Source organism: Bacillus sp. XT-4, assembly GCF_050864245.1.
In the GTDB taxonomy this organism is placed as follows: Bacteria; Bacillota; Bacilli; order Bacillales; family Bacillaceae; genus Bacillus; species Bacillus altitudinis.
In genome coordinates this window covers 106002-221344 of record NZ_JBPAFI010000001.1, presented here as the reverse complement: position 1 = coordinate 221344, position 115343 = coordinate 106002, and the positions used below count along the sequence as shown (strand labels likewise).

Below are 115343 nucleotides of genomic sequence, written 5' to 3'. Positions count from 1 at the left end.
ACACTTCAAGAATTAAAGCCTTATGTAGCGGAAGAATCTGTTTCTTGTGTGGTGAAGGAAGTGACGGTGTATTTAAGTACACCTTTGACAGATAAAGGACTGACGATTGTCGATACACCAGGTGCAAGCAGTATGAATAAGCGTCATACAGAAATCGCCTTCCAGTATATGAAGGATGCAGACGCCCTTCTTTATTTAACGTATTATCAGCACTCTTTCTCAAAAGCTGATCGCTCATTTTTACGGAAGCTTGGACTCGTAAAAGATTCCTTTAGCATGGATAAAATGTTCTTTATCATCAATGCAGCTGATTTGGCTAAGGATCAAGCAGAGCTTGAAACCGTATTTGACTATGTACGAAGCGAGCTCACAAAAGAAGGTATCCGCAATCCAAACCTGCATCATGTGTCTAGTAAGGAAGAGATCGAGGGGAAAGAGCCGACATCTTATAATCAATATGCAACACTGAGAAAACAGCTCGACTATTTTATTGAGGAAGAATTAACGAAAGATGCCATTGAACTTTTGCATTTTGAAGCTAATACATTATGTACAACGGTCGATAGACTACGTGCGACCTTGCATCAATCAGAAGATGAGAAAGAAGCTGAAAAGAAAAACATCAAGACATCCTATGAAGCCATTCTCGAAAAAATGCAAGACGTGAAACGGTCTAAGCTTGTGACCGAAAGCGTAAAAAAAGACGTGCATGAACAGCTCTATCATATTGTACAGCGGCTTTCATTATTTGCGAATGATCTATTAAAGTCGGCTTTTTATCCTGGCATATCTCAAGGGAATTTTGGTCAGCAGTTAAAAATGGCACTTGAGAAAGCGTTAAAGGAGTATGAATTTGAATTTGTGCAGGAGCTCAAGGCACTTGATATCCGAATGGAATCGTTTATCCACCATTATTTCCAAGAGGAGTGGGAAAAAGGGATGCAGGCTGCATGTGCGGAAGATCCTTACTTTTCTCTCAGCCTGTCAGCCCCTGAGGAGAAAAATGCTGAGCTAAAACAAATTGAAGTCGAAGCAGAGATTGCACCATTTGAGCCGCTTTTAAAGAAACAAAAATCAGCGAAAGCCTTCTTTGAACAAAATGAAAAGGCTACGTTTATTGAAGCCATTCGAGATGTTCTACATCAAATGACAACACGTTGGGCAGATAACGAAAAAGAAGAGTTGCTGAGCAGATATGAACAGCTAGTGAAGACCTATACGGAAAGATACGAACAAGATGCTCTCCAACAGCTCAATGAGCAAAAACAGACATTTATGACGAGCCTTACAACAGATGCTGAAAAACAGGCGATCATTGAACAAGTTTATGAACAAACAAATGAATGGAAGAACCAGTTGAAAACGATATGATTCATGATAGACTATATAAAAAAGAAAGCAGTTGATAGACGATGACGAGCGTACACGAAGAAATTTCTGCACATTCACAGAAACAACATGCCCACATCCAATCTTTTCTTGCACTTGAACAAAAAAGAGAGCAGGCGATTGAATCGGCTGTGAAAAAATGTGAACACAATGAACCATTTTCAACAGATGAGATCAACGCCATTACGTCTAAAATGAATGAGCTTGCCCGAGGCGGAATTGTTCCGCTTCGTAAACACGTGACGATTGAGATGGTGGAGGAATACACCCAGCGTAAACAGAAGTAAAGAGTAATTTTCTCATTTTTGGTCATCTTAACAAATGAACCAGAAAGGGGAATGATCATGGCAAAAAAGCAAAACGTAAAGCAGCAGGAGGAGCGCATGCCAAAGGAAAAAGACATGCCATCCTACGCAGAAGCGGAAACGAAAAAAATGCAATATGGTAAAAAGTAATCGGGCTGCCTCTTCTTTATCAAAAGAAGAAGGCGCCTTTTTTATGTTCGTTTCAATGTTCTATGATAGAATAGGAGTATTGTTTATAAAAAGGGAGTTTAGATGAATGAATAAACACGTCTTACTTGTAGATGGAATGGCACTTCTTTTTAGGTCGTTTTATGCGACGGCTGTCCATCGCAATTTTATGATAAATGATCATGGTGTGCCGACAAATGGAGTGAATGGTTATTTGAAGCATTTGTTAACAGCTGTCCAAACATTTGAGCCGACTCATATCGTATGCTGCTGGGATATGGGGAGCCAGACATACCGGAACGAATTGTTTCAAGATTATAAAGCCAATCGAGGTGAGGCGCCTGTTGAGCTTATCCCGCAGTTTGATTTAGCAAAAGAGGCGACAGCAGAACTGGGGATCATGAACATTGGTGTGAAAGGTTTTGAAGCAGATGATTGTATTGGAACGCTTGCATCAATCTATCAAAACGAAGCACATGTGACCGTCTTAACAGGAGATAAAGATTTGCTGCAGATCTTGAATGAACAAGTGACCGTGGCTTTAATGCAAAAAGGCATCGGGAATTATAAGCATTATACAAAAGCCCTTTTTGAAGAGGAAATGGGCATATCTCCAAAGGCGCTGATTGATATGAAAGCGCTGATGGGTGATACTAGCGATAATTACCCTGGTGTAAAAGGAATCGGCGAAAAAACAGCATTGAAATTTATTCAAACGTATGAAACGATTGATCGACTGTTAGAAAATGTTCATGCATTAACGGTAGCTCAGCAAAAGAAAATGCAAGCAGGTTTAGAAGATCTGAAGCTTTCTCGTATACTGGCAGAAATTAAATGTGATGTACCACTCAGCTGTCCGATTGACGAAACAAAAATAAAAATGGACCCAGAGCGGGCAGCGGCAATGCTTCGCTTGCATCAAATTAAAGGGATCGAACCAATGGTTAACCGCTTAAGTCAATTAGGAATCAGTTAAGGTTGTTCTTACGCAGAAAAGAAACAAAGGGCTACATGTATTAGCCCTTTGTGTTGCTTTTTTTCGCCTTATTTTCTAATTGCGATATTGGCTGTTTATCTTTTGTTTGCGCATCACCTTGAGGAGTCGTTCCGTTTGTGACACGGCCTCTGTTCTCTTTATCCAATTCGTATCACCTCACACATTAGCATAACCAAAAGAAAAGCGATTCATCCTTTTGAAAGGTGAATCGCTTTTCTAGCGAGCTGATCAGCCACTTGATTTTCCTTGCTCGGAATCCACTTAATGAAAAATAAATCAAATTCGCTTTGAAGCTGCAGCATTTCTTCGATGAAATGACGAAAAGATGGATTTTTAGCAAATCCTGCATTGGCTGCACGATCCACTACTTGTGAATCTGTGCGGAAAGAAACGGTCCGGAATCCTTTTTCTACGCATATTTTCATGCCTTCAATGAGCGCAGAAAACTCTGCTTCATGATTGCTCATGATGCCAAGAGGAATGGAGAAAGACTCAGCTTTTCCGTCATATTTCAAGAAAATGCCGATGCCAGATGGACCTGGGTTTCCGGCACTAGCACCGTCAATATATATTTCAGCTGGCAATTTATTTCCCCCTTTCATCAATCGGAACCATTTTTTTCGCCGCATAGGCATAAGGTGTGCCAATGGCAGCGACGATAAATTTAATCACATAAGTCGTGATGAAAATTTCGATCCATATATGGAATGGGTAGGTCCCAAGAAAGGCAATAGTTGTGAAAACGAGTGTATCAAGCAGCTGGCTAATCATTGTACTCCCCGCATTTCGCAGCCAGAGCGCACCATCTGAAGGAAATATCCGGCGAATAAACGAATATACATAAACATCTAACATTTGACTGATGATATAAGCAGCAAGGCTACCAAGAGCTACCCTTGGCATAAAGCCAAATATCGTTTCTAATGATGATTGGGAAATGTCAGATGGAGCGGGATGGAAAAGCAAAGCCTCCTGCATGACAACAGTTAATGTTAAAAGGGTGGCAAAGCCAATCCAGACAGCTTTTTTCGCTTCGGTTTGTCCATATTTTTCATTGAGGACGTCCGTTGCAAAGAACACACTGCCGTATAAAATGTTGCCAAGTGTTGCCGTTAAGCCAAATAATTCAACGGTTTTGACCACTTGTAAATTGGCAGCAACTGTTGCAAAACCAATCCAGACGAAAAGCCCCATCTTGCCAAATCCTTTATAAAATAGAAGAACAATGATAAAATTAATGATCGCAAATAAGATCCAAATACCTTCATTAAACAAGTGACATGAACTTCCTTTCTAAATGTAAAATGTAACTTTTTGATTATAGCATAACGAACGTTTACCTTAAAAGTATGGGAAGGCGATGTGATCAATGAAACTAAGAGCGCACTATACAATGAAAGTGAAATCGATTGGGTCCATTGCTTTTTTCCAAGAAGATTGGATGGAGCTCAAAGAGGCCTTGCTTTTAGCAAAACATATAGACAAAAAAGAACCGCAGTCACTTTTATCTTTTGAAGATGAAAAGGGTGCGATGTGGTCGACGAAAGAACTTGAAAAGCTAAACGAAGAACTTAGGCTTGAACCCGATCAGCTTCAGGTCTATTTTGATGCGAGTTTTCGCAAAGAAACAGGTGATGCTGGGCTTGGAATTGTCGTGTATTATCAGCTCGGACAGGATGCATACCGGTTAAGGAAGAATCAGCCTTTTCAGAGCACCACGAACAATGAGGCGGAGTATGCGGCTTTATTTGAAGCGGTAAAAGCTTTAAAAGAACTGGGAGCCAGCAGAAACTCTGTTACGATTAGAGGAGATTCTCTTGTTGTAATGAATCAGCTCAAAGGGGAATGGCCTTGTTATGATGATATACATAACAAATGGCTCGACCGAATTGAGGCTGCGATCAAAGAGCTGAAGCTCACGCCAACATATGAAGTCATCGATCGTAAACAAAATGCAGAAGCAGATCAGCTTGCCAGACAGATACTTGCAGACGTCCCCATCGAAAGTAAGTTGAAATTAGAAGCAGACGGAGCTGAATAAAGTGGATAAAAAAACAGCAGTAAAAGAATTAACAGATCTTCAAGACACGTATTGTTCAGATTGTTTGATTAAGAAGCACTTTCGTAAAGAATTTGGTAAAAAATACGCCCACTCCTTTTGTATACAGCAATGCACGGTAGGAGAGAAGATCAAACAATACGGGAATGAATTACTCAAAAAATAAGCGTACACTCCGGTTTTCCTCTAGATGTATCATATGCTCACGAAAAAAAACGAATAGAATGTGTAAAAAAAGAACATATTCTGAAAAATGAGCCGATATAACTATAGAAAGTTTTGGTTGAGTTACTTTTTGACTAAGTGACGGATAATAGAGGAAAAGGGGAAGGCCGGCATGGATAATAAGGATTTTGAAACGGTATTACATCGAACATTTCAAGAGGTGTACAGTGATCTAGAGCAACTGGTAGATGTAGCAAAGAAGGGAAGACCTTTTCTCGAAAAAGATATCTCTGAAATTGAACAAAGATTAAAGCAAAATATTTTAGCGATTGAAATTCAGCTGAAAATCAAATAAGAGAGGCATACGCCTCTCTTTATTTTGTCGTTTCATCATTGATTGAGTTGATTAGATTTTTGTTACGTTTGCAGCTTGAGGTCCACGATTACCTTCAACGATTTCAAAAGAAACTTCTTGTCCTTCTTCTAGAGATTTGTAACCGTCACCTTCGATAGCTGTGAAGTGAACGAATACATCGTCTCCGCCTTCAACTTCAATGAAGCCGAAACCTTTTTCATTATTGAACCATTTTACTTTACCGTTTTGCATATTGCTTTTTCCTCCTAGTACTGTAGCACACCTTTTGGCATACTAAAAAAAATTTTTCATCACCTAACGACTTAAGAAGTTGTTAAATGATGGTTCCACTATACACCATCAAAAGTAAAGCGTCAAGCAGGCAAGCCAAATTTTGAGCAGAATGTTTGATTTTTTTGTTTTTTTAGTGAATGACATTTATCTATAAAACGTCCTAATCTCATGAAACCTAACGTATAACTTGTCCGTATATAGTAAAAATACAGAAAGAGGTGCGTCATGAATCGTTACACAATTGAGGAGTTTGTTCAGAATACGCAGCAAGAAGACAAAGGGGAAGGGGTCTTTGAACTTGAAACACCAAGATTGTTAGAAATTAATTTAACGGATACCATTTGGGCAAAAACAGGCTCCATGGTTTCATATCGCGGGAAAATAAAGTTTGAACGTGAAGGTGTGTTTGAACACGGTGTGTCAAAGATGTTCAAAAAAATGTTATCAGGAGAAGGAACCTCTTTGATGAAGGCCACAGGTGATGGAAAATTATATGTAGCAGACCAAGGGAAAAAAATCTCGATTCTTCGATTGGCTCAAGGGGAGTCTATTTTCGTTAATGGAAACGACTTGCTCGCATTTGAACCGTCTGTTCGGTGGGATATTAAATTAATGAAAAAGGTGTCTGGCATGCTTGCAGGCGGATTATTTAATGTCAAACTTGAAGGACCAGGTCTTGTGGCAATCACAAGTCATTACGAACCGCTGACGCTGATTGTTCAGCCAGGTGATTCTGTTTATACAGATCCGAATGCGACGGTCGCATGGTCAGGAGATTTGCAGACTGAATTTGTGACAGATGTATCGTTCAAAACGTTTATTGGCAGGGGAAGCGGAGAGTCCATTCAAATGAAGTTTAGCGGAAGTGGCTTTGTTGTTGTTCAGCCGTTTGAAGAAGTATATACAACGAATGGAAATCAAGGTTAAAAGAAAAAAGGTGTCCGTCAATGACGGGCACCTTTTTATGATAATGCTTGAGCATACGATTTGTTGCTCATGATCAGATCTGATTGTTCGACGATATCTTCTAAAATGGTTTGAGAAGACTGTTTTAAGTGTAATTTTTTGATGTTTTGTTTCATGGATTCTAATTTTTCTTCGTCTTGCAGCAAGTTGGTGACAGATTCTAAAATGTCTTCGTGTCTGTTGATGACAATGGCAGCGCCGTAATCTTCAAAGAAAAGAGCATTTTCTTTTTCTTGTCCTGGAACAGGTTTGTAAAGAATAACTGGGACACCAATTGCTGTTGCTTCTGTTAATGTAATTCCGCCCGGTTTTGTAATCATACAGTCCGTTACTCTGAACAATTCATCAATTTGTTCCACATATCCAAGCGCCTTCAATTGATTTGGGTGTGCTTGTTCAAGTTCGCTAAGCGATTGCTTCAGCGCTGCATTCTTACCGCACACAACAACAATTTGTACTTCACTGTCAAGAAGTAGTGCTTCACACAGTTCCTTCACATTTTTTAGTACACCATGGGCACCCGCCATAATGAGAAGGACTTTTTTGTCTGATGATAATCCATATTTTTTATAGATGATCGATTTAGGCACGTCTACTTCAAATTGTGGTCTAATCGGAATGCCTGTTACCTTGACATCGCTTGGATGTGTGCCGATTTCTACTAGCTTTTGTTTCACATAATCGGTTGCAACATAGTATCGGTCAATGTTTTCATGTACCCAAATTTTATGAAGACAAAAGTCTGTCATCACATTAAATGTTGGAATGACTTTACCTGTTTTGTTTCGGTATTCAGGTACAACAATCATCGGGAATGTAATGATGATGATATCCGGATTGTGTAATTGAATTAATTCATCAAGACGCTTATTTCCCATCTTTAAATAAATGTTAAATTTGCGTTTATTGTAAATTTTATCTACACCGTAATAAAACAAGCGATAAAATTGTTTCCCAATGGAGAAGCTCTTTAAATATAAATATTGAGTCACTTCAGACACAATGGGATTTGATTCTTGATACAAATTAGAAACTATCACATGTTCAAACCCTTGGGATTTGCATTCATCATACAGTGTTTTTGCAACCTGCATATGTCCATTTCCATAATTTGCGGTCAAGATTAATATTTTTTTATTGGTATTCAAGAATATTCACCTCAAATGTAATCAACAACAACAAAACTTCGTACGAAAACTATAAATCTCATAGGTCTACATATACATAAAGATAACATATAAACAGCGAGAGCATATCATTCGTTACGAAAGAATTAAACTAATTTTAAAAAACAAACAGACTAAATTGATAATGGAAGACAGAGCCATTTGTATTTTAACACATTTTAAGCATTTATAATCAGACTACAGTCTATTTTATTCCCACACATATGGTGTTTCTTGATAAACATAGTAATTAAGCCAATTCATAAACAGCAAAGTAGCATGGGCTTTCCAGCGGTTCACTGGAACTAATGTGTCTCCATCTTCTATGAAATAGTGGACGGGTTTTTTGACTGTATCATGTTTCAACAAATCTCTTTCATATTCCTGCTTCAATGTATCTGTATCGTATTCAGGATGTCCAGTTAAAAATACTTGTTTATCATCATCTGAAACAATTAAACAAACACCAGCTTCCTCAGACGTGCTCAATACTTTTAGATTCGTCGTGTTTTTTAATTGTTCTGTATTAATATCTGTATGCCTAGAATGTGGGACATAGTATACTTCATCGAAACCTCTTACTAATCTTTCTTTTTTCTCTTTGACAAGATGCTCAAAAACACCGAATTTTTTCTCTGGAAGCTTGATTTTTTCAATGCCATAATGATGATAAAGACCAGCCTGTGCCCCCCAGCATATATGGAGAGTAGACGTCACATTCGTTTTACTCCAGTCCAAAATGTCCTGCAGTTCTTTCCAATAGGAAACTTCTTCGAAAGCTAAATGCTCAATTGGTGCACCTGTAATGATCATGCCATCAAATTTTTTATGGCGAATCGAGTCAAAGGTCGTATAAAATTCATCTAGATGCTCTCTCGATGTATTCTTCGGTGTATGTGTACTTGGAATCAAAAATGTAAAATACACTTGCAAAGGAGAATTTCCGAGCATTCTCAACAGCTGCGTTTCAGTTTGTATTTTTTTTGGCATTAAGTTTAAGATCACGATATTCAAAGGACGGATATCTTGTTTGAATGCCCTTGTCTCATCCATGACGAAAATGTTTTCGCTCTCTAGTATTTGTTTTGCTGGCAGATGAACTGGTATGTTAATAGGCAACTCGCCACCCCCTGAACCAAAGCTAATTTCACTTCATTATAGGAACTTTCTGGCGATATTTCAATGTTTCAATTATGTTACAATGAAAAATAGAGCAAAAAAGAAAGCTGTTTCTGTCAAAAAAGGAGGCCATTAATCATGATCACAAAGCATTTATCAGATATTGACATTGCTCAAAAGGCAAAGCTGAGACCGATTCAAGACATCGCAGCAAAATTACAAATACATGACGAAGAATTAGAATGCTATGGTTTCACAAAAGCGAAAATATCTTTGACTATTTTTGACCGTTTAAAGGAACAAAAAGAAGGAAATGTGATTCTTGTGACTTCGATCAACCCAACGCCAGCAGGTGAGGGGAAGTCCACCGTAACAGTTGGCCTAGGTCAAGCCTTCGAGAAAATTGGGAAAAAAGCGATCATTGCCATGCGTGAACCTTCACTAGGTCCCACAATGGGTATTAAAGGCGGTGCGGCTGGCGGCGGATATTCACAGGTGTTGCCTATGGAAGAAATCAATCTTCATTTCACAGGGGATTTTCATGCGATTACATCTGCACATAACGCTTTAGCTGCTTTTATTGATAATCATATCCATCACGGAAATGAGCTTGGGATCGACGCACGCCGAATTGTATGGAAACGAGTGTTAGATTTAAACGATCGTGCTCTAAGACAAGTGGTCGTAGGACTTGGCGGTCAATTAAATGGGTACCCTAGAGAAGATGGATTTGATATTACGGTTGCATCCGAAATGATGGCCATCCTCTGTTTAGCAGACGACTTAAACGATCTAAAAAAACGTCTTTCTTCTATTGTTGTTGCCTACAATCAAGAAGGTGAACCGGTCACAGTTGGAAATCTAGGATATGAAGGCGTATTGACCTTGCTTTTAAAAGATGCGCTGAAACCAAACCTTGTTCAAACGATTGAAGGAACTCCAGCCCTTGTTCATGGTGGTCCTTTTGCCAATATTGCACATGGATGCAATAGTTTAATTGCCACAAAAATGGCGGCAAAACTAGCAGATTACGTCGTAACAGAAGCGGGATTTGGTGCAGACCTCGGCGCGGAAAAATTTCTTCACATCAAAACAAGAGCCGGTGATTTTAAACCAGGCGCTGTTGTCATTGTAGCAACTGTCAGGGCGCTAAAAATGCATGGCGGAATGCAGAAAACAGAGCTCAAGGAAGCAAATGCACAGGCTGTATTAGAAGGTATACATAATTTAGAGAAGCATATTGAAACAGTGCAAGCCTTCGGTCTACCATACATCGTTGCAGTGAACCGTTTTATTACCGATACAAAAGAAGAAATTCAAGCAATAGAAAACTGGTGCGAAACGAATGGACATCCAGTCAAAGCCGTCAATGTATGGGAAGAAGGGGGAGCTGGCGGGGTAGCACTTGCCGAAGAGCTCACGACACTCATTGAAAAGAATGAAAACAGCTTTTCTTATTTATATGAGAAGCAAGATTCCATTGAAGAAAAGTTGTCAAAAGTCGCCAAAGTGGTTTATGGTGCAGACGGCGTCAACCTTACATCAAAAGCAAGAAAGCAGCTAGCTGCAATTGAGAAAAATGGCTGGGCCCATTTGCCGGTTTGTATGGCAAAAACGCAATATTCACTATCGGATGATCCAGCTTTAATCGGCAGACCAAAAGGCTTTACCGTTACGATTCGAGAGTTAAAACCATCTGTAGGGGCAGGTTTTATCGTTGCACTAACGGGAAGCATTCTGACCATGCCAGGTCTCCCTAAAAAACCTGCGGCACTTGAGATGGATTTATTAGAAGACGGCAGTGTGACTGGACTCTTTTAGCAGGAAGCATAAAAAGCGATTTTCTAAAAGAAGCATGTTACGATAGGAAAAAGTGAATCCTAGGAGGCTATGAGATGTCAATTTATGATATTCAGGTCAAGACCATTAACGGTCAGGAAAAATCAATGGCAGATTACAAAGGGAAAGTACTGATCATCGTGAACACAGCGAGCAAATGTGGACTGACCCCTCAATTTAAACAATTACAAGAGTTATACGATCAATATCATGAAAAGGGCCTTGAAATTTTAGGATTTCCGTGCAATCAATTTATGAATCAAGAGCCAGAAGGGGAAGAAGCAATTCAAGAATTCTGTTCGTTGAACTATGGTGTGACCTTCCCGATGTTTGCAAAAGTAGATGTCAATGGTGACAATGCGCATCCGCTTTTCAAATACTTAACGAGTCATGCGAAAGGTGTGCTTGGCACAAAAACGGTGAAATGGAATTTCACAAAATTTATCGTTGACCAAAACGGAGAAGTGACTGAACGATTTTCTCCTAAAACACCACCAAAAGAATTAGAAAGCTCCATTATCGCTCTTTTGGAGAAATAAGCATGTATTCGAGTAAGCAGCAAGAACAATTGGAGGCAGCTGCCTCCTTTGTTTCAAAACAGCTAAAGAATGAACCGACTGGACACGATGAAGCTCATATCAATCGTGTGCGCCAGCTTGCCGTCCATATTGCACAACAGGAGGGCGGGTCGCTTTTTGTCATTGAAATGGCAGCGATTGTCCATGATGTCATTGATGACAAGCTGTCTAGTGAATGGAAGCTTTCACCGCATGATCTCAAGCAGCAGCTCCTTTTGTGGGAAGTGGACACGCGAGATATTCGCTATATCATGGATATTATTACAACGATGTCTTTTCGTCACCGGCATATGCAGCATCAGCCAGTGACATTAGAAGGGGCCATTGTTCAAGATGCAGATCGGCTAGATGCGATAGGTGCAACTGGGATTGCAAGGGTGTTTACATATGCAGGTGCAAAAGGGGAGCCTCACTATACAGAGGGTGCTCACCAAGGCACAGTACTTTTGCATATGCAAGAAAAGCTGCTTCAATTAAAAGACTTGATGAACACACGTGCTGGAAAGCAGCTGGCTCATGAGCGGCATGAGTTTATGTGTCTATTTATCAAGACATGGAAAGAAGAATGCGGCCTTACAGATGAGTAGGGTCTTTATGTGTGTAAGGAGGATGTATAGATGAAAATAACTGCCATAGAACCAACGCCAAGCCCGAATACAATGAAAGTCATTTTGACAGAAGCGCTTGCAGGCGGTAAAAGCAATAACTACAAAAAAGATCAAAAAGACGAAGCGCCAGAGATGATCAAGCGAATTTTAACCATTGAAGGTGTAAAAGGTGTTTACCATGTAGCCGATTTCTTAGCGGTTGAGCGTAATGCGAAATTTGATTGGCAAGGTATTTTACAGCAAGTCAGAGAAGCCTTTGGACAAGAAACAGAAGGTCTTCAGGGAGAATCGCAGTCAGGTGATGACACATTTGGAGAAGTCAAAGTGCATGTTCAAATGTTTAATGGGATTCCGATGCAGGTCAAGCTGACAGACGGTGAAAGAGAAGAACGATTTGGAATGCCTGAACGTTTCCAGGCAGCGATTTTAAAGCTAAGAAGCAGTTCAGATAATGTTGTATTTGAACGTGTGTGGAAAGAACATGGCGTACGTTTTGGAGAATTTGCTGATATCGGTCAAGAAGTCACAGAAGAGCTGCAAGCTGCATATGACGACGAGCGTTTATCCCGTTTAACAGAGGCAGTGAAGGAAGGTCAAGAGGCTGTAGATAAACAAGTGAACCGAAAAGCATATGATGTGACAGAAGAGATGCTGCGCGATGAAGATTGGAAGAAACGTTTTGCTCATTTAGAGCAAATGCAGCCAGAGAAAAAAGATATACCTGTTTTAATGAAAGCGATGGAGGATCCAAAAACATCGATTCGCAGACAAGCTGTTGTGAATGCTGGCATGATTGAAGATCCAGCCATTTTGCCTATTTTATATAAAGGGCTTGAAGATAAAACAGTGACGGTTAGAAGAACTGCTGGAGATTGTATTTCAGATCTTGGTGATTCTAGTGCGATTGAAGCGATGATCGCAGCCTTAAAGGACCCAAGTAAGCTTGTCCGCTGGCGTGCGGCCATGTTCCTTTATGAAGAAGGTGACGAAACAGCACTCGAAGCTTTAAAAGAAGCGGAGCAGGACCCTGAATTTGAAGTCAGTCTTCAAGTGAAAATGGCCATCGAACGAATTGAGCACGGAGAAGAAGCAAAAGGCTCTGTGTGGAAGCAAATGACAGAAAGTAGAAAAAATGCATCAGAATCATAAGACGATGAGACAGCTGCCAATAAAAGGCAGCTTGTTTTCTGAAAAGGGCTTTTTTATTGGCAGAAAAATTTTTTTAGAAAAATTATTTTGAATATTGTTGAAATATGAGAAAAAACTCTATATAGTAGTACCAATATAGAATATTGGAGGTCAGATTTTATGACACAATCCTTGCTGAGCACTTGCTTCAGCAGAGAAATCAGTCACTATCTATTATAGGTGGCTAAATAAACAGAAAATTTGTAAAATAAAATCAACTCAAAATCATACAGTCAACAAGACTAGTAGTATAGGAGGCTTTTTAAACAGATGGCAGAACTTCGCAGTAATATGATTAAACAAGGAATTGACAGAGCACCTCACCGAAGCTTACTAAGAGCAGCTGGGGTAAAAGATGAGGATTTTGGTAAGCCGTTTATTGCCGTATGTAATTCCTATATTGATATTGTCCCAGGGCATGTCCATCTTCAGGAATTCGGAAAAATTGTGAAAGAAGCCATTCGTGAAGCTGGCGGTGTTCCATTTGAATTCAATACAATTGGGGTAGATGATGGTATTGCGATGGGGCATATTGGGATGAGATATTCATTGCCAAGCCGTGAAATCATTGCTGATTCAGTAGAGACCGTGGTGTCTGCACACTGGTTTGATGGCATGGTTTGTATTCCTAACTGTGATAAAATCACGCCAGGTATGATGATGGCTGCCATGCGTGTGAATATCCCAACTGTATTTGTCAGTGGTGGACCGATGGAAGCTGGGAGAACAAGTGATGGCAGGAAAATTTCTCTTTCTTCTGTCTTTGAAGGCGTAGGGGCATACCAATCAGGGAAAATTAATGAAGAGGAATTAAACGAATTAGAGCAGTTTGGCTGTCCAACATGCGGATCTTGCTCTGGTATGTTTACAGCAAATTCAATGAACTGTCTAGCAGAGGCGCTTGGGATTGCTCTTCCTGGAAATGGGACCATTCTGGCGACATCACCAGAACGAAGAGAATTTGCGAAGAAGTCAGCAAAACAATTGATGGAGCTAATCAAAAAAGACATTAAACCACGTGATATTGTCACGGAAAAAGCGATCGATAACGCATTTGCTTTAGATATGGCACTTGGTGGTTCAACCAATACAGTTCTTCATACATTGGCGATTGCAAACGAAGCGGGCGTTGAATATTCACTTGAGCGTATTAATGAAGTCGCAGAACGAGTGCCGCATTTATCCAAACTCGCTCCAGCTTCAGATGTATATATTGAAGATTTACATGAAGCTGGCGGAGTGACCGCTGCACTAAATGAATTGTCCAAAAAAGAGGGGGCTCTTCATTTAGATACCATGACCGTCACAGCGAAAACGTTAGGCGAGAACATCGCAGGGCATGAGGTAAAAGATTATAACGTCATTTATCCAATTGACAAGCCATTTACTGAAAAGGGCGGCTTAGCCGTTTTATTTGGAAACCTTGCGCCAGATGGAGCGATCATTAAAACAGGCGGTGTACAAGACGGCATCACGCGTCATGAAGGACCTGCGATCGTATTTGAATCCCAAGAGGAAGCACTTGAAGGAATCATTAATCGAAAAGTAGAAGCAGGACATGTTGTCATTATTCGTTATGAAGGACCTAAAGGCGGTCCAGGCATGCCTGAAATGCTTGCACCAACTTCACAAATTGTCGGAATGGGACTTGGTCCAAAGGTTGCTTTAATTACAGACGGACGATTCTCCGGTGCTTCTCGCGGATTGTCTATTGGACACGTCTCTCCAGAGGCAGCAGAAGGCGGCCCGCTTGCCTTTGTTGAAAATGGTGATCATGTCGTTGTCGATATCGAAAAACGCATTTTAAGCGTAGATGTCCCGGAAGAAGAATGGGAAAAAAGAAAAGCAAACTGGAAAGGCTTTGAGCCAAAAGTAAAAACAGGTTACCTTGCCAGATACTCAAAACTTGTGACATCAGCCAATACAGGCGGAATCATGAAAATTTAATGTGAAATTGATCATTTGAAAATTGGCTCTCTCTATAGTATCCTTTATTCACAACATAAGGATTATAGAGGGGGCTTTTTTATGTCAATGGCATATGAAGAATATATGCGTCAGCTCGTCGTACCAATGCGCCAAGAACTGACAAGTGCAGGGTTTCAAGAATTGACGACTGAAGAAGAAGTAGAAAAAACGATGCAGGAAGCAGAAGGAACAACATTTGTTGTCGTCAATTCCGTATGCGGATGTGCTGCCGGTTTAGCACGCCCTGCTGCTACTCAAGCTGTCATGAAAGCAGAAAAAGCACCAGATCGAATGGTGACGGTCTTTGCTGGTCAGGACCGGGAAGCTACGGCTAAAATGAGAGAATACTTCACAGGTGAGGAGCCATCTTCTCCATCTATGGCACTTTTAAAAGGAAATGAACTCGTTCACTTTATCCCGCGTGACGAAATTGAAGGTCATGAAATGGAAGATATTATGAAGAACGTCTTATCTGCATTTGAAAAACATTGCTAATACTAGTGTTGAAATGTCCTGTGATCCAATCAGGGCATTTTTTCTTGATTATGATGGAGGAACGACATGCTCATTACAACAAGCTTTAGAGCAAATGAACAAACAATTGAAACGGCAAAGGCTCTCGCAAAGGACTTGCATGGTGAGTATATCGAGCGGCGTAAACAATCTGTCAAACAGCTTGCGATTAAGCGGGGGGATGTACTCGTTGTTGGGAAAGAACGATTTGAATGGTATCAGCCAAATGGTGAAAAGTTCTTTTTCCATCCAAGCTCAGCGATGTTTAGGGTGAAGCGGGTCCTTCGTGGTGAAAAAGATCCATTAATAGAAGCAGCACAATTAAAGCCGGGCGACTCCTTTTTAGATTGTACGCTTGGGTTAGGATCAGATGCGATTACCGCAAGCTGCGCTACAGGCGCCAATGGAGAAGTGGCAGGCATTGAAAAAAATCCGATGACGGCATTGCTTGTTCGAGAAGGACTCAGCACATGGGAAACGGGTGTGAGAGAGGCAGACGAGGCGATGAAACGGATATCTGTCATCAGCGGGGATAGTATTGAGCAGTTAAAGAAGCTCCCTGATCGATCCTATGATATCGTCTATTTTGATCCAATGTTTGAAGAAACCATACAAGAGTCTGCTAGTATGATGCCGCTTCGTCATGCAGCTGAGCATCATTTTGACCATGAAACCGCTGTGAAAGAAGCAATGAGAGTGGCTAGCAAAAGAGTGGTTTTAAAAGATCATTGGAAAAGCACACGATTTACCACTGATTCCTATCAATTTCAGGTGATGAAACGTAAAACCGCCCAATTCCATTACGGATATATCTCAATAGAAGAAGACAAATCAACAAAACTTTAATCACTCTTAACAATTAAAAAAGCCCTATTTCAGGGCTTTTAATCGGTGATCTCCATATAGACAAAATAAAATAACGTCAGCAAGGAAGCTGTGATGAAAAACCCTTCAAGCATATCCATTCCTCCCAAATTTTAGTCGTCGTTACTGTCATTGTAAACGTTTTATCATGAAAAAGAAAGTCTCAACTCAATGACCAAATTGAATGACTGAAAATTCATTATATGCTAGAATAGCAGTATGATAACTTATGGAAGGAATTAGATATCATGAAAATGTGGATGAGAAAAACGCTTGTTGCACTCTTTACGATTGCGACTTTTGGTTTAATCTCTCCTCCATCGGCTTTGATGACAGACAAGCCATCTGAACTTTCTTCATCTGATAAAGCACCTTATACAGCAGTTTATGATACATCAGATGATACGCGCAGCTGGGAATTATCGCAAGAAGACAACAAAGAGCGGGTAGACCCCTTTGAGCAATATAAGCAAGAGGTTCTATCAAGTGCAGAAAACCAATCCTTTCTCAAATTTGGTCGTAAAATCACACCTGTCATTGAGGACGAGTATAGAGAAGAGATTCAACCAAAAATTGAACAAGTGTTAACTGACTTTTTAACAAATTTCAAAGATGACGAAAAATTTCAAGATGTTGTTTTAACTGATCAACCTTCAAGCGGAAATGGGGAAAAAATCTTCCACATTTATAATAGAAAGACTGGAGAAGATTTGCTTCGTTTTCATGTCAGGAAAGATCAGCCGCCTCACAGCGGATATTGGTTTAATTTTCACTACCATACAGCAGAAGATGGATTCCAGACGCATCATGAACTCGGTAATATTTACTGGGATAAAAACACCCCGCCGAGCTGGATGAGCCACTAGAAGGAGATGTCATGCCAATTGAAAAAGTATACAATGAACGAAATGGTTCGCATTACAAAACAGATGTTAAACGAGCGTGGAGTGAAAATAGAAGATATTGCACACATTGTGCTGAAACTCCAAGAGAAATACAACCCAAATCTTCCACTTAGTGTCTGCATTGAAAATGTTGAAAAAGTGCTGAATAAAAGGGAAATTGTCCACGCAGTTTTGACAGGACTTGCTCTTGATCAGCTGGCAGAAAAAAAGCTTTTGCCAGAACCTTTGCAGCATTTAGTTGAAACAGATGAACCGCTATATGGAATTGATGAGATTATTCCGCTTTCCATTGTCAATGTATATGGATCAATCGGTTTGACCAACTTCGGTTATCTAGACAAAGAGAAATTTGGTATTATTAGAGAATTAGATGAAGGTCGTCCTGGTGAAGTACACACCTTCCTTGATGACCTTGTCGCTGCGCTTGCCGCAGCAGCAGCAAGCCGCATAGCTCACTCTCACCAAGATATTAAGGACGAAGAGCAGGATCGAGTGAATCAAGCATAAAAAGAAAAACATGTCTGCTCATCATGCAGACATGTTTTTTTGGTTTCAATTGGTTTCAACAAAAGCAGAAATAAGGTAAACTACAACAAGAACATAAATAAAGGATGAAAAAAATGAAACAATACAAAGAGTTATGCCGTCATGTATTACAGCACGGGGATGAAAAAGGTGACAGAACAGGAACAGGCACTATCAGCACGTTCGGTTACCAAATGAGATTTGATTTACAGGAAGGGTTTCCTTTATTAACAACAAAGAAATTACACCTGAAATCAATCATTCATGAGTTACTGTGGTTTTTAAAAGGTGATACAAATGTCAAATATCTTCAAGAAAATGGTGTCCGTATTTGGAATGAATGGGCAGATGAAAATGGAGAGCTAGGGCGTGTGTATGGTGCGCAGTGGAGATCATGGGCGAGTGGAGACGGAGAGACAGTAGATCAGATCAGCAAGCTGATCCATGATATTGAGAATCATCCTAATTCGAGAAGATTGATTGTCAGTGCGTGGAATCCAGGAGAAATTGATCAGATGGCGCTGCCTCCTTGTCATTGCTTGTTTCAATTTTACATATCAAACGGTAAATTATCGTGCCAGCTCTATCAACGTTCGGCAGATATCTTTTTAGGTGTGCCTTTTAATATTGCTTCGTATGCACTACTAACGATGATGATTGCCAAAGTGACAAACCTTGAGCCAGGAGAGTTTATTCATACGCTAGGAGATGCTCATATTTATCAAAATCATCTTCCGCAGGTCAAAATGCAATTAGAGCGTGAGGAGCGCACACTTCCGCAGCTTCGCATCACTAGAGATGTCAAAAGTATTTTTGATTTTACGTTTGATGATTTTGTGCTTGAGAACTATGATCCACATCCGCATATTAAAGGAGAAGTCAGTGTATGATTTCCATGATAGTGGCGACAGGAAAAGACAGAGTCATTGGCAAAGATAATCAAATGCCTTGGCATTTACCCGCTGATTTAGCGTATTTTAAAAAAGTCACAAGTGGCCATACCATTGTCATGGGCAGAAAAACGTTTGAATCAATTGGACGAGCACTGCCTAACCGCCGGAATATCGTGTTGACCACAAGTTCTTCTTTTCAAGCTGAAGGATGCGAGGTAGTCCATTCAATCGATGATATTTTAACCATTGCGAAGACCGAGGAAGAATTATTGATCATTGGCGGGTCTAAGCTGTATGAGGAAATGATGCCATACGCAGATCGTCTATATATCACGCACATTCATCATTCATTTGAAGGCGACCGTTTCTTCCCTTATTACGATGAAGATCATTGGACGGTTGTATCACGTGAAAAAGGCCATCGTGACGAAAAGAACCCCTACAATTATGAATTTGTCGTCTATGACAGAAAAGAAGGATAAGTGAGTAGGAGGAGTACGGTTGTTTCGTTATTGGTTTTTAACGATTTATGTTGTTGTATCCTTTTTTAAAAGTATAAGGCATTTGTATGATCATGAATTAACGGATCCACGCATTTCCTATACGAAACGAATGCATCTCATCCATGAGCATGCAAAAAGGTTTGCCAGAGGGTGTATTGATCAATCAGGATCGGTCATGACCATTCATCAGCAAAAAAAGCTGCCAGATGGTCCTGTTATTTATGTCACAGAAGCACATCATCCAGTGACGACGACATTGCTGATTGGTCACTTAGAGAAGCCATTTGCTTTTATGGCAAAACCGCATCTGTTTCGCTATCCCATCTTAAAACAATGGTTGAAGAAGATGGCGGTGATCAAGCAGAATCAATCTGATGAGGCGTTAATAGAAGAAGCAAGAGAAAGAGTTCTATCTGGCCAGAGTCTGTTGCTTTCTGAACAGTATCGTGTCATGGCAGAAACGCTTGCTGAAGAATGTAACTGCTCACTTGTTCCGGTTGAAACAAGCGGTACAGAACGTCTTTTAACAGGGAAGATCGTCAAAAGACTTCGTCCAGTTAATGTCGATATCCATATAAAAGCACCGGTCAAGATGAGTGATTACGCACAAAAGCGCGCATAGAAAAAACCAGCATCCACATTCGGATGCTGGTTTTTTAATCATGCTGGGATGTTGACGCAATAAAATAGAATGCAGAAGAACATGGATGCACTTCCACCGAGAACAAAGCTGTGCCAAATCGCATGATGATAGGGAATTTTCCGCCAAATATAAAAGATCGTTCCGACTGAATACAAAATACCGCCTAATAGTAAGAGGCTGAATCCAGCTCCTGTTAATTGAATGTACAGAGGTTTAATTGCGATGATAATCATCCAGCCCATTAATAAATAAACAAGGGTAGATACAATGATAAACCGTTTGACGAAAAAGATTTTAAAAACGATACCGCCTGCAGCAAGTGCCCATACGATTGCAAGAAGAGTATAGCCAAGTGCGCCTTTTAATGGGCCAAGCAAAAATGGCGTATATGTACCAGCAATCAATACATAAATCGCAGAGTGGTCAAGGATTTCAAATATATCTTTTGTTTTTTTGTGCCGAATGCTATGAAGCAAAGTAGAGCTTAAATAAAGCAGCAGCATCGACGCGCCAAATATCGAAAAGCTAATAATGTCAGTGACAGTGCCGTATTGAACAGCGAATAAAACGAGAAAAACAATGGCGGGAATGGATAAAATGACGCCAATGCCATGTGTAATTGCGTTGGCAATTTCTTCTTTTACAGTAAACAATGGATGTCCTCCTTTATTGAACCGGTATATAACCATCAAGCGACTTCAGAAATGAGAGACCTTCAAGTGTAATCTTCGTTCCAGCTCTGCCTTTCCCTTTCGTCACATAGGCTTTTTTCTCAAGATCATCTAATCGACTCCTGACTTGCTGAGGGGTCAGCGGGATGTCGCCTTGTTTGCTTAACTCAGACAAGATACGTCTGCTGGCTGCTTCTCCTTTTTCATTTAGAGACTTAATGGCTTCGAGTAAGAAAACAAATTCTTGTTTCTCCATAAGCGTGAGCTGGTGTTCTTCTTTTTTTCCTTTACCAGCTGTTTGTTGTGGTAATAATACAAAAGGTGGCAAGTGATGCAAGAAAACTGTTTGCCCTTCGAGAATTGCAGCTGCATAATGAACGATATTTTTGAGCTCCTGGACATTCCCTTCAAACGAATATTGCTGTAAGACTTCCCACACACTTGAGTCGATGTCAGGCGTCATGTTCAGTTCCTGAAAGAAAGCAGCGGTTAAAATAGGAATATCTGTTTTTCGATCTTCTAAGGGCGGGAGAGGGATATGAAGCACATTGAGCCGATAAAACAGCTCAGGTAAAAAACTGGATGAAACGCTCATCGCCTCTAATGATAAAGACGAAGAAGCAATGATTTTTGTTGCAGGAGAAACTTCGAGAAAACGAATGACCTGATGCTGCATAGGAATACTGAATGCGCTGACTTCGTCTAAATAAAGCACATGATTTGCCGCATGAGTAAATGCTTCCTGCAAAGTTACTTCATCTACAATGGGGCAGTAGATATGTTTCATCGAAGCCTGCGCAGCAAATGAATGGGCCATTTCTTGTGCAAAGCGTGATTTGCCTGTTCCAATTTCACCTGTGATCAACACAGGCTGATCGTTTTTCGTGAATTGTTTTGCCAAATGAATGGCGTGTTTTATATCTTGGTGTTCTCCATATATATTAGCAAACGGATGTGTGGTCATCGAGCGATTCCTTTCTTTTGGTTCTAATTGGTTTTATTATAACACCCAATTAGAACAAATGTATAGAAAAACGAAAAAGTTCATGAAATTTATCTCCGATCCATGATCTATTGGTTTATTTTTTGAATATTCATGTTATAATGACAAATTAAATAAGGTTAAAGAGAAAGGATCTTGTACATGAAACCGTTGCTCAAAGAAAACACGCTAATTCAAGTGAAAGACATCTTAAAAGCCCATCAAAATTTGAAGGATGTAGTGATTCATACTCCACTTCAAAAAAATGAGCGACTTTCTGAACGATATGAATGTAATGTCTACTTAAAAAGAGAGGACCTGCAGGTTGTTCGTTCTTTTAAATTAAGAGGCGCTTTTAATAAAATGAGCCAGTTGCCAAAAGAAAAACTAGAAAACGGCATTGTTTGTGCCAGTGCAGGAAATCACGCACAAGGCGTTGCCTATTCTTGCAAATATTTAGGTATCCACGGAAAAATTTTTATGCCTGCTACCACACCAAGGCAAAAAGTATCTCAAGTGGAGCTTTTCGGAAAAGAATATGTTGACATTATCTTAACCGGAGATACCTTTGATGATTCGTATCATGAAGCAGTCAAATGTGGAGATAAGGAAAAGCGGGAATTTATTCATCCATTTGATGATTTAGATGTCATGGCAGGACAAGGAACAACTGCTGTAGAAATATTAAATGATATCGAAGTGGAGCCTCACTTTTTATTTGCAAGTGTTGGGGGCGGAGGTTTGTTATCTGGCGTTGGCACGTATATGAAAAATATCGCACCAGAAACAGAAATTATTGCAGTCGAGCCGCTTGGTGCCGCCTCACTTCATGCTTCCCACGAGAAAGGGGAGGTTGTCACACTTGATTCAATAGATAAGTTTGTAGATGGAGCAGCGGTTCAGCGGATTGGCGAAAAGACGTTTACATCGCTTCAGTCTGTTGTCGATAAGATTAGTCTTGTACCAGAAGGAAAAGTATGTACAACCATTTTAGAGCTGTATAATCAATGTGCCATTGTAGCTGAGCCAGCGGGTGCGTTACCGATCGCGGCTTTAGATGCACATCGTGAGGAGATTAAAGGGAAAAATGTCGTTTGTATTGTCAGCGGAGGCAATAATGACATTGGCCGGATGCAAGAAATCAAGGAACGCTCCATGATTTATGAAGGACTCCAGCATTATTTCATCGTTAATTTTCCGCAAAGAGCAGGTGCTCTCAGGGAATTTTTGGATGAAGTGTTAGGGCCAAATGATGATATCTCACGCTTTGAATATACGAAAAAGAATAACCGAAGCAAAGGACCTGCGCTTGTTGGGATCGAATTGAAAGAAAGAGATGACTATGCAGCGCTGATTGACCGAATGAATAAAAAAGGCTTCCACTATGTTGAAGTGAATAAAGATCAAGATTTATTCCACCTATTTATTTAGGCTTAACAGATAATTGGAAAAGAGGATTGATCGTTTGTGCTGCTCAAAACAATATGTTTTAGACGGATGGATGGAGCTCAGATCAAGGTAACAGAAGTCCCTGTTTTAAAGGGAGATGAATCCTATGGTTTCATGCTCACCTTTAGACTTGAAGCTTTCTTGAAAAAAGTCTATGTATCTAAGGGAAAGAGGCATGTGTACTCTTTCAGGGAGGATGTGAAACGTAACGTCAAGTGGAGCACATATGAACAGATCTACCAAGAGCCTACACTAAAACACAATGCGTAAATTGGAATCTTTGCCAAAGAGAGTGAGCGGCCATTTTCAAATGGGGGCTACTCATCTTGGCAAGGATTTTTTACATGAAAAGAAGAAAATGTGACAATTTCAAAAACGTTCTGACAGTTGTTTTCAAGTATGCACGAAATAAGGTAATATCATATGTAAAGACTAAGACAGCAAGGATGAGACGATAGTGAAACAAATTAAAATTGTAACAGATTCAACTGTGGACCTTCCGCAAGAAAAAATCAATGATCTTTCCATTCATGTCATTCCGCTCAATATCTCCATTTCTGGGGTTGATTATATTGACCGAGTGAACATACAGCCAGATGAATTTATTGAAAAAATGGAGGCCGCTGAGGAACTGCCGAAAACGTCTCAACCTGCGATCGGTCAATTCGTCGAATTATATGAAAAACTGACGGCAGATGGAAGCGAAGTCATTAGTATCCATTTAACTGGTGGGATGAGTGGTACGGTTCAAACTGCTGAAAGCGCTTCTAAAATGGTAGACGGGAATATCACTGTCATTGATTCGAATTTTATTTCCTATGGTTTAGGGTTTCAAGTCACCAAAGCAGCAGAGCTTGCAAAAAAAGGGGCAAGCCGTGATGACATCCTCAAAGAAATGGACAAAATTCGTCTTAAAACAAAGCTATTTGTCACAATCGATACATTAGAAAATCTCGTGAAAGGTGGACGAATTGGAAGAGGAAAGGCGCTGATCGGTTCACTTCTTCATATTAAACCAATTGCCAGCTTAACAGACGGCATATACACACCAGAAGCGAATGTGAGAAGTTACTCCGCTCTTGTCCGCTATTTGACAAAACAGTATGTACAGGCGGTGAAAGGGAAAACCGTTCAGGCCATTGGGATTGCACATGCAGACGCATTAGAACTTGCAGAAAAGCTTAAAGCAGCACTGCTTGATCACACACCTGATGCACTAGTTGACATCGCTTATACAACACCGATTATTTCCTGTCATACTGGTAAGGGCGCTATAGGCTTTACTTTTTATACCGATTGATTGAAAAGGGGATGTAATGGTCATGTATACAAAAAGGGGAGCCTTATTTGGTGCGCTTACGATTATAAGCGTGCTTCTTTTAGTCTCATGTTCAAATGGACAAATCAAGGATGCATTAAATTATCAAATCCAGCCGTTTGAGTATCAAAACCAGGATGGTCAAAAGGTGACTCTTGACGATTTAAAGGGGAAAGTCTGGGTGGCAGATTTTATTTTCACAAGCTGTGAAACGATTTGCCCGCCGATGACCGCACATATGACAGAGCTACAAAAACGGTTAAAAGAAGAAAAATTGGATGCGCACATCATTTCATTTAGCGTCGATCCAGAGGTGGATTCACCGAAAAAGCTAAAGGAATTTGCAAAAGCATATCCATTATCCTTTAAAAATTGGGATTTTCTCACTGGTTACTCGCAGTCAGCGATTGAAAAATTTGCAATGAAAAGCTTTAAGACGATTGTGAAAAAACCTGAAGACGAAGACCAAGTGATACATCAATCTCTGTTTTTCCTCGTTGATCAAGAAGGAAAAGTGATGAAAAACTATGATGGTGTTCAAAATACGCCATATGATGAAATCATCAAGGACATCAAAACACTGAATCGAAGCTAGCATAAGGATGTTCAAATGAGCGAAAACATGATACACTTTTTTAATCAGAAAAAGGAGGGACATCATCGTTTGAAGGCTCGTTTGATTTTGATTGTGATGTCTCTAGCTTTTGTTCTTTCTGCATGTTCCGCGCAAGAGGCTGGCATAAAGGATAAACTAGAAGACACACAAAACGTAAAAGAACATATTACGATCGCAGCGGTTGGAGATTCCTTAACAGAAGGAATCGGAGATCAAAATAAAAAAGGGTATGCAGGCATCACCCGTGACAAGATAGAAGCGGTGGACGGCGTACAGTCTGTTACATTAAAAAACTATGCCATTAAAGGCAGTAGAACGGTAGATTTATTAAAAAGATTAAAAGAAAAAAAAGTGCAGGATGGACTGAAAGACGCTGATTATATTTTCTTTACGATCGGCGGAAATGACTTAATGCATGTCGTCCGTCAAAATGTGCTCAACTTGACATTTGCTCCTTTTCAAAAAGAGCAAGGTCCTTTTGAAGAGCGTTTTAAGACCATTCTTGCTCAATTAAGAGAGCATAATGACCATGCAAAGATCATGTATGTCAGTATGTACAATCCTTTTAAGTTCAGCTTGTCTGAGCTGAGAGATATTGATGAGGTCGTAAAAGACTGGAATGCTGCTGCCGAAAAAGAACTAAAAAAAGACGGCAATGCTGATATGATCGATGTAGCAGATTTATTTGAAGATGATAAAGATGAAAAATTACTGGCAGATGATGATTTCCACCCAAACCAAAAGGGGTACTCTCTTATGGCAAATCGTTTATTCTCAGAAGTGAAAAAAGAAGGACTGCCGAAGGAATAGGGTGAAAAGATGAAAAAATGGAAGAGTTTATTTTTTATTTTACTGTCAATTAATCTATTGATTGTTCTTGTTTGCGGTATTTTTATGCTGCTGCCGAGCGATCAATCCGCTTCGAAAAAAGAAGTGAACAGCGAGTATGCTTTTAACATTTCTAGTTCAAAAGAATCACTCACTAGCTTTGTCAATGATTATTTGAAAAATCAAGGATCAAGCGATATGCCAGACTTTCATGTTGCGATTGACCAAGATGTGAAAGTAACAGGTGCAATCAAAGCTTTTTCTTCAACGATTAATGCAAATGTATCATTTACACCAACTGTTGAAGATAACGGGGATGTTTTGCTGAAAGTAGATGACTTTTCAATTGGGCAATTAAGCATCCCAATCAGTTTTGTTTTAAGCTACATGGGTCAATTCTATGAACTGCCTGATTTCGTTCATGTGAAACCAGACCAAAAAACGGTGGAAGTGCGCCTTTCAGAAATGCCGCTGACGAATGATATGTATGTCAAAGCGAACAAAATTGATCTTGAGAATGATGAAATTGAATTCTCATATTATCATCCAAAGCAATAGAACGTGTAAGTCAGGAGTGAAACGATGAAGCGAGTCTATCAATATTTTAGTTTACTGTCGCTCTTATTTGCTGCATACTTTGGCATGACAGCTGCCTCTCATTTAAAAGCAGAAAATATCGACCAGTTTTACTTAAATATCGCCTATTGTGCATTATTTTTAGGTACCATGATTCTTGCTTTTGATTTTCAAAAACAAGAAAAAGCTGAAGATGTCTCGTAAATAGCCTTTTCCATTTGGGAAGGCTATTTGTCTTCTTTTCAGCGTGATTGAAAATCTTTGCATTCTAGGAAGGACGAGTACTGGCGCAGAGTGAATGTGGCATTCGTGAGAACCGGCACGCAGGACTGACACCGAATGCGAGGCTTTGTCTACACGCTGAGAGCCTTTTCCATTTGGAAAGGCTCTTTTTACATTTGGTGAGACAAGACGACTTTTGCCATTAGCTCTGGCTCTCCGTTTGCAAATCCATGAAGTAAAATAAGATAGGCCCGCTTTGTTTGCAGGTGAACTTTCGGAATATCTAGCAGTACACTTTGAGTACCGGCAGCTTTTAATTCAAAGTGATACTTATTCGGAGAGAAGTGGTGGGTTTGGGTGCCGTTTACATATCCGAGCTCCTTTGATAACATGCCTTGATCTCGTTCATATATATCAATGAAAGGGAGGTCTGGTGACAGCTGGATAAACGTGAGTGCTGATAGCTCATCTTGCTTAATCAGCGAGTCTTGCTTTTCTGTGAGCAACGCAAAGCCGGTACGAGCTCCTGTGATACATAGCGTGTAAGTCTCGTTTCCATTAATCATCATACGAGAAGAAAGAATTTTTTCTTTTGTAGCCAGCTTGAATACTTCTATCTCATAAACACCCTCATCCCATTCCATATAAGCAGACAGCTGACCGTATGGTAGCTTTTTTTGGATTGGCTGTTGATTTACAAATACAGCAAGCTCACTTAAATCCGGTGCAGCGTGAAATAATCGAATAACAGCTTTGGAAATGGTGTTTCTCGGATGGTATGGGGGGAAGGTAGCTAATGGACGATATAGAAATTGATTCATCTCGTAGAGCTGCTGCACGTCTTTATCCCTTCTTTCTCTACAATGTGTTTTTTGTAGCGTATGCAAGAAAGGGACGATCTGTATAGGCAAAAGAAACATAGAAAAAAGCCTGACAAAAAGTGTCAGGCTCTCGTATTAAGAAGGAGATGAATATTGATGATATTCAGCCAGCTTAATGAACGTTTTTTCATCCTCAATTAATCCGCAAACGCCGCACTGGACTTTGATTTTCGGTCCTTGATAGTTCATGTGAAAAGGAGAAAGCTGATCTCCTTCATATGTTTCGACAATAGCTCCAGTTGCTGGATCAAGTTTCACAGGTTCTGAATGCTGCTCGATGAGGTTAAAACGCGTTCTGTTGGTTTTGCAGTTCGGACAAAGATATGGACTTGTCATGGTTCATTCCACCTTTTTATCCGTAGCATGTCCTCCACGCTAAAATCTATGCTTAATCCTTTTGACTTTTATCCAGCTTTTTAAATAACTTGATCATCGTTTTCAGTTCTTCATCATCAAATGATTCAAATCGTTCCATGAAGTATTCTGTTTTCTTTTTCTCAAAATGCTCAGTAATTTCCTTACCCTTATCGGTTAAGTGGATTTTGATGATGCGTCGATCCTCTTTTGAACGGATACGAGTGATCCAGCCTTTTTCTACAAGCGTGTCGGTTACAGCTGTAATATGGCTTGCTGATACACCGAGAATTGAGGCGAATTCCGTTACTTTTTTTGCGCCTTGTTCACGCAGCAGATTTAAAATGAGAAATTCATTCCGAGATAATTCGTTTTCAAGCAAGCTGTTAATTTCATAACGTATTTGCTTAAATACGGTTCTCAGTAAAGTATCCATTTCATACATCATTTGTTTTCTTTGTTCCAATCATTAAACCCCCATTATATTTTAAGATACGACAGAATGCTTTCATTTGTTTTTAGGTATACAAGTCGTATCATTTTCATTATTTTTTATCATGTTATAATATGATGATACCATTTTTTAAATGAAGGGGGCACTAATATGTCTGAAAAACAAGAATTAGCCACATTTGCTGGAGGCTGTTTCTGGTGTATGGTTAAACCTTTTGATGAACAGCCAGGCATTATCAAAGTTGAATCAGGGTATACTGGCGGACATACAGTGAATCCAACCTATGAGGAAGTATGTACAAATACAACAGGCCATAGAGAAGCCGTTCAAATTACCTTTGATCCAGACGTTTTTCCGTATGAGAAGCTATTAGAACTATATTGGCAGCAAATAGACCCAACAGATGATGGAGGACAATTTGGTGATAGAGGAGAGTCCTACCGTACAGGGATTTATGTCCACAATGAAAAACAAAGGCAACTTGCAGAAACATCAAAAGAGCAGCTGAGCCAAAGTGGAATTTTCCAAAAGCCAATCGTGACAGAAATTTTAGAGGCTAGTCCTTTTTATCCTGCTGAGGAATATCATCAGCATTATTATAAAAAGAACAAAATGCACTACGAACGATACCATGTCGGTTCGGGCAGAGCAGGTTTTATTCAATCTCATTGGAGTGATAAATAATGGCTAACGAAAAAGAGCAGCGCATCAAAGAATTAAACCGAATGCAGTACGAAGTGACGCAAAATAATGGAACTGAGCCGCCATTTCAAAATGAATTTTGGGACCATAAGGAAGAGGGCATTTATGTAGATATCATTTCAGGCAAACCATTGTTTTCTTCTTTAGATAAATTTGATGCCCATTGCGGCTGGCCAAGTTTTACAAAACCGATTGAAGATCAAGAGGTAGAAGAGAAAGTAGATACGAGCCATGGCATGGTGCGGACAGAAGTTCGCAGTAAGACGGCCGACTCTCACCTTGGTCATGTATTCCCAGACGGCCCAGGGCCAAACGGTCTTCGGTATTGTATTAATTCTGCCGCTTTAAAGTTTATCCCGAAGGATGATCTTGAAAAAGAAGGCTATGGTCATTTGAAACACATCTTTCAATAATTGATTTAAAAATCGTCACATGGAAGTCAGCTGCTTCCGTGTGACGATTTTTTTATTTTTTATGGTGTGTATGATGTAATTGTTCAATGATGTGAAACAGCTTCTCTTTTGTAATGAGCGGTGCTTCGTTTGATGTGTAATGGGTCAAATGGACTTTTTGAAAATGAGGGTGAAGATGTGGTCTTGGTAAAATGGCATAAAATTGTTCATGTTCAAACAGTGCATCTGCCTCGTGAGGGAATGTGAGTTCCTCGTGAAGTTTTTCTCCAGGTCTTTTTCCGACAACAAGAATATCAGGAGAAGGAACGTTGATCTGACCGGCATATTCATGAAATGCTTTCAATAGATCAGCCAGCTGTAATGACTCCATCTTGAGAATGAATGTTTCGCCGCCTTTCATCATGATAGCTGCTTCAAGCGTGAGAGATACAGCTTCTTCGATAGACATAAAAAAGCGTGTCATCTTAGGATCAGTTACAGTTAGAGGTTGTTCATTTAACAACTGTTGAAGCATGATGGGGATGACGGAACCTCTTGATCCAAGCACATTGCCAAACCGGACAGAGCAAAACCTCGTTTTCTGATTTGAAATACTTTCATTCGCTTGAAAAAACAATTTTTCTGAAATTAATTTTGTAGCTCCCATGGCATTTGTCGGAGAAACCGCTTTGTCGGTTGAAATGTTGACAACATGACTGACTTCATGTTCAAGTGCTGCTTCGATGACATGCTGTCCGCCGATGATGTTGGTTTGGACAGCTTCAAACGGATTATCTTCGCAGGTGGGTACTTGTTTGAGTGCAGCTGCATGGAAGATGATATCTACCCCTTTGACAAGCTGCCTGACGCGGCTGGCATCCCTCACATCTCCAAGTGCAAATACAACCTCTGGATGCGCCGCATATTCATTTTTCATCATGTATTGTTTACTGTCATCTTTACTGAAGACAATGACCTTTTTAGGAGAGCAGGCTGTTAATTTTTTCACAATCTGCCGGCCAATCGAACCCGTACCGCCTGTGACCAAGATGATTTTGTCACGAAAAAAGGTCTTCAAACTCGTTTCTATTTGTTTGGACATATCTAATCCCCCAACTCTCATTTCTCTACTTTGCATCATATGTGAAAGAGAGGAAGACGTTTGAGGAAAAGAACCACTTCATGCATAAATTAGGTGAACCAATTATAACCATCTGCTTGACGACTTAATAGAATATGTAGAGATAGAAGATTAAGTAGAATAGCGAGGCACCTGAAGACTTCAGTACGGCGATCAGTTCAGCTCTCAGAATGTATTCACTGATACTGAGCTGCGCGAGGGGAGAAGATCATACATGTATAGGGGAAATCGTATTTTAGCCATGATCCCAGCTTTTAGCAGCAAGCAGGGGCATCATGCTGAACACATTCGCGTATTGGCGGAGCGGCCGCTAATCTATTGGACCATTCAGCCATTATTACAAATGATTGAATTAGATGAAGTCATCGTATCTTCAGAGGATGTGAATACTCAAATCATTTCGTCCCACTATGGAGCAAATGTGATTGAACTGCCAAGCACACATGTGACAGAACAAACACCTTCTTTAGTAGCTGTGAAGCATGCGCTTGCTTATTTAGAACGAGAGGGAAAGACGTTTGATATTGTTTTGTATTTGCATCCAGCATCACCACTAAGGCAGACGGCAGATATTGAGAACTGCTTGCAGCTTCTAGTAGAGGGGGGATATGATTGTGCGGCTTCTTTTACAGAGGCGTTAGAAAATCCAAATGAAACTTGGACACTTCATGACACCAATGAAGCCAGCCTGTATAAGGACAATCATTATTTTTTTGTACCAACTCAGGAGCACCCTTATACGTATGGACGTTTAAATGGAGCTGTCTATGCGTTTCATGTTCCATATGCAAAAGAATGCATTCATTCCTTTTTAGAAGGATCTGTTGGTGCATATATGATGGATCATGCGCAATCGCTTGTTGTGAAAAGTGAGGAAGATCGGAAAAAGGCAGAGAAGATTTTATTGGCTCGACAAGATGCAGAAGGAACGGCATAAGATGATGGCAATTAGAAAAAGCGCCCGGTCATAGGGCGCTTTTGACTATTTCATAAAGTCTGTATGGCAGCGTATCAAATGTGTTCCAGCGAATGACTTGCTCGTAATTGTTCTCTGCAACCGATTGTCTTTGCTGAGGGTTTGTTACATAGTGCTCGACCTGCTCAATCAAATCGTTTCCATGTGTGTAAAAAGCGAAGCTTGAAAATGCCTGTGACGGTTGTAGATCTGTCAACTGAAAGCCTCCGCTTGCAGCGATATCAAATGCTCTGTTGTTGAGACTCATATTTTGAACATTGGCTTTGTTTTGATTATAGGCAAATTGCGCGGGCCTGTGCGGATTCAGAACAATGGCTGATGTTTGATAGATGTCTGCCATCTGCTCGGGACTCAGCCAGCGGGTCATCAGTGAGAGATCGCGATATCGTCTGCGTGATTTATTCAACACGCGATGCCACTCTTTTCCTGCTACGAGAATGCGCCATTTGTTTTGATGTAAGAGTGTATCGATGGCTTTGAGGCGGTTTGGATAAGGGTAGCCAATGAGTGCAATGTCATAGATGCACGACTCATGTGGTGATTCTTTTTTCTGAAATACGTGTGTATTGGTTGGAATGGGAAAGTAGTGCGTGTGATCAGCGCCCATTTGTTTGTAAAATGACAAAGCACCTTCGTCAATCGTTAAGATCAGCTGTGCATCACTTACACATGCAGCTGACACATCTATATAAAAAGGGTCTTCTGTCATCCACAGTACAACGGGGATCTTTTCTTGTTTGAATTGATGAAGCAGTTCTGTTGGAATATGATCACCGATCATCATGAAAACAAAATCCGGAGAAAATGTCCGGATTTTGTGCATATGAGCGGGTAGAGTTTCCCTTTCCACCTTGACGCATGAAAAGGGGGAATCAATGAAGCTATCTTCTATCCATTGATCGAACATCCGATAGATTCCACCGTAGCCAGAGCTGATATAAAGAAGCTTCATGATGGCCCTCTCACATTAAGATGTGAACGTAACACTTTCTACTTTATCTACATCTAATAGAGTCGTTGCAGAGCCTGTAGGTGTCACAGAGCTTTCTTGTGTGACGAAAACAACACCTGTTGAAGCATCGAATGATACGAATTGAACGGGTCCGATTAAGTCACCTGAGTCCATGACAATGCTAATGACTGTTCCAGGTGCAAGTCTTGCGAAAATCCATCTTGCTGGTTGAGATACGTCGAGTGTTGTAGCAGAATCTGAAGGTGATGCTTCAGCAGCTACCTCACTAAATAAATCGTTCAATTTTTCTTCCACTTGAACTCCTCCTTCTTCGAGATTAACTGTTAACGCATGACTAAGCGGTTTGAAAAACAGCTTTAATAGCTCTTTTTTTAATTCGGCACGCTTTTCGCTCATGTTTTCCCCATCCTTTCTTCATCCATTCAAACACACCACTATGTATATGCCGTTCTCTTTTTTTGGTATAAGCAGAATGCTCATTCCTTGTTCTTTTTTTCATTTAATGACTTCACACATTTTTGAAAAATGTTTTCAAATGCTGATGCTAAATGAAGTGATCCTCATACTCTAGTAAAGATCAAACGAGAAGAAAGAGGGAATCTGAATGGAATTTGAACAACTATTAAATGGCTGGAACGAAGAATTACTAGAAACAGAAGGAATACTTGAAGTTGTGTTGATTATACTTCTTCTTCATCTTTTAGAGGAAAGTGAGGAAGGGAGTGCGTCAGAGATTAAAGAATTGCTGCGCCCGTGGCTTGAGCTCGGCATTCCGCTGCCGCGTGTTCATTTAGTCAATGGAGATGTGCTGCAAAACGTGGTTGTCGTACAATTGTTTGACTCAGTAGCAGTCTTTAAAAATGCGACAAATCAGCTAAGAGTAAGTGTTCCTTATGTGAACATTGTCAGCTGGGGGGCTTTTTAATCTATTTAAAAAAGGATAATGGTCATGAAAGTATCAGTGATATTAACAAGCTACAACAAACCTGATTTCATTGAACGTGTGTTAAAGAGTGTGGTAGAACAAACGTATCAGCATTGGGAGCTTTTGATCATGGATGATGGCTCTGAACAAGAAACGATCCAAAAGATGCAGCCTTATTTAGTGGATAAGCGCATTCAATTGTATTCTCATCAAATTTATCCTGCAAACCGGCTGAAGACTGTACGTTATGCAACGCTAATTAATGAAGCATTAACACTTATAACAGGTGAGCTGGTTTGTTATGTAACTGATGATACAGTCTACAGAAAAGATCGTTTAGAGAAAATGGTCGAGGTTTTTCAATCGAAGCCTCACATAGATATCGTCTATTCCTCGCAGCGTGTCGTGCATGTGAATCAGCATTTGGTGGAAACGGCGAGCTTCGTTCGAGAAGCAGATCAAGTGTTGGAGCATGCATCCTTTCAAGTCGACCATTGCTCTGTTATGCATAGAAGCCGGCTGCTTTCGCTTATTCATGAAAAATACGGACAATACTGGGCCGACGAACCAAAACATTGGCATCATGCTGACTCTGTGTTTTGGATGAGACTGAATCATTTTGCTGCGTTCTATCCATTACAAGAAGTACTAGATACCACATATAAAACGCCACAATCATTCCATCATATGTTTGCGAGTATGCCCTACGATTTAATTGACGGAACTGTGATTGAAAGAGATGGCGCTTATTATCAAATCGCTCACGGATGTCTTCATCTAATTGACAAGCGCTGGGTGAATGAAAAGAACAGGCGTGCGATTCGTGTTCCTTCCTTATGTACGATGAAATATGAAATGAACGAGCCGCTGACAGTTCCGAATTATACAGTCGTCACTGCAGATAACGGAAGAACATTTTATTATATTGAACATCAGACAAAAAGAAGGTTTGCTTCAAGACGTGATGTGCAATATTTTCAGTTTCATCAAAAGGAGATTTACACGGTCACAAAACAGCAGCTGGAGACGTTTGAGGAAGGCAGCATCATTCAAGTATCTCCTATATTCAGCCCGCCAAATAGACGGCTGTTTAAATGGAAACAAGATGTCTATTTATTTGTGCATGATACCTTTTGCCGAATTGTCCCTGAGGTAGTGAAAATATTTGCGTTTTACCATCAGCCAATCAAACTACAACCTTCTCAATTTGCATTTTTTCAAGAAGGAAAGCCAATTGTGCCGCTGTATATGGAGTCACTTCAGGAATTTGACTTGTCTCTTTATCAGATGTCAGGACGAAAGCACTCCTCCTAAGAGGGGTGCTTTTTTTAGAATAGATGAAAAAAGCAGGAGATCGACAGGAAAAAGCGAATCGTGAAAAGGATAGGGGAACACGTTGAACATCATCAAGCCGCTGAAAATTGGGCAATACAGTGCCGAATTTTCGGCATAGAGAGTGAGGGGGAAATAGTGGGGAAGGTTGTCGAAAGAGCGGATTGGTTTGAATTAATTTTAGAAGCCATCGATGAAGCGATTCACGTTGTAGACGATCAAGGGGTTACCATCTTTTATAATCATAATGCAGCGAAGTTCGACTGTTTAGCGAAAGAAGAGGTGATTGGCAAGTACATACTGGATGTGTATCCTTCATTAACTGAAAAGACAAGTACACTCATGCATGTACTTAGAACAGGAAAACCCATTTATCATTCGTTGCAAACCTATTTGAATAAAAATGGAGAAAAAATTGAGACCGTCAACACCACACTGCCCATTATGGAAGGCAGCAAGTTAATTGGGGCGGTAGAAGTAGCGAAGGATGTGTCGAAGCTGTCGGCGCTTTCGAATCGTTTAGATCAAAAAAAACGAACGGATGGTGCCGCAGAGACCACTCAAATGCTCGATTTTTCTTCATTTTTAACAAATGATCCACACTTAAAAGAGATGCTGGAGAAAGCGAAAAAAGCTGCTGCATATCCTTCATCGGTTATGGTCTTCGGGGAAACTGGGACAGGAAAAGAGGTACTCGTACAAGCGATTGTTCATGCATCTGATCGGAAGGATCAAGTCTTTATCCCGCAAAACTGCGCTGCTCTTCCAGAATCGCTGCTTGAAAGTCTTTTATTCGGGTCTGTCAAAGGAAGTTATACGGGCGCAATAGATCGCAAGGGGTTGTTTGAGTTAGCAGATGGCGGTACGCTTTTTCTTGATGAGCTGCAAGCGATGCCGCTTACGCTTCAAACAAAATTACTGCGTGTGTTAGAGGATGGTGTTGTCCGCCGGATAGGTGATGCAAAGGCGGTTCAAGTAAATGTCAGAGTGATTACTGCCCTCAATATCGACCCATTTGAAGCCGTTAAAAAACAAATGTTAAGAGAAGACTTATTTTATAGACTGCATGTGTCATCATTTCATATCCCGCCGCTTCGCACAAGGAAGCATGATATCCAGCTGTTATCCCGCCACTTTATTCAAACGTATCATCAGCAATTTTCTAAAAACGTCAACCGCCTTTCTGAAGAAACTGTCCAAGTATTTATGGCCCATCAGTGGCCAGGGAATGTCAGAGAATTAAAACATACGATCGAGCATGCCGTCTTGATGATGCCAAAGGAAGCAGAAGAAATCACCCCAGCATATCTTCCTGCCCATTTGCGGACGCATCAGATAGAAAGTCATCCGCCAGAGTCCTCATTAAAAAGTCAAGTGACGTCATTTGAACAAACGCTGATTCAAGAAGCTTTAAGACAGCACGCAGGGAATATTAAGCAAACAGCAGCCGCTTTAAAAATTCCTCGACAAACATTGCAGTATAAACTAAAAAAATATATAGATGCCAAAAAGTAGGCACTTCAAACAGGTGAATGTGACGGAAAAGCTCCTTTTCTAAAGAATAGGGGCATTTTCCCATGTTGGCACATAACTTGCATAGTATAAAGTGAATGCTGATAGGGGGAATGGATATGAATCAAAAACTGTATCAACCTGCGCGACATTGGAAGGACATTGAACTTTGGAAGGACGTACCCGAGGAAAAGTGGAACGACTGGATTTGGCAGCTGACGCATACGGTCAAAACGCTTGAAGATTTAGAAAAAGTCGTGAACTTAACAGAAGAGGAAAAAGAAGGGGTGAAGATTTCCACGAAAACCATTCCACTCAACATAACACCCTACTATGCCTCACTGATGAATCCAGACGATCCAAGATGCCCAATTCGTATGCAGTCTGTACCAATTGCAGAGGAGCTTCATAAAACAAAATATGACCTCGAAGATCCGCTCCATGAAGATGAGGATTCACCTGTTCCAGGTTTAACGCACCGCTACCCAGATCGTGTGCTGTTTCTTGTCACAAATCAGTGCTCCATGTACTGCCGCTATTGTACGAGAAGGCGCTTTTCCGGTCAGATCGGGATGGGTGTGCCGAAAAAGCAATTAGATGCCGCCATTGGATATATTAGAGAAACCCCTGAAGTGCGGGATGTGTTAATTTCAGGCGGTGACGGGCTGTTAATTAATGATCAAGTGCTTGAATACATTTTGAAAAACTTACGAGACATTCCTCACGTTGAAATCATTCGAATTGGAACACGTGCCCCGGTCGTGTTTCCGCAGCGAATTACAGATGAATTGTGTGAGATTTTAAAAAAATATCATCCTGTTTGGCTGAACACTCACTTTAATACAAGCATTGAAATCACAAAAGAAGCAAAAGAAGCGTGTGAGCGACTTGTCAATGCTGGCGTCCCTGTTGGTAATCAGGCGGTGATCCTAGCAGGAATTAACGACAGTGTGCCAATTATGAAGAAGCTGATGCATGATCTCGTCATGATTCGCGTCAGACCTTATTATATTTATCAATGTGATTTATCTGAGGGGATCGGCCACTTTAGAACACCGGTTTCAAAAGGCCTTGAAATCATTGAAGGCTTAAGAGGACATACGAGTGGTTATGCCGTGCCAAGCTTTGTTGTAGATGCGCCAGGCGGCGGAGGTAAGATCACCTTACAGCCAAATTATTTATTATCTCAAAGCCCTGAGAAAGTGGTCCTGCGTAACTTTGAAGGTGTGATCACCTCTTATCCGGAGCCAGAACATTACGTCGCAGGCCAAGCAGATGCGTATTTTAATGAAATCTATGAAGAAAAGAAAGAACCCGCCATTGGCATAACTGCTCTATTTGAAGATGAAGCAAGATCCTTTACGCCTGAAAATTTAAGCCGAATGAAACGAAGAGAGTCTTATGAAACGAATCCTGAACATGATACGCTCAAAAACAAACGTGAAAAACGAGATGAATTAAAAGAGAAGAAATATCAAGCCCAGCTCAAAAAAGAACAAACCGTAAAGGAGGAGAAATAACGTTGCTGACATGTGATTGGTGTGAGGAGAAGAAAGCGAACGCAGGACAGACCACAGTCTATTGGGAACTCATCACGGGCACACAATCGATTGAGATTTTGGAAACGCCTTCGATTTCTTGCACGCATTGCGGGATGACGTATCAGAAGGATGAGACAGTAAAAGAGATAGAAGATCAATTAATTTTAGTCGATCAAACAAAACTTCCAGAAAAAATCTTATATGAAGAATTAATGAGCATGGAGCGGTTATTAAAGCGTAATTACTTTGATTTTTCTTCATGAGTTGTACCTCCGCCTATACAAGTCATCAAATTCCTGTATAATATAACAACAAAATAGAGTGTCGCGGAGGGAAAAACAGGTGAAGTCGTTTTACCATTATTTAATGAAGTACAGACATCCAAAACCGAAGGATGACATCAGTCATTTTGCAAATGCTGCTTATGAAGATCACAGCTTTCCTAAAGCATCCACTGATTATCATGAGCTATGTGCCTATTTAGAGTTAAATGGGGACTATTTAAGCTCCATGACGACATTTGATGAGGCTTTTGAGCAATACGAAGTAGAAGTCAAAAAAAAATAACACACACAACCGCTTGTTCCGTATGGAAGAAGCGGTTTTTTCATGAAGAAATAAAATGGCGTTTTGCATGGTGTGGTTGCCCATGCAGAATTCCTTGCGCCGGCATACGATACGTTAAGACCAAAAGTCGGGCAAGGGGGAGACAGAATGAAGGCGAAAGCACCAAAATATAAAGTAGGGGATATTGTCGTCGTTGTCATGTACGGCACAGTTGGAACGATAACAAAAGTCCATCAAATTGACCAACATTATCTATATGAGGTCAATCATAATGAGGTGCTTTATTTTGAAACATCACTCCAGCTTTACGATGAATACGACGGGGTGATTGTAGATACAGAAAAGCTGGACATTGAATATGAGTTCCTCATTGGCGATGTTGTATATGTAAAGGATTACGGGAAAGAGCTATTTAAAATCATTGGCCATCGGACTGAGATATGGCGCTACCTTGAAGATGGCTGGGAAGATGTCATTTATGAACTGACAAGGTTAAAAGACGGAGAATGGCTGGAAACAGAAGAAGAAGACTTGACGCTTGTCCTAAGAAAATATGAGATGGATCAGTTTGTTCATCAGCTTCTTTTTGTGCATTACGTTGGAGAAACCTCAAAAGAAATAGAGGAAGATATGGTGCAAACCGCTCTATTACAGTTAGAAGAGAAACAAGAAAGCGAAGCATCACTAGAATTTCTCGCTGTATCTATAGTGGATGAGCTTCTTGATATTTACAATGATTATAAAATTCTCTATGAATTTTTCAAAGACCCAGAATATAAGGATATGATGGACTTTATTTTGGAAAGTTTAAACGAGCATTTTGGTTAAAAGAAGACTTGTCCTAACACGAATAAAAAGTAAGGAACACAGAAAAAAGCAATCACATAAAACCATCCCCTCAAGATACGGCCCATCACCTGATCAAAAGTATGTCCATCTAAAATGCTTAACCATTTCATTGCCTCATGCCCCTTTTCTTTTCGTTTACTGCATTTATATGTATGGAATGAGCCATTATGACAAACTGTAATAAAAATAAGGCAGCGTTCATACATCATAAAAAAGGAGGCGGAAAGCAATGAAAGAAGCAGATTTGGTGATTGATACAGAGGAAATTGCAGAATTCTTCTACACGGAGCTGGTCAAAAGAGGGTACATACCATCTGAGCTGGAAACGTTTGAGCTTGCCGATATTACATTTGAATATATGCTGAGGAAAGCAATGATAGTTGAAGAAGAGGCGCGGTAGGCACTATACTTTGAAGAGATTCTGAGTAGAAAGGGAGGGGAATTGGTTCGCGTGTATGTCATCATTTTTTTCCTTTTGTTTGGCGCCATCGCAGCGCTTATGGTGTCTGGCATGTTCCAGGAGTTGGACAACCAGATCATCTTATCGTTTGAAAACATCAGACTTCCTTTTTTAAATGATGTCATGCTGACTTTGACTGACTTTGGTATCAGTGCGCTGCTTGTCCCAATCATGCTCATCTTTAGCGTGGTGCTGTTTATGTATAAACGCTACCACTCTATTATGCTGCTTTTTCTACTATATATAGCAGAAAAAACGGTCAATCATGAACTGAAAGGACTGTTTGCTAGAGAGCGTCCAGCCTTTGATCATCTAGTGAATGAGACCTATTACAGCTTTCCGAGCGGACATTCTATGAATGCAGCAACGATCTATCCATTTATCGCCTATCTATTCATTGAAATGGTTCCGTGGCTGAAAAAGAGACAAAAAGCAGTCTACATGGTGACAGGGTGCTATGTGCTGATGATCGGCATCAGCAGGATGTATATCGGTGTTCATTATGTCACTGATGTAGCAGGGGGCTTTGCGATAGGACTAGCTTTATTTCTCATATGTAAAAAGATTGACGAAAAATTGTCCGTCATTCGACAAAAATAGAAGAAGGAAATTCATAGATCCCAGCCAATTTTATATAAAAGGGGAGGGATTTGAATGCAATTGACGTTGAGATTTTTTCAAAAGAAACCTTCAGCTTATCACTTAACCATTTATCAAACACCTGAATATGGTGCAGAAAGCGGGCATCAGCCTGTGTACCGGACAAAGATTGGCGGCAGGACACACCTTGATGTACTGGAAAAAGCATTCTCGACATTTAATGTACAAGATACAGTCCCTAATGATTACAATGCACGGTTTATCACAACTGGGGATATCGTTGTGATTGATGACCAGAAAAAAGGGAAGTGCTACTACCAGCTCTTTCCGGCAGGATGGAAACGCAGTGAACGCCTAATGACGATGAGTTAAATATAAACGACGATGCCAGCTTTACTTTCAGCTGGTATTTTCTTTTTTGAACGCAATCGTTTATAATAAATGGGACTAAACACATGTTAAACGTAAGTGGAGGCTAAAAAATGAGTGTACATATTGGAGCAGAAAAAGGACAAATTGCAGAAACGGTATTGCTGCCAGGCGATCCGCTTCGTGCGAAATATATTGCAGATACATACTTAGAAGATGTTGTGTGCTATAACGAAGTGCGCGGCATGTATGGTTATACTGGAACATATAAAGGAAAACGCATTTCTGTACAAGGTACTGGAATGGGCGTACCGTCTATTTCGATCTATGTGAATGAGCTGATCCAAAGCTATGATGTTCAAAACTTAATCCGTGTTGGCTCTTGCGGAGCGATCAAAAAAGATGTCAATGTACGTGACGTCATCTTAGCTCAAACATCATCAACAGATTCTCAAATGAACCGTGTGGCATTTGGACCGATTGATTACGCACCATGTGCTGATTTTGGTTTACTGAAAAAAGCCTACGACACAGCAGAAGCGAAAAATGTAGCTGTGCGTGTTGGGAATGTATTTACAGCAGACCAGTTTTATAATGAAAAACCACTTGAGCTGATGGACCAATATGGAATTCTAGCGATCGAAATGGAGACAACGGCTCTTTATACGCTTGCTGCAAAATTTGGCAGAAAAGCGTTGTCGATTCTGACAGTGAGCGATCATGTGCTAACAGGAGAAGAAACAACTGCTGAAGAGCGTCAAACGACATTTGACGAAATGATCTTAATTGCACTAGATTCTGTTTTATAATAGTATAAAGGGTGTGCTACGATGTAGCGCATCTTTATTTTTTTAGTAGAGCAAAAGGAAGGTATGTCATGAAGAAAAGCTATAAAATACTCTCAATCGCATCGATTCTTGGTTTGACGGCCGCATTATCAGGCTGCCAGTTGCTGGATCAGAAAAGCGGTACCACTGAATCTAACAAAACAAACGAACAAAAGAACGCAGCAAGTTCATCATCCCAGCAAAACTCAAACGATACGGCAGATTCATCTAATCAAGAGCTGACGTTAAAGAGTGAATATTTCAATGACATCAAGGTAGTGAGCGGACTGAAGACCATTCAAAACCCTGAAAATGTGCTTGCTTTAGTGAACAAAGAATATGCACTGCCAGGAACCTATAAACCTTCTGATCTCGTTGTACCAAAAGTGGAATTCTCTTTTTCAGAGGATATTGAAAAACGATATATTCGAAAAGAAGCAGCGGAGGCACTTGCAAAGTTATTCAAAGGTGCTAAAAAGGAAAACTTTGAGCTTGCTGCAGTATCTGGCTATCGTTCCTATGATCGTCAAAAAGTCATTTTTGATAGTGAAGTGAAACTAAAAGGGAAAGAAAAAGCCCAAGAAGCCGTAGCCTTACCAGGCGAAAGTGAGCATCAAACAGGTCTTGCCATGGATATTTCCTCAAAAAGTGCCGGCTTTGAAATCTCTGAAAAATTTGGTGAAACACCTGATGGTAAATGGGTAGCCAAAAACGCTTATAAATATGGCTTTATCATCCGTTATCCAAAAGGGAAAGAAGACATCACGAAATATGAATATGAGCCGTGGCACTTGCGCTATGTAGGGAAAGAAGCTGCAAAAGCGATGCATGATCATGATTTAACTTTCGAAGAGTATATGAATAAAGTGAAGAAAATATAAACAAATAAAAGGCCTCCCGAAGCTGGGAGGCCTTCTTTTATACGCCGTTTTAAAAAAAGAACAAACCTGCTAAAGCGAAGCCGGTAATAAAACCGAGACCGATGCCATAAGCTGCACCCCAGCCATAATAACCTCCGTAATATCCATAACCAAAGCCCCCGCGGGACCCGCCGACTGGCCGGATATAAACTTTGCGGTTTGACACCCGCTCAATACGTCCAACATGTACTCTGCCATTTCGATCAGTAATTCTAGCTACTTTCCCCATATGCTGCTGACAAAGTTTATAGTAGCGCTCCATGTTTTTCCTCCTTATGACAAACTCTTTTCACTCTTATCCTATGCGAAAGACTTCATAGAGTTTGGACAAAACATATAGGAGATTCGCTCATTTTATACTGTACATTCAAATACAAGGTGACTCAGATGTTCTCGGTGTGTTTGAATCAGGTCATAGTGTGTCTGTAATGTATCATAAAGAGAAGATGGTATTTGATCTGATAATTCCATTTCGGTCGGCTCTTCCTGCACCATGTGTTCATCAAATGAGAGAATCTGAATGTCACGGAATCCTGCGGACGCTAACTGTTTTTTCCATTCAGGAAATGAAAAGAGGGAGTGAAACCCATAAAACTCCCGAATGGTTGCCTGTTCTTTTGAGGGGAGCGGCACTTTTAACACAGCCTCATTTGCGATCAATTGCTTTCCAGGAGCAAGCACCCGTTTGATCTCAGCAAGCGCAGCAGGTAAATGGGTGAAACTTAAAACAGATTCACTGATCAGTAGAGAGAACGAGTCATCTGAAAATGGCAGGTGTTCGATCGATGCTTGCTGTGCACGGAAAGGTAGTTGTTCCCGCTCGAATCGCAGATTGGCTTTTTCAATCATCAAAGGGTGTGTATCAATCGCCTCTACTTCATAACCTAAATGTCCTAGATAGGCGGCTGTTTGTCCTGTGCCGCATCCAACATCCAGTATACGATCGTCAGACGCCAAGTGAAGATGCTCAATCATCGTTTTTGTTAGCTCAATTCCGCCAGGATGGGCACCTGATACACCAAAATAGGCAAGCATTTCTACATAGTCACTCATGGAATCCCTTCTTTCTTTATCATGTTTCTCTCTAAAGATTATGCATTGCAAGGCGAAATGGCTTATCTTTTCAAATAGAAGTTTGATCCTTTGGTTGACGGATGAAGAATCGTCCTTGATAATAATGAAAGGAGATAAAGGTGGTGTTTTTTTGAAAAAACAATTCAAGTTCGTGATAGCCATTCTGGTGACAGCAGCGCTTTCCTCAGCGATTACATTTGTGATCACAAAACAAGGTGCTGTCAGCGTTTCAGGAGATGAGAAGTTTAGTAAACTCATGGCTGCATATACGAAGGTAAAAAACGAGTATTACGAAAAAACGGATGATCAAAAACTAGTAGACGGTGCGATTCAAGGAATGATTGCATCACTTGATGATCCATACTCTACATATATGGATCAGGAGGAAGCCGAAGGATTTAACAACACGATTTCATCTTCATTTGAAGGAATTGGTGCACAAGTAGAAGAGAAGGATGGACAAATTTTAATTGTCGCACCGATTAAAGGCTCTCCTGCTGAAAAAGCTGGTTTGAAACCTCATGATCGTATTTTAAAAGTGGATAGTAAAAGTACAAAAGGTATGTCAGTGAATAAAGCCGTTTCTCTTATCAGAGGGAAAAAAGGAACGGATGTCAAACTGCATTTGAACCGACAAGGTGTTGGGAATGTAGATGTCACGATCACAAGAGATACGATTCCACTTGAAACGGTGTATGCAAAACTAACAAAAGATAAAATAGGCGAAATCCAAATCACGTCTTTTGCTGAAACCACGTCTAAAGAGTTAGATAAAGCGATTGATGACCTCGAGAAAAAAGGGGCAAAAGGTTTTGTCATTGATCTGAGAGATAATCCAGGCGGCATTATGACAGAAGCAATTGAAATGAGCAATGACTTTATCGATAAAGGAAAAGTCATTATGCAGGTTGAGGAAAAAGGAAAGAAACAAGTGTACAAAGCGGAAAAAGAACGCAAAGTTCATCAGCCGACAGTTGTTCTTGTAAACGGCGGTTCAGCGAGTGCTGCTGAAATCATGGCGGCAGCTCTGCACCAATCCTCTAGCATTCAACTGGTTGGAGAAAAGACATTTGGTAAAGGGACTGTTCAGAATGCGCAAAGCTACAATGATGGTTCTAGTGTGAAATTAACCATTGCCAAGTGGCTGACACCAGACGGGTCTTGGATTCACAAAAAAGGAATTGAGCCACAGGTGAAAGCATCTCTGCCGAGCTATGCGAAGCTGCCATACTTAAGTCCGAAAAAGACGTATCAACTGAATGATGATGGAGATGAAGTCAAAGCGGCTCAAAAAATGTTCCAAGCGCTTGGCTACAAAGCAAAAGCCAATGGAGAATACGATCAAGCATTCCAGTCGATCGTGAAAAGTTTCCAATCAGATCACGATCTAAAGGCTGATGGTATTCTGACAGGGGATACAACGACGGTACTGATGACAAACATACAAGATAAGCTCAAGAAAAATGACACGCAAATGAAAAAAGCCATTGAAGTGTTGAAAAAAGAAATGAAATAGAAAAAGCAGTCCTCATCAGGGGACTGCTTTTTTTCTTGTATTACGCTTTGTTAGCCACAGGTTCCGTTGTTTTCCCATTCTTTTCAAACAAATCACTTGTCACAGCATTAGATGTGACATTCTTTTGGAAGAATGGATTCAAAATCAGGATGACCACAACGTTTGCTAGTAAACCAAGAAATCCTTCATAAAGACCAAACGTGACTTGTGAGATATTGGCTGTAAAGGTGACGATGATGCCAACAACTAAACCCGCAATCGTTGCTTCTCTCGATTGTTTTTTCCAGAACAAGCTGATGGCAATGGCTGGGAAAATTTGAACCATTCCTGAAACACCGATCAGCTGAAGCGTGACAAGCGCAGTCGGGAACAGCATACCGAATAAAAGAGCAAGCCCGATCACGATAAATACCATCGAACGTGTAATGATCGTTAACCGTTTAGGTGACACAGTTGGATGGATTAAATCACGGTACAAATTATTGGCAAATAAATTCGACGCCCCAATGGCCATGATCGAACATGGAATGAGAGAAGCAAGTGCAATCGTTGAATACGCAAGCCCCTGCATCACGCCGCCATATGACGTCTGAATTAAATGAAGAAGAGCAAATCTTGGATTTGTATCTTCCGGTAAGACTAAAAAGGCAATGAAGCCAAGGAAGATGACCAAAATCAATACAATGTTGTAAAGAGGTAAAAACATACTGTTTTTACGGATGGCATCTGCGCTTTTGGCTGTGAAAACACCAGTTGCTGCATGTGCCCACATAAATAATGCGAGTGCAGAAACACCTGATGCGGTAATAAACCACAAAATGCCTTTAGGCCCGCCTTCAGGAATCGTCAGAAGCTGTGGGGCTTCCTTAGCTAACGTATTCATCATTGGTGTCCAGCCGTTAAAATGAATAATCGGGAGGGAAACGACCATAAAGAGCATGATCACCCAAACAAGAATATCTTTAATAATGGCTGTATATGTAGGACCTTTAATACCACTGAAAAATGTATAAAGTGCAACTAAAATAAATGAAATTATAACAACTGCATTCACATTAATATAACTCGTTCCAGCGACAGTTAACGTATCTTGAATCCCGCTGAGCTGAAGACAAATGTATGGAATGAGCATGAGTACACCAACAATGGCAATCAAACTGGATAACAGTTTACTGTCAAATCGCTCACGTGCATAATCAGCAAGTGTTGTCAGCTTGTGATTTTTTGCAACCGTCCAAAGTTTTGGTAAGAAGAAATACGCAATAAAATAAGCAAGAACTGAATAGGGGATAGCGAAAAAAGCAACACTTCCCGCTGTATAAGCTGTACTTGTGAGCCCTAAAAAGGTATAAGCAGTATATAAGTCTGCGCCAACAAGGAACCAGACGAGAAGCCCGCCAAATTTTCTCCCGCCAACAGACCATTCTTCTACTGATTGTCTTGATGATTTATCACGACCAGCGGCAAAACCGATGACCACGACGATGAAAATGATACTTGCAGTTATCAATAAAGCTGTTAAGTTTCCTTGCATTCGTCAGTTCCTCCATTTGAATGTTGCATCCTGTAAATGATAAATGTGCAAACGGGTGTGAGTACAATCCATAGTAAGAGCCAGAAGTGGAAAAAGGGCAGCCCGATGACAAATGGATGAATACGATTCACAAAGGGGAGCAGTGCAAGCTGTCCAATGAATGGAATCGCGATGAGTAGCGCCAGTATCAGTTTTTTGTTCATGTTTTCCTCCTCTAATATTTTGTAATTTCATAATAATAGCAGTTGTCAGATTAGATCACAAGACCATTTTCAGAAAAAACAATCATTTTTATGAATATCATACTAATATAACGCTTTCATTTTTAAAAAGAGGTAAATAGAGAAGAATGAGAAAGGAAGACTTGAAAATAAGTATGGAAAAATAATATTTAGAGCAAATAAAAAAGCCCCAGCATGAAGCTGAGACTGTGCCGTTTTTTATAGGAAATCAGATACTTCTTCGATGTCAAAACGATTGCTTTTATGAGCTTCTTTTGCTGCTTTGCCGACAGAAATCAACATCACTGGTTCGTATCGACCACTCACATTGAATTCTTTTACGTACGCTTCTTTGCTGAAACCGCCCATTGCGCATGTATCATATCCCATTGCTTTCGCCGCAATCATTAACTGCATAGCAGCTAACGAAGCGTTTGAATACGCAGCTTCACGTGCATATTGCTCGCTTTGGTAAGCACCATTGATTTGCGTCATCAGTGTTTCTTTAATATCTTCTGTGATGAAGCCTTGTTCTGCTAGCTCACTGTAGATTTTTTCACCCTTTAGATTGGCTTCAAGGTCACCTAGCACAGCAATCACAGCTGATGCTTGAGAGACTTGTTTTTGGTTGTAAGCAATTGGAAGAAGCTTTGCTTTTGATTCAGCACTATGGAACACAGTGAAATGCCAATGCTGAAGGTTCCAAGCAGATGGTGCTTTTGTTGTGATATCAAGAAGCTCTTTTAACTCTTCTTTTGTCATTTCATGAGTTGTATCATACTCTTTTACTGAAGCTCTTTCTTTTAAAATGTCAATCGTTTTTTGATCGCTCGCCATATGGATATTTCCTCCCGTTTTTGCAAATAGTATGGTACAATAAATAAAAAAGTGAGAAACTTACTTATTGTAACTAGAGATATATTTTAAATTGTACACCGTTAGTTTGTCAAACGATTATGAAAAGAAAGGCTGAAATATATGGAATTTCAATTATGTCCAAACATTCAGCAAGCTTTTTTGCTTCTTGGCAAAAGGTGGAATGGTCTCATCATTCATGTATTGCTTGATGGTCCGAAGCGGTTTAAAGACCTGACGGACATTATTCCATCCATCAGTCAAAAAATGCTCGCAGAACGCTTAAAAGAGCTTGAGCAAGAAGGAATCATAAAGCGCACTGTACTTCCTGAAACGCCAGTCAAAGTCATCTATTGTCTAACCGAAAAAGGGAGTGCATTACATGGTGTGTTCGGAGAAGTATCGCGCTGGGCAGGGGAGTATGCTGGATCTCATGTAAAAAAGGAGCAAGCCTAGTTTTAGGTTTGCCCAAACGTTTTGTCTCCTAATGAATATGCTGATGTTAGGCACATGACAAAGGAGGAGAAAAGCATGTACCCTCATACTCCGTATTTTCGAGGCGGTGCCCCTGGCATTCCGCCATATGAATCTAGAGTCCCTTTGTTTTTTGGTTTTGGCGCTCCTTTAGTCGGCGGACTGCTTGGCGGATTTCTAGGAAGTGCGATTTTTAATTATCCTCGTCCATATTACCCGCCACCACCACCGCCTGTTCCACCACCTTATGGCGGCGGATATCCACCATATTATTAAGAAAAAAGAGTAAGCCTGCTTCCATTTCAAAGCAGGCTTTTTATAATGGAATATCAATTTCAGAAATGCCTGGATCATCATGCTTTAAAAACATAATTTCTAAAATACCATCTTGATACGAAGCCTTCGTTCCTTTTCTTTTCACAGCAGCAGGCAGGACAACCTTCTTTTGTTTATTCTCTTCAGGAAAATGATCAATAAACAGCAGATTGGCTGTATGTTTGATTTTTACTTTCTCCGTGTTCGGACGATCGAGCTCTATTTTGACAAACACGTGATCTGTCGTCTCAAATACTTCAACATTCGGCTCTTTCTTTTTTTTATCGTCTGTCTCTCTTTCTTTCTGCTTCTGAGACAGCGGATCCTGAAAGGGGAATTGAGCAGAATAATTGGAGCCGAAAACACTTTCCATGACTTGATTGACATATTGCTCAACGTCTTTAGGATCTGAATTTTTTAACGCTTCTTTTGAAAATTGCTTTTGAAAAGGAAATAATCGGTTCCAGTCAAACATGCAAATCATCCTTTCTAAATGCCCTGAATTAGTATATGCCCATAAAGTGATGTGCGTGCTATAATATACGATAGGTTTAGAAAGGAATGGTTAGATTGAACGAACAGCAATCAAAAGGTGTCTTATATACGGCTGCATCTTTTACATTATGGGGGTTATTCCCATTATATTGGAAGCTGATGGAGCATATTTCGTCAGGCGAAATTTTAGCGCACAGAATCATATGGTCCTTTGTTTTTATGTGCGGTATTCTTTTATATTTAAAGCAAGTCCGTCCAGCGATGCAGACTGTGAAAGGTCTGATGATAGATGGAAAAGCACTTTTTTCATTACTTTTATCGGCTATTTTAATTTCGGTCAACTGGTATGTATACATTTGGGCTGTAAATCACGATCTGATGCTGGAAGCGAGTTTAGGGTATTATATTAATCCGCTTGTATCAGTTTTACTAGGCATCATTTTCTTAAAAGAACGACTGAATAAAATGCAAACCACCGCCATTCTCATTGCTGCAGCTGGGGTCATCATCTCAACTGTTCAGTACGGCTCATTTCCTGTCGTGGCTTTCGTATTGGCTTTTAGTTTTGGGTTTTATGGACTGATTAAAAAAAGGATGAGTTTTACGAGTGCCATTGGATTAACCATTGAAACACTGCTTCTTGCACCAGCTGCGCTTGTTTACTTATTCTTCTTCTTAAAAGAACCTGTTGTCACGATGAATCCGAGCAGCTTCGGCTCTCTTGGGCTATTATTTTTTGCAGGTGTCTTTACAGCTGTACCGCTTCTTTTATTTTCTGAAGGAGCCAAAAGAATTCCTTTATACCAAGTTGGTATTTTGCAGTATATTGCACCAACTATTACACTCTTTTTGGGGCTATTTGTGTATCACGAACACTTATCTGCAGCAAAAATCGTGACATTCCTCTGTATTTGGGTGGCGATTTTACTATTTACAACCTCTCAACTCCGAATGAAAAAAACAGCGAATTCTCATTAAAGAGACGAAGCAGTTTGCTTTTTTTTGCAGGCGGATCATGTCATAATAAGTTGTTACCAAAACTGTAGAGGTGATCACATGTCATCAGTCGATGAGCTTGCACACGCTTATCAATCTTTATGGAAAAATCGGCAGCTTGATGTAGTGGATATGACTTCATTACACGAGGCGATACGAGATGATTTGCTTGATGCACGCACCCATCCTCGCGCAAGAAAGTCATTACATCAAAAGTATGTACTCGCTGTGGAAAGAATTTTAGAAAGCACGATTGAACAGGGTCATCAACTACAGCTGATCAGCTTACATACGAAAAAGCTGCGAGAACTAATTCAAAATGAAGGAAGGAACCACTCATGAAACCAATTCAAACGGAAGATGTCACAGCACATCTTGAATCGTTTTTAAATCGGCCAGTCTTCGTTCATCTTGAAACGACAACTGGTTCTTATTCAGCTCATGTGAATGAGCAAAATATGACGGTCGTGGCGTATATCCGCAACGCAAAAGTTGTCTATTCACAGGCAAAAATAAAAGGACAAGGTCCATACCGTGTCGGAATGAAAACAGAAGATGGCTGGATTTACGCAGAAGGTTTAACCGATTACGTGTTTGATGAACAAGGTCGCCTGCTGTTAGCAGGACACCTGCCAGACGGAAAACTAGCGATCTCATTACAAATTAGTGAAACACCATTTCAGGTGTAGGAGAGAGGGGAACAGTGATGAACGAACATGTACTTGTGATGCTGCCTCACCCCGACGATGAATCCTTCGGGGTCGCAGGGCTCATCGCGCAAAGCAGAAAACGTGGAATTCCAGTGACGTATGCATGCGGGACACTTGGAGAAATGGGAAGAAATATGGGAAGTCCAACTTATGCTAACCGTGAGACACTTCCTGAATTAAGAAAACAGGAATTAATCAATGCATGTAAAGAAATGGATGTCACAGACTTGCGAATGCTTGGTCTTCGAGATAAAACGTTGGAATTTGAAGATGATGAGTATTTAGCGGATGTGATGGAACGCATAATTGATGAAGTGAAACCAACTCTTATTGTCACGTTTTATCCAGGTCATGGCGTACACCCTGATCATGATGCGACAGGTGAAGCGGTCATTCGTGCTCTATACCGCAAGAAAAAAGAAGACCGTCCTGTCACATACTGCATGGCCATTACGAAAAATCGAGAAGAAGTGCTAGGAAATGCCGATATTGTGATTGATATTACGGATGTAGCCGATATCAAATTAAATGCACTAAGAGCGCATAGAACACAAACAGAAGGCATGCTAAGAGAGCTTGAACAAAAGCTGAAAAACAAAGAACCAGTCGTTCAAAAATGGTTTGATGAAGAAATTTTCTGGACGTATCAATGGAATGACTAAATGAAAGGCAGCTGACTTCAGTCAGCTGCCTTTTCCTGTTGTATCAGAATGCATACGTCTTTCAATCAACCTCAGACGAACAAATAGGACGATGGCACCTGCGGCAAGCCCAGTAATCAGCCCAACCCAATAACCAAACGCTCCAAATGAGGTATACGTGCCAATCAAGTAGCCAGCTGGAAGGCCGATGACCCAGTAAGAGACAAACGCAGCAATCAGTGTATAATTCACATCTTTATAGCCGCGCAGAGCCCCTTGAATGGGTGCAGCGATCGCATCAGACAGCTGGAAAAAGATCGCATACATCAAAAAGTGCTGTGTCATTTGTAAAACAGCTGATTCAGTTGTATATAAACCAGCGATCTCAGGTCTAAATAACAAGATGAGGGCTGCGGTACATAATGAGAACAAAACAGCTGTTGCAATGCCAATATAGCTGTAGCTTTTTGCGTCTTTATACCGCATGGCACCGGCTTCAAAACCCACAACAATCGTTAAAGCCATTGAGATACTAAGCGGCAGGATATATAAAATAGAAGCAAAGTTCATCGCTGCTTGGTGACTGGCGATTGTCACGGTATCAAAGTGACCCATTAAGAGCGTGACAGCTGCAAAAATACTTGTTTCAAAAAAGATCGCAAACCCAATAGGGATACCGATTTTCAGTATTTGACCCATTCGGAAAACGTTGAAGCGAGGTAATGTCTGAAACAACCGAAAGGATGCAAACGGTTCGGCTTTGATGACAATACAAATACTCATGATGAAAATCGCCCAATACGTCAGTGCAGATGCAAGACCTGCCCCTGCACCGCCAAGCTTTGGAAACCCAAAGTTTCCAAAAATAAAGAGATAATTTAAAACAAAATTAATAGGAAGTGCGGTTAACGTAATGAACATCGTCACACGTGTTTTTCCTAATGCATCAATGAACGATCTCATGACTGAATAACCAAAAAGCGGGATGATTCCAATAGCAAGGAAGCTGAGAAAATGACGGGCAATGATTTCTACGGATGGTTCAAGCCCAAGTCTCCCTAAAATAAAAGGAACACACAACGATCCAATGACAATCACCACGATACTTAAAAGAAAAGATAAATAAATGGCCTGAAAGACTGCACGAGGAACGTCTTCCCTGCGACCGCCGCCCATCAACAGAGCCACTATAGGGGTAACAGCCATTAAAATACCAGCGAGACCAGTATAAACAGGTGTCCAAATGCTCGAACCGATCGCTACACCTGCTAGGTCTTCTGCACTCACTTTTCCAGACATCACCGTGTCTAAAAATGTGATGAGCGAAAGACCTGCTTGTGTAATTAAAATCGGAATCAATATGGTTAAAAATTGTGCCAACTTTGCTCGAATACTATTCGTTTCTCTCATCATAAGTTCCTCTCTGAACAGAAATAACGAGAGGAATTATATCACGCTATGTAAAAAAATCAATTCTCCGTCGGATTATTTTTCTTTGAGGGCTTCGTTTTTTTGAACATTTGGGCATAAATAAAAGAAAGACTGACAACACCTAAAATGCTGCAAGCATATTGAATCACTTTTTGAATGGTCATATTGAATTCACCTCCATACAAATAGAATGTGCACAATTTGTTATTTTATGACACAAGCGAAAGAAGGAGGGACATGGTGAGATGATCAATCGCACAAATGAAGAAGCGATGTTTAAGTTAGAAATGAAATCTCATTTAACGCAAATTATGATGGATGCAAGGAAAATCGTCGATTCGCTTGACCAGACGGAACAATGCCTTCTTTGTGAACTCGAATCATTGCATGATCAGTTTAATGAAATGCATGCAGAGGCTTCCTCGTTTTATTTACAAGCATATATGGAAGAATTCACACCAGGTTTTGCTCAATTTTCTTTAGCTATTGAGAACTTATCAAAACAAAAGCATGGCGCACTGATTGTGATTCAAAGGAGAGATGAGGTGGAGGATTATATACAAAAAGGGACAAACCTCCATGCGAAAATTAGCGCATCATTAATAGAAAGCATTTTCTATCCTGGAAACCCACTTCATGATGGCGCCCTTTTAGTAAAAGAAAACACGCTTGTTTCCGCTGCAAATGTCCTACCGCTCACCTCGAAAAAAGTCAGCCCTTCTCTAGGCACAAGACACCGGGCAGCTATTGGACTTTCTGGCATGACTGATGCCCTTGTTCTTGTGGTATCAGAAGAAACAGGAAAAATGTCGTTTGCGAAAGAAGGCGTCCTCTATCCGTTAACTGTAAAAGATCAAGAAATCAGAAAGTAAACATGAACACAGCATTCTTCATTGGGAAGGGTGCTTTTTTTATTGAGGAGAAAAAACAGGCAATTAAGTAAAAAGTCATTTGATACAGAAAAATTTGTCATGTAGAATAGAACTATGAAACTAGCAACGTGCTTGTTTTGACAAATTTCTAAACGTCAACTTAAAAATTCCTTAAAAAATGTTTATAAATACAGCAAACAGCCGATAGAAACGATATGGCTTTGTTTTAGCATTTTGAGTTTGTTGCTCTAACCTATTTAGTATTGCCCAACGTCTTCATGTCGAGTAATATAATAGAAATAAAGATAAAATAGTGCAAGAGTAGCAGAACCATTAAATGCTAAACTCAAAACTAGTACATAAGTCTTATGGAACGAAATCATGAAAGGCGGAGATTTATCTATGAAGAAAAAAGTAGTAACCGGCCTCACAGTTTCAGCGATCGCGGGCTCAGCTGTTATTGCTGCACCGGCAGAAGCACAGACGATCAAGGTGAAAAGCGGTGACTCACTTTGGAAGATTGCCGAACAGTACAACACAAGTATTTCGGAACTTCAATCTCTTAATCAATTAAAAACGACGATGATTTTTGCAGGACAAAGCTTAAAGATTCCTGGTGCAAAAAGTTCAAAATCCAGCTCATCAACAAGTTCAAAAGCAACGAAATCAAGTGCTTCAACAACATCTAGCTATACAGTCAAGCTTGGGGATTCATTATGGCTGATTGCGAAGAATCACAAAATGTCAGTTGCAAGTTTGAAAAGTTTGAACAGCTTAAACAGTGACCTCATTCGTCCTGGACAAAAGCTGAAAGTGTCTGGAACGACGAAAACGAGCGGCAGCCAGTCCTCAAATTCAAACTCAACATCTAATTCCAGCTCAAGTAACAAATCAACGAATTCTAATAGTTCATCATCAGCATCTAGTACATATAAAGTAAAATTAGGCGATTCACTTTGGAAAATTGCCAATTCGTTAAACATGTCGATTGGTGAAATTAAAACATTGAACTCGCTAAAATCTGATATGATTTATCCAAATCAAGTATTGAAGGTAAAAGGAACGGTGACGTCAAAACCAAGTCAGCCGAAAGCACCTGCTCAACCTAGCACGCCTTCAAACAGCAATCAGTCTTCAAGTAGTAAAACCACATCTTATACGGTTAAATCAGGTGATTCATTATGGAAAATTGCGAATCAGTTTAAGGTGCAGGTTCAATCAATCCGCACAGCAAACAGCTTGAAAAGTGATGTGCTGAGAATTGGACAAGTATTAAAAATCAACGGAACAGCTTCCGGTTCAACTGGATCTAATGGTTCTACGTCAAACGGTTCAACAACACCGGTCAACAATAATAAAACTGACGTTCCAATGAATGCAAAAATCACGACAATGATTCAAGAAGGTAAAAAACTCACAGGCATTCCTTACAGATGGGGTGGCAATACACCAGCTGGATTTGATTGTAGCGGCTTTGTTTACTATCTCATTAATAAGGTTTCATCAGTATCTAGATTGAGTACAGCAGGATACTGGAATATGATGACGCCTGTCAGCACACCACAAGTTGGAGATTTTGTTTATTTCACAACGTACAAAGCAGGTCCTTCTCATATGGGACTATACCTAGGTGGAGGAGATTTCCTTCATGCAAGTGACAGCGGAGTAGGAATTTCAAACTTAAGCAATCCTTATTGGAAAAAAGCCTACCTAGGCGCAAAACGTTTCTTCTAAAAAAGCCGATTTTCGGCTTTTTTTGTTTGCCCGTTGCTGTGATTGTCCATACTGATATCAAAAGGGGGCAGTCATAAATGAAAAAGTCAGTGTGGATGATCATGATATGTTTGATCTTTACCGCATCAGCATGTCATGCACCGCCGAAAAAAGAAACGACAGAAGAAACAAGAGAAGTTGCCGCACCTAAACAAGCACCAGTCACAACGTCACTCATAAACGAAAGCGGGCAAAAAATAGGGAGCATTGAAATAAGAGAGTCCTCAGAAAATGGGCTGGATCTGCATGTGAAAGCGAAAGGACTGCCACCAGGTCCGCACGGCTTTCATATTCATGAAACAGGAATATGTGAAACGCCAGATTTTGAAACAGCAGGTGCACATTTTAATCCGACCCATAGAGAGCATGGCTTCGACAACCCAAAAGGGCATCATGCTGGAGATATGCCTAATTTAGAAGTAGGGGCAAATGGTCAAATTGACGTCGTTGTGAATGTTCCGAATGTGACGGTCAAAGGAGGCCCGAATCAATTGGTTGATCAAAACGGGCGAAGTTTTATCATCCATGCAGAAGCAGATGATTACTTAAGCAACCCTTCTGGCAACTCAGGGAAACGCATTGCTTGCGGAGCCATCACAAAAGAAATGGTAAAATAACAGAAGACGAACCTTTATGTATTGAGTGCATAAAGGTTTTTTTAGTATACTTGGTGAGGAAAATGATCGAAGAGAGGAATTAATCATATATGTTTAACCAACCAGCACTCCCAGAAGAAATTCAAGCAATGATCGAAGCAAAAGGAAAAGTTCTCGAAGAAGAATTTCGTCCGCTTATCGGAACAGGCGGCTATGAATCACAAGATACGTCTATTATTCAAGATGCCATGATTGCACTTGCCCTAGGAAAAAATGTTCTGTTAAAAGGACCGACGGGCTCAGGTAAAACCAAACTAGCAGAAACTTTATCTGCGTTCTTTCAACAGCCGATGCACAGTGTAAACTGCTCAGTTGACCTTGATGCAGAAAGTCTTATTGGCTATAAAACCATCCATAATGATGGACAAGTTGCTTCTATAGAATTCATTGAAGGACCCGTTACAAAAGCAATGAAAAAAGGACACCTTTTATATATTGATGAAATCAACATGGCAAAACCAGAAACACTGCCTATTTTAAACGGTGTGCTTGATTACAGAAAAATGATGACAAACCCATTTACAGGTGAAGTCGTTAGAGCAGAAGAAGGTTTTGGCGTGATTGCAGCAATCAATGAGGGATATGTGGGGACAGTGCCGCTCAATGAAGCGCTGAAAAACCGTTTTGTCGTCATTGAAGTTCCTTACATTGGCGGTGGCATTTTAAAAGAAGTACTGCACACTCAATCCGTATTAAAGGATGAGCGTTTAATCGATCAATTCGTACAGCTCTCATCAGATCTCATCGTCCAAGCACACAATGGACAGGTCAGTGAAGAAGCCGCATCCATTCGCGCACTGTTAGACACATGTGATCTTGCGCAATATATTCCGCCGCTTCGTGCAATTGAACGAGGAATTGTAGAGAAGCTAGAAGATGACCGGGAAAAAGCAGCGGTAAGAAATATCGCTCAAACATTATTCGAGTGAGGTTCTGACTTTTGAAATTCATCAAATTTAATGACAGCAGAATCGATTCATTTCTATTTATGGAATTAACGGATTTAGCCAAAACACTTGCCAAAAGTGATGATGTGGAGCTTGAATACGGTGTTCAATCGTACTATGAACCGTTTGAAAAGAAAATTTTCATCAGCCATTTTTGGGATGATCGTCATCAAGAGGATATGATGGCAGGCCTAAAAAGTGATGTGTTTCTGCGAGCAGTAGGGACAGTGTATAGCGATCTTACAGTATTTGAAGACATCATTCGCTATGCCCACACATTATCCATTCCTGATGTGTGCAAACAATTGTTTATGCTGTTTGAAGATATCCGCATTGAAGAGCGGATTAAACGTGACCGCCCAGGAACAAAAAAGGTATTTAAACGAAGAAGAGAGCTTTACAGACGTCACTTTAAAACACAATTAACGATTAACCAAGAGCGTAGTATTTTAACAGATGCACTCTTTTGTGCGATATACGTGAAGCTGACAGCCGAATCTCCGCTTGAAGAAATTCCACCCCTTCATGAGCGGATAGATCCAATGATTCCGTTTATTGAGTCGAGTCTTGAACGTGTATATGACGCACGCTCGACATCTGATATCGCCACTATTGTGAAGGAATTGACAGAAGGCTTCGATGAGCTCCTTGAAAAGGATATGCTGAATACATACTTCTTCTTCCCAGAATTGGACTATGAAAAAGCGGCAAAAGAACCGCTTTTCCATGACCTCAAAAGAAAGCCTAAATTAAGTGAGGATATAAAAGTCGATCGGGAAAAAGAGGGGGATGAAGACATCCATAATGAATATATGGAAGTATGGCATAGAGAAACGGAAGCACCATCTAAAAGTTTCCTTCAATTTGATTTAGAACACGGTGGTAAAAGCGATCTCGGTAAAGATGCGGCAAGAGAAGGTGACGATGGAGATCAGGCGCTTGGAACGGTTCAAGGTTCAGCCAAACAAACCCATCGAAAAGACTATTCAAAGCTTGAAGCACTAGAAGAGGCAGAAGGAGAAGAAAGCGGGGCAGATGCGCATGAGAATGGAAAAGAAAACAAATATGCATTTCCAGTCATGATTTCACCAGAACCTCCTGCACCAGAGCAAATAGATGTGTACAAGCAGCACGCAAAGGCAATCGAGCCTTATCAGAAACGCTTAAAACAAATGATTCAAAAAACACTTGAGCATAAAAAATCATGGCCAAAAACAGATCTTCATGCAGGACGTCTCAGCAAAAAGCTCATTCGTTATTTTACAGAGTCCAATCCTCGACTATTTTATAAAAAACAAGCGCCATCTTCTCAAATTGATGCTGTGTTCACTTTATTAGTTGACTGCTCTGCAAGTATGTTTGACAAGATGGATGAGACAAAAAAAGGGATTGTTCTGTTTCATGAAGCATTAAAATCAGTTCAGGTACCTCATCAAATTGTAGGGTTCTGGGAAGATACAAATGACGCAACTGAAACAAGTCAACCGAACTACTTTAACACCGTCGTATCGTTCAAAGATTCCTTATTTGACGCAGGACCATCCATTATGTCACTTGAGCCAGAAGAGGATAACCGGGATGGATATGCGATTCGCCAAATGACAAAAATGATTTTAAAACGAAGAGAAGAGCAAAAGTTCCTCATTGTTTTCTCAGACGGAGAGCCGGCTGCATTCAGCTACGAACAAAATGGGATCGTGGATACACATGAAGCGGTTCTCGAAGCGAGAAAAAAGGGAATTGAAGTGATCAATGTGTTTTTATCCAATTCTCCGATTGAAGAGGCGCAGATGAAAACGATCCAAGATATGTATGGCAAGTTCAGCATTTTTGTACCGGATGTCGATACATTGCCAGATGTGCTATATCCATTACTCAAGAAATTGCTGCATAAAAGCATTGGGGCATAAGGTTTTGCCCTTTTCTTTAAAATATTTTTCGGAATGATTTAAATTTTTTGTTTTTCTTTGAATTTTTTATCTTTAATTGAACAAAGAATGTAGAAAGTAATCCGAAACAGTGGTAGAATATGATTGGAAGCGTTTTATTACATAAATTTGGTCATTGTGTTCTGGAAGTTATATCGAGATAGTGTTCAATCACTTGATGATCAAAGTTGGGGGTAGTGTTCAAAATGTTTCAAAATGATGTGAAACAACCGTTGAGTTGGGAAGAATTTCATGGTCCGAACCTCGGCTACGTGCTCGAGCTCTACGATCAATATGTCCAGGATCCTACTAGTGTTGATGAAGACATAAGAGGCATATTTGATGAACTTGGTGCACCACCGAGTGAAATGAAGGAGGAAATTGGGAAAAAAGAAAATAGCGTAGTTACTTCTGAACAAATCCAAAAGATAGCATCAGTCGTTAAACTGGCAGAAGACATCAGAACGTATGGCCATTTAAATGCTTCCGTCAATCCTCTTCGCAAAGAAAAGGAATTACAAGAGCTGTTTCCATTAAAGGAATACGGTTTAACTGAAGAAGACGTTAAGAATATTCCAATATCAATTATTAGTCCAGATGCACCTAAACACATTTCAAACGGCATAGAAGCCATTAACCATTTGAGAAATACGTATAAGCGTACCATTTCATTTGAGTTTGATCACGTACATGACTTCGAAGAGCGCAACTGGCTCTCTAAATCTATTGAGTCTGGCGAATTATTTAAGAAAAAACCAGCAGATAAACTAGTTTCTGTACTCAAAAGATTAACAGAAGTCGAGCAATTTGAGCAGTTCCTTCATAAAACATTTGTTGGACAAAAGCGTTTTTCTATAGAAGGATTAGACGCACTTGTTCCAGTACTTGATGAAATTATATCCGAGTCTGTTACACAAGGGACTTCAAATATTAACATTGGAATGGCACATAGAGGCCGTTTAAATGTATTAGCACATGTGTTAGGAAAGCCATATGAGATCATTTTCTCAGAATTCCAGCATGCACCAAATAAAGAGCTTGTACCATCAGAAGGCTCTATTGGCATCAGCTACGGATGGACAGGGGATGTAAAATATCATCTCGGTGCTGACCGCCAAATCAAAGATGAAGATACAAAGAGTGCAAGAGTCACACTTGCCAATAACCCAAGTCACTTGGAATTTATTGATCCGATTATTGAAGGAAGCACTCGTGCTGCGCAAGAATCGCGTACTCAAAAAGGCTATCCAGTTCAAGACGTTGAAAAAGCGTTAGCCATCTTAATTCATGGGGATGCTGCATTTCCTGGAGAGGGAATTGTCGCAGAAACATTAAATTTAAGTCAATTAGTCGGCTATCAAGTGGGGGGAACGATCCATATCATTGCCAACAATATGATTGGATTTACCACAGAAAGCAATGAATCTCGTTCAACGAAATACGCTAGTGACCTTGCAAAAGGTTTCGAGATTCCAATTGTTCACGTCAATGCAGACGATCCAGAAGCTTGTTTAGCAGCTGTTCAGCTGGCGGTAGAATACCGTAAACGGTTTAAGAAGGATTTCTTAATTGACTTGATTGGCTACCGCAGATATGGGCATAACGAAATGGATGAGCCTTCTACTACTCAGCCAATGCTGTACGATGCGGTCAGAAAGCACAAAACGGTCAAGAATATCTTCGCAGATAAGCTTGTCACTGAGGGTCTTCTATCAAAAGAACAAAGAGAAGAAATTGAGCAGGCTGTCACGGCAAAAATTGAAGAAGCTTATAAAAAAGTGCCTTCAAAGAAAGAACATACGATTCAAGAAATCGAACTGCCAGAGCCTGTATCTAACGGCTTCCCTGCAGTTGATACATCTGTAGAGTTTGATGTATTAAGAAAGCTGAATGAAGAATTAATTAGCTGGCCGAAAGACTTCCAAGTATTCGGTAAGCTCAAGCGGATCCTTGAAAAACGTGCAAAAGTGTTTACAGATGATCGCAAAGTGGAATGGTCACTTGGTGAAGCACTGGCATTTGCATCTATATTAAAAGACGGTACGCCGATTCGAATGACCGGACAGGATTCTGAGCGAGGCACATTTGCTCAAAGAAACCTTGTTCTTCACGACAGTCAAACGGGTGATGAATTCATTGCTCTTCATGAACTGAGTGATGCAAATGCATCATTTACAGTCCATAATAGTCCACTGTCAGAAGGCTCTGTCATCGGGTTTGAATATGGTTATAATGTCTATTCTCCTGAAACATTAGTGATTTGGGAAGCTCAATTTGGAGACTTCGCAAATGCGGCTCAAGTGTATTTTGATCAATTTATTTCAGCAGGCCGCGCCAAGTGGGGACAAAAGTCAGGGCTTGTGATGCTCTTGCCACATGGATATGAAGGACAAGGTCCAGAACATTCTAGTGGAAGAACAGAACGCTTCTTGCAATCAGCTGCTGAGAATAACTGGACAGTTGCGAACCTGACAAGTGCAGCTCAATACTTCCATATTCTTAGAAGACAGGCGAAAATGCTGCTTCGTGAAGAGATTCGTCCTCTTGTCATCATGACACCGAAGAGTCTGCTTCGAAACCCGAACACATTATCCGAAGTCCAAGAACTAACAGATGGACAGTTCCGTCCAGTTCTTGAACAGCCGGGCCTTGTGCATGATCATGAAAAAGTAACACGCCTTGTGCTATCGAGCGGGAAGGTATCGATCGATATTAGTGATCGTTTTACTCAAATGGAAGACTCAAAAGATTGGCTTCATATTGCGAGAGTGGAACAATTATATCCATTCCCAGCCAAAGATATTAAAGCCATTTTATCAAAACTGTCGAACTTAGAAGAAATCGTATGGGTGCAAGAAGAACCGCAAAATATGGGCGCTTGGGGATATATTGAGCCATATTTACGTGAAATTGCATCTGAAAAAGTAAAAGTACGTTACATCGGCCGCAGAAGACGTTCAAGTACGGCTGAGGGTGATCCAACTGTTCATAAAAAAGAACAAGAACGAATTGTATCTGATAGCTTGACTCGCAAAAACTAAGGGGGAAATGAAAAATGGCGGAAATTAAAGTACCTGAACTAGCGGAATCAATCTCGGAAGGAACAATTGCTCAGTGGCTAAAACAGCCGGGCGATTATGTTGAGCAGGGGGAATACCTGTTAGAACTTGAAACAGATAAAGTCAATGTCGAATTGACAGCTGAAGAATCTGGTGTTCTAAAAGAAGTACTGAAAGATTCTGGTGACACTGTCCAAGTTGGAGAAGTCATCGGAACGATTGCAGCAGGTGAAGCTGGCGGAAGCGAGTCCGCAGCTCCAGCACCAGCTTCGAAAGAAGAACCAGCAGCTGAACAAAAAGAAGAGGCAGCAAAAGAAGAGCCGAAATCTGGTAATGGCAGAACGATCGCTTCTCCAGCAGCTAGAAAACTAGCAAGAGAGAAGGGGTTAGACTTATCTGAGATTCCAACCGCAGATCCGCTGGGCAGGGTACGAAAGCAGGATGTAGCTTCTTACCAAAAGAATGAAGCTCCTGCAAGTGCACCGAAAGCCGCGCCAAAAGCAAATGCTGCGGTGCAAAATGATCAAGCAGGGAAACCAGTTGAGCGTGAAAAAATGTCACGCCGCAGACAAACCATTGCAAAACGTTTAGTTGAAGTTCAACAAACGGCAGCGATGCTGACAACATTTAATGAAGTCGATATGACAGCTGTCATGGATCTAAGAAAGCGTCGCAAAGATGCCTTCCTTGAACAAAACGATGTGAAACTGGGCTTCATGTCCTTCTTCACAAAAGCAGTGGTAGCAGCACTTAAAAAATATCCACTTCTCAACGCAGAAATTCAAGGTGATGAGCTTGTCATTAAAAAATTCTATGACATCGGTATTGCTGTAGCCGCCAATGAAGGGCTTGTGGTACCAGTTGTCCGTGATGCAGACAGACTATCGTTTGCTGGAATTGAAAAAGAAATCGGTCATCTTGCGAAAAAAGCAAGAGATAACAAATTATCGCTCAATGAATTACAAGGTGGATCATTCACGATCACAAACGGAGGAACATTTGGTTCTCTGCTTTCAACACCAATTTTAAACAGTCCTCAAGTTGGAATTTTAGGTATGCATAAAATTCAACTTCGTCCTGTTGCAATTGATGAAGAACGCTTTGAAAACCGTCCAATGATGTATTTAGCTCTTTCATACGACCACCGTATTGTCGATGGTAAAGAAGCTGTTGGGTTCCTTGTCACGATTAAAAATCTACTTGAAGATCCTGAACAGCTTTTGCTTGAAGGATAATCGAAAGAAAAAGCTAGTACCGATGAGGGTACTAGCTTTTTTGGTCTTTATTTTCTGAGTAGCCTCTTTTTGACCAAAATGTTGCCAGCCAAGAGCCAGATAAATTATGCCATACGCTAAAAATGGCACTGGGGACGGCGGCAAGTGGAGAAAAATGTGCGGTTGCAAGGGCTGCGCCAAGTCCAGAATTTTGCATCCCTACTTCTATTGAAATTGCTCGTTGAGAAGGAATGTCCATTTTACACCATTTTGCAATGAGGTAACCCAATAATAGACCAAGAGCATTATGTAAAACAACAACGGCAAAAATAAGCAGTCCAGATTGCAATATCTGTTCTTTATTTGCGCTGACAACAGCTGCGATGATGGCGACAATGCCAGCAACAGATACAAGTGGAAGTGCTTGTACAGCATACGTCACTTGTTTTTTAAAAAACAATTTGACGATAACCCCTAAAATAATCGGAATTAAGACAACTTGGACAATCGACAAAAACAAAGCACCCGGTGATACAGATAACCAAGATTTTGCAAAAATATAAATAAAAACAGGGGTCAAAATGGGAGCAAGTAGTGTCGAGATCGTTGTCACGGCAAGGGATAAGGCCGTATTTCCTTTCGCCAAAAAGGTCATTACATTGGATGCAGTCCCGCCTGGACAGCAGCCGACGAGAATGACACCGACAGCGATTTCAGAAGGTAAATGTAACCCATAGGCCAATAAAAATGCTATGAGTGGCATCAGTGTATACTGCGCTAAAACCCCAATCAATACATAAAGAGGCTTTCTAAAAAGCTCTTTAAAATCTTCAGAAGACAGCGTCAGCCCCATACCAAACATAATAATGCCCAGTAAAAAAGGGATATAAGGTCCAATCAAAGAAAATGCCGCAGGAAAAGTAAAACCTAGACAAGCAAAGACAATGACCCATATAGCGAATGTTCTTCCTGCAAAGTGACTAATGTGTAAAAGGGTGTTCATACTATCTTTCAACTCTCTTTCTTTTCATATCTTTTCTATTTTAAATGAATTTTCTGAAAAAACAACCTATGATTTTGCGAGGGGTGTTCATAATATTATTATGTAAACTAATAAAAACCCACATAGTAAATGAACTATGTGGAGTATGCGATCAAAAAGGTGTCCATTTTACTTGTTGAGCCTGTTTTAGTCTTGCTTCTGGCTCACGCCAGTCAACGACATTCCACCACCGGTCTACATATTGCGCCTTCTCATTTCGATATTGGAGGTAATAGGCATGCTCCCACACATCAAGAGCAAGAAGGGGGATGACGTCCCATTGCGAGAGGAACTGATGGCGCTCTGCTTGTAAAATGTCTAAACGCTGAGATCGAGGGGACCATACAAGGATCGCCCATCCGACACCTTCTACTTGTTTGGCAGCAGCTGAAAAATGTGACTTGAACGCCTCATAGCTGCCAAATGATTGATCAATGAGACGAAGCATTTGACCAGTAGGTTTTCTTTTCCCTGAAGGACTCATGGAAAACCAAAAGATACAATGTAAATAATGTCCTGCCCCATGAAAGGCAAGCTCACGTTCCCAATGCTTGATCATCGTAAAGTCGTTGGTTCTTCTTGCTTTTTTTAGTGCAAGTTCAGCTTGATTTAGCCCATCAACATAAGTTTGATGATGCTTTTGATGGTGCAAGTACATAATTTCTTTTGAAATATAAGGTTCGAGCGCGTCATACCGATAAGGCAGTGGTGGTAACTGATGATTTCCAGCTGCTACATCGCGCACTTCTTCATGTGGATGCTGCATGTCTTCTGCAATCCTTTCGGCTAGTTCGTACCATTCTTGTTCACTGGAATCATCATCCTCCATTTTGAGTCGTAAATGTTCCACTTTTCGATGAATTTTATCATCTTGCCAAACATGTTGAATCGTGCTAAGCCACTCTTTGAGCTGTGAGCGATATTCTTCTTTATTCATGTATACGCCTCATTTCGTCTAAAAATGTAGAACAGGCCATCATCGGAAACACAAATGGGTAGCTATGATAGGTGATGTAAAATTGTTTTGGCAGTCCAATGCCGACTGGATAGTACATGGCTTCTTCAGTATGGTGATGGTTCACTAAAAAGGAGACAGCTTTCAAAATGGCTGCGTTATTTGCTTTCTCATATTGGAGGAGCGCCTCTGTCGCCCATGCGGTTTGAACCACTGTGCCAAAGGGAAGCGGGACATAGGTTTTCAGTTCTGCACTTTTACACGATTCTCCGAAACTGCCATCTTCAAGCTGAATCTGCTTTAGGAAACGGCACGCTTTTTGCACAGCAGGGTGTGAGGAGGGAATGCCAGCCGCTTTCAGTCCTGTTAACGCTGCCCAAGTTCCATAAATATAACAAACACCCCATCTGCCAAACCATGATCCGTTTTTCTCCTGGTGGTCAATGAGCCATTTTACACATCGATCTTTTTGCCTGAGAATCGTGGGTGAAGCAGTATCTTTTTCTTCTAAACCAATCAAATGGAGCACACGACCAGTAATATCAGGAGTTGACGGATCAATCGCCGCATCCTCCGCAGATTCAAGCGGAAGGTGACGAAGCAGAAAGTGATCTTGATTTTTTTCAAAAGCAGAAAAGCCGCCATCACGGTTTTGCATGGAGAGAAGCCAGTCATATCCTCGTTTCCACTGAAGTGGAGCGTATTCCTTTGGGAGCGCTTTTAACACAATTTGCGTGTCATCACAATCAGGATTATTCGTATTGATATGTGAGAAACCAAAGCCCCCGGGAGCAGCATGACGGTTATGAACTGCCCAATCCGCTTTCTTCATTTGCTGCCGGTCTATCAAATAGGTGAAGGAATTCATGATCATGGGATCTTCTCGTTTTCTTCCTGCTCTTTGAGAAGCGTAACTGACAAGCGCTGTATCCCACACAGTCGAGGTGGAATTCTCAGCATATATCTTGCCTTGACAGGAGGTGACGAGCTTTTTCATACCTCTGACTGCTTTTTGGATGAGATGATGTCCAGGGGAGTACCCAAGGCTCATGAGGGCATAGACCATAAAGATGGTTGCACTTAAGTAACTGTACAGCGTCCCATCTTTTTCAAGACGGTCAAACATGTATCGCTTTGCCGCTTCATATCCGAAAAAGTCGAGCCGGCTGTCGAGGGCTGTATATGACCGCATATACATGAGGAAGTCATCAGTCGAACGTTCTTCTCTTGCCATAAACCAGTCAAATGGATTTTTAGACATGTTTTCATCAAGATGGGCTAATGATGGAAACGCAGCATGAGAGGTATACCGTTTGTTCAGTGCGATCATCATGGGTACAAAATGAATCCTTGCATAGGCACTAAGGTGGTAGAAGTGTAGCGGAAAAGACGTAGGGATGAGTAAAAAGGAAAGAGGTGCATAGAAGTAGGGCCAAGGGTGCATGCCATTTACGGCAAGCATCCACTTTGTCATAAAATGAACGTTCTTTAGGCCACCTTTTGAGCGAATATATTGTGCTGCTTTTTCCATATGGGGCTCGTCTTTTTGAAATCTGCCAGATGCGAGCATTCCGCAATAACCTTGTACTGTAGCTGTGAGATGTCCTGACTGGTCATGATACAAAGAAAAGGAACCATCTTCATTTTGTTTGGCATGTATTGCTTCGGCCAATTGATGGATCAATTGCTGATCGGGGTCACCAACGGCTTTTAACAGCATAATGAAAAAAGCATTTGTCATCATAGGTCCTTCAAAGCAGAAAATAAATGCGCCATCTTCTCTTTGTCTGCGTTCTACCTGCATGTGCAGTTCATCGATATATTCGTTGACTCTCGTTTTAAAATCTTGCATTCGGCCATGCTCCTTTCCTTTATCACTATATTCAGGAGTCGGCCTGTCACATGCCAGCACAAAAAAAGCCGATGACATCGTCACCGGCTCAGCGTGTAGACAAACCCTCGCATTCTTTGTCAGTTCTGCGTGCCGGTGCTCACGAATGTCAAATTCGCTCTGCGCCGGTACTCGTCCTTCCTAGACTGCAAAGGTTTTCTATCACGCTGAAAAGAAGACAAAGGGCTAAAATCAAGTTCATTTTAGCCCTTTGTCAACAATCTGAGCCGATGACATCGTCAGCGGCTTTCTTAAATGATTAGTCTTGCAGATTAATCCACACGCTTTTGACTTCTGTATAGTTGTTAAGGGCATATGATCCCATTTCTCTGCCAAGGCCTGACTGTTTATATCCGCCAAACGGGGAGGCGGCATCAAAGACATTATAGCAGTTGACCCAAATGGTTCCTGCTTCTAGGCGTGCAGCGATATCGTGAGCATGCTTTAAGTTTTCTGTCCACAGTCCTGCCGCTAACCCATAGTCAGATTGATTGGCCCGTTCGACCACTTCATCAATGGAATCGTAAGGAATCGCAGATAGAACTGGGCCGAAAATCTCTTCTTTTGCGATTGTCATTTCATCTTCTACATCTCTAAAGACAGTAGGGGAGACGAAATAGCCTGCTTCATAAGGGCAGTCACCACCGACTACGGCTGTTGCACCTTCTGACTTCCCTTTTTCGATATAACCTAACACACGTTCATGCTGCTCTTTACTCACTAGAGGCCCAATCTGGGTATCATGATGAAGACCAGCTCCTTGTTTTAAGGATGTCGCATATTTAGCCATTTGATCGACGACTTCATCATATTGGCTCCGGTGCACAAAGACCCTTGATCCTGCACAGCACACTTGACCTTGGTTAAACATCACGCCGTTTAATGCACCTGGAATGGCTTTCTTTAAATCGGCATCTGGTAAAATAATATTCGGCGATTTTCCGCCAAGCTCTAAAGTAACACGCTTGATGGATTTGGCTGCTTTCTCCATGATCAATTTCCCAACACTTGTTGATCCAGTGAAAGCCAGCTTATTGACATCAGGGTGATCGGTTAATGCTTCACCGGCTGTTTCACCAAATCCAGGAACGATGTTAATCACGCCTTCTGGGAATCCGGCTTTATCCACTAATTCAGCTAAATATAAAGCAGATAGCGGTGTTTGTTCGGCTGGTTTTAAAACGATGGTGCAGCCTGTTGCTAGTGCAGCACCCATTTTCCACATGGCCATGAGGAGCGGGAAGTTCCAAGGAATGATTTGTCCCACAACGCCAACAGGCTCATGGCGGGTATAATTAAAATATCCCTGGCTGACAGGAAGGGTTTGTCCAGTCATTTTTGTGGTCCACCCTGCATAATAGCGCATGTGCTCAATGGCAAGAGGGATATCCGCATTGGTTGTTTCATTAATTGGTTTTCCATTATCAAGTGTTTCCAGCTGAGCCAGTTCTTCTTGGTGTTCTTCCATTAAATCTGCCAGCTTAAACATCAAGCGGGCACGTTCGGCTGCAGACATAGAACGCCAAGGTCCATGGAACGCCTTTTTAGCAGCTTTTACTGCCTCATCAATGTCGGCTGCACCTGCTTCATATACATCAATAAGGGTTTCTCCTGTGGCAGGGTTAGGTGTAGAGAATGTTTTGTTATCATGACTTGTGACAAACTGACCGTTAATGTAGAGTTTTTTCGTCCCTTGGAGAAAAGATTCGAGTTTTGAACTGATTTGAAGTGTTGTAGAGCTCATAAATAAACAAACCTCCTTAAAGATATCGGTTGTTCTGCGAGTTCTAGGTGGAAAAAGTGGACATGAAGCCATTTGTATACGCACACACATGTAAACGTATACATTTATCATATTACACGACATCTTTGAAAGCAATCGATAACACTCATTGCATTTCACGAAAAATTGGCTACAATAAATGTATAGATGAAAAAAGGAGTTTTTAAATCATGATCCATCAAAACTGGCAAACGGCTGAAACGATAAAACAAGTAAAATGTGTACATACAAATGCGAAAAAATATATGGTTGACCGAGCATTAACGGTTGGACACACATATGATGTGAAAAATGAAACAGAGGAATTTCTCTTTGTCGTTGATAATACGGGTAAAGTAGGCGGGTACTACAAAGAGTATTTCGAAGACAATTCTGCTGAATGATTTTGAGGGTCATCACTCATACTAAGAAAAACAGTAAAGGGTGATGATGATGAAAAAGCAGCAGCAAGAAGAGCAGAAACATCAAAATGCTTGGCATGACAATGAAGATGCTGATATGGCGATTACACTTGAGCAAATTTCTGATGTGTACGCCGAAGGAACGATTGATACCCCGAAAGATGAATAGTCATTTAAAACAGTGATTTTACATAATCACTGTTTTTTTATGGTCTCATAACGAATGATTTCTTGAAAAAAACTGAAACTTTCTTCCTGCTTTAACAGTCTAAATAAGTAGAGGAAAGAGCATCGGATCAAAAAGAAAAAGTTAAATGAAATTTAATCTATTCGTAATGGAATAACGACGATTTATAGCGTATTCTATAAGTGAGAATAAAACGTACCCACAGAGCCGTGTGGCCGTTTTGTCATAAAGGAATTTGATGCAGGAAGAGGGGGTTTACGTGGGTATTTTTTCTGTCAGTAAACAAAATGATCATAAAAAATTCGAATCCTTATTAATTGAAGGAGAAAGAATTGAGGCTGTTTACAGACTGCGTCACGACCAAATTTGTTTCACCAATAAACGACTGATCTTTGGCGATAACCGCGTATTTTCTAAAAAGAAAGTCAGGGTCTCCTTGCCGTATCGATCTATTGAAAGTTTTGCCATTCAAGAAGCTGGCGTGTTTGATCAGGACACTGGTATGCTGCTTGTTACAAGCTCAAAAGTATTTGAACTCGATTTTTCTAAAGATACAGATTTGAGTGACGTGCAGGCCATTTTAACAAAACATCTTTGCTGATCAACGATGCGATTACATAGATCACATGCACTTTTCTCATTCTTTGTTCTTATTTTTATCTATCGCACATCTCTTGAGCTTTTCCCACTACAGTGGGGAAGGCTTTTTTCTATTTGTGTGTTTGAATCACATCAAAAAAGGATAAAGATGAAACAGATACAGAAAGGAGAATGAACAATGAAAGTATTAGTTGCTGGAGCAAACGGACATACAGGGAGACTTGTCATTCGATATTTAAAAGAAAAAGGACATGAGCCGCTTGCTCTCATTCGAGATGAAAAACAAGCAGATGCGCTAAAAGAACTTGGTGCAGCGCCTGTCATCGGTGATCTTGAAAAGGATGTGACAGATGCTGTGAAGCAAGCAGAAGCTGTCATCTTTGCAGCTGGTTCAGGCTCAAAAACAGGTGCAGATAAAACCATCGCTGTTGATCAAGAGGGGGCAAAACGCCTCGTAGATACAGCCAAAAAAGAAAATATTCAGCATTTTGTGATGCTGAGTTCTTATAATGCCGACGATCCTCATCAAGGAAAAGGACAAGGCAGTATGGAGATTTATTATGAAGCGAAAAGAAAAGCCGATGAACATTTAAAACAGTCTGGTCTTTCTTACACCATTGTGCGACCAGGTGCACTGCTGCATGAGGAAAAGACAGGGAAAATAGAAGCGGCGGCTCATATTCCAGACGATCGTGACATTGAGATTTCCAGAGAAGATGTAGCCACTGTCTTAGTGGAAAGCTTAACGGAATCCAATGTGAAAAATAAAGCCTTTGACTTAATCAAAGGTGATACACCAGTAGAAGAAGCACTTCGCAATCTTTAAATGAAGAAAGCTGCTGCCAAAGGCGGCGGCTTTTTTGATGTTTTCGTTTCGCATGGAGCGGGAAGGTAAAGAGAAAGGAGTGATTGACCGTGAGCTTAACGAAAGAGCAAAAAGCTGATTTATATGAAAGACTTATTCAATTAAAAGAAGATGTGAAAGGATCAAAAAAGAAAGAAGAATCCATGCTGGTCGAATCGAATGAGATTTCAAATGGTGTTGGAAACCATATCGCAGATCACGGGAGCATCTATTTAGATCGTATGACCGAACAGACGCTGGATCAAGTCGATGATCAGCTCGAAGGTGAAATTGATGCAGCGCTTAAGCGGATGGAAGACGGAACATATGGAATTTGTGAAAAAACAGGAAAAGACATTCCACATGAACGTTTGAAAGCAGTACCCTATACTCGTTATTCAATTGATGCAAAGAAAAATGAAGAAACCAATCAAGATCCAAATGAATTTGACCGTTCGTTCTCTGAGCAAATGCGTGATTTAACAAATAGAGAAACAATGGATCAATTACATTCAGATACGTATGAAAGGCTAGAAGAAGAGCAAGATGTTGATGTAGATGAGGAAAAATAACATGATGAGAGGAATTTATGTTTTCTCAACATAATGTTTTCCTACGTCTACATGGACAAAAATCTTGTATACATGAGTATTTTTTTAGAAAAAACATATCTTGAAATTTAATAAACTTTCGTGTAGTATAGTTTAAAGGCTGCGATGCGCGTAATGTTAATTAAGTTTTAACCTTTAAGCTGTAATAGGGAGTTTTATATTGAAGCCGGAATGTCACGCCTCCTTCGAGAGGAAGACAGGAACGTTTCTGCAAACACCCACTTTGAGGAGTGGTGGTTTAAAACTTTCTTACTTAGATTACGGCATCCGCAGCTTTTCCTAGGATGATTCAAGCCATTTTCCATTTTTGGAAAATGGCTTTTTATTTTGTCCAAAATACGATTTTGAACAGACCGAATGTGCATGTACGAATGTATGTTAAAATAGACAAAACAAACGACGGAGAGGGAATTGGATGTTACAACAAGCAGAAGCACTTCTTAAACAATATTATGGCTTTGATACTTTTAGACAAGGACAAAAACAAGCCATTGAATCGATTGTGAATAAACGGAAGGATACGGTCTGCATTATGCCGACAGGCGGAGGGAAATCGGTTTGCTACCAGATTCCTGCTCTTATGATGGAAGGAACGACAATCGTTGTATCTCCGCTTATTTCTTTAATGAAAGATCAGGTTGATGCGTTAAATGAGATGGGAATACGATCGTCCTTTTTAAATAGTACACTTTCAGCAGGTGAAATGAATACAAGGCTGAAAAAATGTGAACAGGGGGAGTATGATTTGCTTTATATCACCCCTGAACGCTTACAAAATGAACGTTTTTTTCAGCTGCTTGATCGATTGACGATTCCTTTAATGGCTATTGATGAAGCGCACTGTATATCTGAGTGGGGACATGATTTTAGACCGAGCTATCGCTTTATACAAGAATGTGTAAACAAGCTTTCAAAAAGGCCTGTTATTGTAGCATTAACAGCCACTGCTACAAAGAAGGTCCAACAGGATATATGTGAGCAACTTGGCATGGACGAAGAAGAAACAATCTTTACTGGTTTTGCTAGAGAAAATTTGTCTTTTCAAGTGGTGAAAGGGCAAAACAGCGACCAATTCATCACACAATATATGAAGAAAAACAGTCTTGAGTCAGGCATTATTTATACAGCCACACGAAAAGAAGCAGATCAAATTTATCATCGTCTAAAAAAGCAAAAAATCAAAGCGGGTGTTTATCACGGAGGATTAGATGATGAAGTCAGAGAAGAACAGCAAAATCTTTTTTTAAATGATGATATTCAAGTAATGGTAGCTACATCTGCATTTGGTATGGGGATTAATAAGTCTAATGTACGTTTTGTCATTCATCATCAAATTCCAAGAGATATTGAAAGTTACTACCAAGAAGCAGGACGTGCCGGGAGAGACGGGCTTGAAAGTGAATGCATTTTGCTGTTTTCACCGCAAGGCGTACGCGTGCAGCGCTTTCTCATTGAACAATCAACAGAAGATGAATTGCGGTATCAGCATGAATTGCTCAAGCTGAGACAAATGGTAGACTACTGTCATACGGAACAGTGCCTTCAGCAATTTGTGATGGATTACTTTGACCAATCATCAAGTGCCCCTTGTCAAAAATGTAGCAACTGTCTAGACGAGAGAGAGCGTGAAGACGTCACGAGAGAAGCACAAATGGTTTTGTCGTGTACCGTTAGAATGAACGAACGATTTGGAAAAATGATGATAGCTCAAGTATTAGCCGGCTCTAAAAACAAAAAAGTGCTTGATTTTGGTTTCGACCGGCTCCCTACTTATGCTTTAATGAAACAGCATTCAGCCCAACATATCAGTGATTTCATTGAATTTTTAATTACAGAAGAGTATTTACACATGTCTGAAGGAGCTTTTCCAACACTAAAAGTGACACAAAAAGGAAAGAAAGTGCTAGTGGGGCAGGAGACCGTCTATAAAAAGCAGGCGATAAAGGCAGAGGCTATTCAAGAAAATGATGCATTATTTGAGCAGTTAAGAATGGTCAGAATGAAGTTGGCAAGAGAGCAGGGCGTTCCGCCATTTGTTGTCTTTTCTGATCAAACATTGAAAGAAATGTCAGCAGTAGAGCCTAAAACAGAAGAAGAACTTTTAAATATTAAAGGTGTCGGTGCACAAAAAAGAGAGAAATATGGAGATGTTTTTTTAGAAGAAATTCGTTTATTTATAGAAAAAGAGAAAAAATAAAGAGTTTGAAGAAGGAAAATAATTTTTTTTCGTTTCACTTGGACGCGTTTTCATCATGATGATTTCCATCCCTACAAAACCTTGATATGATGCGGAATTGAGCCAATTAGTGGGCTGATTTACCAATGGAGAGAGATGTTTCATGTAAAGGAACTGTAATCTAAAACATATCGTTTTGTTATTGAAATGACATTTACATATGTTACGATAGCACTCGTTAGCCGCCATAAAAAGCTAACAAGGGAGGATTTACTTTATGAAGAAGACTATTATGTCCTTGGTTGCTGTTGCAGCAATCTCAACAACAGCATTAGGAGCACAGCAAGCTTCTGCAAAGGAAATCACTGTACAGAAAGGTGATACACTTTGGGGAATCTCTCAAAAAAATGATGTGTCTCTAAAGGACCTAAAGGGTTGGAACAATTTATCTACAGACATGATCTATGTAGGAGATAAATTGACAATCTCTTCAAAAGAGAAAACTCAGGAGCAGTACAAAGTCCAGAAGGGGGACAGCCTCTGGAAAATCGCTCAAAAATTCAATGTGTCAATTAGCGATATTAAGTCTTGGAATAACTTAAACTCAGATATAATTATGATTGGTTCAACATTAAGTGTTGCTGGTCAATGCTCAGCTCCGGTAAGCTCAGAACCTGTTCAAAAACAGGCACCTGTCCAAAAAGAGCAAACAACGAAAAAAGCTGCTCCTAAAAAGGAAACAGCTAAAGCAGAATCATCTTCTGCTAGTCAAAGTGTTCAAAAAGAAATGACTGTAACGGCTACGGCTTATACAGCAAATGATGGTGGCATCTCAGGTATCACTGCAACAGGGGTAAACTTAAACAAAAACCCAAATGCAAAAGTAATCGCAGTAGATCCTAATGTCATTCCATTAGGAAGTAAGGTTTATGTTGAAGGCTACGGTGAAGCCATCGCAGCAGATACTGGCGGCGCAATTAAAGGTAACAAAATTGATGTACACGTACCAAGCAAATCCCAAGCTAAAAATTGGGGCGTAAAATCAGTCAAAGTGAAAGTACTTAACTAGTAGTCTATTGTTTTTGGAAGAAAGCATCAGGTGGCGGCCTGATGCTTTTATTATACCTTTTTTTGGCCGGGAATACACATATTTTTCTGAAAAATTCGCATTTTCGACAAAAACCAGCGTATAAGCCCATCTCAACGCTGGTTTTTGTGTCGTTAGCTGTCCACCCAATAAATTTCTCCGCTTTGCTCTTTCCAATTAATTTGGACATCAAAATGGTGTTTTTCATAAAAATGAATCAGGCGGTCCACATGGTTCCAATCTCTTTTGACGAGATCCCCAGTAATGACTGGAATGTTTTGCTCTCTTGCGATTTCTTTTAAATGCTTCATACAGATGGATCCATAGCCATTATCAGGCGGGCCTTTAATATCGGCAATGTGAATCTTTCCTTCTTCAGGATATTCCGCAATCAAGGAAAAATCAGATTGTCCGCGAAAAGCTTTTTCACAATCGCTTAACATGATTTTGCACGTATCTGCATTCTCAATTGCAGAGACGATCATCCATTCATCTTCGTTCGCTTGATCAATGCCAATAATCTTTGCTTTTTTTGAAATATCTTTTATATTTTCTTGCATTCGATACATTTGGAACTGCAACTGCTGTAATTCTTGCTCTAATGTCTTCACATCTTTTGTTGTTTCCTGTAAGATTGACAAGTCTATTGCTCCTTTCATAGAAGAGTTGATAAAAACCACACAAATTCCCATTCTAAAGGAAGTGAGTGGATCTTTCAAGCCGCTAGAAGGCAGGCAATCGGCAAGTTTGTCTAAAATTCGACGAAGACAGCGAATTCATTGACTTTAGAGAGAAAGTTAAATAACATACTCTTAGTCGGAACTAATAAAGAGAGGTTTTCAAACATGAACGAACAGAATCAAAAACCGAAAAATTTCACCGGCATTGTTGTCTTTTTAACAATTGCCATAAACGGCTTAATTGCTTTATTATTTTTCATGCCAAAAACAGATAAATTTAGTCATCTGGATATTACATTTCTGCCGTTACTGAATGCCGTGATGAACAGTTTTACGTTTATCTTTTTACTTTCAGCGCTCATTATGATTAAACAAAAGAACATTAAAGCCCATAGACGATTTATCTTTGCGGCTTTTTCAACCACACTTGTCTTTTTAATTTCGTATGTGACGTATCATTCAATGGCAGCTGATACACACTTCGGGGGAGAAGGAATCATTCGTCCGATTTACTTCTTTATTCTCATCACACATATCGTCTTATCTGCCGTCATTGTACCGCTTGCACTGATCACTCTCTTTAGAGGCGCACAAATGCAAGTCGAACGTCATCGTAAAATTGCCAGATGGACCATGCCTCTTTGGCTCTATGTCAGTCTAACAGGTGTCATCGTATATATTATGATTTCTCCATATTACAGCTAACGTATGTCCATCTGGACATACGTTCTTTTATTTACAAGATGAATTGCTTTGGATAAAATGGGAATTGGGTATCCGACTTGCACGGTATCTTCCCACCTATAGAATCACATCATGTCTGGCCGTTTGCTCGTTTGGAGAACACAATTGAACGAAACGGGGGTTATATGATGACTGAACAATTGCAGTACAAACCGGGGCTTGAAGACATTGTGGCAAGCGAAACGTCAATTTCGTTCCTAGATGTCCAGCAAGAAGAAATTGTGATTCGCGGTTATGACCTCATCGAGCTGGCACAAAACAAGACGTACTTAGAAACAGCCTATCTGCTCATTTATGGAAGATTACCAGATGCAATGGAATATCACCAATTTCAGCAAGATATTTCCTCACAAACAAGCTTACATCCAACCATTCAAACCATTTTGACAAAACTGCCAAAAACCACTCACCCAATGGATGCCATGAGAACGTGTTTATCTGCTCTTGCAGGGTACGATGAACAACTGAATGATCGATCAGAAGCATGCCAACAAGCGCGTGCCGTTCGATTACTTGGCCAGCTACCAGCGATTGTTGCGGGAAGCTATCATATTCTCACACAAGACACCACACCTACTCCAGACCAGACCAAATCCTACACTGAAAACTTTCTAGCGATGTTAACAGGCCGCACTCCGGCACAAGACGAAATCAAAGCATTTGACCAAACACTCACGCTTTATAGTGAGCATGAGCTGCCGAATTCAACATTTGCAGCAAGAGTCATTGCATCTACTCATTCTGACATGTATGGTGCTTTTACTGGAGCGATTTCTTCATTAAAAGGTGACTTACACGGAGGCGCAAACGAAGCAGTCATGCACATGCTGCTCGAAGGCAAAACAACAGAAGGTTTCCTTGCGCTCATCGAACGTAAATTAGCCGCAAAAGAAAAAATGATGGGCTTTGGACACCGGGTATACATGAGAAAAATGGACCCAAGAGCGGCTCTTTTAAAACGATCGTTGAAAACGCTTACCGAATCAAAAGGAGACACGACGCTTTATGACATGTGCGTCGCAGGCGAGGCATACATGAAAGAAAAGAAAAACCTCTATCCAAACCTTGATTATTACGCAGCACCTATTTATTACGTGCTCGGCATTCCTATTTCACTTTATACACCGATTTTCTTTGCTGCGAGAGCAAGCGGATTAGCAGCGCATGTCATCGAGCAGCATTCACACAATCGGATTTTTAGACCGAGAGTACGGTATTTAGGACCAAGAGGATTAAAAGTCTCAAATGATGATGGAAAAACGGGGGAATGAAGATGAATAAAACAGCAGTAGCCAATCAAACAGATCAACTATTAGAAGACATTGCAGCCTATGCCGTGGATGGAGAAATTACGAGCAAAGAGGCCATTGAAACAGCTCGGTATGTACTCATGGATACACTCGGCTGCGGTATGCTGGCGCTCAACTTTCCAGAATGCACGAAGCATCTTGGACCAATCGTACCTGGAACTGTTGTCCCTAACGGAGCAAGAGTGCCCGGCACTTCATTTGTGTTAGATCCTGTTCAAGCGGCTTTTGATATTGGCTGTATGATTCGCTGGTTAGATTATAATGACACGTGGCTTGCACAGGAGTGGGGCCATCCCTCAGATAACCTAGGCGGGATATTGGCTGTAAGCGATTATATCAGCAGAACACGCCTTGCAAACGGAGAAGAGCCGCTAACGATGAATGACGTACTGCATGCGATTGTAAAGGCACATGAAATACAAGGTGTGCTTGCTTTAGAAAATTGTTTGAATCGAAATGGCTTGGATCATGTTCTTTTTGTCAAGGTGGCATCAAGTGCAGTCATTTGTGCAATGCTTGGCGGAACGAAAGAAGATGTACAGCATGTATTATCACAAGCATTTGTGGACAATTCACCGCTTAGAACGTACCGGCATGCCCCAAACACAGGATCAAGGAAATCGTGGGCAGCAGGGGATGCCACAAGCCGTGCGGTGAGACTGGCGATGATGACATTGAAAGGAGAAATGGGCTATCAAACGCCCCTCAGTGCAGAAAAGTGGGGGTTTGAAGATGTGTTAATGAAAGGAAAACCACTCACACTTGCCCAGCCGCTTGGGTCATATGTGATCGAAAATGTACTCTTTAAAATTGCTTATCCAGCAGAATTTCATGCGCAAACTGCCGCTGAGGCCGCTGTCATTCTACATGACGCGGTAAAAGACCGTTTAGATGAGATTGACAGGATAGAGATTACGACACATGAATCAGCCATTCGAATTATTGATAAAAAAGGACCGCTTTACAACCCGGCAGACCGTGACCATTGCTTGCAGTATATTACAGCCATTGGGTTAATCTATGGTGAGCTGACCGCTGATCATTATGAAGAAGAGACGGCGCAGAATCCGCTCATTGACCGTTTGCGTGATCAAATGATCGTGAAAGAAGATAAACGGTATACAGAAGACTATTTAGATCCGAAAAAGAGATCAATTGCAAACTGTGTTCAAATTTTCTTTAAAGACGGTACGATGACAGATCGAATCGAAATTGAATATCCGCTTGGTCATCGCAGAAGAAGGCAGGAAGGGATCCCGCTGCTTGAAAAGAAATGGGTGTATCATTTGAAAACGAGATTTCCACAAAAACAAGTCGATCAAATTGTTTCACTTTGTCAAAATCCAAATCAATTAAAAACAACGACAGTACCAGCATTTATGGACTTATTTGTCATATAAGGGGGAGCTAGTGTGTGGATCGTGAATGATGAAGTAAATCAAGCTGACTTAGCCGCAGCTTTTAAAGAGCAAATGCACAAATCCGCTTTATTTCAAATTCCAGGCGTTCACGATGGAATGTCTGCGCTCTATGCGAGGAAAATGGGATTTAAAGGGCTTTATTTATCGGGTGCCGCTTTTTGCGCAAGCAAAGGGCTTCCTGACCTCGGTATGATTCATTCCACTGAAATGGCGGAAAAGGCAAAGGAAATCATTCGAGCTTCTCAGCTGCCTCTTTTAGTAGATATGGATACTGGCTATGGCGGTGTATTAAATGCAGCCAGAGCAGCAAAAGAGATGGTTGAGAGCAAGGTAGCTGCTGTTCAAATTGAAGATCAGCAAATGCCGAAGAAATGCGGACATTTAAACGGAAAATTACTTGTTTCTGTAGAAGACATGATGGCGAAAATCAAAGCGATCAAACAAGCGGCTCCTACACTTCTTGTCATCGCAAGAACGGATGCGAAGTCAGTAAACGGGATGGAGGATGTGATTCACCGGGCTAATCTCTATCTAGAAGCAGGAGCAGATGCCATTTTTCCCGAGGCGCTGATTACAGCAGAAGATTTCACGTATGCCTCAAACAATATAAAAGGGCCGCTTCTTGCAAACATGACGGAGTTTGGAAAAACACCTTATTATCATACAGACGAATTTTCTATGTTTGGCTTTCAAATGGTGATTTATCCTGTGTCATCCCTGAGAGTTGCTGCAAAAGCGTATGAGCGTTTATTTACAGAGATTAAAGAAAAGGGGACGCAGCAGGGAATGCTGGAGGACATGCAAACGAGAAAAGAGCTATATGAAACGATTCATTATGATGAATATGAAGAAATGGATCAGCATTTAGCCAAAACGATCCTGCCGGAAATCGGGAAAGAGCATTCATAAGATGAAAAGAAGACAAAGGGCTAAAATAAAATTCATTTTAGCCCTTTGTCAACAATTTGAAGCACTTCCGTTTAGGAAGTGCTTTTTTTTACGATGATGGTGTGGATGATGAAGCCAATTTCATCTTTTCTTCAACTGTTTTCGTTTTTTCTTTTACTTTTTCAGCATAAGTGAAATCACCGTAGCAATACGGATAGCGGAAGTTATCTTTGTCGCCCCCGCATGTATAGACTTCAGGGTTTCGCTTCACTTGCTTTTTGGAGTATTGCTTTGCCAATTTTTCGGAATGTTTTCCCCCGTTTTTTGCAACAAAATCAATATAGCCGATTCCCATGTTATAGCTTTGAATAATGGTTTCCAAATCAACGCCTTTTTTCTTCCCATGCTTGTACATGGTCGAAAAATGATGGACTCCTTGTTTAATGCTTTTCTGAGGGTCATTGATTTCATTTCGTTTCAAACCAAGAGATTCAGAGGACTGCATTGGATCTCCGCCTCTGCCTTTTGATTCTTGATACATCATACCGAGAATTAACGCGGTATATTGATCTAAATCTTGATCTCTTAACTCTGTTTCTACAAGCGGTTTGTAATCATCCAATCTCGACAAAACAATTGATTCCGTATCAATCGGCAGCTTTTTTAACTCCTTTTGATTAAAGGAAATGACAATGGCCGCTAATACGCAAACAAACAGAAAAATCGTGAAACAGCCTGAAATGGCAAAACATCCTGTTTTTTTCTTTTTCAAGGTCAGTTCACCCCTGTTTTGCCCCGCTTTTAAAAGGGAAGTACAGCCTTTATATTATGCCATATCCTGCACAGGATACCAAGTGAAAACCTTATATTCAATCATAGCCAAACGTAAATTCTGTTCTTGTTTTCAGTCTATAGCAGAAATAAACAAAACCGATCATGAGCCACACCATGCCGATGATTAATGCATTTGTACTGATGCTTGTTAAGAGCCAAATACAAAAAGCCGTTCCGCAAAGAGGGATGATGGCATACCTCAGTGTGTTTAATACACCTCTTTGTTTTTGTTTGATGAAATAGTAAGCGAAAACAGACAAGTTAACAAACGTAAATCCAATTAATGCCCCGAAGCTGATAAACGAGTAAATGACCTCAAGCTCACCAACAACTGCGGTTAACGAGAAAACACCAATTAATAAAATATTAAATACAGGCGTTTTCAATGTTGGGTGAATATAACCGAAGAAACGCTTTGGTAATGATTGATCTCTTCCCATCGCATACAAGAGTCTTGCGGCACTTGCATGTGATGATAGGGAGGAAGAGATGACAGCGACCATGGTGCCGGCTAAAAAGAATGAGTGGAGAAACGCTCCGCCCACAAATTCCGCAATTTCAAGTGATGCCGCATCTGGATGCTTGAACTGTTGAAAATTTGGAAACACTTGCTGTAAAAAATAAGAGGTGAGGGTAAACAGCACACCTCCAATAGCGACCGTTAAAAATATGGCGAGAGGAATCGTTCTTTTTGGTTTAATTGTTTCCTCAGACATAGTCGAAATCGCATCAAATCCTAGAAAAGAAAAACATAAAATCGTTGCGCCGGAAAAAATAAGGGCGGGATCTAAGCTTGCTGAATAAAATGGACGGGTTGACAGTAACTCTCCCGTGCCTGCATGCTGCGTGAGCCCATAAATAATAAACCCAACAAATGTAACAGCGACAATCACCTGAAAGGTCACAAATAGCGCTGTAATGTTGGCTGTAAGACGTATACCGATTACATTGACAGTCGTTATGGCGATAGCAAGTATGATGATCCAAATGTAATGAGGTACATCAGGAAAGGCTGCGGTTAAATATGCACTTCCGATTGCAAAATTCACCATAGGCAAAAATAAATAGTCTAGCAATAGTGTCCAGCCTACAAGGAAGCCGACGTGAGGATGAATACTTTTTTGCGCGTATGTATATGCAGATCCTGCTTTTGGAAAAGCCTTCACCATATTCCCATAGCTAAGCGCTGTCAATAGTAATGCCAGTAAAGTAAAGATATAAGCTGCAGCAACGTGTCCTTTCGTCAGCTGAGCAACAATGCCGTATGAATCAAATACGACAAGTGGGTCCATATAAGCAAGCCCGATCACAACAAGCGGAAAAACAGTCAGGCTGCGTTTTAGTCTTGGCTCTTCAGTCAATTTGCCTATCAGCTCCTCTAAAAAAATGTATAAATAATGCTCATTTTAAAAAGAATGCTACCACGTGTCAATGCTATTTGAATAAATCTTTTTTCAAAAGGTGTGGAAGCTTTGCATGCTACACGTTTTGGTATATGATGATACATAGAATAAGTCGTGAGTTGACTGACAAGAAAGGTGAAGCGAAATGAAGGAAGAACTGAATACAAATCAAGAACAGGAACGGATGGAGCTGGACGAAGAAAGTCTATTTCTTGTCTCCCAAACATTTAAAGCCTTATCTGATCCGACGCGTATTCGTATTCTGCATTTGCTGTCTCAAGGTGAACATTCAGTAAATGATATAGCAGAAACACTAAACCTTATGCAATCAACCGTATCTCATCAGCTGCGCTTTTTAAAAAATCTTCGTCTCGTGAAATCTAGACGAGCAGGGACCTCGATTTTTTACAGTCCTGAAGATCAGCATGTGATGGAAGTGCTTGAACAAATGATACACCATGCACAGCATGATTGAGAAAAAACCTTCCTACTTTTATATAGGAAGGTTTTTTATGCATGATGTACTTGGGTTGATCGTTTATTTGCTTTCATCATTTGATAAGAAAACACAATATAGTAAGCCGCTAGAAGGAAAAAGCTGAGTATTGTCAGCACATCATCGCTGACAATATGCTGATACAATTCAACGATATCCATTTTGGTGATCGCATGTGTTGTCAGATTGACCGATTTAAATGCAAGCCTAGATAAAAACAAACATAAAATAAAGCTTTCAATCCATTTACTTGTTTTCATATACAGCCGGCCATTTTCTAATTTCATCTGAATCGTCTGATAGGCGTGAACGGCGAGACTGCTCCCGAAGATCATGCCAATGACGGCATAGATAAAAATACTGTGATTTTGCCATCCTTCTGATAAGAGAATAAGGGCAGTGAGACTAAATACATACATTCTCATGAAAAGATTTACCGGGCGCACAAGCTGATAGCGTCTCATTCGATTCATTCGAATGATGATCCAGACGAGCATGACGATCCCGATCATGAACAACTGCCATACGTGATGTGTCATGATGCAACCTCCTCCTGCACAGGCAGGGATGTAAACGAATGCTGGCTGTTACTTATCATTACCATTCTTTCTTTTTTTATCAAATCAAAACCTATATTTATGAAAAAGAGGAAAAGTCATGAAAATCGATCGCATTTTGTCCATTGTGATGATACTGATTAGCAAAAGGCAAGTACAGGCGAAAGACCTCGCTGAACTACATGAAGTGAGCGTAAGAACCATATACCGTGACATTGATACGATTAATCAAGCGGGGATTCCAGTTGTCACAAAACAAGGCGCAGGGGGTGGAATTTCACTCGTTGACGACTATCGTCTAGAGAAAAAATTATTCACCGATGATGATATTGAACTGATTTTAACAGCTCTTGAAAGCATTACGAGTGCATACACCTTTAAAGAAAGTGAACATGTACTAAAGAAAATGAAATCCCTGATCCCGCCTCAAAATGAGAAACAGCAACATGTCTTTATTGATTTAAGCTCTTGGGGGAAAGACAGCTACTTAGAAAAGAAGCTCCAGCTCATTCATACCGCTGCCTCAGCGCATCAATATATCCAGTTCACCTATCGCAATGCAAAAGGCGAAACACTTCCTAGAAAAGTAGAGCCTTATACACTTGTCTTAAAAGGAAGACACTGGTATTTGTATGCGTATTGCTGCGTGAAAAAAGCGTTTCGTCTGTTTAAACTCAAAAGAATGTCAGACCTTATCACGCATTCAGTATCTTTTCTTCCTAAACGAATAAAAAATGAAGACAAGCCTTGGAATGATTCTTGGCATGAAGAACCTTCCGTCAGTACACTAACGCTCAGGTTGACTGAAGATTCTGTTGGTAAAGTGAAGGAATGGATAGATGAAAATGAATTCACCGTATGTGCAGATGGTACGTATCTTGCCACAATCACTTTGCCTCAGGATGATTGGTTATATAGCTTTCTTTTTTATTTAGGGCCAGATGTCGAGATTGTCTCTCCGCTATCCGTTCGGGAAGCATTTGATCTAAAGTTGAAACAATTTCAAAAACCAAAAGGAACTTGACACAATGTTGTCAGGTTTCTTTTTATATGATGGAAAAAAAGGAGATGAGAATGTATGTACGATATCGTGATTTTACAGAAACAATGGATCAAGGGATTATCTGTTCGAACAACAAATGAAATGGAGCAAACAAACGAGCGGAAGATTGCACCGCTTTGGCAGCAATTTTTCACGCAGCAGCTCGACGGGGGCCATGCGCCAGTCATAGGGCTGTATTCAGATTATGAAAAGGATGAAAATGGCGCTTATTTGTTCACAGCGGGGCAATTGGTTGACCAGCAGCTAGCACAAGATGCAAAAGAGATTCCAGGCTCCACCTACGCAAGATTTCAAACGAGAAAGGGCCCGATTGAAGAGGTTGTGTTTGAAACATGGCAGCAGATTTGGAGCTGGGATCAGCGTCACTTGCGAACATATACTGGCGATTTTGAATGGTACGACGAACGATCGATTGATCCAAAAGAAGCACAAATTGATATTTATATAGCAGTCGATGAAAAAATAGTTGCTAAAACTAATGGTATTAGTTAATATAAAACTAACGACATTAGTTTTAGGGGGAAAACAAGATGAGATTGACAACATTTGACCGTTTGCACCAGCTTACACTCATGCCGCGTATCTTTCCGGTAAATTGTTATGTATTTGAGGAAGAGAATGAACTCATCTTAATTGATGCAGCTTTGAAAATGGCAGCAAGCTCGATCATTGAATTTGCACATCAATTAAACAAACCCATTAACAAAATTATTCTGACTCATAGTCATATGGATCATATTGGCGCACTAGATGAAGTGAAAAAGGCTTTTCCAGAGGCAGTTGTTTATTTATCGAAACGAGATGCTCGCCTGTTTGCTGGCGATTTCTCTTTACTTCCTGGTGAACCAGAGAAAAAAGTCAAAGGCAGTTTTTCAAAAGACATTCTCACAAAACCAGACGTGCTTGTTGAAGAAGGGGACGAGATTGGGTCACTTAAAGTCATTGCCACACCAGGACATACACCAGGAAGCATCTCTTTATACGATGAAAAGTCAGGGGTTGTCATTGCGGGTGATGCAGTTGTGACAAAAGGCGGTTTATTTGTAACGGGTGAGTTTCGTTTGACCTTCCCATTCCCGGCTTTTGCCACTTGGGATGCAGAAACAGCACTAAAAAGCGCTGAAAAATTACTGGCACTTCCCTTGTCTTGTCTCGCAGTAGGACATGGTGATCTCATCATAGAGCCTGAGGCAAAGCTCAGAGCTGCTATCGAAAAAAGGAAGCATCAGCTACAAAAGGGAGGACAGTAAGCCATGTCTCCAAGAATGGGTATCACACAAGAAAAAATTGTTGAATCTGCCATCGAATTTGTCGATGAAGAGGGCTTTTCCGCTTTAACCATTGCTACATTGTCCAAACGGCTTAACATCAGACCACCATCTCTTTACAACCATATATCCGGTCTTCATGAAATACAGGCAGCTCTTGCTGTTAAGGGGCTGACAATGCTTTGTGAGGCCGGCAAACAAGTAACAGCGGGGCTGGAAAAAGAAGATGCTGTTTTAGCATTTGCAAGACAATATGTTCAATTTGTTCGTCAGCATCCCGGTCTTTATGAGGCTGCTTTTTCACATATGAATGAAAAAGAAGTCAGTGTGGCTGCAGAGAATCTTGCTGATCTTGTCCAATCCATCATGTCTCGGTTTGGTGTAAAAGAAGAGGACATGACGCATGTCGTCAGAGGGCTTAGAAGCTTACTGCACGGCTTTGGAGATATTTCAAACAAAAAAGGATTTCAACGGAAAGAACAGCTTGAAGATAGTGTGAGCTATGCGGTCCGTCTTTATATTGCAGGCATCAAAGAGCAAGAAGATCTGTCTCATTGACAGGTCTTTTTTATGTATCGAACCGATTTGATGAAGGAGATGTAAACAAATCAAAACATTTTTTGGGCAAAAAACCAATAAAGATTTGACAGTTTTGTGAAACATGGTATGCTTATTATGTGAAATAATTCACATAGAGGAGTAGAGGCAGATGAAAAGAAAGCCTGTTTATGTGGAAACAACCATTCAAGCACCTATTGAAAAAGTATGGGAGTATACGCAAAATCCAAAGCTTCATGAACAATGGGATTTGCGATTTTCGACCATTTCATTAAATGGACCTAGTGATGAACAGCCCCAATCCTTTTTGTATGAGAAACACCTTGGATTCGGCATTAGTGTAACTGGGACAGGAGCGTATCGAACGAGCGTGAAGGATGAGCGTCATGAAAGAGCATCCTCACTTCAATTTAAATCATCACACCCTTTGTCTTTCATCAAAGAAGGCGGAGGGTATTGGAAATACATGGAAACGAATGATCACATTGTGTTTCAAACGCAATTTGATTATGAAACAAAGGAAGGAAAAGGGTGGAAATGGGCAGACCGGTTCTTTTTTCGGCCAATGATGGGGTTTATGACTGCCTTTAGCTTTGGCGCATTAAAGACGTGGCTTGAAAAGGGAACGCATCCCCGTTTGCTGCTAGAGAGAACACTTGCCCATTATGGCATTTGTTTGTTGTTTGCCATCGTCTGGTTATGTCAAGCGATCATTCCTTTTTCACCTTCTGCTTTTGATCATAGCACCGGATTTCGATTGTTTTATGCGCTATTAGGTGTATCATGGCTCATGCCTAAACTGCCAAAAAAATATATATTCATCCTTCAAAGCATTTTTCTGCTACTGATGCTTGGTATAGGGATTTTATCGCCAGAAACGACTCTGCACGAGCCGCTGGTGCTGAGTGCATTTTTCATTTTATCCGTTGCAGGAATGATTAATTTAAAAGATTGTGTAGATGTGTTTTCGATCAAACGAAAAAGGGGAGGTAGACATGGTCGTTCATCATCATCAAGTAAAGGACTACGATAAGCTGCATCCAACATTAAAAGAACGTTATAATCGCGCGTTTACGGCCGAAGGCATCATGGAGGAAATAGGAGGCGGGACAAAGCTCATCCGATTGTTATTCAAAATCGGTCCATTGTTTCGCTGTTTTTTTCCTGAAAGAGGGCGAAATATTCCCTTCCAAATTGTGAACAAGCCTTTTACGACAAGTAAGGGAGAAGAAGGGATGCACTGGTTTCGAACGTTCTATTTTCCTGACAAGGAAAGACATTTTGATGCAGATATGATCATTGATCAGAAGAGCCATCAAGTACTAGACTACTTTGGAAAACCTAGGCTTCTTGTGTCAGAGCTTCATTTTACAGTCACGGAAAAAGGATTCTTGCACATTCAATCAGGTAAGCAAAAGTTTTTGCTGTTTGGGCGGGAGTGGCCACTGCCTTCTTGGCTTTATGGTGAATCTGATGTAACAGAAGGGTACGATGAGCATGCAGGTGAGTATACGATTGATGTTCAAGTGAAAAATCGCCTTTTTGGCACTCTTTTTACTTATAAGGGCCGGTTTACGGAAAGGGTGTCACCTCATGAATAAATGGCATTTGATGTGTAGCATCATGTTGATGGCTTGCTTTCTCGTTACACGTTTGACGACAGCTCCCATACCAGAATTTTTTGTTTTGATTGCGATATTATTTTTTCTTCCCGCTTTCTTACACTTTTTTTATCAGGAAGAGAAGAAACGGCAGCAGAAGGGGCTGATCGGCTTCATAATGAAAGCCTTTCCAGTAGCAGCTCTATGTGCAACAGGCGCATTCATCTATCATTCTCTCTGGCTTGCATTGGGATGGCTTTTCTTTACAATGATTCTGGCTTTATTTAATTTCACCCGTTTGCTGAAAAGAGGGGCCCATCCGCTTCATGAGCTGATGATCGATGGCGCATGTATGTATATCGCTCTAGGTGGACTTTGGTTCTGGCTGTACATAGCAGATATACAAGTGATGACATTTTCACCGATGATTGTACTTTTGACCGCTATTCATTTTCATTATTCGGCTTTTTTTATCCCTATCTTTTATGGATTATTAGGAAGGCAGCGCAAAAAAGAGACGACGCTATACAAAGTGGGTGGCTGGGTTATTTTACTGTCGCCAGTGATGATTGCTGTTGGAATCAGCTATTCTCGCCTGTTTGATACGTTCAGCGTCGTTCTTTATGTGATCGCACTTTATTTGTATGGAATTTTATGTATGACAACTTCTTTTCGTTCAACTGTTGCAAAAGGGTTCGTTGTGTTTTCTAGCATCATGTTAATGGGAACCATTGTCCTATCATTCCTTTATTCTGCCGGAATGCTTTTACATGTTAGCTACATCAGCATGGATCAAATGATTTGGTTTCATGGCAGTATCAATGCAAGTTTGGTTATTTTACCAGGCCTCATTGGATGGTTGATTGAAAGACCAGCTGATCGATTGAAACAGAAGGATTTTCCGATATCGAGAGTTCACGGTCGTTTTCAGGTCATGTCTTTTCAACATGACCACATGCAGCATGATGAGAAGATTGGTTTAGTCGATTCTCTTGACCAATTAAATGGAAAGGCATTTTCAGCAGAGTGTGTGTCACCTGTTATTCGCAGATTTTATGAGGACCCGATGTCATTTACGTTAAAAGCAGCCGTCTGTTTTCATTGGTGGGTAAGGCCGTTTGTCTTTTTGCTTCAACCTGTTTTTAGACAAATAGGACAGCTCTATTTAGGGTCATCACGAATGCCATATGAAATGCCGGGGAGTCTTTCAAGATTTCAACATCCTCTTGAAGAAAGGGAGAATGTACGTGTGTGGGTCAGGCGCAATGAGAAAGGCGAGCAAGTCTTTTATGCGCTCTATGCCCAGCACCATGATGAAGAGACAGTCTATATGAATATTGCTTTGCCGCTTCCTTTTTCACAGCTTACGGCTATTTTAAAACCTTTGAATGAAAAGGAAGATTTTCTATTAAAAAGTAAAAGTCCAAATGGCAGTACGGGTGATGAAGGATTGTATTTGCATACGTCTTTCATCACCATGAAACTGCCAATGGAAGAAAGCTTTCATATGAAACCGGAGACGGAAAAAAGTCTCACAGCAATTCATCAAATGAAGCTATTCGGTATTCCTTTTTTAACGATTCAGTATCAAATCGACAGTGAAAGCCACTCATCTTAATCAATGATGTCGCATGGTTCACCGTGACGAATGATGTTCACAATCGCTTGCCCATCACTCGGATGATGATCTGCATACTGTACTGGCAGTAAAGCAAAAAATACATAGTAGACTGAGAAGTAAGCAAATTGATAGAAAAATTGATGTTCTGGCAGGAAATCGTTGGCGATCATTGTGTTCAATATGAGAACACTGAGCAGGTTGCATAATGATCCGCCTAAGTAGACAAGAATGTGTGAGAAACGGTTATTTCTCCTCATTTCTTCATAGTGGCAAAATGCATCAAGAAAATAGATTCTTCTAATTTCAACGACGCCTATTTTCAATACTTTTTTGCCTCGGCCAAGCGCAAACGAAACCTTTGCTCCAAACAGCCAGGCGACTACAATATGGCCCAGCTGATGCAAGATGGCAACGATAGGAAGAATGACGAAAAACGACCAGCAAAACGTCCACATATCTGATAATGTAAACAAGTGTTAACCCTCCCTGAAATATTCGAGAGGAAGCAGTAGGATTATTTGCCATTTTACCGAATTCATTTTCATGATGCAAACATTTAATAGACTACTATAAAATGATTATGTAAACTAAAAAATTTCAATCAATAGTCTTTTTAACCCTTTCTTTTAGAAGAGTAGGGTGTGCTACAATTAAGAAATTAGTGGAAGACAAGTGGTCATCTAGCAGAAGAAAAATGTGACCTTTTTTATGCAAGATTGAAAGGGAGAGAGATTCTAATGGCAGATATTGAACAGTTTTTAGCGTTAGACATTCGTGTTGGGACGATAGTAGAAGCAGAGTTCTTTGCAGAAGCGAGAGTGCCTGCTTTCAAGCTGAAGATTGACTTTGGGGATGAGATTGGCATAAAACAATCTAGTGCACAGCTGACAAAACGATATCAGGCTGAGAATCTCACTGGGAAACAAATTATTGCAGTGGTCAATTTCCCGCCAAGAAGAATTGCCGGGTTTAAATCAGAGGTGCTTGTCTTAGGAGGCATGCCGTCAAAAGAAGACGTTGTCCTGCTTGCCACCGATGAGCCGGTTGAAAATGGCACCAAAATAGGGTAAGAAAAAAGACATCTTCATCAGAAGATGTCTTTTGCGTATTGAGGCGGAATAACCACACGCCACATTCGTGTGTGTCTCAAAGAGACGTGTTACCCGACTTACACAATTCAGCTCATCGCTTGATTAATATAGCATGGGATTGGTATGAATGCAACCATTATTTGAGTTCTCTTTGTTTTTGGAAGATAAAAAGAAGGTTCATCTCCTCATATCATAGAAAAAATGACAAGAAATCAATTATTTGGATTATTTTTTCAAAAAATATTGAAAAGTCAGATCATATTTTATAAAATGAATTCATCTTAGTTTGTTTAATCGATAAACTAAGATGGCGATCATCTATTGATCTATTGTTTAAAGCACATGATTTGCTGCTATGTGGGCTAAGCTGAAAGAAAGAGATGTTCAGCTTCATTTTTACAACGAATTGAAAGCGCTTTATTTTTCGACCTATTGATTGCTGCTGCCCTGCACCATCTGTCCGTTAGAAGAGGCTAAGTGAAGAAGGGAGAAAACTCATGGTGAGTGAGAATTTAAAGAAGATTCGTATGTCTGAAAAAGTGGGGTATGCTTCAGGAGATTTCGCATGTAATTTAATTTATGCAACTGTCTCTACGTATCTATTATTTTTTTATACGGATGTGTATGGATTATCAGCAGCAGCAGCAGGGACGATGTTTTTGGTGGTTCGGGCCATTGATGCGCTTGCAGATCCGTTTATTGGGGCGATGGTTGACCGAACGAACAGCCGTTTTGGCCGGTTTAGACCTTATTTGTTATTTGGTGCGTTACCTTTTGCCGTTCTTGCCATTCTTTGTTTTACGACACCGGATTTTTCCGAAATGGGAAAACTCATTTATGCGTACATCACGTATGTCGGTTTATCGCTTACATACACGTTCATCAATGTTCCTTATGGTGCTTTAACTTCCGCAATGACAAGAAATAACCAAGAGGTCGTCAGTATTACGTCTGTTCGTATGCTTTTTGCAAATCTCGGTGGTTTAGTTGTTGCTTTTTTTGTTCCGTTTCTAGCCACTTTTTTGGGTGATACAACAGGAAATACAGCGCTTGGCTGGCAGATGACAATGGCATTTCTCGGCGTTCTTGGGGGCGGATTACTGATTTTCTGTTTTAAAAGTACGAATGAGCGCGTCACGCTTCAAAAGTCAGAGGAAAAGATCAAGTTCAGTGATCTCTTTGTCCAGTTACGAGTGAATCGTCCGCTTGTTGTGTTAAGCATTTTCTTTATCATTATCTTTGGTGTGAACTCGATCAGCAACTCAGTCGGGATCTATTATGTGACGTATAACCTCGGCAGAGAAGATTTAGTGAAGTGGTACGGCCTGATTGGCAGTCTGCCAGCTTTAATGGTGTTGCCGTTTATTCCTAAGCTGCACAAGTTGTTAGGAAAGAAAAAGCTGCTGAATTATTCATTATTGCTGAATATTGTAGGCCTTCTTGCATTACTTGTGATCCCGCCGAGTCAAATCACTTTAATACTTATTTTCAGGCTCGTTGCGGCTGCAGGGAGTATTACAGCAGGTGCTTACATGTGGGCACTCATTCCTGAAACCGTTGAATATGGTGAATATAAAACAGGGAAAAGAATGGGTGGACTGATTTACGCAGTGATTGGCTTCTTCTTTAAATTTGGGATGGCCTTAGGCGGCATCGTTCCAGGGCTTGTCCTTGACCGATTTGGTTATATTGCAAATCAAGTGCAAACACCAGAAGCTTTACTGGGCATTTTAATCACGACAACGGTGATTCCTGTATGCTTACTCATTTTAGCGATGGTTGATATTAATTTTTATAACCTAGATGAAGAAAAACATAAAAAAGTCATACGAGAGCTTGAGAATAGAGACAAGGTGTATATCGATCATATGGACGACTTTAAAATGTAGCTCTCTGAAAGAGGAGGAAATTCAATGAATATTACCAATCCAGTGCTCAAAGGGTTTAACCCTGACCCAAGTATTTGCCGTGCGGGAGAGGACTATTACATGGCGGTTTCTACATTTGAATGGTTCCCGGGGGTGCAAATTTATCACTCGAAGGATCTCGTCCACTGGCGGCTCGCCGCGCGTCCCTTGCAAAAAACTTCTCAACTCGATATGAAAGGAAATCCTGATTCCGGCGGGGTATGGGCGCCGTGTTTAAGTTATGCGGATGGTCAGTTTTGGCTCATCTATTCTGATATTAAAGTAGTAGATGGTCCGTTTAAGGATGGTCATAATTATTTGGTCACAGCTGACGCAGTAGATGGCGAGTGGAGCGATCCGGTTCGACTCAATAGTTCTGGGTTTGATCCTTCCTTGTTCCATGATCCAAGCGGAAAGAAATACGTGTTGAATATGCTGTGGGACCATCGAGAAAAACATCACTCCTTTGCAGGTATAGCCTTACAGGAATATAGTGTATCTGAAAAAAAACTGGTCGGTGAGCGGAAGGTCATTTTTAAAGGCACGCCAATCAAACTGACAGAAGCCCCGCATCTTTATTACATCAATGATGTCTATTATTTATTAACAGCTGAAGGGGGAACACGTTACGAACATGCAGCCACAATCGCCCGTTCCTCACGTATTGATGGGCCGTACGAGGTTCATCCTGACAACCCAATTTTAACGGCTTTTCACGCGCCTAGCCATCCACTACAAAAATGCGGGCATGCTTCCATTGTACAAACGCATACAAATGAATGGTATTTGGCTCATCTGACTGGCCGCCCAATTCATTCAAGTAAGGAATCCATTTTTCAGCAAAGAGGCTGGTGCCCTTTAGGAAGAGAGACAGCTATACAAAAGCTTGAATGGAAAGATGGCTGGCCGTATGTGGTAGGCGGAAAAGAGGGGCTCCTAGAGGTTGAAGCGCCTGCGATGAGCGTAAAAGAGTTCTCTCCAACCTATCACATAGTCGATGAATTTAAAGATTCATCGTTAAATAGACATTTCCAAACATTAAGAATCCCATTTACGGATCAGATTGGTTCAGTGACGGAAAATCCTCATCATTTAAGGCTGTATGGGCAGGAATCTTTAACGTCTAAATTTACCCAAGCGTTTGTTGCGAGGCGCTGGCAAAGCTTTTATTTTGAAGCAGAGACAGCGGTTTCCTTCTTTCCGAAAAACTTTCAGCAAGCGGCAGGTCTTGTGAATTATTATAATACGGAAAATTGGACTGCACTTCAGGTGACTTATGACGATGCGCTTGGCCGTATCCTTGAGTTATCTGTGTGTGAAAACCTGGCCTTTTCTCAGCCGCTAATTAAAAAAATCATCATCCCAGACGAGATTCCGTATGTGTATTTAAAAGTGACCGTTCAGAGAGAGACGTACACGTATTCTTATTCTTTTGATCAACAAGAGTGGGAAAAAATAGATGTACCGCTTGAATCGACCCATTTGTCAGATGATTTTATTCGAGGAGGGGGGTTCTTTACAGGGGCTTTTGTTGGAATGCAGTGCCAAGACACAAGCGGTGAACGTCTGCCTGCCGATTTTAAGTATTTTCGATACGAAGAAACAACTGAATAAAAAAAGACAACACTCTAAAGGCTGTCTCTCTTTAACATGTATTCCATCATAACATGTATTCCATCATGGTGAAGGCGTGACATCACGCAAAAAAGCTTCAGTGACAAGAGATGTCATCCCTAAGGCTGGTGCGTTTTGTCCTAATGATGAAGGAAGCAGCTCCACCCGTGAGCTGAATTGTGCATCCATTCTAGAGGATACTTCATCTTGAATGACACTTAGAACGGCCTGCTCAGATTCAATGACCTTGTTTCGTAAAATAACGGCTTGTGGGTTGAAGGTATGCAGAACGTTTGTGAGACCTACCCCAATGTAAAAGCCAAAGTTACGCAAGGCATTGAGTGTTTTCATATCATTTAACTTCGCCAGCCGCTCAATATCTTGATAGGTGAATGGCTGACCATCTGTTTGGAGCGATTGGAACAGTGCTTTCTCAGATGCATACAGTTCCCAGCAACCACGATTTCCGCAGCTACATGTCGGTCCATTAAAGTCGATCGTCATATGTCCCATTTCACCAGAAAAACCGTTTGTACCTCTATATAAATGATGATTGATAATGATGCCTATTCCAATACCAGTGCCGATACTTGCATAGATCAGATGGTCATAATGTTTAGCAGCACCGAAGATTTTTTCACCGTACGCACCGGCATTTGCTTCATTCTCGATAAAAACCGGTACTTGGAATGTGTCTTGGAGACTTGTTTTTAGATCGACATTTTTCCATTTTGAATGAGGCGTAAACACAATTTGTTCATCTGCATCGACCAGACCAGGTATACAAATCCCTATACCAATCAGCCCGTATGGAGAAGAAGGAATGTGTGAACGTAACTGCTGAATCAATTCAATTAAAATACGGACGGTCACATCAGGTGTGCTGGATGGGAGCTTGAGCTGCTCATTATGAATAATCGACCCTTCAAGGTCTGTTAAAATGCCGTTGACATAATCAACACCGACATCAATGCCGATAGAGTAACCTGCACGTTTATTAAACATGAGAAGCACGGGTCTTCTTCCGCCGCTAGATTCGCCTTGACCGATTTCATAAACAAGATGTTCTTTCATTAATGTACTCACTTGAGAAGAAACGGTCGATTTATTTAACCCAGTGCGTTCAGATAATTTTGCTCTGGAAATTGGTGCATGGTGAAGAATTTCGTTTAGCAATAGCTTTTGATTTATTTTTTTCACAAAGTTCTGATCCGCAATATCCATTGTATCCACTCCATTTGTTTCGTCTTTAGATTAAGTGAAGAAAAGCCATTTTTTGTCGAGTTCATTCTCTATAAAACATGCTTTTCACTTTATTATAACGAAAATATTTCTAAAAAACTAAAAAATATGGAAAATTCAAAGAGATTAGTTGGTCAACTCGTTCATTTGTTTGTTGAATCAACTTACTAAGTGAATATATAGGGGGAATCACTTATGGTCAAATCAAATATGACTTCGTTAAGTCGTTTACAAGGGATTGGCAACATTCAATATGAAGGAAAACATTCAAAGAACCCATTCGCATTTAAATATTATGATCCGAGCGAAATGATTGGCGGAAAATCAATGAAAGATCACCTGCGATTCTCCGTCGCTTATTGGCATACATTGACTGCTGATGGAACAGACATGTTTGGAACTGGCACGATGAAAAGGGCATGGGATTCTTATAGTGGAATGGATTTGGCGAAGGCTAGATTGGAAGTGGCTTTTCAGCTCTTTGATCTATTGGATGTTCCGTATTTTTCATTCCATGACCGTGATATTGCACCAGAGGGCGACACGCTTCAAGAGACCAATCAGCAGTTAGACATCATCATAGAAAGAATGAAAGATTACATGCAGCAAAGCGGGGTTCGGCTTCTATGGAACACGGCTAATATGTTTAAGCATCCAAGATTTGTTCACGGTGCAGCGACATCCTGTCATGCAGATGTATTTGCCTATGCAGCTGCACAAGTGAAAAAGGGCATCGAAACAGCAAAGGAACTCGGCGCAGAAAATTATGTTTTCTGGGGAGGACGAGAAGGTTACGACACACTGCTGAATACAGATATGAAAAGAGAGCTTGACCATTTGGCGACCTTTTTGCATATGGCAGTCGATTATGCAAAAGAAATTGGATTTACAGGTCAATTTTTAATTGAGCCAAAGCCGAAGGAACCGACTACTCATCAATATGATACGGATGCAGCGACATCGATCGCCTTTTTAAAACAATATGGATTGGATACACACTTTAAATTAAATATCGAGGCCAATCATGCGACATTAGCGGGTCATACGTTTGAGCATGAGCTGCGTGTAGCAAGAATTCATGGACTGCTCGGTTCCGTTGATGCCAACCAAGGAAACTCCCTTCTAGGATGGGACACCGATGAATTCCCAACGGATTTATATGCCACAACACACGCCATGTATGAAATTTTGCAAAATGGCGGACTTGGAACAGGCGGTCTCAATTTTGATGCAAAAGTCAGAAGAGCCTCCTTTGAACTGGAAGATCTTCTGTATGCCCATATTGCGGGGATGGATGCATTCGCAAAAGGGCTGCGGGTGGCTCATAGACTCATAGAAGACCGTGTGTTTGAAGATGTGATCAAGCACAGGTACCGCAGTTTTTCTGAAGGAATTGGACTGGAGATTTCAGAAGGAAAGGCAAACTTTCATACATTAGAAGAATATGCACTGAAACATCCGCTCATCAGAAACGAATCTGGCAGAGAGGAACAGCTGAAAGCCAGATTAAATCAATATTTGTTAGAAGATTAATGGAGCGGGCGGATGTTTTGAAGGAGTGAACACATGAAGTATGTGATGGGAATTGATCTTGGAACGAGTGGAGTTAAAGCGATATTAGTAGATGAGAGCGGGAAGGTATGCTGCGAGACGACTAAATCTTACCGCCTCATTCAAAGCAAACCAGGTTATTGTGAGCAAAATCCTGAAGACTGGGTAGAGCAGACGATTGCCGCGATGACAGAACTTATGGAGAGAAAGCCTGTTCAGTCAAGGCAAGTAGAAGGCATCAGTTTTTCTGGACAAATGCACGGACTTGTTTTATTGGATGAATCCCTTCAGGTGCTCAGGCCTGCCATCTTGTGGAATGACACAAGAACAACACCGCAATGCGTGCTCATGACAGAAAAGCTAGGAGGCAGGCTGCAAGCGATCACAAAAAATCAGGCGTTAGAAGGGTTTACACTGCCAAAGTTGTTATGGGTAAAGGAACATCAACCAGAAATTGATCAACGAATCCATTTGTTTTTACTTCCAAAAGATTATGTCAGATATCGATTAACCGGCGCTATTCATATGGACTATTCTGATGCGGCTGGTACGTTACTGTTGGATATGGGAGAACAAGCATGGAGTGAGGAGATTTGTCAAACCTTTGATATTCCGATTCGTATTTGCCCGCCGCTCGTTTCATCGGAGGCGGAGGTTGGAACACTCTTGCCGCAGATCGCAAAGGAAACCGGGATGGCAGAAGAGGTGAAGGTTTTTGCGGGTGGAGCGGATAATGCTTGCGGTGCCATTGGTGCCGGCATTTTATCATCAGGTCACACACTATGCAGCATTGGCACATCAGGTGTCATTCTTTCCTATGAAGAAAATCATAACAGAGAGCTGAATGGAAACTTGCATTTGTTCCATCATGCAAAAAAAGACGCTTTTTATACAATGGGGGTCACTTTGTCAGCAGGTTATAGCCTCGATTGGATTAAATCTTTACTTGCTCCAAATGATTCGTTTAAAGACCTTTTAGCCGGAGCAAAAGATATAGCGCCTGGCGCAAATGGATTGCTATTTACGCCATATTTAGTTGGGGAAAGAACGCCTCATGCAGATTCAGTCATTCGTGGAAGCTTCATTGGATTAGACAGCCGGCATAAAAAAGCGCATATGGTTAGAGCTGTGCTTGAAGGAATCACTTTTTCATTAAATGAATCGATCGCTTTATTCAAGCAGGCCGGAAAAAGAATAGATGCTATTGTGTCCATTGGTGGAGGTGCGAGAAGTCATACATGGCTTCAAATGCAGGCAGACATTTTTCAAGCTGAGGTGATACAGCTTGAAAATGAGCAAGGGCCCGCATTAGGTGCAGCGATGCTTGCAGCAGTTGGATGCGGCTGGTACGAGTCACTTGAGGCGTGCGCGGATCAGTTTATCCATCAAGCGGTCGTATTTACACCAAATCAACAGCATGTCGATGTATATGATCATCTCTTTCGTTTGTATCAAAGCATTTATACACACACAAGAGACATTCATGCGGGTCTAGCACAGTATCGATAATCTAGTAGTGAGTAGGGGCATGAAAGGAGGTGATGAATTCATTTCATCTTAGAGATGACAGAATCAAAAGGATGAAAAAGGAGAGGAATGGACGATGAATTTGAGAAAATTAAGACTGCTGTTTGTGATGTGTATTGGACTGACGCTTATACTGACGGCTGTACCAGCCCATGCGAGAACCATTACGAATAATGAAATGGGTAACCATAGCGGGTACGATTATGAATTATGGAAGGATTATGGAAACACCTCGATGACACTCAATAACGGCGGGGCATTTAGTGCAGGCTGGAACAATATCGGAAATGCTTTATTTAGAAAAGGGAAAAAGTTTGATTCCACTAGAACTCACCATCAGCTTGGCAACATCTCCATCAATTACAACGCAAGTTTTAACCCAGGCGGGAATTCCTATCTATGTGTCTATGGCTGGACACAATCTCCATTAGCAGAATACTACATTGTTGATTCATGGGGCACATATCGTCCAACAGGAGCGTATAAAGGATCATTTTATGCTGATGGAGGCACATATGACATTTATGAAACAACCCGTGTCAATCAGCCTTCCATTATCGGGATCGCAACCTTCAAGCAATATTGGAGTGTACGTCAAACGAAACGTACAAGCGGAACGGTCTCCGTCAGTGCGCATTTTAGAAAATGGGAAAGCTTAGGGATGCCAATGGGGAAAATGTATGAAACGGCATTTACTGTAGAAGGCTACCAAAGCAGCGGAAGTGCAAATGTGATGACCAATCAGCTGTTTATTGGCAACTAAAAAAGTCAAAGAAAAGAGCCGGGAGCAAAACTCCTGGCTCTTTCTATCATAATTTTTCAACTTCGACTCTGCCGGAAAAGAACGTCGCACCGCCGCCCATATCTGCCAAACGATCAGGTGTGAGGCCATTCACCAAATGTTTTTTGCCTTTTTGGTCTGCCCATAATCCCTGACTGACAACAACACCAGATAACACATTTTGTCCGACTGACACGATCAGCTCGCATTCTCCTCGATCATTCAGCACACGAACCATGTCCCCATCTTCAATCTGTCTTTCTTTTGCATCTTGTTCATTCATATGAAGCTTCGGAAATTTCTCTAGCTTTTGATGCTTCTCATGAAGAGAGAAGGTGGAATTAAGAAAATTATGGTTTGGTCCCGGTATAAACGTTAGTGGATAATCACTTTCCTTGAATAAAGGTACATAGGTTGGAAGGGCTAGATATCCATCTTTTTTCATTTGTTCAGAGTAAAGCTCAATTTTCCCGCTTGGGGTAGGGAGCTTTAAATCTTCGAAAGGCCCTCGTTTTGCTTTGATCCACTTTTTCTCTTTTAACGCTTGATATGAAATGTTTTCATAATGCGGATTTTCAGGATGATGAAGAGCTTGTTCCATTAGTTCCGCATCTGTGTCTTTAAAGGCTTCATCTTCAAAGCCCATCGCATGAGCCAAAAGACGAAACACTTCAGTGTTTGATTTGCTTTCTCCATAACGTTCTATAACAGGTTCTTGAATTTGAATGTAATGATGCCAGTAAGAAGTATAAAAATCCTCGTTTTCAAAGGCAGATGTCGCTGGCAGAACAATATCCGCATAAGTAGCTGTCTCTGTCATGAACAAGTCATGGACAACCGTAAATAAGTCTTCCCGCATCAAACCGTCTCTTACTTTATTTGCTTCAGGTGTCACAACAGCCGGGTTGCATGAGTAGACAAAAAGAGAATCAATAGAAGGTTCTGCGTTCGTTAGCACGCTGCCCAGCTGATTCATATTAAATGTTCTAGGTTCGCGTTCCTTTAATAATTCCGGTCGCTGAAGAGCGATTTCATTATAACTAAGAAAAGAAGAGTTCGATTTCATCGCACCACCGCCTTTATGCAGCCATTGACCGGTGAGGGCAGGGAGGCAGGAGATGGTTCGAATACTCATACCGCCATTATCGTGATGCTGTAGCCCATTGCCAATACGAATGAGAGACGGCGTTGTCTCTGCGTACATTCTCGCAAGTGAGATGATGTCTTCTTTAGGGACACCCGTGATTTGTTCAACCGTTTCTGGATCGTACTGCTTCACATGCTCGCGAAGCTCATTGTGACCGACCGTGTAAGTCTCTAAAAATGACGCATCTGTGCGGTCTTCTTTAAAAAGGACATGCATGATCCCAAGAGCTAGCGCACTGTCAGTGCCAGGGCGAAGCGGAATGAACCAATCTGCCATCCGGCCCGTTTGGTTTTTGTGCACATCAATGACGACAATTTTAGCCCCTTGCTTTCGAGCTTTTTGTGCCAACGTGATTTGATGCATATTGGTTGAAACCGCATTGATGCCCCAAAAGATAAATAGTTTCGTGTGAATGGTTTCTTCTGGGTCTGTCCCGATGCTTGCGCCCATTGTATATTTATAGCCTGTTGTTCCGGCTGACTGACAAATGGTTCGGTCTAGCTGACTTGAGCCAAGTCGATAGAAAAAGCGGCGGTCCATTCCTTCTGCATTAAGATTCCCCATATTCCCATAGAAGCTGTAAGGCAAAATGCTTTCTGGTCCTTTTTCTTCGATCAGCTTTGTCCATTTTTGACGAATGGTTTCAATCGCTTCTTCCCACGTAATTGGTGCAAACTGCCGGTCACCTTTTTGACCTACACGTTTTAATGGCGTTGTCAGACGTTTTTCATCATATAAACGAGCTGTGACATTCCGCACTTTATTGCAAATGTTTCCTTGAGTGACTGGATGATCTGGGTCTCCTTGAACTTTAACGATCTTTCCGTTCTCTTTATGGATTAAAAGACCGCACTGGTCAGGGCAATCTAACGAACAAACTGATTTGAATATTCCGTCTTTCATTGCTGTGTAATCGGTCATACGTTTAGCTTCCTTTCCGAATTCCGTGATCACTGTACATATGGACTTTATTTTAGCATGTTCAGACGAGGAAGGTAAGGATAAGCATATGAAAAAAAGCCCCTGATGAAAGGGGCTTTTAAAAACGGGTGACCTGCACAGGGAATTCTTTGACCCCAAAAACAAACGTGCTTTGAATTGGTTTCAGCTGATCTGCCGCACGGGTGATTTCTCGAAACGTACGGAGTAAAATCTCAAGTGCTAGATGAGCCTCAAGCCGGGCGAGAGGAGCACCAAGACAAAAATGGATGCCGAAGCCAAAGCTCAAATGCGGATTTGATTTTCTGTCAAGACGAAACGTATCTGGATCGTCAAACTTCCGTTCATCACGATTCGCAGATGCCACCCAGCTGATGAGATAGTCTCCTTTTTCAATGTGAGAACCGGCAATCTGAACATCCTCTGCTGCAACTCGCCCAATCGCTTGAACAGGCGGATAATAGCGCAGCGTTTCCTCCGTCAATTGAGGAATGAGAGACAGGTCTTGCCGCACTGATTCGGCGATATGCGGCTGTTCTGTTAAAAGTCGTACGGCATTTGTGATTAAATTCGTCGTTGTTTCATTACCAGCAACGAGTAAGAGTATACAAAAGCCAAGCAGTTCATTTTCTGATAAACGCTCACCGTCAATTTCCGCTTGGATGAGAAGGGAGATTAAATCATCGGCTGGCGTTTCTTTTCGTTTTTGGATCAAATGAGCAAAGTATGCTGACAGCTCTTTTTCTGCTTGTTTTTGCATGTCGACAACGGCTTGAACAGCTTCTTTTGAATCATCTTTGGCTCCTGCAACTAGAGCATCTGAATGCTTTTTGATCAGCTCTCTGTCTTTCACTTCTGCACCGAGAAGCTCGGCGATGATCATGACAGGTAGGGGAGCGGCCAAATCTTGCACAATATCGAAGGTCCGTTGATCCTTTACTTGATGTAATAGATCATGGGTCAAGTCTTTGATCTTTTCTTCTATTTGTTTGATCGCTTTTGGCGTGAAGGCTTTATTGACGAGTGCTCTCATTTTGGTATGTTTTGGAGGGTCCATTGTTAAAATACTCGTTTTAGATGTACTTCTTCCTCGCTGTGATGAAAACACTTTTGGCTGCTTCAGAACGGACTGAATATCAGCATATCGAAAGAGATCCCAGCACTTTCTCGTTTCATCGTATCGAATATCACCCTGCGATCGTAATTCATTGTAGATAGGGAATGGGAAAAGAAGGTCATCAGTAGATCGGATTTCTTTCATTGGGATGACATTGACGTAATTTTCTTTTACTTTCATTATGAACGCTCCTTTTTCTCTTGATTCCCTTTCACGGTATCACCACGAAAAACGCATTTCAACGGACATGTTTTCTAAAATATGTCAATAGTCTAATCGAAAGATTCAAACACATTCATCCTATAGGAAAATAGAAAGTCACCAAAAATGATAACGCTTTCTAAAAACTAGAATTGAAGTCACCGAAACCAAAAATAAAATGGTGAATTCAGTCGAACGAAAGGGTACTATGATTCAAATCTGTATAGTTCTTTTGATCTAAATTGATGATTTGAAAAAACACGGCTAACATACATACCGCAAGCTGTTCAGCGTGTATTCGGGACTTTTGAAAAGCGCTGGCTCTTTCTTGACACGATTTCTCATCATGTTACGATAACTAACGTGCGAAAAACACGAACAAAAAGCGAACAAGGGAGAGGATCAATATCATTGATCAAAAGAAAGTTGCTTTCATTGGAGCAGGTTCTATGGCGGAAGGAATGATTGCAGGTATTGTGCGATCAGGTCAGATGCCGCTCAGCCACATTTACGCAACAAACAAGCAAAATAAGCAGCGATTAAACGAACTAACGAAACGCTACGGAATCCAAACAGCCACAATGGATTCATTTCCTTTTGAAGAGATGGATATGTTGATCCTGGCAATGAAGCCAAAGGATGCTGAAACAGCACTTGAATCATTAAAACCTCATATTCAGAAAGATCAGCTTATCCTGTCTGTGCTTGCAGGTGTGAAATCATCGTATATTGAAGACATGCTGCATGAAGGGCAGCCTGTTATGCGAGTAATGCCAAATACGTCAAGTACGATTGGGGCGTCGGCGACCGCTTTATCTGCTGGACGTGATGTGAAAAATGAACATGTAAGCATGAGTCGGGCTCTTTTATCTGAAATGGGAGAAGTATATACCATTCAGGAAGAGCAAATGGATATTTTCACAGGAATTGCCGGAAGCGGTCCAGCTTATTTTTATTTCTTAATGGAAAGAATCGAAGAAGCTGGAGAAGAAGCTGGCTTATCAAAAGAAATGTCCCGTCAAATCGGTACACAGACACTTCTCGGTGCAGCGAAGATGCTGCAAGAAACAGCTGAAAATCCTTCTGTCCTCAGAGAAAAAATTACGTCACCTAATGGAACAACTGCTGCAGGACTAGATGCATTAGATGATTTTGGTGGAGGAGAAGCCATCAAGCAGGCCGTCAAACATGCCGCCAATCGATCAAAAGAAATAAGTGAACAGCAAAAACAAAAAGTAACGATATAAATAGAGCCTCAATACAGGAGTGATAAGGTGTACGCAGATAAAGAGAGAAAACGAATTGTTGTGAAAATCGGAAGCAGCTCTCTTACTAGCTTTCAAGGTGAGATTAGTTTAAAAAAACTAGAAAACCTCGTCAATCAAATTGTAAAACTCAAAGATGAAGGACACGAAGTCATTTTGGTCTCATCTGGTGCGGTTGCAGCTGGTTACCGAAAATTAGGATTTATTGATAGACCGAAAACACTGCCAGAAAAACAGGCGTCTGCCTCAATAGGGCAAGGGCTTTTAATGGAGTCATATTCTACTTTATTTTTATCGCACGGTTATATTGCTTCACAGCTATTAATTACAAGAAGCGATTTTTCAGATGAAACGCGCTATCAAAATGTGCGAAATACAATGAATGTGTTATTAGATCGAGGGATCATCCCGATTATTAATGAAAATGATACAGTGACGATCAATCGTTTGAAGTTTGGAGATAATGATACATTGTCTGCAAAAGTAGCTGGACTGATTGATGCGGATTTCCTCGCTATTTTATCTGATATTGACGGCTTGTATGAAGATAACCCTCATACAAACCCGAATGCGAAGAGAATTCTAGAAGTCACAGAAATTACAGAAGACATCGAAGCAGCCGCTGGAGATGCGGGAAGCAGCGTTGGCACAGGCGGAATGAAATCAAAACTCGATGCCTTTAAAATTTCAATGGCCGCAGGCATCAATGGCTTTTTGGGAAAAGCCGATACGCCTCACATTTTAGACAAAGCCATCAATGGGACAGAGGACGGCACTTATTTTACAGCTGACGAAAATTTAGCGCCGCTGAATTATAAAAAACAGTGGATTGCTTTTCATTCTGGCCCAAAAGGCGAAATCGTTGTTCAAGAGAAAACACAGGAGCTTCTCATGCATCGTGAGAAAAGTCTGGATTCTGACGGCATAGTCGATGTAAAGGGTTCGTTTAAAAAAGGCGATGTAGTCCGTATTTTAGATCAAGATGAAAGAGAAATAGGGCTTGGCATTGTCAATTATGCGTCCGACGAACTCGCACTCAACGGTGACTTGCTACAGGATGAAGTGGTGCATGTCGTAGATCTTGAAGCGTTTGTTTGTCATTTAGATTTATCAATACCAGTTTGCTAATCATAAGGGAGGAATTTCATGACACTGACAGCTGAAGTTGTCACATCGGTCAAAGAAAAAGCGAAAAAAGCAAAGCACGTATCAAAAAAACTAGGTTTACTTCAAACAGAGGAAAAAAATGAGGCGCTACTGAAAATAGCAGAAACGCTCGAACAGCAAAGTGATTTTATTTTACAGGAAAATCAAAAGGATTTAGAGGCAGGAAAAGAAAAGGGCTTCTCTGAAGCATTAATGGATCGATTAATGTTAAATGAAGAGAGAATTCATGAGTTTGCAGAAAGTTTGCGGCTTGTGACGAGATTAACAGATCCTGTTGGAGAAATATTGGATGAATGGACTCTTGAGAACGGCTTACATGTGAAAAGCCGAAGAGTACCGCTCGGCGTGATCGGGATGATCTATGAAGCGAGACCGAATGTCACTGTCGATGCAGCAGGGCTTGCCCTTAAGGCAGGCAACTCAGTGATTTTAAAAGGCGGTTCCTCCGCTATTTCTTCCAACAAAGCCATCGTCCGCGTCATTCATGAAGCATTGGATCAAACAAAGATCCCTCGTGATGCGGTACAGTTTATTGAACAAACAGACCGTTCATCGGTTCAAGCGATGTTTCATTTAAAAGAGTGGATTGATGTTTTAATTCCGAGAGGCGGGGCTTCTTTAATCAAAACAGTTGTAGAAGAATCGACCATTCCAGTTCTTGAAACAGGGACAGGGAACTGCCATATCTTTATTGATCAAACAGCGAATGTAGAAAAAGCCATTCAGATTGTCATCAATGCGAAAACAAATCGTCCGGCCGTTTGTAATGCGCTTGAGACTCTGATCGTTCATCGCGATTGGCTGAAAGAAAATGGTGCAGCATTGAATGAAGCACTGCTTCAGCACCAAGTCACTGTGCATGGAGATCAAGACGCTCAATCCTTCTTTTCCGAAGCGGTTCCTGCGGAGGAAGTGGATTGGACAGATGAGTATTTAAGTCTTGATCTTGCGGTGAAAGTCGTTGACTCAATTGAGGACGCCATTCACCACATTGATCAGTACGGAACGAAACATTCAGAAGCCATCGTAACAGAGGATGAAAAAAACGCACAAATCTTTCTAAACGAAGTCGATGCGGCCGCTGTTTATCATAACGCATCTACACGTTTTACAGATGGCGGTGCACTAGGATATGGCGCTGAAATTGGCATTTCTACTCAAAAGCTGCACGCAAGAGGGCCAATGGGACTTCCTGCACTGACAACAACAAAGCTGCTTCTATCTGGTGATGGTCAGATTAGAAGCTAGAATGAATGTAACGAACACTACCTTTCTAACTTGGGGTAGTGTTTTTTTAGTGTATGAGAAAAGAAGAGAGAAAAAAGGGGAACGACATGGAAACGATGCTGAAGCACTGACAACTCTTGAAAAAGAAGACAAAGGGCTAAAATGAAGTCCATTTTAGCCCTTTGTCAACAATCTAGTTTTTTTATGAACTTGAACGGTCTTTTTTCATGACTTTCTCAAATTTGAAAAATTCAAATGTCTCAGGTGCTAAAGGGTCATTTTCTTGATTCTTCTCATGAGGGAAGCTCGGATCTGGATGGTGTAAGTGATAAAACTCAACAATCTGAAACCCGCATTTGTTCACATAAAAATGAATGTTGCGCTTTTCAAAATAAGGAGTGACAACTTCCCACACCTTCGTTTCTGGATATTGCGCCTCAATGGCTTTCCATGCTGCCTGACCAATGCCTCGGCTGTGAGATGATGAAGAGATATATAACAGATCCACCGAATTGCGGTGTGTGTGATGATTGATTTTTAAAACAACCCCTCCTGCCTTTTGACCATTTAGTAAAATATGATAGACAAGGTTCTCTGACGAATAAAAGGATTCATCAATCGACTCATCAGGAGGAATTGGTCCACCTTCTGCATCCCCAAATGCATCAATGATGCCAGCAGTGAAAGCATCTTGCAGTTCCTTTTTCATCAAAGGGAAGTCTTCTTGATTTGCAAGTGATAATGTGACTTGATCTTGTGCGATTTTGTTCATGTGTAAATCCTTTCTCCACATACGTGGTGTTTATGCATGTTATCATAAAGGATGGAGTAACTCCATAGTCAAGAAAGGAGCCTTAAAAATGATGAGCGATGTTCAAAAAACATTTTTAACTGGAGAATTTGCGGCATTATTTGAAGTGAAAAAAGATACACTGCTCTATTATGATAAAATCGATTTGTTTAAGCCGGCAGGTGTTCAGGAAAATGGATACCGTTATTATACATTTGAACAATTTGATCATTTCATGGCCATTCAATCCCTTCGTGCTGTTCAATTTCCGATCAAGCAATTAAAACAATACTTTACTGAGCCTTCTCAAGATAAATTGCAAAGCCTGGCGGTTGATCAAGCAGAAAAGGTCGGAGAGGAGATCCAAAAACTACAGGATATTCAATCTTTTCTTTTTCGTGTGATCGAGACAACGAATGAATTATCATCAGTGAAAACAGGGGAGGTCTTGTTTCAAGAACTGCCAGAGGAACCGATCATCCTCAGTACATCAAACCCGATTGATTCAAACACACCTGTAGAAGAAATTTCTCGAATTGTAGGAGAATTTCTGAAAGGAATTGGGATTAAAGGTGCTGCGGCAAATGGTTCTGTTTTAAACAAGGAGCAGTTTTTGCAGCGTCATTATCATCAGTCTGATAGGCTGTTTTGCCGAATGGAAGGGCCGGATGCAGTCAAAAAGCCAGCGGGCCTTTATGCAGTCATGTATCAACAAGGAACATATGAAGAAATGGAGACTGCCTATTCACGTTTATTAGATCACATCGAAGCAGAGGATATGATACTGGATGGGGATGTCTTTGAGGAGTATTTACTTCATTCTCTGATGTCTAAAAATGAAGCGGATTACATGACGAAACTTAGTGTGAAAGTCAGAAAACGCGAAGCTTAAGGCATAACAAAAAGGATAGACAGGCATTTTTACATGCTGTCTATCCTTTTTGGTGCTGTTTAACCGACTTGGTTTTCGGCAAATTGACTCATATAGAGGTCGGCATAAAAGCCTTTTTCTTTCAAAAGCTCACGATGAGTTCCTTTTTCAATGATCGTGCCATCTTTCATGACTAAAATGAGATCGGCATCTTTAATCGTTGAAAGTCGATGTGCAATGACGAAGCTTGTTCTGCCGTTCATTAATTCATTCATTGCTTTTTGAATATGCATCTCTGTCCGTGTATCGACACTGCTTGTTGCTTCATCTAAGATTAATATCTTCGGATCAGATAAGATGGCACGGGCGATGGTTAACAGTTGACGCTGACCTTGCGAGAGGTTGCCGGCATCTTCTGTTAAGAGTGTGTCATATCCATCTGGAAGGGTGCGGATGAAATCATCTGCATAGGCATGTTTAGCGGCCTTCAACACATCCTCTTTTGAAACATTCGGTCTGCCATATGCGATGTTGTCATAAATTGTGCCTTCAAAGAGCCATGTATCCTGAAGAACCATCGCAAATAAGTCACGCACTTGCTCTCGGCTGAGGTCGGTGGTTTTTACGCCGCCAATGCGAATGGAGCCTTGATCTAGCTCGTAAAAGCGCATTAACAGATTAATAATCGTTGTTTTTCCAGCGCCTGTTGGCCCAACAATGGCAACCGTTTGTCCTTCTCGGACATGTAAATTCAAATCTTTAATAATGGGTTGATCTTTCTCATAACCGAAGTGAACGTGCTCAAAGGCCACATCTCCGGAAAGGGATTTAAGATCAATCGCTGCATCTTCTTCCGCATGTTCTTCTTCCTCATCCAGAATTTCAAACACCCGTTCAGCAGAAGCGATAGCAGATTGAACTAAGTTTGCAACACTGGATGCTTGCACAAGCGGCTGCGACATTTGCTGTGTGTATTGGATAAATGCTTGCACATCCCCAACACGAATATTCCCGTTAATGACAAGAATTCCGCCAGCAACACTTACCGCCACATAGCCAAGATTCCCAATAAAGGTCATCATCGGCATCATTAAGCCGGAGATAAATTGTGCTTTTCTTGAAGATTCATATAGTTGTTCGTTTAATTGATCAAATGTATCAATGGCTTTCTTTTCATAGCCATACGCACGAACCGTCTGATGTCCTGTGAACATTTCATTAATATGTCCATTGATCATCCCTAGTTCTTTTTGCTGTGCCTTAAAATGCTTTTGCGAAAATGATGTAATGCCACGAATCGCAAACAAACTAAGCGGCAGCGTCAAACAAACAAGCAGCGTCAGTAGCGGACTGATGAAAAGCATCATGACGACAATTCCAATGACTGTAATAACAGATGTAATCACTTGCGTGAGTGCCTGCTGTAAAGAAGTATTAATATTATCAATGTCGTTCATCACCCGGCTCAGCGTGTCTCCGTGTGTTGTTTTATCAAAATAACGAAGGGGGAGACGTGTGAGCTTGTCATTTGCTTCTTGCCTTAATTCAGCAATGGTCTGCTGCGAGACACCCGCCATTACATATTGCTGCACGAATGAGAAGAGAGATGCGACGACATATAATAGAACAAGCAGCAATAAAATGCGTGAAATGACATCGAATTGAACGCCAGTTCCTTGTGTAAAACTTTCAAATAGGGAAGAGGTGGCATCCCCAAGTAATTTTGGACTGATGACATTAAAAACGGTTGAACCGATCGCTGCAATCAGGACAATGATCAGCTGAAATTTTCTCGGTTTTAAATAGCCCGTTAAACGAAGAAGTGTTTTTTTAAATTCCTTCGGCTTTGGTACTGGGCCCCTTGGGTGACCGCCTTTATGTCCCATTCCAGAAGACATTTTTTTACTCATCCTTGCTCCACCTCCTGACCTTCCTGTGATGCGACTATCTCTTGATAGACAAGGTTATCTTTCAGTAACTGTTCATGTGTACCGATACCTGCTATTTTTCCATCATCTAACACAATGATTTTATCGCTATGCTTCACCGTGCTGATTCTTTGAGCCACAATAATCAAAGCAGCATGCTCTTTTTCAGCTTCTAGTGCTGACCGAAGTTTTGCATCCGTTTTGTAATCAAGGGCAGAGAAGCTATCGTCAAACAGGTAGAATGAAGGTTTTCTTACGAGTGCTCTTGCGATCGAAAGACGCTGCTTTTGACCGCCAGAGAGATTCGAACCTCCTTGGTCTATCTCTGCGTGAATTCCGCCATCTTTTTGCAAAACAAATTCTTCGGCCTGTGCCGTCCGCAGTGCCTGCCAAATCTCGTCATCTGTTGCATCGCGTTTGCCAAAGCGCACATTATCAGCAATGGTTCCGCTAAATAAAATGGCTTTTTGAGAAACATAACCCATCTGACTTCTCAGTTTCTCTTGAGGCAATTCTCTAATATCGACACCATCTAATGTAATTCTTCCTTCTGTTGCTTCATAAAAACGTGTCATCAGCTGAAGAAGGGTCGTTTTCCCGGAACCTGTACTGCCAATGATCGCCGTCGTTTCACCCTTTTTGGCTTCAAACGTCATGTCTTGAACGGCTGGTTTTTCAGCATTTGAATAATAAAATGACACATTCTCAAAGCGAATGGACTGGGCCGGCTGATCAAGTTTAGTGACAGCTTCTTTTTTGTCTTTAATTTTTGGTTCTAGATTTAACACTTCATTCATCCGTTTAGCTGATGCCTGAGCTCTAGGCACCATAATAAAACTCATAGAAAGCATAATGAGTGCCATTAAAATCATCATCGCATATTGAATGAAGGCGATCAGATTCCCGACTTCCATCTGTCCGGCATCAATCCGATTAGCGCCAATCCAGACAATGCCGATATTCGTGAAGTTCATGATGATGAGCATAAAAGGAAACAAGTACGCCATTAATCGATTGACCTTAAGGCCAGTATCCTTATACGATGTATTGGCTTCTTGAAAACGTTCCTTTTCGTCATCTACTCGGTTAAACGCACGAATGACCCGAATGCCTGAAAGCGACTCTCTCATAATTAAGTTCAGCCGGTCCGTTTTTTTCTGAAGCTGTCCAAAGAGGGGGATCGCTTTTCTTGACACCAAATAAATGAACCCGCCAAGAAGGGGAAGAGCTGCTAAAAAGATGAGAGATAACACAGCATCTCTAGATACAGCCAAAATAATTCCACCAACGAGCATAAGTGGCGCCCGTGTCATCATTTGTAAGATCATGATCGTGACATCTTGAACTTGTTTCACATCATTTGTTGATCTTGTAATAAAGGAAGATGTCCCGATTTTTTGAAATTCTTCTAATGAGAATTGTTCGACATGCACAAACAGCTGTCTTCTCATATCACGCCCGAAGCCTAGAGCTGTCTTAGATGACAAGTAGGACTTCCAAATCGTGAGCAAGATGGCAAGTAAAGAACAAGCCACCATCCAGCCCCCAACCTTCCATATATAAGCGACATCTCCTTGGACGATCCCGACATCAACGATATCTGCCGTAAGCGTCGGTAAATACAGCTGGAGCATACTGCTTAAAAAGGTGAGAATTACAATGGACACAACGGATAGCCGATAGGGCTTTAAAAACGATAAAATTGATTTCATACGATTACCTTTCTTCCATATAGTCTGTTGTTCTGTAACTCATCATATACAAAGAGGGATTATTTCTACAAATGAAATGTCTTGTTTTAATGAATTATTTATATTGTTCAATTTTTGAAAAGAAATCCTTTACAAACATATAAAAATCATGGGCAGAAGGAGACATCTCTCTCGATTTAGAAGCAATAATTCCGACCGTTCTCCTCACTTGAGGGAAATCAATTGGAATTTTCACTGTAAATCGCGGTGTTGTTTCATAAAAGGCACTTTCGGGTAATAAGGTAACGCCCATACCCGCTGACACGAGACCTTTAATGGCATCCAAATCTTCTCCTTCAGATGAGATAGTAGGCTCATAGCCAGCCTGCTTACAGGCATCAACCGCAATTTGTCTCAGCACATATCCTTCAGGAAACAAAACGAAATGGTCTTTTCTCAAATCACTTAAATGAATACTTCTTTGCCCGCTAAAGGGGTGACTAATAGGCAAAAGGGCATAAATGCTTTCGGAAAACAAGATATTTCCTTCTATTTGAGGATCGTTTGTCGGGACGGGTCCTAAAAAGGCAAGATCAATGTCTCGATTTTTAACAGCTTCAATCAGAAACTTATAGGAACCTTGCCGAAGTAAAAAATCGACCTCTGGATATTCCAGCTTAAATGCGGAAATGACAGAAGGGAGCACTTGGCTTGCTAGACTTGTAGGAAATCCAATGTTCACTGTCCCTTTGTGTGGGTCTAAGTATTCATCAATTTGTTCTTTGGCGTAATCTATCGCTTTTAGGGCGGTTCTGACATGGTCCAAAAATTGTCTGCCGATTTTCGTTAATTTGATATTTCGTCCTTCTCGTTCGAATAAAGCCACTCCAAGTTCTTCTTCTAAATTGGCAATCTGCCGGCTGATGGCAGATTGGGCAACGTGTAAGTTTTCAGCCGCTTCTGACACGTGTTCACGGTCAGCAACTTCTACAAAATAACGTAATTGACGAAGCTCCATTTTTGCACTTCACACCCATCTATCTCAAAAAGAGATTGTTTTGATCTAAATTATATATTGTTTATATCAATTTGAAAACTTAAAATAAGTTACAGAGTTTGTGAGATTTTATTACTGTGAAAAAACGGATCTTTTAAACGGGGGAGAGAAACGATGACTTATAATCAACTACCACAACCACAAGGTCTCTACCGTCCTGAATTTGAACATGATGCATGTGGAATCGGACTGTACGCCCATTTAAAAGGGGAGGCGACACATAGCATCGTCAAAAAGGGATTGCAAATGCTGTGCCAGCTTGATCACCGCGGCGGGCAAGGCAGTGATCCGTATACAGGTGATGGTGCCGGCTTAATGGTACAACTGCCAGACGCTTTTTTTAGAAAGAACTGTCAAGACTTTGCACTTCCTGAAAAGGGCCGTTACGGGGTAGGAATGGTGTTCTTTTCAAAAGATGATGATGCCAAAACGCGTCAAGCGATCGAACAAAAGATCAACGGCTTCATTAAACAAGAAGGGCAAACATTAATTGGCTGGAGAACGGTCCCTGTTGATGCTGGGAAAATTGGAACGGTTGCAGCGAAGAGCTGTCCGGTTGTGAGACAGGTCTTTATCGGAGCAAACGACAACATTACAGACCGTTTGTCATTTGAACGAAAACTATATGTCATCCGTAAGCAGGCTGAAAACTGGGGAACAGCAGAGGAAAAACAATTTTACTTTGTCAGCCTGTCGAGTCAAACCATCGTATATAAGGGGCTTTTAACATCAGATCAAGTCGATGCTTTTTATCTTGATCTACAGGATGAAACATTTGTTTCTGCATTTTCACTCGTTCATTCAAGATTTAGTACAAATACATTCCCGACATGGGAACGAGCGCATCCAAACCGTTACTTAATTCATAACGGAGAAATCAATACATTAAGAGGAAACATCAATTGGATGAGAGCAAGAGAACAGCAATTCGTGTCTGAAGCCTTCGGAGAAGATCTAGACAAGATTTTGCCAGTGCTGAATGCAGACGGAAGTGATTCATCCATTTTAGACAATGCCTTTGAATTTTTCGTGCTTGCAGGGCGTACTCCTGCTCATACAGCGATGATGCTGATTCCTGAGCCGTGGACGGAGAATACGCACATGTCAAAAGAGAAACGGGCATTTTATGAATACCATAGTTCGTTAATGGAGCCGTGGGATGGCCCGACAGCGATTTCGTTTACGGATGGTAAACAAATCGGCGCCATCTTAGACCGTAACGGATTAAGACCTGCGAGATACTATGTGACAAATGACGATCATATCATTTTCTCATCTGAAGTCGGCGTCATCGACACGAATGAAGAAGATGTGAAGTATAAAGACCGTCTTGAACCAGGTAAAATGCTGTTAATCGATTTAGAAGAAGGACGCATTATTTCTGATGAAGAAGTGAAATCTTCGATTGCGAATGAACTTCCTTATCAAAAATGGCTCGATGAAGAAATGGTTCACGTCAATCGCTCTGAAGAAAATTCAGAAAATTCTAGTATAATGAGTGATTTGTTAACGCGTCAGCGTGCTTTCCATTATACGTACGAAGACATTCAAAAGTATTTAATTCCTTTACTCGAAGAAGGAAAGGACCCAATTGGCTCAATGGGAAGTGATACACCGCTTGCTGTGTTATCAGATCGTGCACAGTCGCTGTTTTCTTATTTCAAACAGCTGTTTGCTCAAGTGACGAATCCGCCGATTGATGCCATTCGTGAGCAGCTTGTTACATCGACCATGACTTGGTTAGGTGCAGAAGGAGATATTTTACATCCAAATGAATATTCATGCCGAAGAATTAAACTTTATACACCTGTTTTAACAAGCGGGCAGTTCAACGGCTTGAAAACAATTGTTCATAACGCCTTTAAAAGCAAAACGATTCATACACTTTTCACTGATGACCTAAAACGAGGTCTTGATGCGATGTTTGAAGAGGCAGAAAAAGCCATTCGTGAAGGGGTATCTTTACTAATTCTTTCCGATCGTGACATGACGGAAGAAAAAGTGCCGATTCCACCACTTCTTGCATTGAGTGCACTTCATCAGCATCTTGTGCGTCAAGGCTTACGAACAAAGGTGAGCTTAATCGTCGAATCTGGAGAAGTAAGAGAGGTTCATCATTTTGCCGCACTGATTGGCTACGGTGCAGATGCGATCCATCCGTACCTCGTTTACGAAACATACAAACAGCTTATTGCTGAAGAAGCGATTGCGATTAGCTTTGATGAAGCTGTCACAAAGTTTGGGAAAAGTGTGACTGAGGGCGTCGTTAAAGTAATGTCTAAAGTGGGAATTTCCACTGTCCAAAGCTATCGAGGCGCACAAATTTTTGAAGCAGTCGGCATTAGTGAAGATGTCATCCAGGCGTATTTCACAGGAACAGCTTCTCAGCTAGGCGGTATTGATCTTGACACCATTGCAAGTGAAGCAAAGCTTCGTCATGAGGCTGGGTATCAGGCATCAACTGATCAAACGCTAGAATCAGGCAGTGAGTTCCAGTGGAGAAAAAATGGAGAGCATCATGCCTTTAATCCAAAAACCATTCATACCCTTCAGTGGGCATGCCGCAACGAAGATTATGATCTATTTAAGCAATATACGAAGGCGGCGGATGAAGAACGAATTGGTTTCCTTAGAAATCTATTTGCTTTTCGTTCAAAACAAAAGCCAGTTCGTCTAGAAGAAGTTGAATCTGCTGAATCCATTGTACGCCGCTTTAAGACAGGTGCGATGTCATTTGGTTCACTAAGTAAAGAAGCGCATGAAGCACTAGCGATTGCGATGAACCGAATTGGCGGCAAAAGCAACAGCGGAGAAGGCGGGGAAGACCCTGCACGCTTCACAGTAGATGAGCACGGGGATGATCGCAGAAGTGCGATTAAACAAATTGCTTCTGGCCGCTTTGGCGTGAAAAGTCATTATTTAGTCAATGCAGATGAACTGCAAATTAAAATGGCGCAAGGTGCAAAGCCGGGAGAAGGCGGACAGCTGCCAGGAAATAAAGTATATCCTTGGGTTGCAGACGTCCGTGGTTCTACGCCAGGTGTTGGCCTA

125 protein-coding genes and 1 other RNA gene (1 of these 126 only partly in view) are annotated in these 115343 nt (G+C 40.9%); 87 read left to right on the top strand and 39 right to left on the bottom strand.

The window, feature by feature from the left end:
- The 3 genes from ACRRMM_RS01120 to ACRRMM_RS01110 all read left to right on the top strand — a co-directional run.
- Positions 1–1371, top strand: the final stretch of a protein-coding gene (locus ACRRMM_RS01120; protein WP_217815879.1) for a dynamin family protein. The gene continues 2223 nt to the left of window position 1, outside the view; the window shows 1371 of its 3594 coding nt (coding positions 2224–3594); its start codon lies beyond the left edge, outside the window; the stop codon is at positions 1369–1371.
- 41 nt (positions 1372–1412) lie between these two features.
- A complete protein-coding gene (locus ACRRMM_RS01115; protein WP_008346351.1) occupies positions 1413–1676 on the top strand; it encodes a YpbS family protein in 264 nt (87 codons plus the stop codon).
- Positions 1677–1950: 274 nt separating this feature from the next.
- The gene (locus ACRRMM_RS01110) at positions 1951–2838 is read left to right on the top strand and encodes a 5'-3' exonuclease (RefSeq protein WP_148779967.1); all 888 of its coding nucleotides are present in this window, start codon (positions 1951–1953) and stop codon (positions 2836–2838) included.
- Positions 2839–2878: 40 nt separating this feature from the next.
- Here ACRRMM_RS01110 and ACRRMM_RS01105 read toward each other — a convergent pair whose 3' ends face one another.
- The 3 genes from ACRRMM_RS01105 to ACRRMM_RS01095 are packed head-to-tail and all read right to left on the bottom strand — an operon-like array spanning position 2879 to position 4134.
- Complete coding sequence (locus tag ACRRMM_RS01105) at positions 2879–3004, bottom strand: hypothetical protein (RefSeq protein WP_008346357.1); 126 nt, start codon at positions 3002–3004, stop codon at positions 2879–2881.
- Positions 3005–3047: 43 nt separating this feature from the next.
- On the bottom strand, positions 3048–3443 hold the full coding sequence (locus ACRRMM_RS01100; RefSeq protein ID WP_217815878.1) for a reverse transcriptase-like protein: 396 nt from the start codon (positions 3441–3443) through the stop codon (positions 3048–3050).
- Position 3444: 1 nt separating this feature from the next.
- Positions 3445–4134, bottom strand: a complete 690-nt coding sequence (locus ACRRMM_RS01095; protein WP_007500834.1) for a queuosine precursor transporter — start codon at positions 4132–4134, stop codon at positions 3445–3447.
- Between the two features lie 94 nt (positions 4135–4228).
- Here ACRRMM_RS01095 and ACRRMM_RS01090 point away from each other — a divergent pair, with 94 nt between their 5' ends.
- From ACRRMM_RS01090 to ACRRMM_RS01080, 3 genes are all read left to right on the top strand, one after another.
- Positions 4229–4900, top strand: a complete 672-nt coding sequence (locus ACRRMM_RS01090; RefSeq protein ID WP_007500833.1) for a ribonuclease H family protein — start codon at positions 4229–4231, stop codon at positions 4898–4900.
- Between the two features lies 1 nt (position 4901).
- Positions 4902–5084, top strand: coding sequence for a zinc-finger domain-containing protein (locus ACRRMM_RS01085; RefSeq protein WP_008346366.1), 183 nt, complete (start codon positions 4902–4904; stop codon positions 5082–5084).
- A gap of 171 nt (positions 5085–5255) precedes the next feature.
- On the top strand, positions 5256–5438 hold the full coding sequence (locus tag ACRRMM_RS01080; RefSeq protein WP_008346368.1) for a hypothetical protein: 183 nt from the start codon (positions 5256–5258) through the stop codon (positions 5436–5438).
- A 51-nt stretch (positions 5439–5489) separates the two neighbouring features.
- On the opposite strand, the gene cspD is transcribed toward ACRRMM_RS01080, so the two are convergent.
- Positions 5490–5690 carry a cold-shock protein CspD gene (cspD, locus tag ACRRMM_RS01075; protein WP_003215784.1) on the bottom strand — a complete coding sequence of 67 codons (201 nt, stop codon included), beginning with the start codon at positions 5688–5690 and terminating at the stop codon, positions 5490–5492.
- A gap of 267 nt (positions 5691–5957) precedes the next feature.
- Between cspD and ACRRMM_RS01070 the strand changes: the two genes are divergently transcribed.
- Positions 5958–6659, top strand: coding sequence for an AIM24 family protein (locus ACRRMM_RS01070; RefSeq protein ID WP_007500832.1), 702 nt, complete (start codon positions 5958–5960; stop codon positions 6657–6659).
- A gap of 35 nt (positions 6660–6694) precedes the next feature.
- Here ACRRMM_RS01070 and ACRRMM_RS01065 read toward each other — a convergent pair whose 3' ends face one another.
- Both ACRRMM_RS01065 and metA read right to left on the bottom strand, forming a co-directional pair.
- Complete coding sequence (locus tag ACRRMM_RS01065) at positions 6695–7846, bottom strand: diglucosyl diacylglycerol synthase (protein ID WP_007500831.1); 1152 nt, start codon at positions 7844–7846, stop codon at positions 6695–6697.
- Between the two features lie 228 nt (positions 7847–8074).
- Positions 8075–8983 (bottom strand): homoserine O-acetyltransferase MetA, encoded by a 909-nt coding sequence (metA, locus tag ACRRMM_RS01060; protein ID WP_428828413.1) that lies wholly within the window; start codon positions 8981–8983, stop codon positions 8075–8077.
- Positions 8984–9121: 138 nt separating this feature from the next.
- Between metA and ACRRMM_RS01055 the strand changes: the two genes are divergently transcribed.
- From ACRRMM_RS01055 to ACRRMM_RS01000, 12 genes are all read left to right on the top strand, one after another.
- On the top strand, positions 9122–10804 hold the full coding sequence (locus ACRRMM_RS01055) for a formate--tetrahydrofolate ligase (RefSeq protein WP_206113933.1): 1683 nt from the start codon (positions 9122–9124) through the stop codon (positions 10802–10804).
- A gap of 74 nt (positions 10805–10878) precedes the next feature.
- Positions 10879–11361: a glutathione peroxidase gene (locus ACRRMM_RS01050; protein ID WP_007500827.1), complete on the top strand. Its 483-nt coding sequence runs from the start codon at positions 10879–10881 to the stop codon at positions 11359–11361.
- A gap of 2 nt (positions 11362–11363) precedes the next feature.
- Complete coding sequence (locus ACRRMM_RS01045) at positions 11364–11987, top strand: HD domain-containing protein (RefSeq protein ID WP_146271501.1); 624 nt, start codon at positions 11364–11366, stop codon at positions 11985–11987.
- A gap of 30 nt (positions 11988–12017) precedes the next feature.
- On the top strand, positions 12018–13157 hold the full coding sequence (locus ACRRMM_RS01040; protein WP_017359705.1) for a conserved virulence factor C family protein: 1140 nt from the start codon (positions 12018–12020) through the stop codon (positions 13155–13157).
- Positions 13158–13466: 309 nt separating this feature from the next.
- Positions 13467–15143 (top strand): dihydroxy-acid dehydratase, encoded by a 1677-nt coding sequence (gene ilvD, locus ACRRMM_RS01035; RefSeq protein WP_007500822.1) that lies wholly within the window; start codon positions 13467–13469, stop codon positions 15141–15143.
- A gap of 81 nt (positions 15144–15224) precedes the next feature.
- Complete coding sequence (locus ACRRMM_RS01030; protein ID WP_008346384.1) at positions 15225–15659, top strand: BrxA/BrxB family bacilliredoxin; 435 nt, start codon at positions 15225–15227, stop codon at positions 15657–15659.
- A 66-nt stretch (positions 15660–15725) separates the two neighbouring features.
- On the top strand, positions 15726–16523 hold the full coding sequence (locus ACRRMM_RS01025) for a class I SAM-dependent methyltransferase (RefSeq protein WP_428828412.1): 798 nt from the start codon (positions 15726–15728) through the stop codon (positions 16521–16523).
- Positions 16524–16789: 266 nt separating this feature from the next.
- Positions 16790–17407, top strand: coding sequence for a YpjP family protein (locus ACRRMM_RS01020; RefSeq protein WP_428828411.1), 618 nt, complete (start codon positions 16790–16792; stop codon positions 17405–17407).
- 18 nt (positions 17408–17425) lie between these two features.
- Positions 17426–17953: a phosphatidylglycerophosphatase A family protein gene (locus ACRRMM_RS01015; RefSeq protein ID WP_008346387.1), complete on the top strand. Its 528-nt coding sequence runs from the start codon at positions 17426–17428 to the stop codon at positions 17951–17953.
- Between the two features lie 113 nt (positions 17954–18066).
- A complete protein-coding gene (locus tag ACRRMM_RS01010) occupies positions 18067–18861 on the top strand; it encodes a thymidylate synthase (protein WP_428828410.1) in 795 nt (264 codons plus the stop codon).
- Positions 18858–19346: a type 3 dihydrofolate reductase gene (gene folA, locus ACRRMM_RS01005; RefSeq protein ID WP_017359700.1), complete on the top strand. Its 489-nt coding sequence runs from the start codon at positions 18858–18860 to the stop codon at positions 19344–19346. Before ACRRMM_RS01010 ends, folA begins: the two co-directional genes overlap by 4 nt.
- A gap of 19 nt (positions 19347–19365) precedes the next feature.
- Positions 19366–19989, top strand: a complete 624-nt coding sequence (locus ACRRMM_RS01000; RefSeq protein ID WP_428828409.1) for a lysophospholipid acyltransferase family protein — start codon at positions 19366–19368, stop codon at positions 19987–19989.
- Between the two features lie 38 nt (positions 19990–20027).
- Here ACRRMM_RS01000 and trhA read toward each other — a convergent pair whose 3' ends face one another.
- Both trhA and ACRRMM_RS00990 read right to left on the bottom strand, forming a co-directional pair.
- A complete protein-coding gene (trhA, locus tag ACRRMM_RS00995) occupies positions 20028–20663 on the bottom strand; it encodes a PAQR family membrane homeostasis protein TrhA (protein WP_025207512.1) in 636 nt (211 codons plus the stop codon).
- A 13-nt stretch (positions 20664–20676) separates the two neighbouring features.
- A complete protein-coding gene (locus tag ACRRMM_RS00990) occupies positions 20677–21645 on the bottom strand; it encodes a sigma 54-interacting transcriptional regulator (protein ID WP_058214050.1) in 969 nt (322 codons plus the stop codon).
- Positions 21646–21825: 180 nt separating this feature from the next.
- On the opposite strand from ACRRMM_RS00990, the gene ilvA reads away from it, so the two are divergent.
- The 7 genes from ilvA (at position 21826) to ypmT (ending at position 26654) form a co-directional block, all read left to right on the top strand.
- On the top strand, positions 21826–23094 hold the full coding sequence (gene ilvA, locus ACRRMM_RS00985; RefSeq protein WP_008346398.1) for a threonine ammonia-lyase IlvA: 1269 nt from the start codon (positions 21826–21828) through the stop codon (positions 23092–23094).
- 36 nt (positions 23095–23130) lie between these two features.
- On the top strand, positions 23131–23382 hold the full coding sequence (locus tag ACRRMM_RS00980; RefSeq protein WP_008346400.1) for a YpmP family protein: 252 nt from the start codon (positions 23131–23133) through the stop codon (positions 23380–23382).
- Positions 23383–23569: 187 nt separating this feature from the next.
- The gene (locus tag ACRRMM_RS00975) at positions 23570–24412 is read left to right on the top strand and encodes a DegV family protein (protein ID WP_017359697.1); all 843 of its coding nucleotides are present in this window, start codon (positions 23570–23572) and stop codon (positions 24410–24412) included.
- A 22-nt stretch (positions 24413–24434) separates the two neighbouring features.
- The gene (locus tag ACRRMM_RS00970; protein ID WP_186365185.1) at positions 24435–25025 is read left to right on the top strand and encodes an SCO family protein; all 591 of its coding nucleotides are present in this window, start codon (positions 24435–24437) and stop codon (positions 25023–25025) included.
- A gap of 69 nt (positions 25026–25094) precedes the next feature.
- A complete protein-coding gene (locus tag ACRRMM_RS00965) occupies positions 25095–25856 on the top strand; it encodes an SGNH/GDSL hydrolase family protein (RefSeq protein ID WP_017359696.1) in 762 nt (253 codons plus the stop codon).
- A gap of 9 nt (positions 25857–25865) precedes the next feature.
- Positions 25866–26432: a YpmS family protein gene (locus ACRRMM_RS00960; protein WP_007500787.1), complete on the top strand. Its 567-nt coding sequence runs from the start codon at positions 25866–25868 to the stop codon at positions 26430–26432.
- A gap of 24 nt (positions 26433–26456) precedes the next feature.
- Positions 26457–26654 (top strand): protein YpmT, encoded by a 198-nt coding sequence (gene ypmT / locus ACRRMM_RS00955; RefSeq protein WP_008346409.1) that lies wholly within the window; start codon positions 26457–26459, stop codon positions 26652–26654.
- Between the two features lie 188 nt (positions 26655–26842).
- Here the strand turns inward: ypmT and ACRRMM_RS00950 are convergent, their stop codons facing one another.
- The 3 genes from ACRRMM_RS00950 to ACRRMM_RS00940 form a co-directional block, all read right to left on the bottom strand.
- Positions 26843–27511 carry a DUF4397 domain-containing protein gene (locus ACRRMM_RS00950; RefSeq protein ID WP_039963952.1) on the bottom strand — a complete coding sequence of 223 codons (669 nt, stop codon included), beginning with the start codon at positions 27509–27511 and terminating at the stop codon, positions 26843–26845.
- Positions 27512–27628: 117 nt separating this feature from the next.
- Entirely contained in the window at positions 27629–27889 is a 261-nt protein-coding gene (locus ACRRMM_RS00945) for a hypothetical protein (RefSeq protein ID WP_008346413.1), read from the bottom strand.
- Positions 27890–27941: 52 nt separating this feature from the next.
- Positions 27942–28373, bottom strand: a complete 432-nt coding sequence (locus ACRRMM_RS00940; RefSeq protein ID WP_007500780.1) for a MarR family transcriptional regulator — start codon at positions 28371–28373, stop codon at positions 27942–27944.
- Positions 28374–28511: 138 nt separating this feature from the next.
- On the opposite strand from ACRRMM_RS00940, the gene msrA reads away from it, so the two are divergent.
- Positions 28512–29045, top strand: a complete 534-nt coding sequence (gene msrA, locus ACRRMM_RS00935) for a peptide-methionine (S)-S-oxide reductase MsrA (RefSeq protein WP_035391726.1) — start codon at positions 28512–28514, stop codon at positions 29043–29045.
- Positions 29045–29476, top strand: a complete 432-nt coding sequence (msrB, locus tag ACRRMM_RS00930; RefSeq protein ID WP_007500777.1) for a peptide-methionine (R)-S-oxide reductase MsrB — start codon at positions 29045–29047, stop codon at positions 29474–29476. Before msrA ends, msrB begins: the two co-directional genes overlap by 1 nt.
- A 52-nt stretch (positions 29477–29528) precedes the next feature.
- Here the strand turns inward: msrB and ACRRMM_RS00925 are convergent, their stop codons facing one another.
- A complete protein-coding gene (locus ACRRMM_RS00925; RefSeq protein ID WP_017359692.1) occupies positions 29529–30557 on the bottom strand; it encodes an SDR family NAD(P)-dependent oxidoreductase in 1029 nt (342 codons plus the stop codon).
- Between the two features lie 253 nt (positions 30558–30810).
- Here ACRRMM_RS00925 and ACRRMM_RS00920 point away from each other — a divergent pair, with 253 nt between their 5' ends.
- Positions 30811–31533, top strand: coding sequence for a cytidylyltransferase domain-containing protein (locus tag ACRRMM_RS00920; protein ID WP_017367462.1), 723 nt, complete (start codon positions 30811–30813; stop codon positions 31531–31533).
- A gap of 28 nt (positions 31534–31561) precedes the next feature.
- Here ACRRMM_RS00920 and ACRRMM_RS00915 read toward each other — a convergent pair whose 3' ends face one another.
- Both ACRRMM_RS00915 and ACRRMM_RS00910 read right to left on the bottom strand, forming a co-directional pair.
- Positions 31562–32356 carry a CgeB family protein gene (locus ACRRMM_RS00915; protein ID WP_428828408.1) on the bottom strand — a complete coding sequence of 265 codons (795 nt, stop codon included), beginning with the start codon at positions 32354–32356 and terminating at the stop codon, positions 31562–31564.
- Between the two features lie 183 nt (positions 32357–32539).
- Positions 32540–32941, bottom strand: a complete 402-nt coding sequence (locus ACRRMM_RS00910) for a hypothetical protein (RefSeq protein ID WP_007500770.1) — start codon at positions 32939–32941, stop codon at positions 32540–32542.
- A gap of 208 nt (positions 32942–33149) precedes the next feature.
- Between ACRRMM_RS00910 and cgeC the strand changes: the two genes are divergently transcribed.
- From cgeC to ACRRMM_RS00875, 7 genes are all read left to right on the top strand, one after another.
- Positions 33150–33470, top strand: a complete 321-nt coding sequence (gene cgeC, locus ACRRMM_RS00905) for a spore maturation protein CgeC (RefSeq protein WP_007500768.1) — start codon at positions 33150–33152, stop codon at positions 33468–33470.
- Between the two features lie 18 nt (positions 33471–33488).
- The gene (locus ACRRMM_RS00900; protein ID WP_048002262.1) at positions 33489–34784 is read left to right on the top strand and encodes a glycosyltransferase family 2 protein; all 1296 of its coding nucleotides are present in this window, start codon (positions 33489–33491) and stop codon (positions 34782–34784) included.
- Positions 34785–34940: 156 nt separating this feature from the next.
- Positions 34941–36317, top strand: coding sequence for a sigma-54 interaction domain-containing protein (locus ACRRMM_RS00895; protein WP_428828407.1), 1377 nt, complete (start codon positions 34941–34943; stop codon positions 36315–36317).
- Positions 36318–36433: 116 nt separating this feature from the next.
- Positions 36434–37834, top strand: a complete 1401-nt coding sequence (ablA, locus tag ACRRMM_RS00890) for a lysine 2,3-aminomutase (protein ID WP_008346434.1) — start codon at positions 36434–36436, stop codon at positions 37832–37834.
- A gap of 2 nt (positions 37835–37836) precedes the next feature.
- Positions 37837–38118, top strand: coding sequence for a YokU family protein (locus ACRRMM_RS00885; RefSeq protein WP_008346437.1), 282 nt, complete (start codon positions 37837–37839; stop codon positions 38116–38118).
- 79 nt (positions 38119–38197) lie between these two features.
- Positions 38198–38422, top strand: coding sequence for a YozE family protein (locus tag ACRRMM_RS00880; protein WP_008346438.1), 225 nt, complete (start codon positions 38198–38200; stop codon positions 38420–38422).
- Between the two features lie 147 nt (positions 38423–38569).
- Entirely contained in the window at positions 38570–39250 is a 681-nt protein-coding gene (locus tag ACRRMM_RS00875; protein ID WP_008346441.1) for a hypothetical protein, read from the top strand.
- Here the strand turns inward: ACRRMM_RS00875 and ACRRMM_RS00870 are convergent.
- On the bottom strand, positions 39247–39381 hold the full coding sequence (locus tag ACRRMM_RS00870) for a hypothetical protein (protein ID WP_017359686.1): 135 nt from the start codon (positions 39379–39381) through the stop codon (positions 39247–39249). The genes ACRRMM_RS00875 and ACRRMM_RS00870 overlap by 4 nt on opposite strands.
- A gap of 119 nt (positions 39382–39500) precedes the next feature.
- Between ACRRMM_RS00870 and ACRRMM_RS00865 the strand changes: the two genes are divergently transcribed.
- The 5 genes from ACRRMM_RS00865 to ACRRMM_RS00845 all read left to right on the top strand — a co-directional run bounded on the left by ACRRMM_RS00865 (position 39501) and on the right by ACRRMM_RS00845 (position 42408).
- Positions 39501–39671, top strand: coding sequence for a YozD family protein (locus tag ACRRMM_RS00865; protein ID WP_008346445.1), 171 nt, complete (start codon positions 39501–39503; stop codon positions 39669–39671).
- Between the two features lie 51 nt (positions 39672–39722).
- Positions 39723–40331 carry a phosphatase PAP2 family protein gene (locus ACRRMM_RS00860; protein WP_017359684.1) on the top strand — a complete coding sequence of 203 codons (609 nt, stop codon included), beginning with the start codon at positions 39723–39725 and terminating at the stop codon, positions 40329–40331.
- 54 nt (positions 40332–40385) lie between these two features.
- Positions 40386–40703: a YodL domain-containing protein gene (locus ACRRMM_RS00855; RefSeq protein WP_007500756.1), complete on the top strand. Its 318-nt coding sequence runs from the start codon at positions 40386–40388 to the stop codon at positions 40701–40703.
- A gap of 110 nt (positions 40704–40813) precedes the next feature.
- Entirely contained in the window at positions 40814–41509 is a 696-nt protein-coding gene (gene deoD, locus ACRRMM_RS00850; protein ID WP_007500754.1) for a purine-nucleoside phosphorylase, read from the top strand.
- A 68-nt stretch (positions 41510–41577) separates the two neighbouring features.
- A complete protein-coding gene (locus ACRRMM_RS00845) occupies positions 41578–42408 on the top strand; it encodes a M15 family metallopeptidase (RefSeq protein ID WP_007500752.1) in 831 nt (276 codons plus the stop codon).
- 49 nt (positions 42409–42457) lie between these two features.
- Here the strand turns inward: ACRRMM_RS00845 and ACRRMM_RS00840 are convergent, their stop codons facing one another.
- Both ACRRMM_RS00840 and ACRRMM_RS00835 read right to left on the bottom strand, forming a co-directional pair.
- On the bottom strand, positions 42458–42709 hold the full coding sequence (locus ACRRMM_RS00840) for a hypothetical protein (protein ID WP_008346452.1): 252 nt from the start codon (positions 42707–42709) through the stop codon (positions 42458–42460).
- A gap of 92 nt (positions 42710–42801) precedes the next feature.
- On the bottom strand, positions 42802–43500 hold the full coding sequence (locus tag ACRRMM_RS00835; protein WP_008346454.1) for a class I SAM-dependent methyltransferase: 699 nt from the start codon (positions 43498–43500) through the stop codon (positions 42802–42804).
- A 151-nt stretch (positions 43501–43651) separates the two neighbouring features.
- Here ACRRMM_RS00835 and ACRRMM_RS00830 point away from each other — a divergent pair, with 151 nt between their 5' ends.
- Positions 43652–45037, top strand: a complete 1386-nt coding sequence (locus ACRRMM_RS00830) for a S41 family peptidase (RefSeq protein WP_008346456.1) — start codon at positions 43652–43654, stop codon at positions 45035–45037.
- 40 nt (positions 45038–45077) lie between these two features.
- Here ACRRMM_RS00830 and ACRRMM_RS00825 read toward each other — a convergent pair whose 3' ends face one another.
- The 3 genes from ACRRMM_RS00825 to ACRRMM_RS00815 form a co-directional block, all read right to left on the bottom strand.
- Entirely contained in the window at positions 45078–46571 is a 1494-nt protein-coding gene (locus tag ACRRMM_RS00825; RefSeq protein WP_007500747.1) for a sodium:solute symporter family protein, read from the bottom strand.
- Positions 46556–46774, bottom strand: a complete 219-nt coding sequence (locus ACRRMM_RS00820; RefSeq protein ID WP_017359680.1) for a DUF3311 domain-containing protein — start codon at positions 46772–46774, stop codon at positions 46556–46558. Before ACRRMM_RS00820 ends, ACRRMM_RS00825 begins: the two co-directional genes overlap by 16 nt.
- Before the next feature lie 237 nt (positions 46775–47011).
- Positions 47012–47629, bottom strand: a complete 618-nt coding sequence (locus ACRRMM_RS00815; RefSeq protein WP_008346464.1) for a nitroreductase family protein — start codon at positions 47627–47629, stop codon at positions 47012–47014.
- Between the two features lie 141 nt (positions 47630–47770).
- On the opposite strand from ACRRMM_RS00815, the gene ACRRMM_RS00810 reads away from it, so the two are divergent.
- Positions 47771–48103 carry a winged helix-turn-helix transcriptional regulator gene (locus tag ACRRMM_RS00810; protein ID WP_008346466.1) on the top strand — a complete coding sequence of 111 codons (333 nt, stop codon included), beginning with the start codon at positions 47771–47773 and terminating at the stop codon, positions 48101–48103.
- A gap of 75 nt (positions 48104–48178) precedes the next feature.
- A complete protein-coding gene (locus tag ACRRMM_RS00805; RefSeq protein WP_003215921.1) occupies positions 48179–48397 on the top strand; it encodes a hypothetical protein in 219 nt (72 codons plus the stop codon).
- A 40-nt stretch (positions 48398–48437) separates the two neighbouring features.
- Here the strand turns inward: ACRRMM_RS00805 and ACRRMM_RS00800 are convergent, their stop codons facing one another.
- A complete protein-coding gene (locus ACRRMM_RS00800; RefSeq protein ID WP_008346468.1) occupies positions 48438–48911 on the bottom strand; it encodes a germination protein GerT in 474 nt (157 codons plus the stop codon).
- 86 nt (positions 48912–48997) lie between these two features.
- Between ACRRMM_RS00800 and rarD the strand changes: the two genes are divergently transcribed.
- The 4 genes from rarD to bshB2 all read left to right on the top strand — a co-directional run bounded on the left by rarD (position 48998) and on the right by bshB2 (position 51299).
- Entirely contained in the window at positions 48998–49909 is a 912-nt protein-coding gene (gene rarD, locus ACRRMM_RS00795) for an EamA family transporter RarD (RefSeq protein ID WP_034646492.1), read from the top strand.
- A gap of 78 nt (positions 49910–49987) precedes the next feature.
- A complete protein-coding gene (locus ACRRMM_RS00790) occupies positions 49988–50269 on the top strand; it encodes a hypothetical protein (protein WP_008346472.1) in 282 nt (93 codons plus the stop codon).
- The gene (locus ACRRMM_RS00785; protein ID WP_008346474.1) at positions 50266–50616 is read left to right on the top strand and encodes a YojF family protein; all 351 of its coding nucleotides are present in this window, start codon (positions 50266–50268) and stop codon (positions 50614–50616) included. The genes ACRRMM_RS00790 and ACRRMM_RS00785 overlap by 4 nt, the downstream gene beginning before the upstream one ends.
- 17 nt (positions 50617–50633) lie before the next feature.
- Complete coding sequence (gene bshB2, locus ACRRMM_RS00780; protein ID WP_007500738.1) at positions 50634–51299, top strand: bacillithiol biosynthesis deacetylase BshB2; 666 nt, start codon at positions 50634–50636, stop codon at positions 51297–51299.
- A gap of 21 nt (positions 51300–51320) precedes the next feature.
- Here the strand turns inward: bshB2 and ACRRMM_RS00775 are convergent, their stop codons facing one another.
- Both ACRRMM_RS00775 and ACRRMM_RS00770 read right to left on the bottom strand, forming a co-directional pair.
- Complete coding sequence (locus ACRRMM_RS00775; protein ID WP_428828406.1) at positions 51321–52688, bottom strand: MATE family efflux transporter; 1368 nt, start codon at positions 52686–52688, stop codon at positions 51321–51323.
- Between the two features lie 59 nt (positions 52689–52747).
- Positions 52748–52873: a hypothetical protein gene (locus ACRRMM_RS00770; RefSeq protein ID WP_003215647.1), complete on the bottom strand. Its 126-nt coding sequence runs from the start codon at positions 52871–52873 to the stop codon at positions 52748–52750.
- An 81-nt stretch (positions 52874–52954) separates the two neighbouring features.
- Here ACRRMM_RS00770 and cdaS point away from each other — a divergent pair, with 81 nt between their 5' ends.
- The 7 genes from cdaS (at position 52955) to odhB (ending at position 63179) form a co-directional block, all read left to right on the top strand.
- A complete protein-coding gene (gene cdaS / locus ACRRMM_RS00765) occupies positions 52955–53581 on the top strand; it encodes a sporulation-specific diadenylate cyclase CdaS (RefSeq protein ID WP_024718575.1) in 627 nt (208 codons plus the stop codon).
- A 402-nt stretch (positions 53582–53983) separates the two neighbouring features.
- Positions 53984–55315 carry a LysM peptidoglycan-binding domain-containing protein gene (locus ACRRMM_RS00760; protein WP_025207502.1) on the top strand — a complete coding sequence of 444 codons (1332 nt, stop codon included), beginning with the start codon at positions 53984–53986 and terminating at the stop codon, positions 55313–55315.
- A 77-nt stretch (positions 55316–55392) separates the two neighbouring features.
- A complete protein-coding gene (locus tag ACRRMM_RS00755; protein WP_125590369.1) occupies positions 55393–55971 on the top strand; it encodes a superoxide dismutase family protein in 579 nt (192 codons plus the stop codon).
- Between the two features lie 89 nt (positions 55972–56060).
- A complete protein-coding gene (locus ACRRMM_RS00750; RefSeq protein WP_017359496.1) occupies positions 56061–56939 on the top strand; it encodes an ATP-binding protein in 879 nt (292 codons plus the stop codon).
- An 11-nt stretch (positions 56940–56950) separates the two neighbouring features.
- Positions 56951–58867: a vWA domain-containing protein gene (locus ACRRMM_RS00745; RefSeq protein ID WP_428828405.1), complete on the top strand. Its 1917-nt coding sequence runs from the start codon at positions 56951–56953 to the stop codon at positions 58865–58867.
- Between the two features lie 224 nt (positions 58868–59091).
- Complete coding sequence (sucA, locus tag ACRRMM_RS00740; RefSeq protein WP_035703265.1) at positions 59092–61926, top strand: 2-oxoglutarate dehydrogenase E1 component; 2835 nt, start codon at positions 59092–59094, stop codon at positions 61924–61926.
- 14 nt (positions 61927–61940) lie between these two features.
- Complete coding sequence (gene odhB / locus ACRRMM_RS00735; RefSeq protein WP_048003182.1) at positions 61941–63179, top strand: 2-oxoglutarate dehydrogenase complex dihydrolipoyllysine-residue succinyltransferase; 1239 nt, start codon at positions 61941–61943, stop codon at positions 63177–63179.
- Between the two features lie 31 nt (positions 63180–63210).
- On the opposite strand, the gene ACRRMM_RS00730 is transcribed toward odhB, so the two are convergent.
- The 3 genes from ACRRMM_RS00730 to ACRRMM_RS00720 all read right to left on the bottom strand — a co-directional run bounded on the left by ACRRMM_RS00730 (position 63211) and on the right by ACRRMM_RS00720 (position 67007).
- Positions 63211–64161 (bottom strand): bile acid:sodium symporter family protein, encoded by a 951-nt coding sequence (locus ACRRMM_RS00730; RefSeq protein WP_048003181.1) that lies wholly within the window; start codon positions 64159–64161, stop codon positions 63211–63213.
- Between the two features lie 151 nt (positions 64162–64312).
- The gene (locus ACRRMM_RS00725) at positions 64313–65137 is read right to left on the bottom strand and encodes a superoxide dismutase (RefSeq protein ID WP_428828404.1); all 825 of its coding nucleotides are present in this window, start codon (positions 65135–65137) and stop codon (positions 64313–64315) included.
- Entirely contained in the window at positions 65130–67007 is a 1878-nt protein-coding gene (locus ACRRMM_RS00720) for a terpene cyclase/mutase family protein (RefSeq protein ID WP_428828403.1), read from the bottom strand. Before ACRRMM_RS00720 ends, ACRRMM_RS00725 begins: the two co-directional genes overlap by 8 nt.
- Before the next feature lie 50 nt (positions 67008–67057).
- On the opposite strand from ACRRMM_RS00720, the gene ACRRMM_RS00715 reads away from it, so the two are divergent.
- Positions 67058–67309 (top strand): hypothetical protein, encoded by a 252-nt coding sequence (locus ACRRMM_RS00715; RefSeq protein WP_187424759.1) that lies wholly within the window; start codon positions 67058–67060, stop codon positions 67307–67309.
- Here ACRRMM_RS00715 and ACRRMM_RS00710 read toward each other — a convergent pair.
- Positions 67306–68790 carry an aldehyde dehydrogenase family protein gene (locus tag ACRRMM_RS00710; protein WP_017359492.1) on the bottom strand — a complete coding sequence of 495 codons (1485 nt, stop codon included), beginning with the start codon at positions 68788–68790 and terminating at the stop codon, positions 67306–67308. The genes ACRRMM_RS00715 and ACRRMM_RS00710 overlap by 4 nt on opposite strands.
- 209 nt (positions 68791–68999) lie before the next feature.
- Between ACRRMM_RS00710 and ACRRMM_RS00705 the strand changes: the two genes are divergently transcribed.
- The 8 genes from ACRRMM_RS00705 to ACRRMM_RS00670 all read left to right on the top strand — a co-directional run bounded on the left by ACRRMM_RS00705 (position 69000) and on the right by ACRRMM_RS00670 (position 74717).
- Entirely contained in the window at positions 69000–69212 is a 213-nt protein-coding gene (locus ACRRMM_RS00705) for a DUF6501 family protein (RefSeq protein ID WP_008346502.1), read from the top strand.
- 49 nt (positions 69213–69261) lie between these two features.
- A complete protein-coding gene (locus ACRRMM_RS00700) occupies positions 69262–69399 on the top strand; it encodes a YozQ family protein (RefSeq protein ID WP_017359491.1) in 138 nt (45 codons plus the stop codon).
- Positions 69400–69676: 277 nt separating this feature from the next.
- Positions 69677–70018 carry a PH domain-containing protein gene (locus ACRRMM_RS00695; RefSeq protein ID WP_008346505.1) on the top strand — a complete coding sequence of 114 codons (342 nt, stop codon included), beginning with the start codon at positions 69677–69679 and terminating at the stop codon, positions 70016–70018.
- A 177-nt stretch (positions 70019–70195) separates the two neighbouring features.
- Positions 70196–70843, top strand: a complete 648-nt coding sequence (locus ACRRMM_RS00690) for an SDR family oxidoreductase (protein ID WP_017367442.1) — start codon at positions 70196–70198, stop codon at positions 70841–70843.
- Between the two features lie 89 nt (positions 70844–70932).
- Positions 70933–71433 carry a TraR/DksA family transcriptional regulator gene (locus ACRRMM_RS00685; protein ID WP_428828402.1) on the top strand — a complete coding sequence of 167 codons (501 nt, stop codon included), beginning with the start codon at positions 70933–70935 and terminating at the stop codon, positions 71431–71433.
- Positions 71434–71566: 133 nt separating this feature from the next.
- Positions 71567–71752, top strand: a non-coding RNA gene (ssrS, locus tag ACRRMM_RS00680) — 6S RNA.
- A 135-nt stretch (positions 71753–71887) separates the two neighbouring features.
- Positions 71888–73669 (top strand): DNA helicase RecQ, encoded by a 1782-nt coding sequence (gene recQ, locus ACRRMM_RS00675; RefSeq protein ID WP_046526865.1) that lies wholly within the window; start codon positions 71888–71890, stop codon positions 73667–73669.
- Between the two features lie 256 nt (positions 73670–73925).
- Positions 73926–74717: a LysM peptidoglycan-binding domain-containing protein gene (locus ACRRMM_RS00670; RefSeq protein ID WP_432450764.1), complete on the top strand. Its 792-nt coding sequence runs from the start codon at positions 73926–73928 to the stop codon at positions 74715–74717.
- Positions 74718–74869: 152 nt separating this feature from the next.
- Here the strand turns inward: ACRRMM_RS00670 and ACRRMM_RS00665 are convergent, their stop codons facing one another.
- The gene (locus tag ACRRMM_RS00665; protein ID WP_428828975.1) at positions 74870–75394 is read right to left on the bottom strand and encodes a hypothetical protein; all 525 of its coding nucleotides are present in this window, start codon (positions 75392–75394) and stop codon (positions 74870–74872) included.
- A gap of 186 nt (positions 75395–75580) precedes the next feature.
- On the opposite strand from ACRRMM_RS00665, the gene ACRRMM_RS00660 reads away from it, so the two are divergent.
- From ACRRMM_RS00660 to prpB, 4 genes are all read left to right on the top strand, one after another.
- Positions 75581–76120, top strand: coding sequence for a DUF420 domain-containing protein (locus tag ACRRMM_RS00660; RefSeq protein WP_008346516.1), 540 nt, complete (start codon positions 75581–75583; stop codon positions 76118–76120).
- 167 nt (positions 76121–76287) lie between these two features.
- On the top strand, positions 76288–77430 hold the full coding sequence (gene mmgD / locus ACRRMM_RS00655) for a citrate synthase (protein ID WP_025207495.1): 1143 nt from the start codon (positions 76288–76290) through the stop codon (positions 77428–77430).
- Positions 77431–77432: 2 nt separating this feature from the next.
- Positions 77433–78869, top strand: a complete 1437-nt coding sequence (locus ACRRMM_RS00650; RefSeq protein WP_144740077.1) for a bifunctional 2-methylcitrate dehydratase/aconitate hydratase — start codon at positions 77433–77435, stop codon at positions 78867–78869.
- 12 nt (positions 78870–78881) lie between these two features.
- Positions 78882–79799 (top strand): methylisocitrate lyase, encoded by a 918-nt coding sequence (prpB, locus tag ACRRMM_RS00645; RefSeq protein ID WP_428828401.1) that lies wholly within the window; start codon positions 78882–78884, stop codon positions 79797–79799.
- A gap of 88 nt (positions 79800–79887) precedes the next feature.
- On the opposite strand, the gene ACRRMM_RS00640 is transcribed toward prpB, so the two are convergent.
- Both ACRRMM_RS00640 and ACRRMM_RS00635 read right to left on the bottom strand, forming a co-directional pair.
- On the bottom strand, positions 79888–80550 hold the full coding sequence (locus tag ACRRMM_RS00640; protein ID WP_017359484.1) for a lysozyme family protein: 663 nt from the start codon (positions 80548–80550) through the stop codon (positions 79888–79890).
- 97 nt (positions 80551–80647) lie between these two features.
- A complete protein-coding gene (locus tag ACRRMM_RS00635; RefSeq protein WP_017367435.1) occupies positions 80648–81973 on the bottom strand; it encodes an APC family permease in 1326 nt (441 codons plus the stop codon).
- Positions 81974–82160: 187 nt separating this feature from the next.
- On the opposite strand from ACRRMM_RS00635, the gene czrA reads away from it, so the two are divergent.
- Positions 82161–82490 carry a Zn(II)-responsive metalloregulatory transcriptional repressor CzrA gene (gene czrA / locus ACRRMM_RS00630; protein ID WP_007500691.1) on the top strand — a complete coding sequence of 110 codons (330 nt, stop codon included), beginning with the start codon at positions 82161–82163 and terminating at the stop codon, positions 82488–82490.
- A 35-nt stretch (positions 82491–82525) separates the two neighbouring features.
- Here the strand turns inward: czrA and ACRRMM_RS00625 are convergent, their stop codons facing one another.
- On the bottom strand, positions 82526–83050 hold the full coding sequence (locus ACRRMM_RS00625) for a mother cell-specific membrane sporulation protein (RefSeq protein WP_428828400.1): 525 nt from the start codon (positions 83048–83050) through the stop codon (positions 82526–82528).
- Positions 83051–83168: 118 nt separating this feature from the next.
- Here ACRRMM_RS00625 and ACRRMM_RS00620 point away from each other — a divergent pair, with 118 nt between their 5' ends.
- The 7 genes from ACRRMM_RS00620 (at position 83169) to ACRRMM_RS00590 (ending at position 89176) form a co-directional block, all read left to right on the top strand.
- The gene (locus ACRRMM_RS00620) at positions 83169–84092 is read left to right on the top strand and encodes a helix-turn-helix transcriptional regulator (protein ID WP_129548342.1); all 924 of its coding nucleotides are present in this window, start codon (positions 83169–83171) and stop codon (positions 84090–84092) included.
- Between the two features lie 54 nt (positions 84093–84146).
- Positions 84147–84623, top strand: a complete 477-nt coding sequence (locus ACRRMM_RS00615) for a GyrI-like domain-containing protein (RefSeq protein WP_035703240.1) — start codon at positions 84147–84149, stop codon at positions 84621–84623.
- Positions 84624–84661: 38 nt separating this feature from the next.
- Complete coding sequence (locus ACRRMM_RS00610; RefSeq protein ID WP_428828399.1) at positions 84662–85381, top strand: MBL fold metallo-hydrolase; 720 nt, start codon at positions 84662–84664, stop codon at positions 85379–85381.
- Positions 85382–85384: 3 nt separating this feature from the next.
- Complete coding sequence (locus ACRRMM_RS00605; protein ID WP_428828398.1) at positions 85385–85957, top strand: TetR/AcrR family transcriptional regulator; 573 nt, start codon at positions 85385–85387, stop codon at positions 85955–85957.
- Between the two features lie 151 nt (positions 85958–86108).
- Entirely contained in the window at positions 86109–86990 is an 882-nt protein-coding gene (locus ACRRMM_RS00600) for a hypothetical protein (RefSeq protein WP_428828397.1), read from the top strand.
- On the top strand, positions 86953–87558 hold the full coding sequence (locus tag ACRRMM_RS00595) for a DUF4166 domain-containing protein (protein WP_039963930.1): 606 nt from the start codon (positions 86953–86955) through the stop codon (positions 87556–87558). Before ACRRMM_RS00600 ends, ACRRMM_RS00595 begins: the two co-directional genes overlap by 38 nt.
- Positions 87551–89176, top strand: coding sequence for a YndJ family protein (locus ACRRMM_RS00590; protein ID WP_428828396.1), 1626 nt, complete (start codon positions 87551–87553; stop codon positions 89174–89176). The genes ACRRMM_RS00595 and ACRRMM_RS00590 overlap by 8 nt, the downstream gene beginning before the upstream one ends.
- Here the strand turns inward: ACRRMM_RS00590 and ACRRMM_RS00585 are convergent.
- Complete coding sequence (locus tag ACRRMM_RS00585; RefSeq protein WP_007500681.1) at positions 89173–89652, bottom strand: hypothetical protein; 480 nt, start codon at positions 89650–89652, stop codon at positions 89173–89175. The two genes, ACRRMM_RS00590 and ACRRMM_RS00585, sit on opposite strands and share 4 nt — an antisense overlap.
- A gap of 264 nt (positions 89653–89916) precedes the next feature.
- On the opposite strand from ACRRMM_RS00585, the gene csaA reads away from it, so the two are divergent.
- The 3 genes from csaA (at position 89917) to ACRRMM_RS00570 (ending at position 93791) form a co-directional block, all read left to right on the top strand.
- Positions 89917–90249: a chaperone CsaA gene (csaA, locus tag ACRRMM_RS00580; RefSeq protein ID WP_017367427.1), complete on the top strand. Its 333-nt coding sequence runs from the start codon at positions 89917–89919 to the stop codon at positions 90247–90249.
- A gap of 518 nt (positions 90250–90767) precedes the next feature.
- Entirely contained in the window at positions 90768–92159 is a 1392-nt protein-coding gene (locus tag ACRRMM_RS00575; protein ID WP_428828966.1) for a glycoside-pentoside-hexuronide (GPH):cation symporter, read from the top strand.
- Positions 92160–92183: 24 nt separating this feature from the next.
- A complete protein-coding gene (locus ACRRMM_RS00570) occupies positions 92184–93791 on the top strand; it encodes a glycoside hydrolase family 43 protein (RefSeq protein WP_025207485.1) in 1608 nt (535 codons plus the stop codon).
- A 63-nt stretch (positions 93792–93854) separates the two neighbouring features.
- On the opposite strand, the gene xylR is transcribed toward ACRRMM_RS00570, so the two are convergent.
- Positions 93855–95015 carry a transcriptional repressor XylR gene (gene xylR, locus ACRRMM_RS00565; RefSeq protein WP_047946553.1) on the bottom strand — a complete coding sequence of 387 codons (1161 nt, stop codon included), beginning with the start codon at positions 95013–95015 and terminating at the stop codon, positions 93855–93857.
- Positions 95016–95228: 213 nt separating this feature from the next.
- Between xylR and xylA the strand changes: the two genes are divergently transcribed.
- The 3 genes from xylA to ACRRMM_RS00550 all read left to right on the top strand — a co-directional run bounded on the left by xylA (position 95229) and on the right by ACRRMM_RS00550 (position 98874).
- On the top strand, positions 95229–96566 hold the full coding sequence (gene xylA / locus ACRRMM_RS00560) for a xylose isomerase (protein ID WP_428828965.1): 1338 nt from the start codon (positions 95229–95231) through the stop codon (positions 96564–96566).
- A 33-nt stretch (positions 96567–96599) separates the two neighbouring features.
- The gene (gene xylB / locus ACRRMM_RS00555; protein WP_428828964.1) at positions 96600–98093 is read left to right on the top strand and encodes a xylulokinase; all 1494 of its coding nucleotides are present in this window, start codon (positions 96600–96602) and stop codon (positions 98091–98093) included.
- 94 nt (positions 98094–98187) lie between these two features.
- A complete protein-coding gene (locus ACRRMM_RS00550) occupies positions 98188–98874 on the top strand; it encodes a glycoside hydrolase family 11 protein (protein ID WP_007500674.1) in 687 nt (228 codons plus the stop codon).
- A gap of 46 nt (positions 98875–98920) precedes the next feature.
- Here ACRRMM_RS00550 and ACRRMM_RS00545 read toward each other — a convergent pair whose 3' ends face one another.
- Complete coding sequence (locus tag ACRRMM_RS00545; RefSeq protein ID WP_432450763.1) at positions 98921–100960, bottom strand: molybdopterin oxidoreductase family protein; 2040 nt, start codon at positions 100958–100960, stop codon at positions 98921–98923.
- A gap of 118 nt (positions 100961–101078) precedes the next feature.
- Positions 101079–102275: a cytochrome P450 gene (locus tag ACRRMM_RS00540; RefSeq protein WP_254505532.1), complete on the bottom strand. Its 1197-nt coding sequence runs from the start codon at positions 102273–102275 to the stop codon at positions 101079–101081.
- 470 nt (positions 102276–102745) lie between these two features.
- On the opposite strand from ACRRMM_RS00540, the gene proC reads away from it, so the two are divergent.
- Genes proC through ACRRMM_RS00525 form a run of 3 tightly spaced genes read left to right on the top strand, consistent with a single transcriptional unit; the run spans position 102746 to position 105976 of the window.
- A complete protein-coding gene (proC, locus tag ACRRMM_RS00535; RefSeq protein WP_007500664.1) occupies positions 102746–103543 on the top strand; it encodes a pyrroline-5-carboxylate reductase in 798 nt (265 codons plus the stop codon).
- Between the two features lie 27 nt (positions 103544–103570).
- Positions 103571–104689 carry a glutamate 5-kinase gene (gene proB / locus ACRRMM_RS00530; protein ID WP_019743320.1) on the top strand — a complete coding sequence of 373 codons (1119 nt, stop codon included), beginning with the start codon at positions 103571–103573 and terminating at the stop codon, positions 104687–104689.
- A gap of 18 nt (positions 104690–104707) precedes the next feature.
- Positions 104708–105976 carry a glutamate-5-semialdehyde dehydrogenase gene (locus ACRRMM_RS00525; protein WP_046343747.1) on the top strand — a complete coding sequence of 423 codons (1269 nt, stop codon included), beginning with the start codon at positions 104708–104710 and terminating at the stop codon, positions 105974–105976.
- A 181-nt stretch (positions 105977–106157) separates the two neighbouring features.
- Here ACRRMM_RS00525 and ACRRMM_RS00520 read toward each other — a convergent pair whose 3' ends face one another.
- Positions 106158–106727: a GNAT family N-acetyltransferase gene (locus ACRRMM_RS00520; RefSeq protein ID WP_057079434.1), complete on the bottom strand. Its 570-nt coding sequence runs from the start codon at positions 106725–106727 to the stop codon at positions 106158–106160.
- An 88-nt stretch (positions 106728–106815) separates the two neighbouring features.
- Here ACRRMM_RS00520 and ACRRMM_RS00515 point away from each other — a divergent pair, with 88 nt between their 5' ends.
- Positions 106816–107637, top strand: a complete 822-nt coding sequence (locus tag ACRRMM_RS00515) for a MerR family transcriptional regulator (RefSeq protein ID WP_252224400.1) — start codon at positions 106816–106818, stop codon at positions 107635–107637.
- A 59-nt stretch (positions 107638–107696) separates the two neighbouring features.
- On the opposite strand, the gene ACRRMM_RS00510 is transcribed toward ACRRMM_RS00515, so the two are convergent.
- The 3 genes from ACRRMM_RS00510 to ACRRMM_RS00500 all read right to left on the bottom strand — a co-directional run bounded on the left by ACRRMM_RS00510 (position 107697) and on the right by ACRRMM_RS00500 (position 112253).
- Positions 107697–109526, bottom strand: coding sequence for an ABC transporter ATP-binding protein (locus ACRRMM_RS00510; protein ID WP_146271430.1), 1830 nt, complete (start codon positions 109524–109526; stop codon positions 107697–107699).
- Positions 109523–111256, bottom strand: coding sequence for an ABC transporter ATP-binding protein (locus ACRRMM_RS00505; RefSeq protein ID WP_148943912.1), 1734 nt, complete (start codon positions 111254–111256; stop codon positions 109523–109525). Before ACRRMM_RS00505 ends, ACRRMM_RS00510 begins: the two co-directional genes overlap by 4 nt.
- A gap of 94 nt (positions 111257–111350) precedes the next feature.
- On the bottom strand, positions 111351–112253 hold the full coding sequence (locus tag ACRRMM_RS00500; protein ID WP_024718330.1) for a LysR family transcriptional regulator: 903 nt from the start codon (positions 112251–112253) through the stop codon (positions 111351–111353).
- Between the two features lie 153 nt (positions 112254–112406).
- On the opposite strand from ACRRMM_RS00500, the gene gltB reads away from it, so the two are divergent.
- On the top strand, positions 112407–115343 hold a 2937-nt coding region (gene gltB, locus ACRRMM_RS00495), incomplete at its 3' end, for a glutamate synthase large subunit (protein ID WP_432450762.1).

Coding starts and splice junctions, on each gene's coding strand:
- ACRRMM_RS01115 (WP_008346351.1), top strand. CDS start 1,413: ATGACGAGCGTACACGAAGAAATTTCTGCACATTCACAGAAACAACAT.
- ACRRMM_RS01110 (WP_148779967.1), top strand. CDS start 1,951: ATGAATAAACACGTCTTACTTGTAGATGGAATGGCACTTCTTTTTAGG.
- ACRRMM_RS01090 (WP_007500833.1), top strand. CDS start 4,229: ATGAAACTAAGAGCGCACTATACAATGAAAGTGAAATCGATTGGGTCC.
- ACRRMM_RS01080 (WP_008346368.1), top strand. CDS start 5,256: ATGGATAATAAGGATTTTGAAACGGTATTACATCGAACATTTCAAGAG.
- cspD (WP_003215784.1), bottom strand. CDS start 5,690: ATGCAAAACGGTAAAGTAAAATGGTTCAATAATGAAAAAGGTTTCGGC.
- ACRRMM_RS01070 (WP_007500832.1), top strand. CDS start 5,958: ATGAATCGTTACACAATTGAGGAGTTTGTTCAGAATACGCAGCAAGAA.
- ACRRMM_RS01055 (WP_206113933.1), top strand. CDS start 9,122: ATGATCACAAAGCATTTATCAGATATTGACATTGCTCAAAAGGCAAAG.
- ACRRMM_RS01050 (WP_007500827.1), top strand. CDS start 10,879: ATGTCAATTTATGATATTCAGGTCAAGACCATTAACGGTCAGGAAAAA.
- ACRRMM_RS01045 (WP_146271501.1), top strand. CDS start 11,364: ATGTATTCGAGTAAGCAGCAAGAACAATTGGAGGCAGCTGCCTCCTTT.
- ACRRMM_RS01040 (WP_017359705.1), top strand. CDS start 12,018: ATGAAAATAACTGCCATAGAACCAACGCCAAGCCCGAATACAATGAAA.
- ilvD (WP_007500822.1), top strand. CDS start 13,467: ATGGCAGAACTTCGCAGTAATATGATTAAACAAGGAATTGACAGAGCA.
- ACRRMM_RS01030 (WP_008346384.1), top strand. CDS start 15,225: ATGTCAATGGCATATGAAGAATATATGCGTCAGCTCGTCGTACCAATG.
- ACRRMM_RS01025 (WP_428828412.1), top strand. CDS start 15,726: ATGCTCATTACAACAAGCTTTAGAGCAAATGAACAAACAATTGAAACG.
- ACRRMM_RS01020 (WP_428828411.1), top strand. CDS start 16,790: ATGAAAATGTGGATGAGAAAAACGCTTGTTGCACTCTTTACGATTGCG.
- ACRRMM_RS01010 (WP_428828410.1), top strand. CDS start 18,067: ATGAAACAATACAAAGAGTTATGCCGTCATGTATTACAGCACGGGGAT.
- folA (WP_017359700.1), top strand. CDS start 18,858: ATGATTTCCATGATAGTGGCGACAGGAAAAGACAGAGTCATTGGCAAA.
- ACRRMM_RS00990 (WP_058214050.1), bottom strand. CDS start 21,645: ATGACCACACATCCGTTTGCTAATATATATGGAGAACACCAAGATATA.
- ilvA (WP_008346398.1), top strand. CDS start 21,826: ATGAAACCGTTGCTCAAAGAAAACACGCTAATTCAAGTGAAAGACATC.
- ACRRMM_RS00970 (WP_186365185.1), top strand. CDS start 24,435: ATGTATACAAAAAGGGGAGCCTTATTTGGTGCGCTTACGATTATAAGC.
- ACRRMM_RS00960 (WP_007500787.1), top strand. CDS start 25,866: ATGAAAAAATGGAAGAGTTTATTTTTTATTTTACTGTCAATTAATCTA.
- ypmT (WP_008346409.1), top strand. CDS start 26,457: ATGAAGCGAGTCTATCAATATTTTAGTTTACTGTCGCTCTTATTTGCT.
- ACRRMM_RS00945 (WP_008346413.1), bottom strand. CDS start 27,889: ATGACAAGTCCATATCTTTGTCCGAACTGCAAAACCAACAGAACGCGT.
- msrA (WP_035391726.1), top strand. CDS start 28,512: ATGTCTGAAAAACAAGAATTAGCCACATTTGCTGGAGGCTGTTTCTGG.
- msrB (WP_007500777.1), top strand. CDS start 29,045: ATGGCTAACGAAAAAGAGCAGCGCATCAAAGAATTAAACCGAATGCAG.
- ACRRMM_RS00925 (WP_017359692.1), bottom strand. CDS start 30,557: ATGTCCAAACAAATAGAAACGAGTTTGAAGACCTTTTTTCGTGACAAA.
- ACRRMM_RS00920 (WP_017367462.1), top strand. CDS start 30,811: ATGTATAGGGGAAATCGTATTTTAGCCATGATCCCAGCTTTTAGCAGC.
- ACRRMM_RS00915 (WP_428828408.1), bottom strand. CDS start 32,356: ATGATGATCGGTGATCATATTCCAACAGAACTGCTTCATCAATTCAAA.
- ACRRMM_RS00910 (WP_007500770.1), bottom strand. CDS start 32,941: ATGAGCGAAAAGCGTGCCGAATTAAAAAAAGAGCTATTAAAGCTGTTT.
- cgeC (WP_007500768.1), top strand. CDS start 33,150: ATGGAATTTGAACAACTATTAAATGGCTGGAACGAAGAATTACTAGAA.
- ACRRMM_RS00900 (WP_048002262.1), top strand. CDS start 33,489: ATGGTCATGAAAGTATCAGTGATATTAACAAGCTACAACAAACCTGAT.
- ablA (WP_008346434.1), top strand. CDS start 36,434: ATGAATCAAAAACTGTATCAACCTGCGCGACATTGGAAGGACATTGAA.
- ACRRMM_RS00875 (WP_008346441.1), top strand. CDS start 38,570: ATGAAGGCGAAAGCACCAAAATATAAAGTAGGGGATATTGTCGTCGTT.
- ACRRMM_RS00870 (WP_017359686.1), bottom strand. CDS start 39,381: ATGAAATGGTTAAGCATTTTAGATGGACATACTTTTGATCAGGTGATG.
- ACRRMM_RS00865 (WP_008346445.1), top strand. CDS start 39,501: ATGAAAGAAGCAGATTTGGTGATTGATACAGAGGAAATTGCAGAATTC.
- ACRRMM_RS00855 (WP_007500756.1), top strand. CDS start 40,386: ATGCAATTGACGTTGAGATTTTTTCAAAAGAAACCTTCAGCTTATCAC.
- deoD (WP_007500754.1), top strand. CDS start 40,814: ATGAGTGTACATATTGGAGCAGAAAAAGGACAAATTGCAGAAACGGTA.
- ACRRMM_RS00845 (WP_007500752.1), top strand. CDS start 41,578: ATGAAGAAAAGCTATAAAATACTCTCAATCGCATCGATTCTTGGTTTG.
- ACRRMM_RS00840 (WP_008346452.1), bottom strand. CDS start 42,709: ATGGAGCGCTACTATAAACTTTGTCAGCAGCATATGGGGAAAGTAGCT.
- ACRRMM_RS00835 (WP_008346454.1), bottom strand. CDS start 43,500: ATGAGTGACTATGTAGAAATGCTTGCCTATTTTGGTGTATCAGGTGCC.
- ACRRMM_RS00825 (WP_007500747.1), bottom strand. CDS start 46,571: ATGCAAGGAAACTTAACAGCTTTATTGATAACTGCAAGTATCATTTTC.
- ACRRMM_RS00820 (WP_017359680.1), bottom strand. CDS start 46,774: ATGAACAAAAAACTGATACTGGCGCTACTCATCGCGATTCCATTCATT.
- ACRRMM_RS00815 (WP_008346464.1), bottom strand. CDS start 47,629: ATGGCGAGCGATCAAAAAACGATTGACATTTTAAAAGAAAGAGCTTCA.
- ACRRMM_RS00810 (WP_008346466.1), top strand. CDS start 47,771: ATGGAATTTCAATTATGTCCAAACATTCAGCAAGCTTTTTTGCTTCTT.
- ACRRMM_RS00805 (WP_003215921.1), top strand. CDS start 48,179: ATGTACCCTCATACTCCGTATTTTCGAGGCGGTGCCCCTGGCATTCCG.
- ACRRMM_RS00800 (WP_008346468.1), bottom strand. CDS start 48,911: ATGTTTGACTGGAACCGATTATTTCCTTTTCAAAAGCAATTTTCAAAA.
- rarD (WP_034646492.1), top strand. CDS start 48,998: ATGGTTAGATTGAACGAACAGCAATCAAAAGGTGTCTTATATACGGCT.
- ACRRMM_RS00790 (WP_008346472.1), top strand. CDS start 49,988: ATGTCATCAGTCGATGAGCTTGCACACGCTTATCAATCTTTATGGAAA.
- ACRRMM_RS00785 (WP_008346474.1), top strand. CDS start 50,266: ATGAAACCAATTCAAACGGAAGATGTCACAGCACATCTTGAATCGTTT.
- bshB2 (WP_007500738.1), top strand. CDS start 50,634: ATGAACGAACATGTACTTGTGATGCTGCCTCACCCCGACGATGAATCC.
- ACRRMM_RS00775 (WP_428828406.1), bottom strand. CDS start 52,688: ATGAGAGAAACGAATAGTATTCGAGCAAAGTTGGCACAATTTTTAACC.
- ACRRMM_RS00770 (WP_003215647.1), bottom strand. CDS start 52,873: ATGACCATTCAAAAAGTGATTCAATATGCTTGCAGCATTTTAGGTGTT.
- cdaS (WP_024718575.1), top strand. CDS start 52,955: ATGATCAATCGCACAAATGAAGAAGCGATGTTTAAGTTAGAAATGAAA.
- ACRRMM_RS00760 (WP_025207502.1), top strand. CDS start 53,984: ATGAAGAAAAAAGTAGTAACCGGCCTCACAGTTTCAGCGATCGCGGGC.
- ACRRMM_RS00755 (WP_125590369.1), top strand. CDS start 55,393: ATGAAAAAGTCAGTGTGGATGATCATGATATGTTTGATCTTTACCGCA.
- ACRRMM_RS00750 (WP_017359496.1), top strand. CDS start 56,061: ATGTTTAACCAACCAGCACTCCCAGAAGAAATTCAAGCAATGATCGAA.
- sucA (WP_035703265.1), top strand. CDS start 59,092: ATGTTTCAAAATGATGTGAAACAACCGTTGAGTTGGGAAGAATTTCAT.
- odhB (WP_048003182.1), top strand. CDS start 61,941: ATGGCGGAAATTAAAGTACCTGAACTAGCGGAATCAATCTCGGAAGGA.
- ACRRMM_RS00730 (WP_048003181.1), bottom strand. CDS start 64,161: ATGAACACCCTTTTACACATTAGTCACTTTGCAGGAAGAACATTCGCT.
- ACRRMM_RS00725 (WP_428828404.1), bottom strand. CDS start 65,137: ATGAATAAAGAAGAATATCGCTCACAGCTCAAAGAGTGGCTTAGCACG.
- ACRRMM_RS00720 (WP_428828403.1), bottom strand. CDS start 67,007: ATGCAAGATTTTAAAACGAGAGTCAACGAATATATCGATGAACTGCAC.
- ACRRMM_RS00715 (WP_187424759.1), top strand. CDS start 67,058: ATGCCAGCACAAAAAAAGCCGATGACATCGTCACCGGCTCAGCGTGTA.
- ACRRMM_RS00710 (WP_017359492.1), bottom strand. CDS start 68,790: ATGAGCTCTACAACACTTCAAATCAGTTCAAAACTCGAATCTTTTCTC.
- ACRRMM_RS00705 (WP_008346502.1), top strand. CDS start 69,000: ATGATCCATCAAAACTGGCAAACGGCTGAAACGATAAAACAAGTAAAA.
- ACRRMM_RS00700 (WP_017359491.1), top strand. CDS start 69,262: ATGAAAAAGCAGCAGCAAGAAGAGCAGAAACATCAAAATGCTTGGCAT.
- ACRRMM_RS00690 (WP_017367442.1), top strand. CDS start 70,196: ATGAAAGTATTAGTTGCTGGAGCAAACGGACATACAGGGAGACTTGTC.
- recQ (WP_046526865.1), top strand. CDS start 71,888: ATGTTACAACAAGCAGAAGCACTTCTTAAACAATATTATGGCTTTGAT.
- ACRRMM_RS00670 (WP_432450764.1), top strand. CDS start 73,926: ATGAAGAAGACTATTATGTCCTTGGTTGCTGTTGCAGCAATCTCAACA.
- ACRRMM_RS00665 (WP_428828975.1), bottom strand. CDS start 75,394: ATGAAAGGAGCAATAGACTTGTCAATCTTACAGGAAACAACAAAAGAT.
- ACRRMM_RS00660 (WP_008346516.1), top strand. CDS start 75,581: ATGAACGAACAGAATCAAAAACCGAAAAATTTCACCGGCATTGTTGTC.
- mmgD (WP_025207495.1), top strand. CDS start 76,288: ATGACTGAACAATTGCAGTACAAACCGGGGCTTGAAGACATTGTGGCA.
- ACRRMM_RS00650 (WP_144740077.1), top strand. CDS start 77,433: ATGAATAAAACAGCAGTAGCCAATCAAACAGATCAACTATTAGAAGAC.
- czrA (WP_007500691.1), top strand. CDS start 82,161: ATGAAGGAAGAACTGAATACAAATCAAGAACAGGAACGGATGGAGCTG.
- ACRRMM_RS00625 (WP_428828400.1), bottom strand. CDS start 83,050: ATGACACATCACGTATGGCAGTTGTTCATGATCGGGATCGTCATGCTC.
- ACRRMM_RS00620 (WP_129548342.1), top strand. CDS start 83,169: ATGAAAATCGATCGCATTTTGTCCATTGTGATGATACTGATTAGCAAA.
- ACRRMM_RS00615 (WP_035703240.1), top strand. CDS start 84,147: ATGTACGATATCGTGATTTTACAGAAACAATGGATCAAGGGATTATCT.
- ACRRMM_RS00610 (WP_428828399.1), top strand. CDS start 84,662: ATGAGATTGACAACATTTGACCGTTTGCACCAGCTTACACTCATGCCG.
- ACRRMM_RS00605 (WP_428828398.1), top strand. CDS start 85,385: ATGTCTCCAAGAATGGGTATCACACAAGAAAAAATTGTTGAATCTGCC.
- ACRRMM_RS00600 (WP_428828397.1), top strand. CDS start 86,109: ATGAAAAGAAAGCCTGTTTATGTGGAAACAACCATTCAAGCACCTATT.
- ACRRMM_RS00595 (WP_039963930.1), top strand. CDS start 86,953: ATGGTCGTTCATCATCATCAAGTAAAGGACTACGATAAGCTGCATCCA.
- ACRRMM_RS00590 (WP_428828396.1), top strand. CDS start 87,551: ATGAATAAATGGCATTTGATGTGTAGCATCATGTTGATGGCTTGCTTT.
- csaA (WP_017367427.1), top strand. CDS start 89,917: ATGGCAGATATTGAACAGTTTTTAGCGTTAGACATTCGTGTTGGGACG.
- ACRRMM_RS00575 (WP_428828966.1), top strand. CDS start 90,768: ATGGTGAGTGAGAATTTAAAGAAGATTCGTATGTCTGAAAAAGTGGGG.
- ACRRMM_RS00570 (WP_025207485.1), top strand. CDS start 92,184: ATGAATATTACCAATCCAGTGCTCAAAGGGTTTAACCCTGACCCAAGT.
- xylR (WP_047946553.1), bottom strand. CDS start 95,015: ATGGATATTGCGGATCAGAACTTTGTGAAAAAAATAAATCAAAAGCTA.
- xylA (WP_428828965.1), top strand. CDS start 95,229: ATGGTCAAATCAAATATGACTTCGTTAAGTCGTTTACAAGGGATTGGC.
- xylB (WP_428828964.1), top strand. CDS start 96,600: ATGAAGTATGTGATGGGAATTGATCTTGGAACGAGTGGAGTTAAAGCG.
- ACRRMM_RS00550 (WP_007500674.1), top strand. CDS start 98,188: ATGAATTTGAGAAAATTAAGACTGCTGTTTGTGATGTGTATTGGACTG.
- ACRRMM_RS00545 (WP_432450763.1), bottom strand. CDS start 100,960: ATGACCGATTACACAGCAATGAAAGACGGAATATTCAAATCAGTTTGT.
- ACRRMM_RS00540 (WP_254505532.1), bottom strand. CDS start 102,275: ATGAAAGTAAAAGAAAATTACGTCAATGTCATCCCAATGAAAGAAATC.
- proC (WP_007500664.1), top strand. CDS start 102,746: ATGGCGGAAGGAATGATTGCAGGTATTGTGCGATCAGGTCAGATGCCG.
- ACRRMM_RS00525 (WP_046343747.1), top strand. CDS start 104,708: ATGACACTGACAGCTGAAGTTGTCACATCGGTCAAAGAAAAAGCGAAA.
- ACRRMM_RS00520 (WP_057079434.1), bottom strand. CDS start 106,727: ATGAACAAAATCGCACAAGATCAAGTCACATTATCACTTGCAAATCAA.
- ACRRMM_RS00515 (WP_252224400.1), top strand. CDS start 106,816: ATGATGAGCGATGTTCAAAAAACATTTTTAACTGGAGAATTTGCGGCA.
- ACRRMM_RS00510 (WP_146271430.1), bottom strand. CDS start 109,526: ATGAGTAAAAAAATGTCTTCTGGAATGGGACATAAAGGCGGTCACCCA.
- ACRRMM_RS00505 (WP_148943912.1), bottom strand. CDS start 111,256: ATGAAATCAATTTTATCGTTTTTAAAGCCCTATCGGCTATCCGTTGTG.
- ACRRMM_RS00500 (WP_024718330.1), bottom strand. CDS start 112,253: ATGGAGCTTCGTCAATTACGTTATTTTGTAGAAGTTGCTGACCGTGAA.